Annotated in this window: 100 protein-coding genes, 4 tRNA genes and 2 pseudogenes; 48 read left to right on the top strand and 58 right to left on the bottom strand. The window is 59.8% G+C overall.

Features of this window, described 5'->3' with window-relative positions:
• Nucleotides 1-59: 59 nt before the first annotated feature.
• The 6 genes from L8V22_RS07125 to L8V22_RS07100 form a co-directional block, all read right to left on the bottom strand.
• Nucleotides 60-132 (bottom strand) — tRNA-Arg (locus L8V22_RS07125).
• A gap of 119 nt (nucleotides 133-251) precedes the next feature.
• The gene (locus L8V22_RS07120) at nucleotides 252-1,325 is read right to left on the bottom strand and encodes a GTP-binding protein (protein WP_238800705.1); all 1,074 of its coding nucleotides are present in this window, start codon (nucleotides 1,323-1,325) and stop codon (nucleotides 252-254) included.
• A 50-nt stretch (nucleotides 1,326-1,375) separates the two neighbouring features.
• The gene (locus tag L8V22_RS07115; protein WP_238800706.1) at nucleotides 1,376-2,950 is read right to left on the bottom strand and encodes an SLC13 family permease; all 1,575 of its coding nucleotides are present in this window, start codon (nucleotides 2,948-2,950) and stop codon (nucleotides 1,376-1,378) included.
• A gap of 258 nt (nucleotides 2,951-3,208) precedes the next feature.
• Entirely contained in the window at nucleotides 3,209-4,573 is a 1,365-nt protein-coding gene (gene mgtE / locus L8V22_RS07110; protein WP_238800708.1) for a magnesium transporter, read from the bottom strand.
• Between the two features lie 138 nt (nucleotides 4,574-4,711).
• A complete protein-coding gene (locus L8V22_RS07105) occupies nucleotides 4,712-5,020 on the bottom strand; it encodes a DUF202 domain-containing protein (protein ID WP_238800710.1) in 309 nt (102 codons plus the stop codon).
• Complete coding sequence (locus L8V22_RS07100; protein ID WP_238800712.1) at nucleotides 5,013-5,375, bottom strand: YidH family protein; 363 nt, start codon at nucleotides 5,373-5,375, stop codon at nucleotides 5,013-5,015. Before L8V22_RS07100 ends, L8V22_RS07105 begins: the two co-directional genes overlap by 8 nt.
• A 121-nt stretch (nucleotides 5,376-5,496) precedes the next feature.
• Here L8V22_RS07100 and L8V22_RS07095 point away from each other — a divergent pair, with 121 nt between their 5' ends.
• The 4 genes from L8V22_RS07095 (at nucleotide 5,497) to L8V22_RS07080 (ending at nucleotide 6,974) form a co-directional block, all read left to right on the top strand.
• Nucleotides 5,497-6,105, top strand: coding sequence for a hypothetical protein (locus L8V22_RS07095; protein ID WP_238800714.1), 609 nt, complete (start codon nucleotides 5,497-5,499; stop codon nucleotides 6,103-6,105).
• Nucleotides 6,102-6,257 (top strand): hypothetical protein, encoded by a 156-nt coding sequence (locus tag L8V22_RS07090; protein ID WP_238800716.1) that lies wholly within the window; start codon nucleotides 6,102-6,104, stop codon nucleotides 6,255-6,257. The genes L8V22_RS07095 and L8V22_RS07090 overlap by 4 nt, the downstream gene beginning before the upstream one ends.
• Before the next feature lie 28 nt (nucleotides 6,258-6,285).
• On the top strand, nucleotides 6,286-6,669 hold the full coding sequence (locus L8V22_RS07085; protein ID WP_238800718.1) for an NUDIX hydrolase: 384 nt from the start codon (nucleotides 6,286-6,288) through the stop codon (nucleotides 6,667-6,669).
• A gap of 80 nt (nucleotides 6,670-6,749) precedes the next feature.
• On the top strand, nucleotides 6,750-6,974 hold the full coding sequence (locus L8V22_RS07080) for a hemolysin III family channel protein (RefSeq protein ID WP_238800720.1): 225 nt from the start codon (nucleotides 6,750-6,752) through the stop codon (nucleotides 6,972-6,974).
• 78 nt (nucleotides 6,975-7,052) lie between these two features.
• Here L8V22_RS07080 and L8V22_RS07075 read toward each other — a convergent pair.
• Nucleotides 7,053-7,141 (bottom strand) — tRNA-Ser (locus L8V22_RS07075).
• 108 nt (nucleotides 7,142-7,249) lie between these two features.
• Here L8V22_RS07075 and hisC point away from each other — a divergent pair.
• Together hisC and L8V22_RS07065 are read left to right on the top strand one after the other, a co-directional pair.
• Nucleotides 7,250-8,302 (top strand): histidinol-phosphate transaminase, encoded by a 1,053-nt coding sequence (hisC, locus tag L8V22_RS07070; RefSeq protein ID WP_238800721.1) that lies wholly within the window; start codon nucleotides 7,250-7,252, stop codon nucleotides 8,300-8,302.
• The gene (locus L8V22_RS07065) at nucleotides 8,303-8,695 is read left to right on the top strand and encodes a phage holin family protein (RefSeq protein WP_238800723.1); all 393 of its coding nucleotides are present in this window, start codon (nucleotides 8,303-8,305) and stop codon (nucleotides 8,693-8,695) included. It abuts the gene before it with no gap.
• Here the strand turns inward: L8V22_RS07065 and L8V22_RS07060 are convergent.
• Nucleotides 8,692-8,952, bottom strand: a complete 261-nt coding sequence (locus tag L8V22_RS07060) for a MoaD/ThiS family protein (RefSeq protein WP_238800725.1) — start codon at nucleotides 8,950-8,952, stop codon at nucleotides 8,692-8,694. The genes L8V22_RS07065 and L8V22_RS07060 overlap by 4 nt on opposite strands.
• Before the next feature lie 58 nt (nucleotides 8,953-9,010).
• On the opposite strand from L8V22_RS07060, the gene L8V22_RS07055 reads away from it, so the two are divergent.
• Genes L8V22_RS07055 through L8V22_RS07040 form a run of 4 tightly spaced genes read left to right on the top strand, consistent with a single transcriptional unit; the run spans nucleotide 9,011 to nucleotide 12,069 of the window.
• Nucleotides 9,011-10,147: a molybdopterin molybdotransferase MoeA gene (locus tag L8V22_RS07055; RefSeq protein ID WP_238800727.1), complete on the top strand. Its 1,137-nt coding sequence runs from the start codon at nucleotides 9,011-9,013 to the stop codon at nucleotides 10,145-10,147.
• Nucleotides 10,144-10,623 carry a MogA/MoaB family molybdenum cofactor biosynthesis protein gene (locus L8V22_RS07050; protein WP_238800729.1) on the top strand — a complete coding sequence of 160 codons (480 nt, stop codon included), beginning with the start codon at nucleotides 10,144-10,146 and terminating at the stop codon, nucleotides 10,621-10,623. The genes L8V22_RS07055 and L8V22_RS07050 overlap by 4 nt, the downstream gene beginning before the upstream one ends.
• The gene (locus tag L8V22_RS07045) at nucleotides 10,613-11,074 is read left to right on the top strand and encodes a molybdenum cofactor biosynthesis protein MoaE (RefSeq protein ID WP_238800731.1); all 462 of its coding nucleotides are present in this window, start codon (nucleotides 10,613-10,615) and stop codon (nucleotides 11,072-11,074) included. The genes L8V22_RS07050 and L8V22_RS07045 overlap by 11 nt, the downstream gene beginning before the upstream one ends.
• Nucleotides 11,071-12,069, top strand: a complete 999-nt coding sequence (locus L8V22_RS07040; RefSeq protein ID WP_238800733.1) for a ThiF family adenylyltransferase — start codon at nucleotides 11,071-11,073, stop codon at nucleotides 12,067-12,069. The genes L8V22_RS07045 and L8V22_RS07040 overlap by 4 nt, the downstream gene beginning before the upstream one ends.
• A 29-nt stretch (nucleotides 12,070-12,098) precedes the next feature.
• Here the strand turns inward: L8V22_RS07040 and L8V22_RS07035 are convergent, their stop codons facing one another.
• On the bottom strand, nucleotides 12,099-12,359 hold the full coding sequence (locus L8V22_RS07035) for a hypothetical protein (protein ID WP_238800735.1): 261 nt from the start codon (nucleotides 12,357-12,359) through the stop codon (nucleotides 12,099-12,101).
• Between the two features lie 212 nt (nucleotides 12,360-12,571).
• Nucleotides 12,572-12,655: transfer RNA gene (locus L8V22_RS07030), tRNA-Ser, on the bottom strand.
• A 177-nt stretch (nucleotides 12,656-12,832) separates the two neighbouring features.
• Between L8V22_RS07030 and L8V22_RS07025 the strand changes: the two genes are divergently transcribed.
• Nucleotides 12,833-13,789: an NAD(P)H-quinone oxidoreductase gene (locus L8V22_RS07025; RefSeq protein ID WP_238801715.1), complete on the top strand. Its 957-nt coding sequence runs from the start codon at nucleotides 12,833-12,835 to the stop codon at nucleotides 13,787-13,789.
• Here L8V22_RS07025 and L8V22_RS07020 read toward each other — a convergent pair.
• Nucleotides 13,786-15,042, bottom strand: a complete 1,257-nt coding sequence (locus L8V22_RS07020) for an aminotransferase class V-fold PLP-dependent enzyme (protein WP_238801713.1) — start codon at nucleotides 15,040-15,042, stop codon at nucleotides 13,786-13,788. The genes L8V22_RS07025 and L8V22_RS07020 overlap by 4 nt on opposite strands.
• Before the next feature lie 212 nt (nucleotides 15,043-15,254).
• Here L8V22_RS07020 and wzm point away from each other — a divergent pair, with 212 nt between their 5' ends.
• Both wzm and wzt read left to right on the top strand, forming a co-directional pair.
• Nucleotides 15,255-16,106 (top strand): galactan export ABC transporter permease subunit Wzm/RfbD, encoded by an 852-nt coding sequence (gene wzm, locus L8V22_RS07015; protein ID WP_051138321.1) that lies wholly within the window; start codon nucleotides 15,255-15,257, stop codon nucleotides 16,104-16,106.
• Between the two features lie 46 nt (nucleotides 16,107-16,152).
• The gene (gene wzt / locus L8V22_RS07010; RefSeq protein ID WP_238801712.1) at nucleotides 16,153-16,956 is read left to right on the top strand and encodes a galactan export ABC transporter ATP-binding subunit Wzt/RfbE; all 804 of its coding nucleotides are present in this window, start codon (nucleotides 16,153-16,155) and stop codon (nucleotides 16,954-16,956) included.
• On the opposite strand, the gene L8V22_RS07005 is transcribed toward wzt, so the two are convergent.
• A complete protein-coding gene (locus L8V22_RS07005) occupies nucleotides 16,953-17,621 on the bottom strand; it encodes a GNAT family N-acetyltransferase (protein ID WP_238801711.1) in 669 nt (222 codons plus the stop codon). The two genes, wzt and L8V22_RS07005, sit on opposite strands and share 4 nt — an antisense overlap.
• A 94-nt stretch (nucleotides 17,622-17,715) precedes the next feature.
• Between L8V22_RS07005 and glfT1 the strand changes: the two genes are divergently transcribed.
• The gene (glfT1, locus tag L8V22_RS07000; RefSeq protein WP_238801710.1) at nucleotides 17,716-18,633 is read left to right on the top strand and encodes a galactofuranosyltransferase GlfT1; all 918 of its coding nucleotides are present in this window, start codon (nucleotides 17,716-17,718) and stop codon (nucleotides 18,631-18,633) included.
• 142 nt (nucleotides 18,634-18,775) lie between these two features.
• Here the strand turns inward: glfT1 and L8V22_RS06995 are convergent, their stop codons facing one another.
• Genes L8V22_RS06995 through L8V22_RS06985 form a run of 3 tightly spaced genes read right to left on the bottom strand, consistent with a single transcriptional unit; the run spans nucleotide 18,776 to nucleotide 20,610 of the window.
• Nucleotides 18,776-19,216 carry a GtrA family protein gene (locus L8V22_RS06995; protein ID WP_005323207.1) on the bottom strand — a complete coding sequence of 147 codons (441 nt, stop codon included), beginning with the start codon at nucleotides 19,214-19,216 and terminating at the stop codon, nucleotides 18,776-18,778.
• 11 nt (nucleotides 19,217-19,227) lie between these two features.
• Nucleotides 19,228-20,136, bottom strand: a complete 909-nt coding sequence (locus tag L8V22_RS06990) for a plasmid pRiA4b ORF-3 family protein (RefSeq protein WP_238801709.1) — start codon at nucleotides 20,134-20,136, stop codon at nucleotides 19,228-19,230.
• Nucleotides 20,137-20,145: 9 nt separating this feature from the next.
• Nucleotides 20,146-20,610: a hypothetical protein gene (locus L8V22_RS06985; RefSeq protein ID WP_238801708.1), complete on the bottom strand. Its 465-nt coding sequence runs from the start codon at nucleotides 20,608-20,610 to the stop codon at nucleotides 20,146-20,148.
• Nucleotides 20,611-20,644: 34 nt separating this feature from the next.
• On the opposite strand from L8V22_RS06985, the gene L8V22_RS06980 reads away from it, so the two are divergent.
• The 5 genes from L8V22_RS06980 (at nucleotide 20,645) to L8V22_RS06960 (ending at nucleotide 28,964) form a co-directional block, all read left to right on the top strand.
• A complete protein-coding gene (locus tag L8V22_RS06980) occupies nucleotides 20,645-20,920 on the top strand; it encodes a hypothetical protein (RefSeq protein WP_238801707.1) in 276 nt (91 codons plus the stop codon).
• A 126-nt stretch (nucleotides 20,921-21,046) separates the two neighbouring features.
• Nucleotides 21,047-22,462 carry a decaprenylphosphoryl-beta-D-ribose oxidase gene (locus L8V22_RS06975; protein ID WP_238801706.1) on the top strand — a complete coding sequence of 472 codons (1,416 nt, stop codon included), beginning with the start codon at nucleotides 21,047-21,049 and terminating at the stop codon, nucleotides 22,460-22,462.
• Between the two features lie 37 nt (nucleotides 22,463-22,499).
• The gene (locus L8V22_RS06970; RefSeq protein WP_238801705.1) at nucleotides 22,500-23,258 is read left to right on the top strand and encodes a decaprenylphospho-beta-D-erythro-pentofuranosid-2-ulose 2-reductase; all 759 of its coding nucleotides are present in this window, start codon (nucleotides 22,500-22,502) and stop codon (nucleotides 23,256-23,258) included.
• A 187-nt stretch (nucleotides 23,259-23,445) separates the two neighbouring features.
• On the top strand, nucleotides 23,446-25,422 hold the full coding sequence (locus tag L8V22_RS06965) for a galactan 5-O-arabinofuranosyltransferase (protein WP_238801704.1): 1,977 nt from the start codon (nucleotides 23,446-23,448) through the stop codon (nucleotides 25,420-25,422).
• Nucleotides 25,423-25,496: 74 nt separating this feature from the next.
• Entirely contained in the window at nucleotides 25,497-28,964 is a 3,468-nt protein-coding gene (locus L8V22_RS06960) for an arabinosyltransferase domain-containing protein (protein WP_238801703.1), read from the top strand.
• Here the strand turns inward: L8V22_RS06960 and L8V22_RS06955 are convergent.
• The 3 genes from L8V22_RS06955 to L8V22_RS06945 form a co-directional block, all read right to left on the bottom strand.
• Nucleotides 28,903-30,279 (bottom strand): PepSY-associated TM helix domain-containing protein, encoded by a 1,377-nt coding sequence (locus L8V22_RS06955; RefSeq protein WP_238801702.1) that lies wholly within the window; start codon nucleotides 30,277-30,279, stop codon nucleotides 28,903-28,905. The genes L8V22_RS06960 and L8V22_RS06955 overlap by 62 nt on opposite strands.
• A 63-nt stretch (nucleotides 30,280-30,342) precedes the next feature.
• Nucleotides 30,343-31,236: an alpha/beta hydrolase gene (locus L8V22_RS06950; protein WP_238801701.1), complete on the bottom strand. Its 894-nt coding sequence runs from the start codon at nucleotides 31,234-31,236 to the stop codon at nucleotides 30,343-30,345.
• A gap of 39 nt (nucleotides 31,237-31,275) precedes the next feature.
• Nucleotides 31,276-33,210: a M13 family metallopeptidase gene (locus L8V22_RS06945; protein ID WP_238801700.1), complete on the bottom strand. Its 1,935-nt coding sequence runs from the start codon at nucleotides 33,208-33,210 to the stop codon at nucleotides 31,276-31,278.
• Nucleotides 33,211-33,252: 42 nt separating this feature from the next.
• Between L8V22_RS06945 and L8V22_RS06940 the strand changes: the two genes are divergently transcribed.
• Both L8V22_RS06940 and L8V22_RS06935 read left to right on the top strand, forming a co-directional pair.
• A complete protein-coding gene (locus tag L8V22_RS06940; protein ID WP_238801699.1) occupies nucleotides 33,253-33,834 on the top strand; it encodes a hypothetical protein in 582 nt (193 codons plus the stop codon).
• Nucleotides 33,835-34,686, top strand: a complete 852-nt coding sequence (locus L8V22_RS06935; protein ID WP_238801698.1) for a PrsW family intramembrane metalloprotease — start codon at nucleotides 33,835-33,837, stop codon at nucleotides 34,684-34,686.
• A 17-nt stretch (nucleotides 34,687-34,703) separates the two neighbouring features.
• Here L8V22_RS06935 and L8V22_RS06930 read toward each other — a convergent pair whose 3' ends face one another.
• The 15 genes from L8V22_RS06930 to betA form a co-directional block, all read right to left on the bottom strand.
• A complete protein-coding gene (locus tag L8V22_RS06930; protein ID WP_269966427.1) occupies nucleotides 34,704-35,570 on the bottom strand; it encodes a hypothetical protein in 867 nt (288 codons plus the stop codon).
• Nucleotides 35,571-35,597: 27 nt separating this feature from the next.
• Nucleotides 35,598-35,915: a DMT family transporter gene (locus L8V22_RS06925; RefSeq protein ID WP_023027792.1), complete on the bottom strand. Its 318-nt coding sequence runs from the start codon at nucleotides 35,913-35,915 to the stop codon at nucleotides 35,598-35,600.
• A complete protein-coding gene (locus L8V22_RS06920) occupies nucleotides 35,912-36,271 on the bottom strand; it encodes a DMT family transporter (RefSeq protein ID WP_238801696.1) in 360 nt (119 codons plus the stop codon). The genes L8V22_RS06925 and L8V22_RS06920 overlap by 4 nt, the downstream gene beginning before the upstream one ends.
• On the bottom strand, nucleotides 36,268-36,573 hold the full coding sequence (locus tag L8V22_RS06915) for an MGMT family protein (RefSeq protein ID WP_238801695.1): 306 nt from the start codon (nucleotides 36,571-36,573) through the stop codon (nucleotides 36,268-36,270). The genes L8V22_RS06920 and L8V22_RS06915 overlap by 4 nt, the downstream gene beginning before the upstream one ends.
• Before the next feature lie 5 nt (nucleotides 36,574-36,578).
• Complete coding sequence (locus L8V22_RS06910; protein WP_238801694.1) at nucleotides 36,579-37,406, bottom strand: VOC family protein; 828 nt, start codon at nucleotides 37,404-37,406, stop codon at nucleotides 36,579-36,581.
• Nucleotides 37,407-37,691, bottom strand: coding sequence for an RNA-binding S4 domain-containing protein (locus L8V22_RS06905; RefSeq protein ID WP_238801693.1), 285 nt, complete (start codon nucleotides 37,689-37,691; stop codon nucleotides 37,407-37,409).
• Nucleotides 37,692-37,726: 35 nt separating this feature from the next.
• Nucleotides 37,727-38,662: a CE1 family esterase gene (locus L8V22_RS06900; RefSeq protein ID WP_238801692.1), complete on the bottom strand. Its 936-nt coding sequence runs from the start codon at nucleotides 38,660-38,662 to the stop codon at nucleotides 37,727-37,729.
• Nucleotides 38,655-38,984, bottom strand: a complete 330-nt coding sequence (locus tag L8V22_RS06895; protein ID WP_005323228.1) for a YbjQ family protein — start codon at nucleotides 38,982-38,984, stop codon at nucleotides 38,655-38,657. The genes L8V22_RS06900 and L8V22_RS06895 overlap by 8 nt, the downstream gene beginning before the upstream one ends.
• Nucleotides 38,985-38,993: 9 nt before the next feature.
• The gene (locus tag L8V22_RS06890) at nucleotides 38,994-39,668 is read right to left on the bottom strand and encodes a LysE family translocator (protein WP_238801691.1); all 675 of its coding nucleotides are present in this window, start codon (nucleotides 39,666-39,668) and stop codon (nucleotides 38,994-38,996) included.
• Nucleotides 39,669-39,804: 136 nt separating this feature from the next.
• The gene (locus L8V22_RS06885; RefSeq protein WP_269966426.1) at nucleotides 39,805-39,957 is read right to left on the bottom strand and encodes a hypothetical protein; all 153 of its coding nucleotides are present in this window, start codon (nucleotides 39,955-39,957) and stop codon (nucleotides 39,805-39,807) included.
• A 548-nt stretch (nucleotides 39,958-40,505) separates the two neighbouring features.
• Nucleotides 40,506-42,398, bottom strand: a complete 1,893-nt coding sequence (locus tag L8V22_RS06880) for a heavy metal translocating P-type ATPase (RefSeq protein WP_238801689.1) — start codon at nucleotides 42,396-42,398, stop codon at nucleotides 40,506-40,508.
• Nucleotides 42,395-42,754: a Cd(II)/Pb(II)-sensing metalloregulatory transcriptional regulator CmtR gene (cmtR, locus tag L8V22_RS06875; protein WP_238801688.1), complete on the bottom strand. Its 360-nt coding sequence runs from the start codon at nucleotides 42,752-42,754 to the stop codon at nucleotides 42,395-42,397. Before cmtR ends, L8V22_RS06880 begins: the two co-directional genes overlap by 4 nt.
• A gap of 82 nt (nucleotides 42,755-42,836) precedes the next feature.
• Complete coding sequence (locus L8V22_RS06870; protein WP_049358962.1) at nucleotides 42,837-43,079, bottom strand: hypothetical protein; 243 nt, start codon at nucleotides 43,077-43,079, stop codon at nucleotides 42,837-42,839.
• A gap of 253 nt (nucleotides 43,080-43,332) precedes the next feature.
• Nucleotides 43,333-43,461, bottom strand: a complete 129-nt coding sequence (locus L8V22_RS06865; RefSeq protein WP_005276220.1) for a hypothetical protein — start codon at nucleotides 43,459-43,461, stop codon at nucleotides 43,333-43,335.
• Nucleotides 43,462-43,641: 180 nt separating this feature from the next.
• Nucleotides 43,642-45,417 carry a choline dehydrogenase gene (gene betA, locus L8V22_RS06860; protein WP_198492330.1) on the bottom strand — a complete coding sequence of 592 codons (1,776 nt, stop codon included), beginning with the start codon at nucleotides 45,415-45,417 and terminating at the stop codon, nucleotides 43,642-43,644.
• Between the two features lie 333 nt (nucleotides 45,418-45,750).
• On the opposite strand from betA, the gene betT reads away from it, so the two are divergent.
• On the top strand, nucleotides 45,751-48,000 hold the full coding sequence (betT, locus tag L8V22_RS06855; protein ID WP_238801687.1) for a choline BCCT transporter BetT: 2,250 nt from the start codon (nucleotides 45,751-45,753) through the stop codon (nucleotides 47,998-48,000).
• A 45-nt stretch (nucleotides 48,001-48,045) separates the two neighbouring features.
• On the top strand, nucleotides 48,046-49,623 hold the full coding sequence (locus tag L8V22_RS06850) for an aldehyde dehydrogenase family protein (RefSeq protein ID WP_238801686.1): 1,578 nt from the start codon (nucleotides 48,046-48,048) through the stop codon (nucleotides 49,621-49,623).
• Nucleotides 49,624-49,764: 141 nt separating this feature from the next.
• On the opposite strand, the gene L8V22_RS06845 is transcribed toward L8V22_RS06850, so the two are convergent.
• Together L8V22_RS06845 and L8V22_RS06840 are read right to left on the bottom strand one after the other, a co-directional pair.
• Nucleotides 49,765-50,310, bottom strand: coding sequence for an NADPH-dependent FMN reductase (locus L8V22_RS06845; RefSeq protein WP_238801685.1), 546 nt, complete (start codon nucleotides 50,308-50,310; stop codon nucleotides 49,765-49,767).
• A 38-nt stretch (nucleotides 50,311-50,348) separates the two neighbouring features.
• Nucleotides 50,349-51,038 (bottom strand): alpha-ketoglutarate-dependent dioxygenase AlkB, encoded by a 690-nt coding sequence (locus L8V22_RS06840; protein ID WP_238801684.1) that lies wholly within the window; start codon nucleotides 51,036-51,038, stop codon nucleotides 50,349-50,351.
• A gap of 188 nt (nucleotides 51,039-51,226) precedes the next feature.
• Between L8V22_RS06840 and L8V22_RS06835 the strand changes: the two genes are divergently transcribed.
• Together L8V22_RS06835 and L8V22_RS06830 are read left to right on the top strand one after the other, a co-directional pair.
• Nucleotides 51,227-51,658, top strand: a complete 432-nt coding sequence (locus L8V22_RS06835; RefSeq protein ID WP_238801683.1) for a MepB family protein — start codon at nucleotides 51,227-51,229, stop codon at nucleotides 51,656-51,658.
• A 340-nt stretch (nucleotides 51,659-51,998) separates the two neighbouring features.
• Nucleotides 51,999-52,709 carry an ASCH domain-containing protein gene (locus L8V22_RS06830; protein ID WP_238801682.1) on the top strand — a complete coding sequence of 237 codons (711 nt, stop codon included), beginning with the start codon at nucleotides 51,999-52,001 and terminating at the stop codon, nucleotides 52,707-52,709.
• Between the two features lie 94 nt (nucleotides 52,710-52,803).
• Here L8V22_RS06830 and L8V22_RS06825 read toward each other — a convergent pair whose 3' ends face one another.
• Entirely contained in the window at nucleotides 52,804-53,133 is a 330-nt protein-coding gene (locus L8V22_RS06825; RefSeq protein ID WP_238801681.1) for a hypothetical protein, read from the bottom strand.
• Nucleotides 53,134-53,303: 170 nt separating this feature from the next.
• Between L8V22_RS06825 and L8V22_RS06820 the strand changes: the two genes are divergently transcribed.
• Together L8V22_RS06820 and L8V22_RS06815 are read left to right on the top strand one after the other, a co-directional pair.
• Nucleotides 53,304-53,969: a sugar O-acetyltransferase gene (locus L8V22_RS06820; RefSeq protein ID WP_238801680.1), complete on the top strand. Its 666-nt coding sequence runs from the start codon at nucleotides 53,304-53,306 to the stop codon at nucleotides 53,967-53,969.
• The gene (locus tag L8V22_RS06815; RefSeq protein ID WP_238801679.1) at nucleotides 53,970-56,237 is read left to right on the top strand and encodes an ATP-dependent RNA helicase; all 2,268 of its coding nucleotides are present in this window, start codon (nucleotides 53,970-53,972) and stop codon (nucleotides 56,235-56,237) included.
• Here the strand turns inward: L8V22_RS06815 and L8V22_RS06810 are convergent, their stop codons facing one another.
• Nucleotides 56,238-57,008, bottom strand: coding sequence for a TSUP family transporter (locus L8V22_RS06810; RefSeq protein ID WP_238801678.1), 771 nt, complete (start codon nucleotides 57,006-57,008; stop codon nucleotides 56,238-56,240).
• Nucleotides 57,009-57,121: 113 nt separating this feature from the next.
• On the opposite strand from L8V22_RS06810, the gene L8V22_RS06805 reads away from it, so the two are divergent.
• On the top strand, nucleotides 57,122-58,213 hold the full coding sequence (locus L8V22_RS06805; RefSeq protein WP_238801677.1) for an AbrB family transcriptional regulator: 1,092 nt from the start codon (nucleotides 57,122-57,124) through the stop codon (nucleotides 58,211-58,213).
• On the opposite strand, the gene L8V22_RS06800 is transcribed toward L8V22_RS06805, so the two are convergent.
• Entirely contained in the window at nucleotides 58,210-59,880 is a 1,671-nt protein-coding gene (locus tag L8V22_RS06800; RefSeq protein WP_238801676.1) for a DUF885 domain-containing protein, read from the bottom strand. The genes L8V22_RS06805 and L8V22_RS06800 overlap by 4 nt on opposite strands.
• Before the next feature lie 69 nt (nucleotides 59,881-59,949).
• A complete protein-coding gene (locus tag L8V22_RS06795) occupies nucleotides 59,950-60,519 on the bottom strand; it encodes an LOG family protein (RefSeq protein ID WP_238801675.1) in 570 nt (189 codons plus the stop codon).
• Nucleotides 60,520-60,627: 108 nt separating this feature from the next.
• Here L8V22_RS06795 and L8V22_RS06790 point away from each other — a divergent pair, with 108 nt between their 5' ends.
• Nucleotides 60,628-61,761 (top strand): ROK family transcriptional regulator, encoded by a 1,134-nt coding sequence (locus tag L8V22_RS06790; protein WP_238801674.1) that lies wholly within the window; start codon nucleotides 60,628-60,630, stop codon nucleotides 61,759-61,761.
• Here the strand turns inward: L8V22_RS06790 and L8V22_RS06785 are convergent.
• The 6 genes from L8V22_RS06785 to amn form a co-directional block, all read right to left on the bottom strand.
• Nucleotides 61,744-62,340: an HAD-IA family hydrolase gene (locus L8V22_RS06785; RefSeq protein ID WP_238801673.1), complete on the bottom strand. Its 597-nt coding sequence runs from the start codon at nucleotides 62,338-62,340 to the stop codon at nucleotides 61,744-61,746. The two genes, L8V22_RS06790 and L8V22_RS06785, sit on opposite strands and share 18 nt — an antisense overlap.
• 13 nt (nucleotides 62,341-62,353) lie before the next feature.
• On the bottom strand, nucleotides 62,354-62,707 hold the full coding sequence (locus L8V22_RS06780; protein ID WP_238801672.1) for a hypothetical protein: 354 nt from the start codon (nucleotides 62,705-62,707) through the stop codon (nucleotides 62,354-62,356).
• Between the two features lie 82 nt (nucleotides 62,708-62,789).
• Nucleotides 62,790-63,290 carry a ferritin gene (locus L8V22_RS06775; protein ID WP_238801671.1) on the bottom strand — a complete coding sequence of 167 codons (501 nt, stop codon included), beginning with the start codon at nucleotides 63,288-63,290 and terminating at the stop codon, nucleotides 62,790-62,792.
• A gap of 285 nt (nucleotides 63,291-63,575) precedes the next feature.
• A complete protein-coding gene (locus tag L8V22_RS06770) occupies nucleotides 63,576-65,057 on the bottom strand; it encodes a SulP family inorganic anion transporter (protein ID WP_238801670.1) in 1,482 nt (493 codons plus the stop codon).
• 21 nt (nucleotides 65,058-65,078) lie between these two features.
• Nucleotides 65,079-65,591: a phosphoribosyltransferase gene (locus L8V22_RS06765; protein ID WP_005326355.1), complete on the bottom strand. Its 513-nt coding sequence runs from the start codon at nucleotides 65,589-65,591 to the stop codon at nucleotides 65,079-65,081.
• Between the two features lie 73 nt (nucleotides 65,592-65,664).
• Nucleotides 65,665-67,068: an AMP nucleosidase gene (gene amn, locus L8V22_RS06760; RefSeq protein ID WP_238801669.1), complete on the bottom strand. Its 1,404-nt coding sequence runs from the start codon at nucleotides 67,066-67,068 to the stop codon at nucleotides 65,665-65,667.
• Nucleotides 67,069-67,422: 354 nt separating this feature from the next.
• Between amn and L8V22_RS06755 the strand changes: the two genes are divergently transcribed.
• Nucleotides 67,423-68,412: a lipase family alpha/beta hydrolase gene (locus L8V22_RS06755; RefSeq protein ID WP_238801668.1), complete on the top strand. Its 990-nt coding sequence runs from the start codon at nucleotides 67,423-67,425 to the stop codon at nucleotides 68,410-68,412.
• On the opposite strand, the gene L8V22_RS06750 is transcribed toward L8V22_RS06755, so the two are convergent.
• Genes L8V22_RS06750 through bioB form a run of 3 tightly spaced genes read right to left on the bottom strand, consistent with a single transcriptional unit; the run spans nucleotide 68,413 to nucleotide 70,599 of the window.
• Nucleotides 68,413-69,336, bottom strand: a complete 924-nt coding sequence (locus L8V22_RS06750) for a Sir2 family NAD-dependent protein deacetylase (protein ID WP_238801667.1) — start codon at nucleotides 69,334-69,336, stop codon at nucleotides 68,413-68,415.
• A gap of 10 nt (nucleotides 69,337-69,346) precedes the next feature.
• The gene (gene bsaP / locus L8V22_RS06745) at nucleotides 69,347-69,619 is read right to left on the bottom strand and encodes a biotin synthase auxiliary protein BsaP (protein ID WP_238801666.1); all 273 of its coding nucleotides are present in this window, start codon (nucleotides 69,617-69,619) and stop codon (nucleotides 69,347-69,349) included.
• The gene (gene bioB / locus L8V22_RS06740; RefSeq protein ID WP_034655643.1) at nucleotides 69,619-70,599 is read right to left on the bottom strand and encodes a biotin synthase BioB; all 981 of its coding nucleotides are present in this window, start codon (nucleotides 70,597-70,599) and stop codon (nucleotides 69,619-69,621) included. Before bioB ends, bsaP begins: the two co-directional genes overlap by 1 nt.
• A gap of 77 nt (nucleotides 70,600-70,676) precedes the next feature.
• Between bioB and L8V22_RS06735 the strand changes: the two genes are divergently transcribed.
• Together L8V22_RS06735 and L8V22_RS06730 are read left to right on the top strand one after the other, a co-directional pair.
• The gene (locus tag L8V22_RS06735) at nucleotides 70,677-71,987 is read left to right on the top strand and encodes a M20/M25/M40 family metallo-hydrolase (protein ID WP_238801665.1); all 1,311 of its coding nucleotides are present in this window, start codon (nucleotides 70,677-70,679) and stop codon (nucleotides 71,985-71,987) included.
• 13 nt (nucleotides 71,988-72,000) lie between these two features.
• Entirely contained in the window at nucleotides 72,001-72,450 is a 450-nt protein-coding gene (locus L8V22_RS06730; protein ID WP_238801664.1) for a hypothetical protein, read from the top strand.
• Here the strand turns inward: L8V22_RS06730 and L8V22_RS06725 are convergent.
• From L8V22_RS06725 to L8V22_RS06715, 3 genes are read right to left on the bottom strand one after another with little or no spacing between them, the layout of a single operon-like run.
• Nucleotides 72,447-72,752: a CHY zinc finger protein gene (locus L8V22_RS06725; protein ID WP_238801663.1), complete on the bottom strand. Its 306-nt coding sequence runs from the start codon at nucleotides 72,750-72,752 to the stop codon at nucleotides 72,447-72,449. The genes L8V22_RS06730 and L8V22_RS06725 overlap by 4 nt on opposite strands.
• Complete coding sequence (locus L8V22_RS06720; protein WP_238801662.1) at nucleotides 72,730-73,569, bottom strand: hypothetical protein; 840 nt, start codon at nucleotides 73,567-73,569, stop codon at nucleotides 72,730-72,732. Before L8V22_RS06720 ends, L8V22_RS06725 begins: the two co-directional genes overlap by 23 nt.
• A complete protein-coding gene (locus tag L8V22_RS06715) occupies nucleotides 73,569-73,934 on the bottom strand; it encodes a heme transporter (protein ID WP_238801661.1) in 366 nt (121 codons plus the stop codon). The genes L8V22_RS06720 and L8V22_RS06715 overlap by 1 nt, the downstream gene beginning before the upstream one ends.
• Nucleotides 73,935-74,052: 118 nt before the next feature.
• On the opposite strand from L8V22_RS06715, the gene L8V22_RS06710 reads away from it, so the two are divergent.
• The 4 genes from L8V22_RS06710 to L8V22_RS06695 all read left to right on the top strand — a co-directional run bounded on the left by L8V22_RS06710 (nucleotide 74,053) and on the right by L8V22_RS06695 (nucleotide 77,183).
• Entirely contained in the window at nucleotides 74,053-74,487 is a 435-nt protein-coding gene (locus tag L8V22_RS06710; protein ID WP_238801660.1) for a hypothetical protein, read from the top strand.
• Nucleotides 74,484-75,284 (top strand): PrsW family glutamic-type intramembrane protease, encoded by an 801-nt coding sequence (locus L8V22_RS06705; protein ID WP_238801659.1) that lies wholly within the window; start codon nucleotides 74,484-74,486, stop codon nucleotides 75,282-75,284. Before L8V22_RS06710 ends, L8V22_RS06705 begins: the two co-directional genes overlap by 4 nt.
• 95 nt (nucleotides 75,285-75,379) lie before the next feature.
• A complete protein-coding gene (locus tag L8V22_RS06700; RefSeq protein WP_238801658.1) occupies nucleotides 75,380-76,576 on the top strand; it encodes an HNH endonuclease signature motif containing protein in 1,197 nt (398 codons plus the stop codon).
• Nucleotides 76,577-76,604: 28 nt separating this feature from the next.
• Nucleotides 76,605-77,183, top strand: coding sequence for an LURP-one-related/scramblase family protein (locus L8V22_RS06695; RefSeq protein ID WP_238801657.1), 579 nt, complete (start codon nucleotides 76,605-76,607; stop codon nucleotides 77,181-77,183).
• Between the two features lie 89 nt (nucleotides 77,184-77,272).
• Here L8V22_RS06695 and L8V22_RS06690 read toward each other — a convergent pair.
• The 5 genes and pseudogenes from L8V22_RS06690 to L8V22_RS06670 form a co-directional block, all read right to left on the bottom strand.
• Nucleotides 77,273-77,688 (bottom strand): annotated as a pseudogene (locus L8V22_RS06690) (DDE-type integrase/transposase/recombinase).
• Nucleotides 77,689-77,781: 93 nt separating this feature from the next.
• Entirely contained in the window at nucleotides 77,782-80,004 is a 2,223-nt protein-coding gene (locus L8V22_RS06685; RefSeq protein WP_238801656.1) for a copper-translocating P-type ATPase, read from the bottom strand.
• 51 nt (nucleotides 80,005-80,055) lie between these two features.
• Nucleotides 80,056-80,382, bottom strand: a complete 327-nt coding sequence (locus L8V22_RS06680; protein ID WP_238801655.1) for a heavy-metal-associated domain-containing protein — start codon at nucleotides 80,380-80,382, stop codon at nucleotides 80,056-80,058.
• 138 nt (nucleotides 80,383-80,520) lie between these two features.
• Complete coding sequence (locus L8V22_RS06675; protein ID WP_238801654.1) at nucleotides 80,521-81,648, bottom strand: sensor histidine kinase; 1,128 nt, start codon at nucleotides 81,646-81,648, stop codon at nucleotides 80,521-80,523.
• Nucleotides 81,645-82,367, bottom strand: coding sequence for a response regulator transcription factor (locus L8V22_RS06670; protein ID WP_238801653.1), 723 nt, complete (start codon nucleotides 82,365-82,367; stop codon nucleotides 81,645-81,647). Before L8V22_RS06670 ends, L8V22_RS06675 begins: the two co-directional genes overlap by 4 nt.
• Nucleotides 82,368-82,771: 404 nt before the next feature.
• Here L8V22_RS06670 and L8V22_RS06665 point away from each other — a divergent pair, with 404 nt between their 5' ends.
• Nucleotides 82,772-83,341 (top strand): CueP family metal-binding protein, encoded by a 570-nt coding sequence (locus L8V22_RS06665; protein ID WP_238801652.1) that lies wholly within the window; start codon nucleotides 82,772-82,774, stop codon nucleotides 83,339-83,341.
• A gap of 71 nt (nucleotides 83,342-83,412) precedes the next feature.
• Nucleotides 83,413-84,894, top strand: coding sequence for a multicopper oxidase family protein (locus L8V22_RS06660; protein ID WP_238801651.1), 1,482 nt, complete (start codon nucleotides 83,413-83,415; stop codon nucleotides 84,892-84,894).
• On the opposite strand, the gene L8V22_RS06655 is transcribed toward L8V22_RS06660, so the two are convergent.
• On the bottom strand, nucleotides 84,885-85,037 hold the full coding sequence (locus L8V22_RS06655) for a hypothetical protein (protein WP_238801714.1): 153 nt from the start codon (nucleotides 85,035-85,037) through the stop codon (nucleotides 84,885-84,887). The genes L8V22_RS06660 and L8V22_RS06655 overlap by 10 nt on opposite strands.
• Nucleotides 85,038-85,257: 220 nt before the next feature.
• Here L8V22_RS06655 and L8V22_RS06650 point away from each other — a divergent pair.
• Together L8V22_RS06650 and L8V22_RS06645 are read left to right on the top strand one after the other, a co-directional pair.
• Nucleotides 85,258-85,634 (top strand): annotated as a pseudogene (locus L8V22_RS06650) (IS6 family transposase); the annotation flags it as partial.
• A 370-nt stretch (nucleotides 85,635-86,004) separates the two neighbouring features.
• Nucleotides 86,005-87,207: an IS481 family transposase gene (locus tag L8V22_RS06645; RefSeq protein ID WP_238801650.1), complete on the top strand. Its 1,203-nt coding sequence runs from the start codon at nucleotides 86,005-86,007 to the stop codon at nucleotides 87,205-87,207.
• 50 nt (nucleotides 87,208-87,257) lie between these two features.
• Here L8V22_RS06645 and L8V22_RS06640 read toward each other — a convergent pair.
• Nucleotides 87,258-87,345, bottom strand: a tRNA-Leu gene (locus L8V22_RS06640).
• Between the two features lie 199 nt (nucleotides 87,346-87,544).
• Between L8V22_RS06640 and L8V22_RS06635 the strand changes: the two genes are divergently transcribed.
• The 8 genes from L8V22_RS06635 (at nucleotide 87,545) to crgA (ending at nucleotide 96,741) form a co-directional block, all read left to right on the top strand.
• The gene (locus L8V22_RS06635; protein ID WP_238801872.1) at nucleotides 87,545-88,378 is read left to right on the top strand and encodes a DUF3662 and FHA domain-containing protein; all 834 of its coding nucleotides are present in this window, start codon (nucleotides 87,545-87,547) and stop codon (nucleotides 88,376-88,378) included.
• Between the two features lie 25 nt (nucleotides 88,379-88,403).
• Entirely contained in the window at nucleotides 88,404-88,856 is a 453-nt protein-coding gene (locus L8V22_RS06630) for an FHA domain-containing protein FhaB/FipA (protein WP_005329668.1), read from the top strand.
• Nucleotides 88,853-90,217, top strand: coding sequence for a PP2C family protein-serine/threonine phosphatase (locus L8V22_RS06625; RefSeq protein WP_238801873.1), 1,365 nt, complete (start codon nucleotides 88,853-88,855; stop codon nucleotides 90,215-90,217). Before L8V22_RS06630 ends, L8V22_RS06625 begins: the two co-directional genes overlap by 4 nt.
• Before the next feature lie 3 nt (nucleotides 90,218-90,220).
• A complete protein-coding gene (locus L8V22_RS06620; protein ID WP_238801874.1) occupies nucleotides 90,221-91,573 on the top strand; it encodes an FtsW/RodA/SpoVE family cell cycle protein in 1,353 nt (450 codons plus the stop codon).
• Nucleotides 91,570-93,000 (top strand): penicillin-binding transpeptidase domain-containing protein, encoded by a 1,431-nt coding sequence (locus L8V22_RS06615; RefSeq protein ID WP_238801875.1) that lies wholly within the window; start codon nucleotides 91,570-91,572, stop codon nucleotides 92,998-93,000. The genes L8V22_RS06620 and L8V22_RS06615 overlap by 4 nt, the downstream gene beginning before the upstream one ends.
• Nucleotides 93,000-94,445 carry a serine/threonine-protein kinase gene (locus L8V22_RS06610; RefSeq protein ID WP_238801876.1) on the top strand — a complete coding sequence of 482 codons (1,446 nt, stop codon included), beginning with the start codon at nucleotides 93,000-93,002 and terminating at the stop codon, nucleotides 94,443-94,445. The genes L8V22_RS06615 and L8V22_RS06610 overlap by 1 nt, the downstream gene beginning before the upstream one ends.
• Nucleotides 94,446-94,448: 3 nt before the next feature.
• Nucleotides 94,449-96,407, top strand: coding sequence for a Stk1 family PASTA domain-containing Ser/Thr kinase (gene pknB, locus L8V22_RS06605; protein ID WP_238801877.1), 1,959 nt, complete (start codon nucleotides 94,449-94,451; stop codon nucleotides 96,405-96,407).
• A 64-nt stretch (nucleotides 96,408-96,471) separates the two neighbouring features.
• Complete coding sequence (gene crgA, locus L8V22_RS06600; RefSeq protein WP_238801878.1) at nucleotides 96,472-96,741, top strand: cell division protein CrgA; 270 nt, start codon at nucleotides 96,472-96,474, stop codon at nucleotides 96,739-96,741.
• Nucleotides 96,742-96,852 lie beyond the last annotated feature (111 nt).

Below are 96,852 nucleotides of genomic sequence, written 5' to 3'. Positions count from 1 at the left end.
GAGACCTAGGTCGGAACGGGTTAAGATACAAGAAAAGCCGCCCGAAGGCGGCTGATTTGTGCGCCCGGAGGGATTCGAACCCCCAACCTTCTGATCCGTAGTCAGATGCTCTATCCGTTGAGCTACGGGCGCAGACCGTTGGTAAGCAGTGCGTATGCTCTGCTGTGCAACGAGAATTTACTATACCCACGGTCTGGAAAACTAACAAATCGCCTGTTCACCCTGTGTTCACTTGGCCGAAATGGAGGCGTTTAGGAGGGGATAAGGGCGGCAACTTCGGCGTCGGAAAGCAGGGCGTCCTGAAAGGCCTGAAGAGTGGACTCGTGGTCGAAGTCGATACCGATGAGGACGATTTCAGACCCGGGCGTCACGCCAGTAGTAGCCCAAAAAGAGGCCGGCATAATTTGCAGATTTGGACCGGCTTGCTGCCAAGCGTGGGTGACCCGGAGATCGGTATCAATCCAGCAATACCCCTTGGAGCGCACTAGGCCAGTACTGGCACGGAGGGCGGCAAGCAGGCGCTCTCGATTAAAGGGGCGGTCGGCGCGGAAAACGACGGAGGAAATGCCATATTCCTCGGTTTCGGGTGTGTGCGGGTTGGCCAACTCTTCCGCGTAGCCGTTATAAGCAGCAGCAGTGGCGGCGTCATACAAGTGAGCATCGAGAACAAGCTGCGGGTCGATGGCACCATGGGTGACAATCACGACGCGGGCGCGGGGGTTCATAGCACGAACGGTAGCGATAACCCGCTCGGTTTCGGCAGCATCAACCACATCAGTCTTGGTGATGAGGATAAGGTCAGCGAACTCAACTTGGTCCACTAGGAGGTCAGCCACGGTGCGGTCATCACCGGGCGTGGCCTCGATGCTTTGGGACGCCAGGCTCTTGCCACGGCGCAGCTGGTCAAGAAAGGTGGAAGCGTCCACGAGGGAGACCATGGTGTCGATGGGGGCGACGTCGGCAAGCGTCGTGCCATCCTCAAACTCCCACTCAAAGGTGGCCGCAACGGGCATGGGTTCGGAAATGCCGGTGGATTCGATGACAATCTGGTCGAAGCGGCCGGAGCGGGCGAGCTTGCCCACGGATTCAATAAGGTCTTCGCGCAAGGTGCAGCAGATGCAGCCATTGGATAGCTCGACAAAGCGATCCTCGCCGCGCTCAAGGTGCCCCTCGCCGGCGACGAGGGCGGCGTCAATATTGACCTCAGAGAAATCGTTGACGATAACAGCAAGCTTGCGCCCCTCGCGGTTAGCAAGCAGATGGTTTAGAAGTGTGGTTTTTCCACTGCCCAAAAATCCGGACAGCACAGTAACGGGTGTAGCCATTCCCTAATGGTAACGTGTTTCATTAGGGAATGGCTACGTATTCCCTCGCCTTAAATGGATAGGCCGAAGATGGGCACCGCCAGCAGGTACACCGTAAGGGTAATGAGGAAGATGCCGATGATATTGAGGCCGAGGCCACCCTTGATCATCTCGCCAATCTTGACGTACCCGGAGCCATAGGCAATGGCGTTCGGCGGGGTGGCTACTGGGAGCATGAAAGCACAGGTTGCGGCCAAGGCCACCGGGATAGTGAGGAGCAGTACGTTGATATCTCCCTCCGCAGTCAGGCCGACACCCACGGCAACGCCACCCATGATTGGAATAAAGGTGGCAGCCGTAGCGGTATTGGAGGTGATCTCCGTCAAGAAGAGCACCAACGCAGCGACGGCGGCGACAATGAGGACGACCGGCAGGACGCTCAGCCCCTTGGCCATCTCACCAATCCAGAGTGAGAGGCCGGAAGAATTGAATACCGAAGACAGGGATAGACCGCCACCAAAGAGCAAGAGCACGTCCCACGGCATTTCATTGGCAGTCTTCCAGTCCAGCAGGCGAGTGCGACGCTGATTATCCGCCGGAAGAATGAACAGCAAGATGCCGGCAGCGATACCCACGATGGCGTCGTCATAGTTCTCAAATTCCTTGAGCACCAGCGGCAGGATTACCCACGCTGCGGCGGCCAGAACGAAGATGATGCCAGTCATAACCTGGGGACGGGTCCAGGGGCCGAGGGCCTTAATTTCATCATCGATAAGCTCGCGGCCGCCCGGGATATTCTTCATCTCCGGTTTAAAAATGGTGATAAGTAGGGCCCAAGCAATCAGCAGGAAGATCACGGCAAGCGGCACACCAACTGCCATCCAGCGGCCGAAGCCAAGGGTAACGCCCCACGTATCGGCCATATACGCGTTGAGGAAGGCATTCGGCGGGGTGCCAATGAGCGTGCCCAGCGAACCGATGGAGGCAGAATAAGCGATGCCCAGCATAAGGGCCGTGGCAAACTTCTTTTGCTTCTCCCAACCGCCTACGGTCTCCGCAGTCAGCGCAAGCACCGAGGTGCCGATTGGCAGCATCACCACGGCTGTCGCGGTATTAGATACCCACATGGACAAAAATCCGGTGGCCAGCATAAAGCCCAAGATGAGGCGCTTGGGAGAGGTGCCAATCACCTTCACCACATAGAGGGCCAAGCGGCGGTGCAGGTTCCAGCGCTGCAGGGACAGCGCGATGAGGAAGCCACCCATGAACAAGAAAATGGTGGCGGAGGCATACGGGGCGCCTACTTCCTTGATTGATCCGACGCCAGCTAGAGGGAAAATAACCAACGGAAGCAGCGCGGTGGCAGCGAGCGGAATAGCTTCAGTCATCCACCACACGCCCATAAGGATCGTCACCGCTGCAACAGCGCGGATGGCACCAAGCGTGTACTCGGCTTCCGGATCTGCGCCAGAGGAGCCTTGGACTGTCTCGATGGCATTGGAGGGGAAAATAAAGAAGACAAGTACCGCCAATGCCAAGCCCACGAAGAGGCCAATAAACTGCCGGCGCCATTCGCCGCGTGGGACTTTAGGGGCTTCGTCACCTTCGGTGTGGGCGGTGGATTCGTGAGTATGCGGGGTGGTCATACCGCGCGCTCCTTCACTAAGAGAGGACTGTGCTGAGGGATATGCTCCGTACTTCCCAGGTTATTAGCTGGCCTAGACAGCAAATAGAAAGTTATCTAATTCACTGCGAAGCATGCACTGACCATACAAAACATGTGACGCAGAAACCATATCCCGTCACAATAAACCACCCCCGCACCCCCGAATAGCACACACCACACCTGCCTAAAACCAGAAATCGCTCCACCACTCCTCCACCCCCGATCGATGAAGGATGGGTCAAATGCCCAGGACGGTCTTAGCAATGAGGAAGTAAATAATGAGGCCCGTAGCATCACAGAAGGTAGAGATAAACGGGTTGGAAAAGACCGCCGGATCGGCACCGATGGTCTTAGCCACGATGGGCATCAGCCCGCCTACGGTCGCAGAAATCGAGCAAATCAAAAACAGCGTCGAACCGATGACCAGGCCGATGCTCATGCCATAAACCAGCGTAGCCAGGCCCAGTCCCGCCAAGCCGAGCACGGCGCCTAACAACATGCCGACGCGTAGCTCGCGCCACAAAACGGCAACGAGGTCGCGGGTGCGGACATCGCCCAGCGCCAAAGCACGAGTCACCGTGGTAGCAGCCTGATTGCCGGTATTGCCCCCGGTGCCGGTCAGCAGCGGGATAAATAGTGAGAGAACCACGGCCTTGGCCAGCGTGCCTTCAAAGGAGTCCAATACTTGCACGGTCAGCAGCGCAGAAACTGCCAGCACGAGCAGCCATACGATGCGCGAGCGCACCAGCTTGAGCAAAGGCGTGGATAGGTACGGCTGTTGAAGGGCCTCGGTACCGCCAGCACGAGCGGAGTCTTCGCTATCTTCTTCCTCCACAATGTCCGTAGCGTCATCCCACGTCAGCAGACCAACCAAGCGGTGCGAATCATCCACGATAGGCAGTGCAAGAATGTCCAATGGGAGGAACCAACGCGCGGTTTCTTCCGCATCATCACCGGCCTGGGCAAAGATGGGGTCGTGCATAATATCGGCCATGGTCAGTGCGGCATTAGCGGTGAAGATTTCGCGCAGGCTCACCACTCCCACAAGACGCCTATCCTCGCGGGTAATGGGCACGGTGTAGATGGTTTCCAGCTCATGTGCGGTCTCCCGCAGTTTAAACAGCGCGTCCCTAACGCTCATGTCCGGGTGGATTCCAGGCACCTCGGGGGACATTCGGCGCCCCACCGATCCCTTGACATAGCCCAACACCACGCCCGTGACATCGCGCTTGGATTGAGTCAGTGAGCGCAGCAGCCGGTCCGCAATCTCCGCAGGCAGCTCATCCAGCAAAGCCACGCGGTCTTCCGGATCAAGCTCGTCGAAGAACTCATAGACATCAGCATTGCCCAGCTCATCGATGATATCGGCCTGATGCTTTGCATCGAGGGCATCAAAGACGACGATTGATTTCTGGCGCGGCAGCAAGCGCAGGGCCAAGGCTGACCGGACGGCATTTTGCCGCTCGACGACGGCGATGAGTTCCTGCAGGGGCACCCTCTCCAGGAGTTCCTGGAGGCGCGGGGCCTTGGTGGGGTCAATGGCGTCTTCTTGCTTGAGCCATGCCTCGACAATATCGCTAGCCCGCTCGGTGGTCTCCGCCATGGCCTACCTGCCTTTCCAGCCCCAGGTTATTGACTTCAGCCTTCTTAGACTACGCCATTTGCCCAGAAAATCCGCCAGAGATCCTCCCTGGCCGCATGACAACGCCCAGAAGCCACCTCAATGATGGCACCGGGATGACTACAGGAATAGACCCCACAGGGCGAAGGCTGCCAGCAAAGACACCAGACCGGAAGTACTGGCCAAAATGATTGCATGGGGAAGGGGAGCCTGGGAAGACAGGGCGACGTCGACAAGCGAGGCACGTTGCCACACCGCCAAGACCAGCGCCAGCACCCCGGCGGCAAGGAGGACGAGCGGCAAGAAGACGCGCACACTCACCGCCCGCATCACGCCTAGCAACACTAAGGAAAGGGCCAAAAGGGTGCGCTGCCAAGACAGGCGCGTGCGCTCTGGTTGCAGACCAGGATCAAAGGGCTGATTAGACAAGGAACTGGCCTACCAAAAGCGCACCAGCCACCACCACGATTACAGCAACAAGGACCGGAAGGCCGAAACTAAACGGCAGCGATCGATTCTCTCGCATTGCGCGCTCTGATTGCTTCCAATGCCCCCACGCCACCACGGGCAAGATTATGGCGACTATCAACATGAAGACCGATACCGTGGCACGCAGGGTGCCTGGCAGCGGAACGTCAAAGGCCTCAAGTGCTACTCCGCCAGCAATCAACGCCAGGGAAGTGCGAATCCACGCCAGGAACGTGCGCTCATTAGCGAGCGTGAAACGCGGATCAGGGTCGGTGCCAACTGCAAACACCGAACGGGGAAACCTCGAGTCACTCATGGGCACTACTTTATATTCATTTATCTCCTGCGTCGCGACAAGCCCACGCAACGCTTCACCTTCCCGTAGTCTCATAGACGCAGGCGAGCCTCCCCCCTGAACAAAGGAGCACCCATCGCCTATGACCCTGCGCTTATGCAACTACGTGCCATCCGTCCCGAACGAGGACGAGTTTTTCAGCAAAGAGAACATCAAGCGCGTCAGCACCCCAAATACCCGCCCCGATGCCACCGGCTTGCGCGAGACCGTTGTTAATAACGGCCCGTGCCCCACCAAGAACCATACGAAATTCGACTTCATCTTCCTGCTTTTCCATATGGGTTGCATCGTCATTCTCGGGCTCTTCCCCTTTGCTCTTACGGGACTCGATTTCCGCATCGCTTTACTCATCAGCCTGCCTATCATCGCATTCGGCATTTCCACGCCCGTTCGCTGGCTGGCCTCGACCCACAATGAGCGCACTCTGCTCCGCAAAGCGTGGGCCAATAACTGGCTCGAGTTTTATCCCGTACTGGTGGGAAACTTCTACCACTTTGATACCAAGGAAGAAAAGAACCCTATAGGCGATGACCACTATTACTTCCACCAGGCGCGCATCATGGTGTTCTTTCCTGATGGCTCCACGGAAGTACTACCAGAGCTCGCAACCGTGAAAGCTGTCGACTATCCGCCTGAATTGATGAGGTCAGATGGCACTGCCATCGCGGAAACTCCGACGAGCTGCGTGTGAGCCCCAGCGTTAATAATGGCTGGACACTACTGGCCGTGCTCGCCGGTGACCCGGTATCCGCCGGCACTCCCAATATCGGCTTGGATGAGCAGCAGATAGAAGCAGCGCTTGCCCAAGTGGAGCGCGAGTGGGCACCCGGCATTCTGAAATAAGCCGTCGCGGCGAGTTAAAGTCGGGCCCATGATTGAAGTAGCCGCCGTAGTTTTCCGTAATTCCTTTGGCCATATCCTCACCGTGCGCAAGGATTCCTCCACCAAGTTTCAGTTACCTGGCGGCAAGCTTGAGGCTGGCGAAACCCCTACACAGGCCGCAGCCCGCGAGGTCGCAGAAGAAATCGGCGTTGACGTCCGCCTTCCGGAGCTATCTCTGCTCGGCACCTTCGACGCGCCGGCGGCCAACGAACCCGGCGAAACCGTGCGCGGCCACATCTTTACCTATCCACGCCCAGTCCTTGCCCGCGCAGCCGCAGAGATTGCCGAAGTCGCTTGGGTAGACCCCACCAACCCAAATCGCGAGCTCGCCCATCTGCTGCGCGACGAGGTCTTTCCTGCCCTAGAATCCTAAGGCCCTGCTTTATCCCTTAAGAATTTCCTATTGCAGCTCCTGGGAGGGCAACCTAGAGTTATTTTCATCAGAATTGAGTGATGAAAGGACTGCCCTCCATGCCGCAGCAATCCACACTGGGACCTATCGTGACGATTACCTTCCTCGTCCTAGGTGTCATTAGCTCTGTTATCGCCATTCTCATGGTGCCTGCCCTCTTCCACGAGGTCACTTCCCTGCGCGCTGCGGCTTTTACCGGAAGCTTCATCTTCGGCGTTGGCATGCTCACGCTCTTCCGCCGCTGTGCCAATTACCAGCGCAAATAGCAGATTTCTCCGCTTCACGGCGCCGGCGAGAATAAAACCCGAATAAAAAAATCCCGAGCGCACTCGCTCGGGATTAGATGGCGGAGATGAGAGGATTCGAACCTCCGGACCCCAGAAGGGTCAACTCCTTAGCAGGGAGCCCCATTCGGCCGCTCTGGCACATCTCCACGGTTCACAAGGAACCTCGTTTGAGAATACCTGCCTGCCCCGCCGCTGCCAAACTAGCCCCCTGCTTTCGCTCCCGCAGCAAAGGCGCAGGCCCTAAAGTGGTAGCCATGATTCGCCCTGACCTGAAAGCCATCCCCGCCTACGTCGCTGGTGCGCGCAACAATGACGCCCTCAAGCTCTCCTCCAATGAAGCGGCGCACCCGCCCCTGCCAGAGGCGGCCGCGGCTATGGCGGAGGCAGCCGCACAGGCCAATCGCTACCCGGATATTGCGGCCACTGCGCTGCGCGAGGACCTAGCCGCGCACTTGGGAGTAAAGGGGGCGCAGGTGGCGGTGGGCACCGGCTCATCCGCGCTGTGCCAACAGTTGGCTGAAATTGCCGCCACTCCCGGCGATGAAATCCTCTTCCCATGGCGCTCCTTCGAGGCCTACCCCATCTTTGCCCAAGTGGTGGGCGCCCACCCTATCCCAGTTCCGCTAACTGGAGAACAGCGCGTAGACCTGCCGGCCATGGCGCAGCAGATTTCGGACAAGACCCGCCTTATCTTCGTGTGCAACCCCAATAACCCATCCGGCACCACAATCACCAAGGACGAGTTCACTGCATTCATGGAAGCCGTGCCTGCCGACGTCCTCGTAGCCCTCGACGAAGCCTATATCGAATACAACCGCGCCACCGACACCCCGCTGGGCACGGAGCTGGTGGGTACCTATCCCAACCTGGTGTGCCTGCGTACCTTTTCCAAGGCTTATGGCCTAGCCGGGGTGCGTATCGGTTATGCCTTCGGCCCGGAAAATATTATCGAGGCTCTCAACAAGGTGGCCATTCCCTTCTCTGCCAGCACCGTGGCCCAGGTTGGTGCCCGTGCGGCACTGGCGGCGCAGGAGTCGCTGAGGGAGCGCACCGATGAGGTCGTCGTCCAGCGCAAGCGCCTGGAGGAAGCCCTCACAGACTGGGGAGTGCCGCATTCCGAGGCAAACCACGTGTGGCTGCCGGCTGAAAATCTTGCCAGTCTTGGCACCCCGCAGGAAGTAGCCGCCCGCCTAGCCGAACGCGGCGTGCTCGTGCGCGCCTTTAGCGAAGGTATACGTATTACCGTTACTACCGAGGAAGAAACCGACACCCTGCTTAAGGCATGGAATGCAATCGTAGGAGGCTAGATGCGCTCGTTTATTAATTTCGCCCTGAACGTCTTTGCCATCGCCGTGGCGCTATGGGCGGTGGTAGCCGTAATCCCTGGCATCACCATCACTCCGGCTGAGACCGGCAATTTCATCGCTATTGCCATCGTCTTCATCATTATTAATACAGTGGTCATGCCGGTGTTGCGTGTCCTTGGCGCACCGCTGACCTGCCTGACGCTCGGGCTTTTCTCCCTCGTCATAAACGGCGCAGCGCTCATCATCGTCGAGTGGGCGCTCAATTCCCTCGACCTCGGAATCGGCCACCTTGTCATCGACTCTTGGGGCGCTGCGATCATCGGCGCCATCGTGCTATCCATCGTCAGCAGCGTCATTAATTTCTTTACTAGCCCGCTGCGCCAGCGCGATTAACCACCCGCAAAAGGCGGCAGCACGTCCACGCGGGTCACGCCGACAAGTGGGGAATCCATGGCGGTGTTCCCAGCGCCGTCGATAAGAAAGCTGCATCGCCCCAGCACTTCTTTCAGGCTCATACCAGCCTCTGTGGTGCCGGAATGCTCCTTGCCCAGCTGCGCCACCAGATCACCCAAGGTGGCGGGGGCGTCTACCTGCTCAGAAGCCACGCCCGCGGCGGCGCGGGCGGCGGCGAAATAGTGAACGGTCAACATGCCTTCTACTATGCCTACGCACCTCTGTCGTGTCGAGACCGCGGGTAAACTAGCCGCCATGCGCACACCCAAGATTCACGCGCGCGAGGTCGCCGCGGCCCTGCCCGTACGTCACGTAACCACCGTGGCCCTCAATCAGGCACAGGATATGGTCTTAGCTGCGGATATCCGCGCTGATTTCCCTTCCCCGCGCTTTGATAATTCACAAATGGATGGCTACGCCCTTCCCCAGTGTGCGGCCGGGACTTACCAGGTAGGCCCCACCATCGCCGCCGGTACAGAGCCCGCCCAAGTGCTCCACGGCTCACTCAACGCGGCCTGCCCCATCATGACCGGCGCCAAGGTGCCGGAAGGAACTGCAGCCATCGTGCCCATTGAGCACTGCGAACCACAAGAATTCCTCGCCCCGGGTGACCGTGTCACCGTGCCGGAGACCCAGCCGGAACAATTTATACGCCGCGCCGGCTCGGACTTAGAAGAAGGCGCCCTCTTGGCAGCCCAAGGCGATAAGCTCACGCCGGTCCGTTTGGCCGCCCTTGCTTCCCAAGGCATCGCCGAGGTGGAGGTCTACCGCCCCGCCCGCATCCTGATTTGCACCGGCGGCGCCGAGATAGGCCGTGGCAGCGCCGCCATTCCTGATGCCAATGCACCGCTCCTTAAAGGAATGGCTCGCCGCGCCGGCATCGAAGTCGCAGGCTTTATCACCACCGATGATGACCCGCAGGCCTTAACCCACGCTTTCACAGAAGTCATCGCACAGCACCGACCTGACGCCATCATTACCGCGGGTGGAATCTCTGCTGGAAAATTTGAAGTAGTACGCCAAGTACTCGATGGCTGGTTCGGCCATGTGGACCAGCAGCCCGGCGGCCCACAGGGTATCGCTACTTTCCACGGCACGCCAGTGATTTGTCTGCCCGGAAACCCCATTTCCGCTTTGGTAAGTTTCCGCCTCTTCGTGGCCCCAGCACTGGGCTGGGCACCGGAACCCTTCCGCGTTCCCCTCGCGGCGGGCATTGAAGGCCTCCCACACAAGGACCAATTTCGCCGCGGGCGCGTCGATTCCCATGCCCACATCCTCGGTGGCGCTAGCTCCCACCTGCTCGCCCAAGCAGCAGATGCCACCCATCTCCTCCGCATCCCTGCCGGTCAACGCCTTGAAGAAGGCCAGGAAGTTGAGGTTTACCCACTATGAGCCCGCAACGCACCGCCATCGTCATCGTCGCCTCTACTCGCGCTGCCGCGGGTATCTACGAGGATCGATCCGGCCCCATCGCGGTAGATTTCTTGCGGCGCAAGGGCTTTGATTGCCCCGATGCACGCATCGTCCCCGATGCCGATATTGCCGCCACCGTTGCTGCCGCCTTCGCCGAAGAACCCTCGGTCATCTTGACCTCTGGTGGCACCGGCCTGACCCAAGACGACAAGACGGTAGAGGCTGTGGCGCCACATATCACCCGCGAACTGCCCGGTATTGCGGTGGCCTTCTGGCAAAAGGGTCTAGAAAGCGTGCCCACTGCGGTGGCTTCCCGCGCCATCGCCGGCGTTAATGACTCCACCTTTGCCATGACGCTTCCTGGTTCTACCGGCGGGGTAAAAGACGGCTGTGCGATTTTAGAAGAATTAATTGTTCCGATCGTCGATATGTTAGAAGGAAAACATGAGCACTGATCCCTCCTACGTGGCCGAGCAAACCGGCTGCACCATTGGCACGCTGCTAAGCGATCAGCCTCTTGATCCTCTCCTCGCCGCTGCCAAGAAGGATACCGCCACCGCTGCTATGGGCGCCGTAGTCACCTTTGAGGGCATCGTCCGTGATCACGATGGCGGTCGGCCGAATGTCACCCTTCTTTCCTATAGCGCGCACCCAACCGCGCCAGAGAAGCTGCAGGACATCACCGACGCCGTCTCCTCCAGCCATCCGGTGCGCCTCTGGGCCGCTCACCGCACGGGGGATCTTCAGGTCGGCGACCTGGCCTTTGCCGTAGTTGCGGCCGCCGCGCACCGCGGCGATGCCTTCCGCGCGGCCGAAGAATGCGCCGATCGCGTCAAGGCAGAAGTGCCCATCTGGAAGGAACAAGGCCACGGCGATGGCTCCACTAACTGGGTGGGTCTGGAATGAGCATCCGCTATGCCCGCCAAGAAGCGCTCTGGGGCGAGGAGGGACAGCGCAAGCTCGCTCAAGCCCACGTAGCGGTTATCGGGGCCGGCGGCTTGGGTTCCCCCGCCCTGCTTTACCTAGCTGGCGCGGGCGTAGGCCGCATTTCGCTTTTCGACGACGACGTGGTCTCCCCTTCCAACCTGCACCGCCAAATCATCCACACCACCGCAGCCATCGGCACGCCGAAGACTGATTCCGCCGCGGCCGCCGTCCGCGCGCTCAATCCGGAGGTGGACATCACCTGCCATGGTCGCCTCAAATCAGCGACGGCACTCGAGCAGCTTCGTGGCTGCGATCTCATCCTCGACGGCACCGATAACTTCGATGCGCGCTACTTAAGCTCCTGGGCCGCCCACGAATTAGGCATCCCGCACGTGTGGGCCTCCATCCTCGGCTTCGATGCGCAGCTCAGCGTGTTCTGGTCCGGTCACGGCCCTGTCTATGAGGATGTTTTCCCCACCGCCCCCGCGCCCGGCGAGGTTCCCTCTTGCTCCCAAGCCGGGGTTCTGGGTCCGGTGGTCGGCGTCGTCGGCTCGGCTATGGCCTTAGAGGCGCTCAAACTCATCACCGGTGTGGGCGCCCCACTCATCGGTACGCTCGGCTACTTCGATGCACTATCCGGCACCTGGGAATACATTCCACTTCGCCCCACCGGCGCGCAACCCACCCAGCCTGCCGACGCCCCCGAAGTCCGCGAGATTCCCCCGCACGCTCCGCTTATCGACGTCCGCACCTCCCCCGAGCGTGCCCAATCCGCCATCCCCAATTCCACGCACCTTGAACTCGACCGCATCCTCGGCGGCGAAAACCCCAGCATCGAACCGGATGCTCCGGCTGTCCTCTACTGCGCCAGCGGCATCCGTTCCGCACAAGCAGTGGACGTCCTTCGCAAGCGCGGCTTCACGAACGTCGTCTCCCTACGCGGCGGCATCAATTCCTGGCTCGAGCAACATTAGCCACTTTTCGCCTGTTAACGAAAGGCAGCTTAGCGGTCCATTCGAGTCTTATGTTCCTTATGTCGTGCAAATAGGAACCAAATAAGAGGCCCAAGGAACGGGTAGGCAAATGCCGCCATCGCCAGCAGTATTTTGACCCCTACGCTATATCCCGAGCGAATGATGGATATGAGCGAAGCCACCCAAAAGACCAACAGAGCGATAACAATGACGGCACCTATCCCGCCCGCAAGCCAGCCATATGATTCTGGTACCTGTTCTTCGGCCAATAAAGAAATGTAATTAGTCATAGTTTCCTCATGGTTAACGGTGTTTCGATATCCATACCTCAAGGTAGTAACTCATGGTAAACATTGACTGACTTCAGCCTTAGTTTTCTCTGCATCTCAGCGCAACCGCTCAAAACGGGGTTAAGGGTCAGAATGTGTGACCACTAGAATCCGCCCTTACCCCTAAATAAAGCAAACCCCTAGTCATTGACGACTAGGGGTTAGGCGTTCTGCGGAGACGGCGGGATTTGAACCCGCGGAGGTATTACCTCGCCGGTTTTCAAGACCGGTGCATTCGGCCGCTCTGCCACGTCTCCAAGTTGCGTATCGAAGGCAATCTCCTTGCCCAAGAAGCAACTTGGTCAGTCTACTAAATAGATGGCCCTGTTTCCCAAAAGGCCACCTTCAGTGCTCAAAATGATTACTCCCCCGAGGTCATTCGTGGCGCAGGACACATGAGCTCCGTTAGATTGGGCCCTATGACTACAACAAAGATGAAGGCAATCGTGCAGACCGATCCCCAGGAGCGTCGCTCCTTGGAACTCCAAGAGGTCGACGTTCCGCAACTGCAATCAGGCGAAGTGCTCGTCAAGGTGCAGGCAGCGGGCGTTAACCGCGGCGATATCCTGCAAACGATGGGAGCTTATCCGCCACCACCAGGGGCGTCAGAAATCCTGGGCTTGGAAGCAGCGGGCACCATCACGGACGCCGGGGATACCGACTGGGAGGTGGGCACCGAAGTGGGCTGTTTGCTCGCTGGTGGTGGCTACGCCGAATACGTTGCGGTCCCACAGGGCCAGCTACTCCCTCTACCCCAGGGGTATAGCGTTGAGGAAACCGCGGCGGTAGTCGAGGTTGGATGCACCGTCTGGTCCAACTTGGGCATTGAGGCGAACCTCCACGAGGGCCAACGTGTGCTTATCCATGGTGGAAGCGGTGGCATCGGTACTTTTGCCATTCAGGTCGCCAAGGCATTAGGCGCAGAGGTAGCGGTCACGGCCGGTTCGCAGGAGAAATTGGATCGCTGCCGCGAGCTGGGCGCCGACATTCTCATCAACTATAAGGAGCAGGACTTCTTAGATGAGTTGAAGGGAAGCTGCGATGTCATTTTGGACATCATCGGCGCAAAATACCTTGAAAAGAATATGAAGTGCCTAGCCAAGGACGGCAAGCTCATCATTATTGGCATGCAGGGCGGCACCAAAGCAGAAATTAACTTGGGAGCCATGTTGCCCAAGCGTCTGACTATTCAGGGTACGACGCTGCGCGCCCGCGACTTAGACGATAAGGCCCAGATTGTGGCCGGCACGGTAGAAAATGTCTGGCCCATGTTGGCAGACGGCCGAGTAAAGCATGCGCTGCATGCCACTTATCCGCTTGCCGACGCCGCCCGTGCCCACGCTGCACTCGACAGCGGTGAAGTCACCGGCACCCTCGTGCTTAGTGTTTAAGCCAGTGAGGCTACAACACGGGTGAGGTGTTCGACGTCGTGATAAGTGTTGAAGGGGCCAAGCGCAACGGTAACGGCGCCGCCGATTTCCTCCACGCCCATCTCCGTAAGCAACGGGGTCTGCGGGGCAAGCGTGGTGACCAGCCCATTATCAAAGAGACGCTTGTACACGGTCTCCGCCGGAACGCCCTTCACAGCAAAGGTAAGGCGCGGCAGGCGATCATCGGATGCGCCGGCGGCCGCCTCTCCCGTCACTCCGAGGATGTGTACGGCAGGCAAGGTGCTCAAGAAGGAATAAAGGTCGGCGCGTAGATCCTCGAGGTAGGCGCTGAGCGCATCCATGGAGGTGCGCAGGCGCTTGCGGCGCGAGCCGCTCTCCCCACCGGCGAGGGCGGCAAGATGGTCCACCAGTGGTCCGACACCACCGGCCAAGCCGGAGGAAATGGGCGTTTCCAGCTTGCGAGCACCCTTGCTGGCATGCACCGGATCGAGGGCATCGAGGCGGCGGAACATACGGGTATCGCGGAAGACTAAAGCCGCTAGCTGCGGGCCGCCCAGCAGGCCAAGGTCGAGACCCAAGATATCGGCACCGAGCTCATCGAAGTTGATGGGGCGGTAGGGCGCGATCGCGGAGACGTCGAGAAGCGTCCAGGCGCGAGAGCGTTCATGCACGGTGTCTATGATCTCTGCAGTGGGAGAAACCGTGCCCAATAGTTCGTGGGCGGCAGAGAAAGCGACGAGCCGCGTGGAGCCGTCGACGAGCTCGGCGAATTGGAATCCCGGCAACTCGCCTGTGCCCAAGTCTGGCTCGGCCCAACGGGTTTCCGCCTTGACCTCAGAAAACGCCGAGTACAAAGACGGCGGATCAAGCTTGGAGAGCACCAGCGAAGAATTACTGCCTAAAAGCGGACGGGCTGCGTGCGCCAAGGACTGGTACAAAACAGGCAAGGATGGCCCCAGCACCACGCGATCTGCCCTGGATCCGGTCAGATCCGCTATGGCCATGCGTGCGGCCGTGTAATTGCCATCGCCTTCCAGTCGCCCCGGCGCGGGAGTAGCGGAATGGGCACCGCCCGGGCCCTCCTGAGGCGCCACGGCGGTGGACATCCGGAAGGAGCGAGCCACGCCGGAGGCGACGCGCTCAGAGATCTGGGGGACCGCGTGCGCGTTGAGGTAAGTCCAACCATCAGATAGCCCGGTGTATAAACCGCGCACACTGAATACGTCGTAGTGTGCCGAAGCTCCTGCTGGCATTACGGTCCCTTCTTTTTCGCGCTAGGCATCGCCACACAGTGGCGGTCGGTTCCCTACTGTATACGCGTTTGGTCCAAGTTTCCCAAATCTGAATTTTTGCTGCATACCGCTGTTTTCGCAGGCTGGCGGCGTGTAGTTCCCGTTTGCCCAGCCCGCGCGCTAGGGTGTTGAGCGTGCAAGATAACAATCAACTGCGCGCTGATATCGCCCGCATGACCTCCCAGCCAGACGGCGAGGCCACCCCAGCGTCCCAGTCCGAGACCCTCAAGGCCGCCTTCGCGGACCTTGCGCAGGGTGCACAGCAGCGCGAGCTGTGGTTCAAGCTGGGTATTCAAGATATTAAGCAGCGCTACCGCCGCTCCGTCCTGGGCCCGTTTTGGATCACCATCGCCACTGGCGTGATGGCCCTCGCCTTGGGCCTTTTGTACTCCATGCTCTTCCAGATTCCCGTCGCGGAGTTCCTCCCCCACGTCACCGTGGGTCTTATTATGTGGACCTTCATTTCGGGCTGCATCAAGGAAGGCTCCACCGTCTTCATTGATAATGAGGGCTTGATTAAACAGCTTCCCGCCCCTCTTTCGGTGCACGTCTACCGCCTGGTGTGGCGCCAAACATTATTTTTGGGCCATAACCTCATCATCTGGCTGTTGCTTATCCTCATCTTCCCACGCAGTCTGGGTTGGGAGTTCTTCCTCTTTATCCCAGGCTTGGCGTTGTTGTTGGTCAACGGCGTGTGGGTCACGATGTTCTTTGGCATCATTGCCACCCGCTTCCGTGACGTAGCCCCGCTGCTGGAGGCTTTAACCCAGCTCTTGTTCTACGTCACCCCGATTGTGTGGATGACCAATACCCTGAAGGATCAGGGCGGTGCCGTGGCCGGGCGAGCCCGCATCGCGGAGATCAACCCGCTCTATCACTACCTAGAAATCGTCCGCGCACCCATGATCGGTGAGCCGGTAGCCGCCTACCACTGGTGGATCGTTATCGGCTGCACCGTGCTCGGCCTGCTCATCGCCGGCTTGGTCATGCGCAAGTGGCGCTTCCGCGTCAGCTACTGGGTCTAAGCCCACGCCCTGTACTTGTGGAGATTCCTCGAAAGGATACTGACTGATGGTCTCGATTGATACGTATAACGCGTGCGTGGACTTTCCCATCTTTGATGCCAAATCTCGTTCACTGAAGAAGGCCATGCTCTCTTCTGCCGGTGGCGCCATTGGCAAAAATGCCCAAAACACCGTCGTGGTGGAAGCCCTGAAGGACATTAACCTGCACCTGCGCGAGGGCGACCGTGTGGGTTTGGTGGGCCATAACGGCGCCGGTAAATCCACCTTGCTGCGCCTCTTGTCTGGAATCTATGAGCCCACCCGCGGTTCTGCAGATGTGCGCGGCCGGGTGGCCCCCGTTTTTGATTTGGGTGTAGGCATGGACCCAGAGGTCTCTGGCTACGACAACATCATTATCCGCGGCCTCTTTTTGGGCCAGTCCATCAAGCAGATGAAAAAGAAGATGGATGAGATTGCGGAGTTTTCTGAGCTCGGCGATTATCTTTCCATGCCGCTGCGCACCTATTCCACCGGTATGCGCGTGCGTTTGGCGCTCGGCGTGGTGACATCCATTGAGCCAGAAATCCTACTGCTGGATGAGGGCATTGGCGCGGTCGACGCCGCCTTCATGGCTAAGGCGCGCGTGCGCCTGCAGGAGCTGGTGAAGCGCTCCGGCATCCTGGTCTTTGCCTCCCACTCCAATGACTTTTTGGCCCAGCTATGCAATACCGCCTTGTGGATCGACCACGGTGAGATCCGCTCGGTAGGCGAGGTTTCCGAGGTCGTCGGTGAGTACGAAGGACCTGAGGTGGGCGACTACGTCCGCGACCTGCGCGAGCGTTTTGAAAATGAGGACACTACCGGCAATTAATTGAGCATATGCAGCAGCTGGTCGCCTACACCCTGCACGTCCACCTGCACCCCTTCCGGCCGGTGATAGTCCGCGGCGTTGAGGCGAGCGCTAACTACCGGCCGGTTAATCTTTTCCGGGCCCGCGGGCTCTTCTTTTGCCTCGGTGCTAACGCGGTAGCCCAACTTTTCACTCACCCGGGCTGAGGCGCGGTTGGTTTTTATCCAACTGGTGCACAGCGAACCCGCATCGAGGTGCAAGAAGGAAAACGCCGCCATCGCCTGGCGGATAAGCGTGCCATAGCCTTGGCCTTGAAAGCGGTGCAGCACCCATGATGCAGTTTCTATTTCCCGTGCGGCCGCAAAATTTTCTGCCGCCAGGTCCACCACGCCCACTAGTGCTTGGGTTTCTACCTGGCGAGCGATGAAATCCAGGGTCCAATTCTGGGGGCACAGCGTCGCTCGGTGCTCCCACCGGTGCTGGGCCATGGCGGCGGGGGTATTCTTCTTCTCATCAAAAAGCCAGGGAAATGCATGTTCTGGGATGTCTGCGCCATAAATATCTGCCGCACACACTTGGGCCACCTGTGCGATGTCTTCATCGCGCATGACACGCAGGTCAACTCCGCAGCCCGTATCATCGCAGGCCCGAATGGTCACCGCAAAAGGCGGCCAGAAGTTTTCCATAGGTTTCACAGTATCCGCAAAGCGGCGCCTATATCCACTTTTCGCTCCACCAATGCGGAGTGTTTCTGCGCTGGTCCCCTGCCCCGGTGGCAAGATGGAACCCATGACTGCCACCCTGACTTCTACCGGTTCTACCGCCGCCGTCATTGTTACCCATCAGCGCGCCGAACTGCTACGGGCATCGCTCGAACAGGTGGTACACCAAACCCACCCCGTGCAGTGGGTGATCGTGGTGGATAACGGTGCGGAAAATGCAGTGCGTGAACTTGTCGAGTCCATGGCGGGCGACCGCGGCGTCTACGTGCCTTCGGAGACCAACCTGGGCGGAGCTGGTGGCTTTGCGCTAGGCTTTCTCACCGCCCTTTCTTTGGGCGCGGATGCCGTGTGGTGTGCCGATGACGATGGCCGCCCCGCCGATCACACGGTCCTTGCGGAGCTGTATCGGGTGGCCGAGGCCAACCGTTTGCATGAGGTCTCGCCAGCGGTATGCAATATCAACGATCCCGACCAGCTCGCCTTCCCCCTGCGCCAAGGCCTAGTGTGGCGCCGACGAATGGATGAGCTGGAGGGCGATTTCCTGCCTGGCATTGCATCGCTATTTAACGGCGCGCTGATTTCCGCAGCGGCCATGGAGATCATTGGTGTACCGGACTATCGGCTCTTCATCCGCGGCGATGAGGTGGAATACCACCGCCGGCTGGTCAATTCCGGGCTCTCTTTCGGCACGGCTCTGACCACGAGCTACCTGCACCCAGATGGATCGGATGAGTTCAAGCCCATTTTGGGCGGCAAGATGCACACCCAGTTCCCAGAGGGTGAGTTCAAGCGGTTTTTCACTTACCGCAATCGCGGCTATTTATTGTGGCAGCGCGGCATGCGCAAGCTACTGCCGCAGGAATTCGCCCGCTTTGGCTGGTTCTTCCTGATCCAGCGCCACGATCCGGCCGGCTTTATCGAATGGTTCAAGCTTCACAACCGCGGGCGCAGGGAAGATTTCCGGCGCCCTAGCTAGGCCGAAGCCGAACTGCAGGGGCTGGGCAAGGGGGGCGTCGATAAGCGCGGCACATACCCGCCACCACGCGGCACATACCCGCCACCACCGAGAGCTTGACACCCCGCGCGCAGATTGGTCGGGCTCGATTCCCGTGGTGAGGTTATTTTTCTTTAAAAATGAAGGCCCTTTGAATGGCAAAGTTGGTCACCGTGGCCACGCCTTGGGCGATGACGAAGGCGATGGTGTCTTTTACCGCGCCCTCAAAGCCGAGAGCCATAAGCGGTTCGTTGAGCACCCAGTACAGGAAGTTTTGGACCGCAAAGGTAGAGGCGTACAAAATGCCCACGGTCGCGGCTGTGCGGCCAGACACCTTGGCCCCAAAGGTCCACCGCGCATTGGCCAGGTAGGCGGCGATGGTGCCAAAGACCCAACCGATGGCCTTGGCGGCGGAACGGTGCAGCCCCAGATAGGTCAATAAAAGCGTGAGACCATAGTCAATGGCGGCGGTAAATACGCCCACAGAAATAAAGCGCACCAGCTGGGTGTGCAGCGAGGTGGATGAGGGCTTTACTTCTACGGCGTCGTCAGCGGAATTAGTCACGAGTGAGTAGCCTACCCGCGCAGGAGCGCTCGGTACATGTCCAACCGGTCCACCGGCGCGGCGGATTCGGCACCATAGGCACCAATCCTGGCCAATTGCTGCAACGACGCCGCGCACAGCTCGCGCACTTCGGCCGCAGTCAGCGCCGTGCCGTCGTCATTGACCCAGCCGAGCGCATCCATGGTGGTCTCCACGACGGAATCGGTAAGCTCTACGCCGCCCATGCAGGATAGGGCGAGCGCCATAGACCAAAAGGCATCTTTGCCTTCATGGGTAACCTCGCGCGGCAGGCTGGCAAGCACGCGGGCAATATGCGGCGATAGGTCAGTGTCCCTGCCTAGGTCCATCGCCTGGAGCAGTGGAACGAAATCATAGAGTTTGGTGCGCTCAATCAAATCGCGCACGGGTGACGATACCGCGGAAAAGACCTCATCGGTAACCTCTTGCCCGGTCAATTCGCGGTTGACGCTCGTCAGCTCAAAAGGTTGAAAGAGCGAGCCCGAGCCGCCCACGCATAGCGCTTCCGGAGTGCCATTATCGCGCGGATAGATCTCAGCTACTACCAGCTCGAAGTCCCATAGGCCCCAGGCGAAGTCGATTTGATCGCCTTCGCGCCAGAGAAATTCGGAGGACTGGCGCTCCGGATCGATGCGCGGGCCACGGGCCTCGGTGTGTTCATAAAAGTGCCAGGGAGATTCCTCCTCCGGCAAGCCAAAGCAGATACGCAGAACGCGGTGTAGCTCGGTAAAGGTCAGAGCATCGCTAAAACCAATCTGGCGGTGCACCTCGCCATCGGCGCGAATATTCGCGGCTTGGCAGATGATGGTGAGGGGCTCGCGCTTGAGGGATACCACGCTATCGGCGCGTTTGGCCCGCGCCTGTGCGATATCGGTGACCCCTGCGTTCATGAGCTCCACCATACGCAAGTTTTAGGAAGCTAGTTTTGCCATATCGCGCGCTTCCAGCTCACTAATGAGGAACGTCAGCGCCGCTCCAATGGCGCCCAAGAGGGTCCACGGCCGCTTGGCACCGCGCTTGCGCAGGAACTTCACCATCCGGCGGGAAAGGGCAACGTTCATCCACCCGCCCAGGATGAGCAGCAGCACCACGGCGGCAAAAATAGCCCAGGGCTTGAGGCCTTGATCGGCACTATCCTGCGGCGAGCGCGGCTCATCGCCGTCCTGCTCAGCGTGCGCGTTGGTATAGGCCACTAGGGCGCCAAAGCCAAAGAAAGACAAGGTATACGCGGTGATCAAGCCGCCCTTGGATGTGATCCAATCCGGATAGGAGGTCGCAATGCCCACGGCGGCGGCCTGGGTGATACGGCCAACCAGAGTGTCATCGAGGGCGTAGTTATCTTGGTGCTTATCTTGCGTCTCGCGGTTGTTGGTCATAGCGACTACTTTAAGCGGCGGTAAGCTAATGCGCATGTACTCGGAAAAGACAGAGCATATGACGCCGGCCCAGCAGGCGGCGCAAGATGTGCGCGCAGAGGACGATAAACGCCACGGCCACTTCGAGGCCACGGAGCACACCGATGTGCCGTTGAGCCCTTTTATGACTCGCCTGATGGCGGAGGAATTGCCCATGCTGGATTCCTCCTCGCGCGCTCGCGTCTATGAACTTTTGCGGGAGTATGAGGGCCCGATTATTGAATCTCAAGAAGAGCTGCCGGAGGAGATCCGCGCGCTCATGGATCTATAAACGGGCACATTCGGGCAGTACAAGCGTCCGTTTTGTTCTGAATATCACTCGCGTCACTCCGTCTACCCTCGTGTGAGCTAGGTAGGCTAGGGAAGCGATACAAATCCGTCGAGCAAAGAGTAAGAGATGGAATTACATACCACTGAAAAGTCCCTGCACGGCTGGGGCCGCACCGCCCCAACGACCGCTCATGTCCTCGCCACCGAAGACGTGGACGTCATCAAGAAGGCCGTAGCCCAGGTGGCAGAAGATAACTCGGATAAGCCCGCCCACCTGCGCCGTGGCGTCATCGCCCGCGGTATGGGCCGCTCCTACGGTGACCCCGCCCAAAATGGCGGCGGCTTGGTCATCGACATGCAAAAGCTCAATAAGATCCACTCCATCGACCCAGAGTCTGCTCTAGTGGACGTCGATGGTGGTGTCACCCTAGACCAGCTGATGAAGGCTGCCTTGCCTTATGGCCTGTGGGTTCCGGTTTTGCCGGGTACCCGCCAGGTCACCATCGGTGGCGCAATCGGCCCGGATATTCACGGTAAGAACCACCACTCCGCCGGCTCCTTTGGTAACCACGTGGTCTCCATGGAGCTGCTCGTGGCTGATGGCCGCGTGCTGCACCTGACCCCGGAAGGCTCCGAGGATGACCCGAGCGGCGACCTCTTCTGGGCCACCGTTGGCGGCATGGGCCTGACCGGCATCATCCTGCGCGCCACCATCCGCATGACCAAGACGGAAACTGCCTACTTCATCGCGGATACGGACCGCACCGATAACTTGGATGAAACCATCGCGTTCCACTCCGATGGTTCCGAGCACAACTACACTTATTCTTCCGCCTGGTTCGATGTCATTTCGCCAGAACCAAAGCTGGGCCGCTCCACCATTTCCCGCGGTTCGCTGGCCACCTTGGCGCAGCTGGAAGAGCTAGCCCCGAAACTGGCTAAGGATCCCTTGAAGTTCAATGCGCCGCAGCTGATGACGGTGCCGGATATCTTCCCGTCCTGGACCATGAATAAGCTTTCCCTCTCCGCTGTGGGCTTGGCCTACTACACTATGGGTGCACCGGCCAAGAACCAGGTCAAGAACCTGACGCAGTTCTACCAGCCGCTGGACCTCATTGGGGAGTGGAACCGCGGCTACGGTTCCAAGGGCTTCCTGCAGTACCAATTCGTGGTACCGACCGAGGCCGTGAAGCCGTTCAAGGAGATCATCCGCGATATGCAACGCTCCGGCCACTATTCCGCCCTCAACGTGTTCAAGCTTTTCGGTGAGGGCAACCGCGCACCGCTGTCCTACCCGATGCCGGGTTGGAACGTCTGCGTGGACTTCCCCATCCGTCCGGGCCTGGGCAATTTCCTGGATGACTTGGACCGCCGCGTGATGGAATTCGGCGGCCGCCTCTACCTGGCCAAGGAGTCCCGCACTTCCGCGGAGAACTTCCACAAGATGTACCCGGGCATGGAGGGCTGGCTAAAGACACGCAACGAAATCGACCCGACCGGCGTCTTCGCCTCCGATATGTCCCGCCGCCTCGAGCTGCACTAATCACTGGAAATAACACCTTTAAGGAGATTTACTGACCATGCTTAATGCAGTAGGCCAAGCACAACACATCCTGCTTTTGGGCGGCACCTCCGAGATCGGTCTCGGCGTCGTCTCCGAGTTCCTGCAGCGGGGACCAGCCAAGGTCACCCTGGCTGCCCGCCCGGAGTCCCCGCGCATCGCCCAGGCCAAGGAAGACCTGGAATCCCGCGGCGCTGACGTAGAGGTTCTAGACTTCGACGCCACGGACTTTGACTCCCACCCAGAGGTAATCAATAAGGCTTGGGCACGTGGCGACGTAGACGTGGCCATCGTTGCCTTCGGCACCCTGGGTGACCAGGAAGAGCTGTGGCAGAACCACGACAAGGCCGTCGCCTCCGCGCAGACCAACTACACCGCCCCGGTCTCCGTGGGCGTGCTTCTGGGCGAGAAGTTCAAGCACCAGGGCCATGGCACCATCATCGCCATGTCCTCCGTAGCTGGCATGCGCGTGCGCCGTTCCAACTTTGTCTACGGCGCTTCCAAGGCTGGCGTAGACGGCTTCTATATCAACCTGGGCGAGGCCCTGCGCGGCACCGGTGCCAACGTGCTGGTTGTCCGCCCAGGCCAGGTGCGCACCAAGATGTCCGCCGAGGCTGGCGAAGCCCCGTTGACCGTCAACGTCTCCGATGTTGCCGAGGCCACCGTAAAGGCCGTGCTCGATGGCAAGCAGTCCATCTTCGTGCACCCGCTATTTGAGTACGTTTCTTTGGCATTCAAGTTCATTCCGCAGGCCATCTTCCGCAAGCTGCCGTTCTAAAACGCCGCGGCTTTCCGCGCTGCCGCCTGCTGGCCACCCCGTCCCGCCCCCGCTCCTCCGCCTCGCCGCACGCCCGCGACAGGGAGGTGGCGGGGGCGGTGGTGTTTAAGGGGGCGTCGGAAAGCAAGTGCTTTCCTGCCCGCGCCAAATCTGGGTTGTGGCGCTTGGGTATGCGAAACTAATGGGCATGACAAGCACAGCTGTACCCACCCAGTCAACGCCCGTGAGCGAGGATAAACGCACCGAGGCCTATCGTGCCGATGCGCTGAGCCATCGCGCGACTCTGCTGGGTGTTGTACTGGCCACTCTGGCGGGCGGTGCTCTAACGCTGCTGGGCTGGTTTGCTTTCAAGGCGGTATCGTTGCCGTCCTTTAATACCTCCATGGTCACCCGCGCGCTGACCACGGTAGGTGTGGTGATCACACTGGCCCTAGCCGGTGGGCTGTGCGTGTGGTGGCTTTATGACCACTACAAGGACTCCTTTACCCGTCCGCGCTGGCGGGTCTGGCTGACCTACGCGGTCACCTACCTCTCCCCCGCGCTGCTGACCCTCGCCACCGTGGGCCTGCCTCTGTCCGCCTCCCGCTTGTGGCTTGATGGCGTACAGGTGGACCAGGCCTTCCGCACCCAGTTCCTCACCCGCTCGGTGGATGAGATGGGCTATGCGGACATGAACTACCAGGATATGCCCTCCTTTTACCCGATTGGCTGGTTCTGGCTGGGCGGCCGCTTAGGGGCACTGCTGGGCATTCCGGGCTGGGAGGTCTACCAGCCCTGGGCGCTTATCTCCATTGCTGTAGCCGGCTGCATTTTGGTGCCGATTTGGCAGCGCCTCACCAGTTCACTGCCAGTCGCCACCGCCATCGCCCTAGTCACCACCGCGATTACGCTTACCATCGCAGCCGAAGAGCCCTACTCCGCGGTCATCGCCATGGGGCTGCCCGCCATCGCGGTGCTCAGCGCCCGCGCCTTCCATGGCTCCTGGATGTCCACCCTGGGTGTGGCCCTCTACCTGGGGATTTCCGCTACGTTCTATACACTTTTTACCGGTGCGGCCGCGCTCACCGTGGTCAGCCTCATCGCGCTCTTTACCGCGCTGTATGAGCATACGTGGCGCCCCATCGTGCGCTTGGCGGTAATGGCGGCAGGCTCCATTGCCATCGCGCTCATCGCCTGGGGACCCTATTTATGGGCGATTATGCACTCGCCGGAGCCCCTACAGACCACCGCACAGCACTACTTGCCGGAGGAAGGCACGCAGATTCCGGTGCCATTTTTGTCCTTTAGCATTGTTGGCTTCCTCTGCCTTATGGGTCTGGTCTATCTCGTCATTCGCCTCAATGACGTTGAGGTGCGCGCGCTGGGTATCTCCCTCGTCGGCACCTACCTGTGGACCGTGGTGTCTATGGTGGCAACGCTGGCCGGTACCACGTTGCTCAGCTTCCGCCTTGAGGTCATCGTGGTGCTCTTGTTTGCCACCGCCGGCATCCTCGCTCTGGCCGAGGTGCGCCTGCTCGGCATACACCGCCTCTACCCGGCGCGTTTCTCCCACACCACCAATAAGCAAATCACCGCAGTCTTTGGCATCATCTTGGCCCTCGCAGGCGTCTACTATGCGCAGCAGATTCCGGAGGCCAACGAGGACGCTATCGATCACGCTTATAGCGATACCGATGGCTATGGCGAGCGCGCCGACCGCTTCACTAGCGATTCTGCTCATTATTACCTGGATATCCACAACTTCATTCAGGACCAGGGCTATACGCCGGATGAGACGGTGGTGCTCACGGATGAAAAGATTTTCATGTCTTATTACCCTTACTGGGGATTCAACGCCTTTACCAGCCACTATGCCAATCCACTGGGTGAGTTCAGCACCCGCAATGAGCAGATTGAAACCTGGGCCAACGATTCCTGGGACATGAAGCCGGATGAGTTCCGCAAGGCCCTGGATTCCGCTGCGTGGCGCAGCCCGGATGTCATGATCTTCCGCGGTGATTTAGAAAATAAGGACGATGGTTTCAAGCTACATTTGGCAGAAGATATCTACCCCAATCAGCCGAATATTCGCTATCGCGCGGTCTTCTTTAACGCCGATGTCTTTGACAAGGGCTGGAAGTTGCAGCAAACCGGCCCCTTTGTAACAGCCGTTCGCACTAAGTAAGTTCACCCACACTTCCCGCCCGCGGCCGGGTGTGCCCGCGGGCAGAGAGGGTTATCTGACGTAGACTAATCGCCGTGTCAGATAGCCTCACTACGAATACCGCCCAAGCGCGACCTGCCGCTGCCGGCTCCCGTTTTACCGCCGCCCCCGCGGGCCTGCGGTGGACCGCAATCATTGCCGGGCTGATTGGTTTCCTGTGTTTTGTAGCGACCCCGCTGCTGCCGGTGACCCAAACCCAGTCCTCTTATGATTGGCCGCAGCATGATTCCGTGCAGTCCATCAACGCGCCACTCATTTCCGTCGCCCCAGAGGACCTCAAGGCCACCATTCCTATCTCCGCAGTGGATGAGCTGCGCGAGGGCCAGTCTATGGTCTACGGCACCGTGCCCCCGGAGTCCAAGAAGGCCTCCAACCGTGGCCTTTTCGTCCGCGCCAATGACAAGGGCCTGTCCGTTGTGTCCTTGGACGAGGTGCTGCTTACCCTCAACGCTAAAGAGGTAGCTAAGCTGCCCCAGGACGCCAAGATTGAGATTTCCGCTACGGGCGATGGCACCACCGTAAGCGTGGGCGAGCATGAAAAGACCACCGAGGAGGATCTGCGCCCGCAGGTCACCGGTGTCTATACCGAAATCGACGATAAGGCAGACGTGCAGGCCTTGCTTGATGACGGCCTCAATGTCCACGTCGATATCAACTCCCGCTTTACCTCTTCCCCGACGTTGCTTAAGACCATTGCAATGTGGCTGGGCATCGCTATGGTGGTCGTGTCCCTGTTTTGCCTGTGGCGCATCGATCGTCTCGACGGCCGCCGCTTCGGCTTTATGCCGAAAACGTGGAAGAAGGTACGCCCGCTCGATGGCGTGGTCGCCACCATTTTAGGATTCTGGTACATCCTCGGCGCCAATACCTCCGATGATGGCTTTATCTTCTCCATGAGCCGCGTCTTCGATCACGCGACCTACATGGCGAACTACTACCGCTGGTACGGAGTGCCGGAGGCGCCCTTCGGTTCTCCCTATTATGACCTGGTTGCCGTTCTTTCCCAGATTTCTACCGCCTCGGTCTTCGTGCGCCTGCCGGGCCTGATATCCGGGCTCATCATCTGGTTTATCCTCTCCCGCGAGATGCTGCCGCGCTTTGGCCAGCTTGTCGACGGCCGCCGGGTCGCCCACTGGACCGCAGCGCTGATGTTCCTGGCCTTTTGGCTGCCCTATAACAACGGCACCCGCCCCGAGCCCATCGTGGCGCTCGGTGTGATGTTTACCTGGGCCTCCTTTGAGCGCGCCATCGCCACCCGCCGGCTGCTCCCAGCGGCTGTGGGCACCATCGCCGCAACCATCACCTTGGCCGCCGGCCCCACCGGTCTCTTCGCCGTAGGCGTCTTCCTGGTCAGCCTGCCGCACCTTTTCCGCGCCATGGCCGAGCGCGTGCCGTCCATGGGCGGTGGCGCCCTGGGCTGGCTCTCGCTCATTGCGCCATTCCTTAGCGCTGGCACCGCCATCATGGTGGCCGCCTTTGGTGACCAGACACTATCGACCGTGCTGGAGTCCACCCGCGTGCGCTCCGAGGTTGGCCCTTCCCTGCCGTGGTACGCGGAGTACGCGCGCTACTCCACCCTCTTCCAGGAATCCGTGGATGGCTCGCTCACCCGCCGCTTCGCGGTCTTCACCATGCTCTTCTGCCTAGTGCTGATTGTGGCGGCCTTTATCAAGGACCGTCGCGTCGTCGGTGCTGCCGTTGGCCCGACCCAGCGCCTGCTCATTATCGTGGCGCTGTCCATGTTCTTCCTCATGTTCACCCCAACCAAGTGGACCCACCACTTTGGCATTTACGCCGGCGTGGCCGGTGTCATCGCGGCGCTCGGTGCCGTGGTGCTCTCCCAGTTCGCGCTGCGTTCACCGCGCGCTCGCACCTTTGCCATCGCCGCGGTGGTCTTCTTGCTGGCCATCTCTTTCGCCGGCTGGAATGCCTGGTGGTACGTATCGTCCTTTGGCATCCCGTGGTGGGATCGCACGGTGCAGTTCAAGGCCATCGAGGCCAATAAGGTGCTGCTCGCCATCGCGCTGATCATCTTCGCTATTGGCGTGGTGCAGTCCCTGCGCCATAGCTACCGCAAGTCCCAGGCAGAAGAGGCCGGAGCGCTTGCAGAATTTGAAAAGAATGCTGCAGCCAAGGTTTCGCGCTCCGCCGGTATCATGTCCGCACCTATCGCCCTGGCCTGTGCCATTGTGGTGGCGCTATCGTGTGCTTCCTTTGCCAAGGCCACCGTCTCGCAGGCGGATTCCTACTCCGTGGGCAAGGGCAACCTGGCCTCCCTGCGCGGCAATACCTGCGCGCTGGCGGATCAGACCATGGTGGAGACCAACACCAATGACTCATTCCTGACCCCTGTCGAAGGCGACTTGGGCGATTCCCTGGTGGATGAAGACGAAACCCATACCGGCTTCGACCCGAACTTCATCCCCGAATCAATTGAGCCAGAAAACCAGAACTCCGCCTCCGTGGGTGCCATTGGGGATGGCTCCGACGATTCCTCTTCCGATAACGCGGATACCGCTACCTCCGGCGCGGATGCTGAATCCGGCGGCGCGAGCGATTCTGCCGATTCCCAGGAGTCGAAGGATAAGCAGGAAAAGAACGACAAGAAATCCAAGGAAACCACCAATACCTCTGAGGGCGGCGTGCGCGGCACCCAGGGCGTCAATGGTTCCACCATGCACCTACCGTTCAACTTGGATTACACCAAGGTCCCGGTGCTGGGTTCCTATTCCGAGGAGCAAGACTCCACTTCTGAGGTGACCACCAAGTGGTACAACCTGCCAGAGGCCAAGGACAATACCCCGGTGCTCGCCGTAGCTGCAGCTGGCAATATTTACCACCACGACGTCAACGGGGTGGAGCAAGAAGGCATGGAACTTAGCCTCGAGTACGGCACCATCGATGACTCCGGCAAGGTCACCAATACCGGCGAGGAAGAACTTTCCGCCGTCGGCGCCACGCCAAAGTGGCGCAACCTGCGACTGCCGCTGGATAAATTGCCAAAGGATGCCAACGTGGTGCGCTTGGTAGCCACGGATGATTCCACCGATGAGGATGACTGGTTGGCCTTTACCCCGCCGCGCGTGCCGGAGTTGGATACCATCAATAACCAGTTTTCCAAGGACACCCCGGCGCTGCTGGACTGGGCAGTGGCCCTGCAGTTCCCGTGCCAGCGCACCTTTGACCACTTTGCCGGCGTCACGGAAATCCCGGAGTACCGCATCCTGCCGGATTCCTCGGCTCAGACCTCGCTGACGGACTTCCAGTCCTTCTCTGGCGGTGGCGCCATGTCCACCGCGGAGGCGGTCAACTACTCCTATGAGATCCCGAGCTACCTCAATAATGATTGGGCGCGCGATTGGGGTGCCATTGAAAAGTACGAACTGCGTACCGATTCACAAGGCAACGCCCCAGTCCCAGCCGAGATTGATTATGAGGACATTACGCGCTCCGGTCTGTGGCAAGACTCCGAGATGAAGATTCGTCCCGAGGGCGAAGAGTAGTCTCGCCTGCGGCAGCGCCCCGACCCCGCTTCGGGGCGCGCAATCGTCGCACGAGCCAATCGCCTAGGAAAAAGATCAACAGCGAGACGCCAAAGAGCGGCGCGATGATCGAGTAGGCCACCACCCCCGCCAGCACGGCGGGGGTAATTTTTAGCTCGGGCAGGCTGCGGCGCGGCTTTATCCACCACATCCACAAACCCGCGATACTCACCACGAGCAGACCGAGGGCCAGCGCTGCCAAGGCGACCTGGCTGTAGATTCCAAAGAGCGTACCCATGTGCAGCTGGATGAGCCACGAGGTGAGCTGCGCGGCAAGCGGCCAATCGGCGGAATTGATGCGGTCGATTACCTCACCGTTTGGGGTCACTGCCACGGCATCGCTGCGTAGCTTGAAGGCCGCACGAGCCTCCCGCACGCCCCACGCATCGCCTGGTTTTTCCGGAGGGGTCATTTCCAAGACTCCGGTCAAACCTTGGCTACGGGCTGTCGATAACGCGGTTTGCGCCCCGGCAAGTTCTGCAGCGCCGTTGTGCCCCGCATGCCCGACATGGCCCGAATGGCCGGCGTGGCCGGAATGCTCCCCCGCCCCAGTACTAGCCCCCGCTTCTGCAACAGAGGTCGCCACGGACGGTTCCTTCCAATTAAGTTCCTCCCGCACCTTGCCAATACCTGTGCCCGCCACCAGCGACCATGTCAGGCCGGTAACGGTAAGAAAGAGGAAGCCCGGCAACAACCAGGCACCCACGCGGGCGTGCAGCGCCAGTACCTTCGAGGGCTGCTTCTTATTCCTTTGCTTACGCTTGAGCCACAGGTAGAGGCCGAGGATGCTCAGCGCGCCGAGCCACGAGGCCGCGAGTTCGGCATAGAGACGGCCAGGCTCGCCCAACCATAGGGTGCGGTGGCCATTAGAGGCCCACGTGCGGAAGGGCAGCGCCCGCGAGCCGCCATATTGTTGTAGTTCCCCAGTGATGTGCAGATCCACCGGGTCTACAAAGACGGCGTGGGTATAGCTGGAGTTGGGGGCGGTGGGGTCGTCGAAAAGAACTCGGGTGGTCTCCTGCGGGTCTTCGGAAGGCTCGACTCGAACCACGGTCCCATCCGGGTGCTGGCGCTGGGCGGCGGCAATCTGTTCATCAAGGCTGCGCGGGCTGCCTTGCGCGGTGGCTGTCACCTCATCGTGGTAAATCCACGGTTCAAAGGTGGGCGCCAAGGCATAAAGAAACCCGCTTAACGCTGCGACGATGAGAAAGGGCGCAATGATTACGCCGGCGAATTTATGCAGGCGCGATAGCGCGCCATGAGTGGATATGGTCATGCGGAACTAGTCGCAACCTTGTTGAAACTAGTTCCCTTTTAGTATGAAACCGTCAGGAAGCTGTTATCTTTCCAGCTCTCCTGCCAGGAACGCGGCCGCATCCCGCACGCGTTGCCGGGCAACCGCCGGAGTAGACACGCGGTGGGTGGAAACATAATCGCGCGTCACGGCGCTGGGCACAGAAACACGCGTAGCAATCTCATCCTCGGTCGCGGTCTGCACGAATATATCCGGGCATAGCTCAGATAGATCTGCCGGAATTTCATGGCCGGCGCGCAGGTCCTCTGGAAGATTCGCCAGGGCACCAAAATCGGGGAAGGTGAGCAGAAGGGCGTCGGCAGGCGCAAGCGCGGCCAGCGCGCCGCCGGAGGAATATCCCCAGGTGGCAACGCTGGAAGCACCCTGCGCACGGGCATAGTCAATGGCCCGTTTTACGGCAGTGACCATCTCCGCAACGGTGTGCGCAGGCGCGAGCGGATAGTCCACATCAATGATGGTGGTACCGGATAGCTGTGCGGCGGCGGCTACCTCAGGGCGCCACTGCATCTCTAGCGCTTGGCCATCGCCGCGCCACCAGCCGCCCGAATGGAGCGATACCGCCCAACGGCCAGTGGGTTTTGTGGGCCGAAAAATGGCGCCCACCTCGGATTCTTCCACGCTAATGCCCTCCGTATAGGCGGTTCCCGGCAACGCATGATCCACCGCAGTACCGAGCACCATCATAGCCGCGTGAGTAATCCGGTCCGGCAAAAGCGCACAATACTGATCCGCCTCGGGAGAGCCACCCCCGGCCCACGGTGGGCGGAAATCCGGGGTGTCATAGTGGCTATCGATATAGGCAACGAGCTGCTCGAGCTGCTCCTTTTCATCCATCTGGCGATCCTGGCCGCCAATATGCCACTCCTGGCCGGGCTCCAGCGGGCGGTGCGGGTCCTGGTTAGCATCTGCGTTAGTCATGCCACCGAGCCTACGCGCACCGCCTACCGGCAGAAAGGTCTACCAAATGGTGACGCGATCCTCCGGCGCAATGTACATGGCGGAGTCTTCCGCCACGGCAAAGGCCTCGTAGAACTCCGCAATATTGGCCGCAATGAGATTGCAGCGGAACTCCGCCGGCGAGTGCGGGTCAATGGCTAGGTACTGGGTGGCCATTTCCGGGCGGATGGCGGTGCGCCATACGCGGGCCCAGGCCAGGAAGAAGCGCTGTAGGCCGTTGTAGGTATGTTCGGCCAGCTCTGGCTCAGCACCGTCTACCTCGAACTTTTCCTCCTTGCCCTGCAGGTCAATGCCCTTATCGGCGCAGTAGTTCTTAAAAGCCACCACGGCGATACCCAAGCCACCCAGGTCACCGATGTTCTCGCCTAGGGTAAAGCTGCCGTTCACCCCAGTAGATTCAATGCCGGCCTCCTTAAGCACCGTCGGCACCTGGCCATTGAACTGCTCTACCAACTTAGCGGTGAGCTTTTCAAAGGCGGCGCGGTCCTCATCGGACCACCAGGAGTTCAGGTTGCCCTGACCATCAAACTGCGAGCCTTGGTCATCAAAACCGTGGCCGATCTCGTGGCCAATGACGGCGCCAATAGCGCCGAAGTTTTCTGCGGCATCGGCCTCCGGGTTATAGAACGGCGGGCGCAGGATTGCCGCCGGGAAGGTGATGTCATTGACCACTGGGTTATAAAAGGCGTTGACCGTTTGCGGGGTAGTCACCCATTCATCGCGATCGGCCGGCTTGCCAATCTTGGCCAGCTCGAAGTCATGAGAAAAGGCAGAGCCGGCACGCGCATTAGCCAACAGGTCCGCGCCCTTGCCGGAGACCTCAAGCCCGGAATAATCGCGCCAGGAATCCGGGAAGCCAATCTTGGCCTTGAACTGGGAAAGTTTCTCCAAGGCACGCTCACGGGTGGCCGGGGTCATCCACTCCAGCTGAGAGATGCGCTCACGGTAGGCGGCAATGAGGTAGCCCACCAGCTCATCCATCTCGCGCTTGGAGGAGTCCGGGAAGTGCTCATCCACGAATACTTGGCCAATCTCTTCACCCACGAGGGACTCAGCCAAGCCTACCGCGCGCTTCCAGCGGTCACGCTGCTGGGTAGCGCCAGAGAGCTTGGTGCCGTAGAACTCAAAATTCTTCGCGCCGACTTCCTCCGGCAGCATGGCCGCGCGGGAACGCAGGATGTGCCAGGTAGCCCATAGCTGCCAATCGGCCATGCGTTCGGAGGTAAAGAGGCCCTCGAAGTGCTCGAGGTAGGACGGCATCATATTGACCACGCGGTGTTCTGGCAGGTTGCCGCCGGAAAGCAGGGCGCGGGTCATGGAGGGCAGCTCGCTAAATTCACACGGGTTATAGGTCTTGACCGCATCACGGGTAGAGACCACATCCCAATGACCAGCGGCCAGCTCCTTTTCCAGGCCCACGATGCGCTGGGCCGCCACCTCAGCACCTAAGCCAAAGAGGCGAGCTGGATCGAGGAACTCCAGCATCTCTGCCACGTGCTTTTCATAAGCGCTCAGCGTCTCCGCGTGGGCTTCTTCGCGGTAATAAGCCTCATCCGGCAGGCCCAGGCCGGATTGAATGACATAGGCAATGGCGTCCTCGGAGCCAGAGTCCTTAGATACCCAGAAGGTCACCGGCGAGCCCACACCGGTGCGCTCGAGTTCACCCAAGCGCTGCGCAAGCTCCTCCGGGTTAGCCGCGCTCAGGCGATCCAGATCCGCATCCAATGGAGCCATGCCGGCCGCGTTGACTCCCTCAGTATCCATAAAGGAGGCATAGAGCTTGCCCGGGCGGCCGGTGTCCTTTTCCACGATCTCGTGAACGAGTTCCTCCGCCTCATCGCGCAGCGCGTGGAAGGTGCCGTCCACACCGCGATCATCGGGAATGACGTGGCTTTCCAGCCAGGGTCCATTGACTAGTTGATAAAGATCTTTCATGCTTGCCACTCTAGGGCAAAGCAGCAAGATAAGGTGTGGTTCATGAAATTTTATCGCTTTCCTCCAGCGCATCCGCGGCGCCTTTTTCTCGCCGTCATTGCGTTCGTAGCGGTGGTTCTCGCACTGCCCGCGATCGTGCAGGCGGCGCTGGCGGATTCCTCCGCGGACGTCGAGCAGGTCACCCTAACCGAGCCCAGCCAGGACTGGGAGATCGACGTTCCCGATCTCTACTGCGAGCGCGATTATGAATCCTTCGCCAGCATTGGCTGGACCTGCGGCGATGTCAGCGTACAAGCCACCCTTACCGAAGATGCCAAAGACGATGCCACCACCTTGCGCCGCATGGTCCGCGCCCTAGCCATGGCGCCTTTGCCGGCCGATGCCCCTACCTTCGACGGCACTAACGGAGCACTCCTGCTTACCGACGCCCCCTCCTCCACCGCCGCCCTCTCCCTCGACGGCACCGGCGAGGACGAAAACAAGGATTGGGTGGTCACCGTGACCGGCAAGGGCGATCAGGCACGGGCCACCTCCTCCCGCATTTGGCATGCCTTCGGCCAAAAGGATCTACCTGCTGCGGCCAATTCAGAATTCGCTGACTTCTCCGGGGAGTTGATGTTCTAGATGTCTAAGCTCTTTCGCACCACGCTGTGGCTCCTATCCGGCATCGGCCTCATCGCCTTCTTTTTCCAGACGCTGAGCACATTTTTAATCTCTCCTCTAATGGGTCTGCTCAGCCTGCTCATCGCCGCCATACTCGTGGCACTGGTCATCTACTTGCTACAGCGCAGCCCCATGTGGGCCCGCCCGGCGCGCCTGTGGGCCACGCTGGCTTTCCTTTGGGGCGGCGGAGTAGCTGTTGCCTTGGCGCTTATCAGCGCTGGACCGGTCATGCAGCTCGCTATCGGCACCGGTTGGGTCGACGCCATGATGTCGTGGAGCGGTGCCTATCCGGAAGAGATTTCTAAGGCCACCGGCGTCATCTTCGTGCTCATGTCCTTCCGCCAACTCAACCGCCCATGGCACGGCTGGATGGTGGGCGCAGTGGTAGGCCTTGGCTTCGAGGCTTGCGAGAATATCCTCTACGGCGCCATGGGCGCCACCATGCACCCCGATAGCGATATTCAGGGACTTTTTGAAATGTGGGGCCTGCGCCTTATCGCCGGCCCTGGCCTGCACGTATTGCTCACCGCGCTGGCCGGCTGGGGCATCGGCTGGGCACTCTATGCCGCCGCCAAACCCTGGTCGTGGCGCATCGGCGTCTTTCTCGGTGCCCTAACCGCCTCATTTACCCTGCACTTTTGCTGGAATTACCTGCACGATTCCGAGGTGGCCTCCATCATCCAAGCCGTCGTGGTAGCGCTTATCCTTTACCCGCTAAGCATCTGGCTGGTCCTGCGCGGCAATAAGCTCGCCAAAACCGACGAGAGCTACAGCCACAGCACCGCCGAAGACGCTCTCGCCTTCATCCGCTAAATCCGCCTCCGCCACTCCTAGTTACACACGCGCATCGGCGTTACCTGCGCCAATGCCTGGTTCGCGCTCGCGCAGGCTTGACGCTCGTAGCTCGCTGCCGTGCGGGTGGCATCGCGGACGGCCTGTCGCGCGGGGCCTTGTAGATTCAAATCGCGTTCGATGCGCGCGCCGATGGCTTGGCTAGAACCGCCCGCTGCGGGTAGTGCGCCTGGGGCATTATGTACGGCCCGGGTGACATCTGCGGTATGAGTGCCCGCATCACCGTAGGTATTGGCGGCTACGGTAAATCCTGGGGCGGTGGATACCGAGGCATGGATGCGGCGATTATCGGACCAGCCGAACTTGGTACCGATAACGCCAGGAATTCGTGAGGTACCAAAATCTTGGCGGTAGCCATCGGCAGCCACAGGGGCGGCGTTAGCCATACCGGCCATGATGGGTGCGGCAATGGGATCGTGCTGGATACGCGAGGTGAACCGCGCTACATCTTCAGTAGAGGTTGTGGTCGTTCCCCAATACCCGGTGTAGTGCGTTTCGCGCAGTCCAAACTCGTGGATGATGCTGGGAATGGCCTGCGGGTAGCGACGATCCAAGTCGGTAGCCACGTTGTCATCGCTCACACGGATCATGTGCTCCACGCGGGCTTTGTCGGCCGGCGCACCGTATTTTAGGACCCAATAGCCCAAGTAGAGCTTGCTCAAAGACAGTGCGGGGCGAGACTCATGGGCGTTAGCGGTGGAAACAGTCGCACCGGAATCATGTCGGACGGTGATCTGGGTGCGCGCGGGCACAGCGTGCGGATCGAGGGTGACAGCCTGGGCGGCAGGGGCGATTGCGAGGGAGAGTGCGGTAACCAGGGAACCTACCGCCAACTTTTTCATCATGAAAATATAGTAGCGCCCCCGCAGGTGCTACGCACCAGCTTCTACCAGCAGCACTCCTCCGACGATCAGAACCACTCCGAGGGATTTTAACCAGGTGAATGGCTCCTTGAAGAGGAGATATGAGGCGACGGCGGTAAGCGCGACACCAGTGGCAGCCCAGATGCCATAAGCCACGCCCAAGTCCATGCCAGCCTTGAGCACGAGCGCCAAGAAACCATAGGCGCTGACATAACACAGGGCGACAAGCACAACCCAGAAGCGACGGCCGGTCACCGCGGACATGCGCAGGCACAGCGTGCCGGTGACCTCAATGGCGGTAGCGAGGAAAAGTAAAAACCAGATCATTGCGGTGCCACCTCCACCGTGCGGTCTTCATCCTCGTCTGGTTTAGCGCCCACTTCCACGCAGAATACGCCGGCCATAATGAGCGCGATGCCAGCGAGTTTTACTGCTCCGAGCGGCTCGCCAAATAGCGCGGCGGAAAGCAGCGCGGTGGAAATGACTCCACCGGACGCCCAGAGACCGTAGGCCACGCCCACGTTGACGCCTTCTTGCATCACGCGGTGCAGGAGCACGAAGGCGAGGATGAAACAAAAAGCGGCCACACCGTAGATCCAGAAATGGTCCACCGCGTATTTCAGCGCGATGGTACCCACGACTTCGCTAGCAATCGCGAGGAAAAGAATGACCCAGGCCCTCACTCCATCAACTCCTGTAATTCGCGGGCATCGATTCCGTGCTCGTGCATTTTAACGCGCCCGCCAGCGTGGGCGATGGCCTCGCGGTCCCAGTACTCCGCCGCACGGGCGGGATCGTGTGAGGTGCCATCGGCGCGGACCACGCGCCACCAGGCGGTACCGGCACCGTGGCGCTTTAACACGGTACCGACGTTGCGCGCGCCGCAGCCAGCGACCTTTGCCACCTCACCATAGGAGGTGACGTTGCCGGGTGGAATCACGGCAACCACCGCCAGTACGCGCTTAACCAGTGGCGACTCACTCATCGCTACTACTGCAGGTCAAGGCCCAACACGTCATCCGATTCGGTCGGCTCCTCTTCAGGGGCATCGTCGACCTCGGTGAGGGTGATGGTCGCACCGGTGGAATCGGCCAAGAGGCACATGCGGCCAAAGGGCGAATCCCATGGTTCGCGGATGACCTCGCCGCCTAGTTCCACGGCCTTCTTCGCAGCAGCGTCGATATCGCGCACACCCAAGTAGGTCTGCCAGAAGCTCGGCACCTGGGGCGGGAACTGGCCCTCGGCGTTCCACAGGCCGGCAAAGGGCGCACCGTCTTCTTCCGCGGTGGCGTAAATGAAGTTCTCATCCTCGGACTGCATGGCGCGAATTTCCCAATTGAAAAGCTCTCCATAAAAGTCCATTGCGCGCCGGAAACCCGAGGTTGCGGTGAGCTCGTGCCATACCGGGGTGCCGGGTTCGCCGGCGGCGACGAAGTGCTCTGGGCCGGCGGGCTGGATGAGGCCGAACATGCCGCCGGCGGCGTCGGCAAGCAAAGCCATGTGCCCTAGCTGCACTTGCTGCGGCTCCACCAGGATGCGCCCGCCCAGGCTCTCGGCGCGCTGGCAATCACCCGCGATGTCCTTGGAGAGGAAGTAGGTCACCCAAGTATCCGGCATGGGTGCTTCTTCCGGTTGCGGGATAAGTCCGGCGATGGGCAGGCCCTGCAAGCGCGCCATCTGATAAGGCTTTTCCTCCGCAGACTCGGCGGAAATCTCCCACCCCAGTACCTCCTCGTAAAAGTGCGCGGACTTGCGCGGGTCCGAGGTGGTCAGGTCAATCCAGTAGGGCATGCCCACTTCAGCTTCGAATGCTGGCATCTACATATTCCTCCACTTTTCCGGATCAAAGTCATCGTCGGCCGTGGCCTCGTCAAAATAATCATCGTCATCGTCCGACTCGCCCACCCGCGCGCAGGCATCCTCGATGCACACTTCATCGCCTGGGTGAAGTGTGGCACCCCGGCGCGTTTCGGGCTCGCCATTGACCGTAACCACGCCTGCCGCGATGAGTTCCTTGGCCTCGCCGCCGGTAGCCACCAAGCTCGCCAGCTTGATGAACTGCCCCAATTTAATGGAGTCGCCGTTGATAGGAATGTCTAGCATGCCGCCCAGCTTACCCAGCCCGCGCGCTGCGCTTACTACGGGTGGTCGATATGGAAGAAATCCAGCACCGTATCAGTGGTCCACTCTGCCTTGACTAGGCCGGAATGGTCCGTAGCCCCACCGTTCCACGTGTGCGTGCCCCCGTGGATGGTGTATTGCTCGGTGCGCGCATCACATACCCGCCAGGTAAAGTGCTCCACTGCGTCTTTCCGACGCCTCTTTGGGAACGGATTGCACCCATTTTCTTTCGCAATCCCGCGCAGCGATTGTTTGGCCGAGTGGTAGTGCGCTCCGTGTTGGCGCCCACCGCCATATTTCATCAGCGCGTCTTCGGTGCCGTGGATATCCAGGTAATCGGTGGGCTCGCTGGCGCAGTCTTTTTCCACGCGGTCATATTTTGCCGCCGAGACCGTGGCCACCGCATCGAATAGGCCCGGCCGCTTGCAGGTCACCGCACGGGCGAACCCGCCGCCATTGGAAAAGCCCACGCCATAGGTGGTGTCCGTGGCGGGATAGTGGCGGCGGACGAAATCAATCGTGTCATCGACGTATGTGAGGTCATCGTCCAAGCTGGTTACCGCATACGGTGCCGGCGCCCATGCCTTGCCCGCGCCTTGGACAAAGACGGTAATGGCATCGCCTTGGGAAAGGTCAGTGCCTTTGAACATATTGCCGGCGTCCATCTCATAGCCGTGCATCGCCACCACCACGGGCAAGCGGTGGTGCTTATCCGCATTAAACGGAACGTGGACTACAAAACTGCGATGATTTTGTAGGTTAATGATCTGGTAGCGGCCATTGGCCGTTGTGCCCTGGTCCGGCAGCGTGGTGATATAGCCATCGGCCGCGCCTTGCGATTCATTCGGCACGCTGCCCGGCTGCGGCGGTTCTTCCTCGCACCCCGCCATGAGTCCGGCTGCCGCGCATAACCCAGCACACAGGGCCAGTGTTTTCTTGCCGATTTTAATCACGAGCGCGCAGCTTCACCGCCGTGCCGGTAGCTGTAACCATCAACATGTCATTCGACGTTCCCATGGGCGAATAATCAAAGGCGATGCCCACCACACCATCGGCCCCGAGCTCCTGCCCGCGGCGCCACAGCTCATCGAGTGCCGCCTCGCGCGCCTTGATGGCTTCGCTTTCGTATCCAGCGGAGCGTCCACCGGTGATATTGCGGAGGGATGCCCCGAAATCCTTCAGCATATTAATACCGATGACGGTTTCCCCGGCGATGATGCGGATATAGTCCGTAATTTCATAGCCATCAACGGTATTAGTAGTGGTAAAAATCATGGCCCCAGATTACATGGCTATAAGGCCACGCACTCCTTCAAAAAGGATGATGACACCCAGCAGCAGGAAGACCACGCCGCTGACAATATCCACCCAGGCGGAGTTCTTAGCCATCCACTTCGATACCGCGCGGGTGCTCAAAGCCACGCCTACAAAGAGCACGAGGCTTTCCAAAATCAATACGGCACCCACCATGAGAGTGGCACCGATGCCCATGCCGGGGTCGATGAAGTTGGCAAAGATGGCGCCAAAGAAGATGACCACTTTGGGGTTCGAGAGATCGCAGATGAATCCCATGCGATAGGCGGTGGCCGCCTTGATAATGCCGTCCGGCGTAAACCCGCGCGGCTGCGGGGCGCGGGTTTCGGTGCCCACTACGGTTGCGGGCGCGCGGCGCTCCTTGATGCCACCGGTAATGGCGGTATAGGCCATCCACAGCAGGTAACAACCACCGAGAACCTGCAGCGCCACGAGGATGCCAGGGTGCGCGGAAATCAGCGCGGATAGCCCCGCCAAGGAGGCCACGGTCCAAATGGTAAGGCCGGTGGTACTACCAAGCGCCGCCCATACGGCTGCGCGCGTAGAACGCGCACCTAAGCGAATGATTTGCACTACGTCTGGACCCGGCGAGGCCATCGCCGCGAACCACACGCCCATCAGAGTCACGAGGGCGCTAATAGCCACCTAACACCTCCATACTCGCATGCTATTGGATTAACGCATGCCACTATAAGGGCCCTCTCACCTGCAGCGAAACAGGTAAGTTCTGTGATTTAGGCGGCTCCTATATCAACTCTTTTATAGAAATCCGCCACCTGCACTAACTGAAGAGCTCGATGATGCCCTCCACGGCCATTACGAGTCCCAGCACCGCAAAGATAAGACCGGAAACGATATCGATGGTCGCGAAATGATGCGCAATCCAGCGCGATGCCGCGCGCACAATGAGCGCAAAGGTAGAAAACCACGCCACGGGCATCGCCACGCGGATTGCCGCCACCGCAACGGTCCAAGTGGGCGAGATATCGGGGCGAATAAACTGCGCGAAAACCGCGGTGAAGAATCTGCATCTAGTCGGTTACGGCAACTGGAACGGCGAGGGCTCGGTAATGCTGATGAGGGTGGGGTCCTTTGTCAAACACACTGCCCAGGTAGTCGCAGGCTGTGTCGATGAGACTCGGCGACACTCCGAATGGATGTCCGCGGTATCAAGGCCGCTGAACTATTCAAGTTGCAGGACGTAAAGAGTCTCGCGGTGACGCTTGGTCCCTGAGCAAGTTCGATCCTTCCACGATCTGCGCTGGAGACGCCGCGCGCTCGGGGCCCTTGACCGGCTGGGGCACGTGCTGGGTGGTGGCTCGCCCACAGCCCCCGTGCCCACACGCACCGAGAAGGGACAGATCACCGAGTACGATCCCGATTCCACGGAGACGGACCGTAAACTCGAATGACGTGCCTGGCCCAAGGTGTGTCCGCTCGGCGTGTGTGGTTTAACCCTTATGAGACTTGCCGGTCACAGCCTCAGTGCTTCGCTTGCGCAGCCCGCAGGCCGTTCAAGATCACGATCACTTCGGCGACCTCGTGAACCAACACGACGGCGGCCAGGCCCAGCACGCCGCTGATCGCCAGTGGCAACAACACGATGATGATGGCCAGAGACAGCACGATGTTCTGGTTGATGATCCGGCTTCCTCGGCGGGCGTGCTGCAGCGCCTTCGGGATTAGCCGGAGGTCGTGGCCGGTGAAGGCGACGTCAGCGGACTCGATCGCGGCGTCAGAGCCGGTCGCTCCCATCGCTATGCCCACCGTCGCGCCCGCCAGTGCCGGCGCGTCGTTGATGCCGTCGCCGATCATCGCTGTCGACGTCTTGGAGGAGAATTCGGCGACGATGCTTGTCTTGTCCTCAGGGCGCAGCTCGGCGCGCACGTCGTTGATTCCGGCGATTCCAGCCAGCGCCCGGGCGGTGCGAGTGTTGTCGCCGGTGAGCATGCTTACTTCCACGTCGTTGGCGTGCAGGGCCTGCACGGCTTCGGGCACCTCGGGCCGCAACTCGTCGCGGACCCCGATCGCCCCGGCGAGAGCGTCATCGACGGTGACCAGGACGCAGGTCTGGCCCTCGGACTCCATGCGCTCAACGTCTGCTTTCAGTGGCCCGGCGTCGATCCATCGGGGGCTGCCCACCAGCACCCGTCGGCCTTCGACGGTGCCGCCGATGCCATGCCCAGCTTCCTCGCTGATGTCCGAGGCGGTGCGCGCTTCGGGCCCCGCTGCCGCGATCGCCGCGGCGAGGGGGTGCGTCGATTGCTGCTCAACTGCCGCCGCGAAAGAAAGCACCTGCGTCCGATCGAATCCGTCTGCCGGGACCACTCCGGTAACCTCAGGCTGGTTGCGGGTAAGGGTTCCGGTTTTGTCCACTGCCAGGTGACGGATGCCGCCGAGTCGCTCGAACGCCGCGCCGGACTTGATGACCACTCCGAACTGGCTGGCCGCGCCGATCGCGGCCACGACCGTCAGCGGCACGGAGATTGCCAGCGCGCACGGCGACGCTGCGACCAGGACTACCAGCGCACGGGTGATCCACGTCTCAGGGTCGCCCAGCAGTGAGCCGATAACGCCGACCAGCACCGCCAGGATCATCACCCCGGGCACTAGGGGTTGGGCAATCCGGTCGGCGATCCGGGCGCGGTCGCCCTTTTCCGCCTGCGCTTGCTCGACTAGGTCCACGAGTGTGGTCAGCGAGTTGTCCGTTCCAGCTGCGGTCGTCTCGACCTCCAGCACCCCGGCGGAGTTGATCGCTCCCGCAGGCACTTCGTCGCCGGGCGCAACCTCCTCCGGAATGGATTCTCCGGTGATCGCTGAGGTGTCAAGGCTGGAGCGCCCGGATCGAATGATGCCGTCCGTGGCGATCCGCTCCCCGGGGCGCACGAGCATTAGCTCGCCAACCTCGAGGTCCTTCGCTTCGACCTCGGCCGCTGTGCCGTCGCGCAGCACCGTCGCGGTCTGCGGTACCAGCTTCAACAGCGCCCGCAGTCCGCCTTGGGCCCGGTCCATCGCCTTGTCTTCCAGTGCCTCGGCGATCGAGTACAGGAACGCTAGCGCCGCGGCCTCTCCGACGAATCCGAGGATCACCGCACCGACCGCGCTGATCGTCATTAGCAAGCCAATGCCGAGCTTGCGCTTCGTGACAAGGTTCCGGATCGCTCCAGGCGCGAACGTGTAAGCGCCCAACAGCAGGCCAACCCAATAAAGTACCGTCGCGGGCGTCTCCAAGTCGGACCAGTCCAGCGCCAGTCCTGTTATGAGGGCTACGCCGGAGAAGATCGGCAGCAGTAGCTCAGGGTCCTTCCACCATGGCCGATCGAGCTCGTCAATCTCCGTAGCAGGTTCGTGTTCGCATCCACATGCTGAACTCATGCGTCCGTTCCTTTCTCGCCGCAGTCGGGCACCGAGCACTCAGTGTCGATACAGGGGGCATTCTCGTCGACGACCAGCGTCGCGTGGACCAGCGCTTCGAGCGCTGCCGCGAGGTGGGGATCGGCGATTTCGTAGCGGGTCTTGCGGCCCTCCGGCTCAGCTACGACAATGCCACAATCGCGCAGGCAGGATAGGTGATTCGAGACGTTCGAGCGGGTCAGATCCAAGCTCTGCGCGAGCACGGCCGGGTAGCTCGGACCGTCTAGTAGGGTTAGCAGGATTCGGGAGCGCGTCGGATCAGCCATGGCCCGGCCGAGCCGGTTCATGACGTCGAGGCGCGAAGCAATAGTCAGCATGCGCTGAACTATACAGTGTGCGATGAACTATTTAAAATGGGCTGAACTAACAGTCACGCGAAAGTCCTGCGACCTGCAAGAATTAGTCGATGGGATAGCCGATGACTGGTCCTTCGCGGTTCGGCTGCCAACTCAACGCGGGGGCGACGTGGGCGGCGAAATTCTCCAGAATCTTCACGTGGATGTCCACACCCACCCCTGTGGGGATGGTGATGAACAGGGTGTCGGCGGACATGACGGCGGCGTAGGTGCGGCCAGCGACACTGACACCAGGTTCTCCATCAAGGGCTAGACACTCACGGACATTGCGTACGGGTCGAACCACACGTAGCGAAGCTTTCTAATAGCCAAATGACTAACTCTTTTCGCTGGTATCCGGGAATGATACTTCCTTGAAGTCGGCAGTGTTGGCTACCCTGCGTACGAAGTACTGGAACTGCTGCTTGGAAACCACTTTGGTCTACGAAGCCATAGCCTTCAAGCTACATCGCAGGAAAATTCCATTTCACGGGCGGTATGGGCCTTTTGCAGTTGGTTAATTCGAAATTTGTTCACCATCTCCTTAGCCACCCGCACGATTAACGCGGTGTTTCGCCATCTTCGCGCGAGGCGAGTAGTTCCTTTAAGTGCGCATCGATGTCATCGAGCTTTTTAATAACGGCAACGGCGAAAACGATACTAATGACTAGAGCGATAATGCTGAGCATTAATGCCTTCCTTTACTCTGGCGCCCCATTGCATTGGACCTGGTTCCTTGCGAGGCGATTAAATCATGGTTCTGGTCAGGCGGAGGGGTACGCGGTGGGAAAGGGAGACGTCGGCAAGCAAAAGCGCCGCGCCCCCAGGAAAAGGGAACGCGGCGCTACAGCCATCCGGCGCGGGGGTGCTTAGTGGTCAGCGCCCTGGATGGAGTGCTTGTGATCGCGGACTGCTTCGCCCTCAGCATAGAGCGGCATATCCTGCTTGGCCTTGTACCACTCAGCGTGGTTCGGCTCGAGCGGGGTACGGCCGGCGATGAGGTCGGCAGCCTTCTCACCCACCATCATGGTTGGGGCGTAGATATTGCCGTTGGTCACGGACGGGAAGACGGAGGCATCCGCAATGTAGAGGCCTTCGACGCCCCATACACCCATGGTGTCTGGGTTAACTACGGCCATAGGATCGGACTCCGCGCCCATCTTGGCGGTGCACGATGGGTGCAGCGCGGTCTCGCCATCGTTGCGGACCCACTCCAGGATCTCCTCGTCGGTCTGGACATCCGGGCCCGGGCTGAACTCGCGGGCGCCTACCTCTTCCATAGCCTTGGTATCCAGCAGGGAGCGGGCAACGCGTACGGCCTCAACCCACTCGCGGCGGTCCTGGTCGGTCTTCAGGTAGTTGAAGAGGATGGACGGCTTGTCGTGGATATCGGCGCTCTTGATGTGAACGTGGCCCTTGGTATCGGAGAACATCGGGCCCACGTGCCACTGGAAGCCGTGCTTGACGTCCGCCTTCTGGCCGTCGTAGCGCACGGCCATCGGCAGGAAGTGGAACATGAGGTTCGGGTAATCCTCATTCTCATTGGAGCGCACGAAGCCGCCGCCCTCAAAGTGGGAGGTAGCAACCGGGCCCTTGTGGGTCAGCAGCCACTGCAGGCCCATGAACGGCCAGCGCCACTTATCCAGGTAAGGCTGGGAGGACGCGGTGGACTTGGTGGTCTCATACTGGATGTAGACCTCGAGGTGGTCCTGCAGGTTCTCGCCCACACCCGGCAGGTGCTTGACGACGTCGATGCCGTGCTTCTCCAGAATCTCACGGTCACCAATGCCGGAGATTTCCAGCAGCTGCGGGGTGTTAATGGCACCGGCGGACAGCACGATCTTTTCGGCATAAACGCGGTGAACGCCGCCCTGCCACTCGTACTCGACGCCGACGGCCTTCTGTCCCTCGAAGAGGATCTTGGTGGTAAATGCGCGGGTGCGGATCTCGAGGTTCTCGCGATCCATGTTGGGGTAGAGGTAAGCGCGGGCAGCGGACCAGCGCTTGCCGTTCTTAATATTACGGTCGAACGGAGCGAAGCCTTCCTGGCGGTAACCATTGACGTCATTGGTCAGGTTGTAGCCGGCTTCCTGCACAGACTTGAACAGGGCCTGGAAGAGCTCGGAGGTAGCCGGACCGCGGGAGAGGTACAGCGGGCCATCGTGGCCACGGCGCGGATCGTTCGGCTCGGCCGCAGCGGCGGTTTCCATGCGGTTGAAGTACGGCAGGCAGTGGGCGAAGTCCCAGTTCTCCATGCCCGGGTTCTGGCCCCACTTCTCATAGTCCATCGGGTTACCGCGCTGGTAGATCATGCCGTTGATGGAAGAAGATCCGCCGAGAACCTTGCCGCGGGCATGGTAGACGCGGCGGCCGTTCATCTCCGGCTCCGGATCGGACTCGTACATCCAGTCATAGTTCTTTGCACCGATTGGGAAAGAGAAACCGGATGGCATGTGAATGAACAGATCCCACAGGGAATCTGGGCGGCCGGCCTCGAGGACCAGCACGCGGGTGTTCTTGTCTTCGGTCAGGCGTGCGGCGATGACGGAGCCTGCGGAGCCACCGCCAACGACGACTACGTCGCTTACTTCATCGGTGACCTTTTTAGCGGAACGCTTCTTGGTCAGCTTGTCCATAAAACCCATAAATCCCCTTCTTTCTGTGAAATATTTCACACGTCAAGATCGCCCCACCGGAAGTGAAAATATTGTAATTTATACAAAAGTCTGTATTTATTCACATCGCCTTATGTGCGGGCACTACCTCCAGAGTACACATCCCTCTAGAAGTTTGCCCATCTTAATGTATATTTACCTTGTCCGGATGGATGTCTCTGGAGATGAAATCCGAAGTCTTTGCGCATAGTTCGCCCGAATATGATTCATTTCACTCACCTATCTCTCCCTGCGATCTTGTGAGCATTTTGGGGCACCCGTGCGAAAGATTCGGCCCAAAACAACCAACAATAGGAGAAGTAGATGGCTAACTTTGCCCCTCACGATCCTGAGGAGTCTCACACTTCAAGTAAAGACCCCCAACAAGGGGGTAAAAACACCTCTCTCGCAACCCCATCTGGAGAGCCCAAGAAGCGCAGCCCGCGCTACCAAGTTCGTGCCCTCGTCGGCAGCTACAAAGCTGAAACCGGCGATGCCGTAGGCGCGGATCAGGTCCCTGCCCCCAAGACAAACTGGCCGGTATTTATCATCTCCGGCGTCCTCATTATCGCCATGGCGCTCTATGCCGGGCTCGGCCGTGATTCCGCGGCGGAAACCCTGGCTAGCGTCACCGGCTGGATCGGCCACAACCTCGGCTGGTTCTATGTCCTTACCGCCACCATCGCCGTGGTCTTCGTGCTCTATATTGCCTTTTCCAATGCTGGCAATATCCGCCTCGGACCGGACCACTCGCGGCCGAAATTCAATACCTTCTCCTGGGCGTCCATGCTCTTTGCCGCCGGCATCGGCGTGGACCTCATGTTCTTCGCCGTGGCCGAGCCGGTGACCATGTACATGCAGCCACCGGTGGGTGACGGCGAGACCATGGAAGCCGCCAAGGAAGCCGTGGTCTACGCCATGTTCCACTATGGCCTGACTGGCTGGGCTCTTTACGCCCTGATGGGCATGGCCTTCGGTTATTTTGCCTACCGCCTCAATATGCCGCTAGCTATCCGCTCCGCGCTCTACCCGCTCATCGGCAAGCGCGTGCACGGCCCTATCGGCTCCGCGGTAGACATCGCCGCCATGCTAGGCACCGTCTTCGGTGTGACCGCCTCCCTGGGTATCGGTGTGGTGCAGCTGTCCTATGGCTTCCACCTCATCTTCGGCATTGAGCAGGGCTTCGGTCTGCAGGCCGCGCTCATCATCATCGCCATCACTATTGCCACCCTCTCGGCCGTATCCGGCGTGGATAAGGGTATTCGCTTCCTCTCCGAGCTGAACGTCTACCTGGCCATTGCACTGATGATCTACGTCGTGGTCTTTGGCAAGACCGCCTACCTCTTCGATGCCATCGTGACCAATATCGGTGACTATGTCTCGAAGTTCCCATCTTGGACCATGGAAACCTTCGCCTTTGCCGATGACCAAGCCAACGTGGATACCTGGATGCAGTCCTGGACCCTCTTCTTCTGGGCATGGTGGATTGCCTGGGCTACCTTCGTCGGCCTCTTCCTGGCCCGCATCTCCCGCGGCCGCACCCTGCGCCAGTTCATCTTTGGCACCCTGACCTTCCCGTTCCTGTTCATCCTGATGTGGATGTCCTTCTTCGGTAATACCGCCCTGGACATGGTCCGCTCCGGTGACTACCCCGAGTTCGCCGAAAACGCGATCAACGTGCCGGAACAGGGCTTCTATGACATGCTGCACGAGTTCCCAGGCTCTGGCATCGTCATCTTCTTGACCACCTTTATTGGCTTGCTGCTCTATATCACCTCAGCCGACTCCGGCGCGCTGGTGATGTCCAACTTCACCTCCCGCATCACCGATAACCGTCAGGATGGCGCGCGCTGGCTGCGCATCTTCTGGTCCGTGACCGTAGGTGCGCTGACCTTGGCGCTGCTGCAGATCGACGGCATTGCCACCGTGCAGTCCGCGACCGTCGTGATGGGCCTGCCCTTCGCGTTCGTGGTCTACCTCATCATGTTCTCCCTGTGGAAGTCCCTGCGCCTTGAAAACGTGCAGCGCGAGGCCCGCACCACCGCTATACACGGCGTGATTTCTTCCCGTACTGAGCGCGAGCCTTCGGATTCCAACCTGTGGAAGAACCGCCTCGACCGCGCCAATACCTACCCCTCCAAGCAGGAGATGGATACCTACCTGCGCGATACCGCCACCTACGCTTTGGAGCAGGTTGCTACCCACATGCGTACCCGTGGCTATGACGCCATCTTGCTCACCAGCGAGCTTCCCGACGTCGAACTGCCCCAGCTCGACCTAGAAGTAAAGCTGCACAATGAGCGCATGTTCCGCTACCAGCTCTTCCCGGTAGCGGCCGAGCGCCCCGACTTCAGCGCGGGCGAAGGCGACGAGTACTACCGCCTCGAGGTCTACGATATGACCGGTTCGCTGGGCTATGACGTCTACGGCTATTCCGAGAACCAGATCATTAACAATGTGCTGGATCTTTATGAGCGTCACTTGGCCTTCCTCTACATGCAGCAGACCCAGCCGGGCGACTCCGATGTCTCCGATGGCGCCGAGCCCGAGCGCACCTGGCGCGAAGATAGCTAAGCTGGCCCTTACAACTACCTCTATGAGAGAAAGGTTGCTTTTCACTTGAGCACCCAGAACACTTTGTTCGACCCCACCCAGACCGATTTGCTGAAGGGCGTGCATGCTGATGGCGCCCCGAAGTCCCTGTTCATCAACGGTAAGTGGGAAGCCGCCCAGAGCGGCGAGACCCGCACCATCATCTGCCCGGCCGATGGTTCCACCGTCGGTTTAGTTTCCGAGGCATCCGACGAGGACACCGAGCGCGCCATCAAGGTTGCCCGGGAAACCTTCGATAACGGCGAGTGGGCCAATACCCCGTCCGCCGAGCGCGGCAAGCTCGTCATCCGCGTTGCCGATTTCATCCGTGAGCACAAGGAGCTTTTCGCTCAGGCCGAGTCCGCTGATACCGGCAAGCGCTACGAGGAGTCCTTGGGTGATATGGATGACATTGCCAACGCCTTCGAGTACTTCGGCACCCTGGCCCAGCACCAGGCCGGCCGCGTAGTCGACCCGCAGGATCCCAACCTGCGCTCCCGCATCGACGCCGAGCCCGTCGGTGTCTGCGGCCTGATTACGCCATGGAACTACCCGCTGCTGCAGGTCTCCTGGAAGGTCGGTCCGGCCCTGGCTGCCGGCAATACCTTCGTCCTCAAGCAGGCAGAGCTCACCCCGCACACCGCGATGCTGCTCATGGCCGCCCTCAAGGAGTGCGGTCTGCCGGACGGCGTAGGCAACCTCATTACCGGCGCCGGCGCTAACTGCGGTAACCCGCTCTCCCAGCACCCTGATGTAGACATGGTTTCCTTCACCGGTGGCCTGGTCACCGGCAAGATCATCGCCAAGAATGCGGCGGAGACCGTCAAGCGCACCGCGCTCGAGCTCGGCGGCAAGAACCCGAACGTCATCTTCGCCGATGCTGATTTCGACGTCGCCGTGGACAACGCCCTCAATGGCGCCTTCTTCCACTCCGGCCAGGTCTGCTCCGCAGGCTCCCGCATCGTCGTAGAAGAGTCCCTGCACGATAAGTTCGTCGACGCCTTAGTAGAGCGCGCCAATAAGATCAAGATCGGCGGCCCGACCGATGACAAGGCCGAGACCGGCCCGCTCATCTCCGCCGAGCACCGCGAGAAGGTTGCTGCCTACGTGGACAAGGCTCGCGAGCAGGGCGCCAAGATCCTCACCGGTGGCCGCGCCGCCACCAGCGAGGACACCAATGGCCAGCACGGCACCGGCAACACCGACTTGGGCGCTGGTGTCTACTACCTGCCGACCATCATTGACGGAGCTACCCGCAAGATGGACTGCGTCCACGACGAGGCCTTCGGCCCGACCGTGACCATCGAGACCTTCACCACCGAGGAGGAGGCCATCGCCATCGCGAATGACACCGAGTACGGCTTGGCAGGCGCTGTCTACACTTCCGACGCCGGCCGCGCCGAGCGCGTAGCCCGCGCCCTGCGCCACGGCACCATCTGGATCAACGACTTCCACCCGTACCTGCCGCAGGCAGAGTGGGGCGGCTTCAAGCAGTCCGGCAACGGCCGCGAGCTTGGCCCCACCGGCTTGGCCGAGTACCAGGAGCACAAACACGTGTACCAGAACCTCTCCCCTGCCGCTTGGGATCAATTTGGCCTGCAGTAACTAAGCCGGCCACCTAATAGTCAGCCCCCGCTGCTCGGAAAGAGCGCGGGGGCTGAATTGTTGTAAGAGACCAACGTGCGGCCACGTTATCGGTCTCGTTCACCTATTGCGGGGCCAGAACGTGGCCGCAGTGCGAACTGACTAGGCAGTAACGGCATCTTCCAGCTCGGCCAGCAAGGAATTGGTGCGTTCTACCTTGGCATCCACGGGGCGGAATTCGCCTTCGGTCCAGTCAGTAAAGAAACCGAAGTCGAGCTGATTGCGCAGCTGCGGCATGGAGAAGTTGACCACGATGGTGCGCCATGCTTCCACGCCGCGGATTGCGCCCGCTGGACCGTAACCGGCGAACGCGACTGGCTTGCCGGTCCACTCCCCGGCCAAGCAGTCGAAGGCATTCTTGAACGGACCCGGCACCGAGCGGTTGTACTCCGGGGTAACAAATACGAAGCCATCGCAGGCATCCACTGCATCAGACCAAGCCTGCACCTTTTCATCCGCATACTGCTTATTGGCGGTGGCAGGAATGACGTCAGTGGTCAGCAGCGGAACATCAAACTCCTTGAGGTCCAGCAAGGTGTACTCCACCCCATCCTGGCGCCCCTGGGCAAGATCATAAAGCCACTCACCCACGACCTTGCCGGCCGAGTTATCGCGGGTAGTGCCGATGATGATGCCGATACGAGACATAAGAGAACCTTCTTTCCTTCAAGCTTTATGTAACGTCCCTAGCTTACCGCCCGCGCAGATACTTGTCTGATGGTGATGTTGATACGTCCCTCACTCAACCCGCACCCCTCCGGCAACGTACCGTCGTTAACGCGCACTACCCCGTGGTAGGCAAAACGCTTTGGCCCACCAAAGACCACCAAATCCCCAGAGCACAGCGTGATATCATCCCACGGCCGCGTGCGCGATTCGGTATGGCCCATGCGGAAAAGAGCCTCATCCCCAATGGATAGCGAAATCACCGGGGCAGGTGACTCCTCCGAATCATCCACGTGCATGCCCATGGCCGAGCCCGGCGGATAGTAATTAACTAGCGCCATCTCCGGCACGAAGTTCTCCACCCACGGCTCTAGCTCAGGTGCCACCTCGGCTGCGGCGCGCAGTGCCCCCGGAGCAATCCGCCGCAGGCTCTCCGGCACCGGCGGAACCCGTGTACCGTCCATATTGTCCACATACCGATAGCTGGGATAATGCCAATACCTGCCCAAATGCAGCTGAAATACGCTCATTTGCCCGCCGGATTTCAGCCGGGGGCGCACCATCGCCATCGGCGTATTCGCATACTCGCGCGCAATGCCACGCATCTCTTCTACCAAGGCCTTCTGCTTATCGACGCCCACCCACTCCGGCACATGACCCACCCCCGGAGCCACACGCACGCTCGGTCGCGGCAGGGAATCAAAAAGCATGACCTCACCCTAAACCCAACGTCCCAATAGATCGATCCAGAACTTTCCTTCGACAAGGCCCAGAATGCGTTTAAGACCAATCGGCCCCAACCCTGGGCACTTCAAACAACGTGGGGAATTTGTTGCCCTCCGCCGCTTTCCTTAAGCTTGAAATTTGGACGAAAGTAGCTGTATACATCACGTAGAAAATGAAATTTGAATCCTTTTACCGATTCATGGCGTCCTTTAATTTAGAGGGCACCATCAACGGAACAAGTGATAATGCGAATTATGAATCGGGAATAGCCGAGTTGGGAGCTAAAACCTGGCATGTTCGCACAGCACGCACCACGCCTTCTAAGCCGGGAGCCTTCGTAGCATTCTGGCAACGCAACCATGAAGGGGAATCCGTGCCTTTTGAAGATTCTTCCTGCGGCGACGGTCTCCTAGTCTTTGTGATTCAAGGAGATCACCGAGGTGTGTTTCAATTTAGCAATCAAGATTTACAACGTCTCGGTATTACCTCCGGAGCAACCCCAGGAAAGAGAGGATTTAGAGTGTATCCGCCATGGAGTGAGGGGCTGAACTCCAACGCTTTAAAGACTCAAAAGCAGCAACAGGCATCGTTTACAGAATTTTGATTTGTGTGTACACAAGCAAATCGATCACAATCTGCACACCCAGTACGCAGAAGGGTGGTAAACGCTCAACTTACGCACTAACGCGGTTTTCGGCGGATCCACCCACCTGTTAAAGCGCAAAGAAAGAGGACTGCTTCTGTCATTGCTGCGGCACATCGCTTATTCCGACTGCCGTCCTGCATTATCTGCCCACACGCGCGCTCCCACAAAAGCGGTAGTCATAGCATTCATGAGGACGTCTGTTAAGCCCAGCAATTTTTTATGCATCCAAGAAACCCCGATGTTCCCGATCTCTGTCTTCACATAGATAAAGCGCGTTGGCAATTATTACGCTTAAAGAGTGATTACTAACGAACTTCGAAATTTGCTAGCCAAAGCAACTACTCACGCACGGCGCTTTCAGGACGGAGGAGATCACACTGTAGCCGCAGCACTCCTTACCAAATCAGGAAAACACGTACTCGGTTTGAACGCGCACCACTTCCTCGGTGGTCCTTGTGGGGAAGTCTCGGCTTTAGCTAACCATGCTTCTAGTTATCCAGAGGACCCAATCCAAGCAGTAGTCGCCGTATACGGACCTACTGGTCAAGTTATTCCTCCCTGCGGTAAATGCCGCCAGGTGCTTTTTGATGTTGATCCGTCCATTCGGTGCATCGTGCGCGGAAGCAATGGACTTGAAGCACCTACCGTAGAAGAACTCTTGCCATTCGCATTCAACTGGCGAGATATGGAACAAGAGCAGCGCATCTACATGTGGGAAGGCTACGAGGAATCAATTCGTAGCGGAGAAAAGCAACAAACCATCCGGGTAGATGATCCTTTCCATAAAGGAGATGCCCACATTGTCTTCGAGAAAGAATCTGGAGAGATCGTCACCATTCCTGCACAGGTCACAGCCGTTACCTCCACCCGGCGAAGTGAATTGTCGGAAAAGCAAGCCCGAAATGACGGTTTTGGCTCTCTCACCGAGCTTCAGAAAGCGCTAGATGCTCACTATCCCGGTTTAGGTGACGATGACGAAGTAGACGTCGTAGAGTTCAAACTGCGGTAGTCCATCCAGACCGAAAGGTGAAATAGCCCTCCTCCCCAGGTGCAGAATTCACCTCATCGATAACGTCATACTTGCGGTGTGAAGATTGCGGCAGCTAGCGCTGGGGGTCTTCCAATTCCCTTATCCAGAAGTTCATCATCTCACCGTTAGGATCCGGGGAGGAAAACACTTCGCTCGCTATTTCCCTAGGAGACCAACTATCCGGAAGGTCTTGAAATCCTGCGCCGAGCTTTCCAAGCGTCACTGCTGAGGAGTTTTTGACTGCGCTAAGGATGGTAACGACATCGTCATACGTAGCATAAAACGAGTTTTTCCCATTCGCCCCAGTTGCATCAGCAATACAGATCCAGTCATTGAGTTCCGCCATATCGCTCAAAATATTATCGACGATTTTTCTTGAATCTGTTTCCATATGCTCACTCATTGTGCTTGGCCTTCTACTTACACTCAACCTTAACTCTGAGAATTAGAAACCGCTTTGGCAATATCGTCTACAAATTTTATCGAGCCAACAAAAGCGGCATGTGAGTTTGTGTTTTACCGGAATCTAAGGGATTTTCGCAGATACTTATTAAGCACCACTCACCCTCTACAATGACACCCATGGATGCACAGGAGCGGCAGAACTTGGAACGCTACGGCTCATGGGAGCGGATGACTGGTGGGGAGTGGTTTCTGCCGAGCATGCCGGAGGCGAAGGAAGAGCACCAGCGCACTTTTCGATTGGTTAAGCAGCTCAACGAACTACAGAATACGGACCAAGAGCGTGCCGAAGGCATCCTGCGCGAGATACTGCCGGAAGAATCTTCGGTGCCGGGCCTGCACGTGCCGCTCAACCTTGAGTACGGCTGCAACCTCGTATGCGGCGAGCGCGTCTTCATTAATTTTGGCGCTACCATTTTGGCCCAGGCCGCGGTCACGCTCGGCAATGGCGTCATGGTCGGCCCCAATTGCTCCCTGATTACGATGGGGCATCCGGTAAACGATCATGAGATGCGCGCCGGCGGCTGGGAGATAGCCAAGCCCATCACTATCGGTGATAATACGTGGCTCGGTGCTAATGTCACCGTGCTGCCGGGCATCACGATTGGAAAGAACTGCGTTATAGGCGCAGGCACGCTTATTACCACCGATATCCCGGATAATTCGCTGGTCCTGGGTTCCCCCGGCCGCGTGGTGCGCAAGCTGGAAGACAATGAGGAAGCCTGGGAGCGCCAGGATCTCAACGGCCCTGTCGAGGGTTTTGGAGCCGCCAACTAAATGTTTGATCTCGCTCGCATCGGCGCGGGACTTCCCGTAGCCGAGACCATCGATTCGCTACCTAGCACCGGAAACGTCGTCATCCAGGCCCCGCCCGGTACGGGTAAAACCACGCTCGTGCCACCGGCGCTGGCCAATCACGCGGCAGGACGCGGCAAGGTCATCGTCACCGCCCCACGCCGTGTGGCCGTGCGCGCGGCCGCGCAGCGCCTGAGTACCCTCAGCGGTACCCCGGACAAGGTCGGTTTCGCCATCCGGGGCGAGTCCCGCAGGGGCAGCGACGTCGAGTTCGTCACGCCGGGCGTGCTGCTGCGGCGCCTGCTAAAGGATCCGGAACTCGAGGGCGTAGCCACCGTTGCCATCGATGAGGTCCACGAGCGCCAGCTCGATACGGATCTGGTGCTGGGCATGTGCCTGGAACTGGCCGAGCTACGCGAGGACTTCCGCGTCATCGCCATGTCCGCCACCGTGGATGCGCAGCGCTTTTCCCAGCTTATGGACGCCCCCGTCCACGTCACCGAGGCGGTCACCCATCCGCTCGACATCCAGTACGCCCCCATGCCGGGCAGGGCGGCGGGAACGAGGGAGTTTTATGGGGACGTCGCCAAGCAGGCAGCCCGCCAGCAAGAATCAACGCTGGTCTTTGTGCCCGGCGTGCGCGAAGTCAACCTCGTGTGCGATGCCTTAGCAGGCCATAATGTGTTTCCGCTGCATGGCAAGCAAACCACCGCGGAGCAAGACGCCGCGCTGTATACCGATGAACAGCGCATCGTCGTGGCTACCTCTATCGCGGAGTCCTCGCTTACCGTGCCGGGCGTGCGCGTGGTGGTAGATGCCGGGCTTTCCCGCATTCCCCGGCGCGACGCCCAACGCGGCATGTCCGGGCTAGTGACGGTTTCTACCTCAAAGTCGAGTGCTGATCAGCGCGCTGGTCGTGCCGGCCGTGAGGCACCAGGCACCGTGATTCGCTGCTATTCGCAGGACGATTACCAGCACTTTTCCCCACACACCACCCCGGAGATCCTCTCCGCGGACCTCACCCAGGCCGCGCTGTTTCTGGACTGCTGGGCCGCAGGCCCGGACTTCCCGCTGCTCGATCCGCCCCCGGCCCAGGCCCTCGCATCCGCACAGGCAACGCTCAAGCGCATTGGCGCCACGCAAGAACTCGCCCTCCTGCCCACCGATCCGCGCCTCGGCGCCTCCTTGCTCCGCCACGGCAACCAGGCCGCGCCCATTATCGCCTCGCTTGCTGACGCCCCCTTAACCCCCGATCTCACTCGTCACCACCCACCGCAGAGGGAGGTCAAGCGGCTTGCACGTCTCGTAGAGGATCTCGGCCCGGCTGATCCCGGGGAGGTCGTAGCCACCGCCTTTCCCGAGCAGGTGGCCAAGCGCATGGGCGAAGATTACCTGCTGGCCAGCGGCACCCGCGCGCGCCTGCTCGATAACTCGGGCTTGGCCGGAGCGCCGTGGCTTGCCATCGCGGAGGTCTCCTTGTCCAATGCGGGCAATGCCATCATCCGCTCGGCCGCTCGCATCGAGGAATCGGCTGCCCTGGCGGCCATCGGCGTCACCGAGGAAACCCGCGCTTTCCTGCGCGATGGCCGCGTGCGCGGCGTCAAGGTCAAGGCCGCGGGCGCCATCACCCTTTCTGAGACCCCGGTTAAAGTCACGGGCCCCGCAGCCGAGGAGGCGCTTGCCGCCGGCATCCGTGAAGAAGGCCTAGGACTTTTTACCTTCAGCGAAAAGGCCCAAAGGTTAAAAGACCGCCTGCGCCACCTGCACTCCCACTTTGGCGAACCGTGGCCCGACGTCGATTCCGCGGATCCCGCCGAGTGGCTCGGGCCCGAATTACATCGCATCGCCGAGGGCACTCCCGCCGCCAAGCTAGACATGTACCCCGCGCTGCAACGCCTCCTTCCCTGGCCGGAAGCCACCCACCTGGACGAGCTCGCCCCCGAGCGCCTTCCGGTGCCCTCCGGCCGCGATGCCATAATCGACTGGTCCGGCGATCGCCCCGTGGTTCATATCAAGCTGCAGGAATGCTTTGGACTGGCCGAATCCCCCGAATACTGTGGCCACCGCGTGCAATTCCACCTACTCTCCCCCGCTGGGCGTCCGCTCGCGGTGACCGATGATCTCGCCAGCTTCTGGTCCGGACCCTATGCTGGCGTGCGCGCCGATATGCGCGGGCGTTACCCCAAGCACCCCTGGCCGGAGGACCCGTGGAATGCGATTGCTACCGCGCGCACCAAGAATCGGATGTAGCTAACCCCATTGCTGCCAGCCCAGGTAGCAGCTCATGACCACGACTAGGGTAAGTAACGCGTAGCGGATGAATTTGGCACCGCCGCCGAGTACGGTACGAGCGCCGAGAAGTGCGCCGGCGATATTGGCTACGCCGAGCACGATGCCAAGCGTCCACCACACGTGCCCGCCAATAATGAACACGATGAGCGCGCCGAGGTTGGTAGCTGTATTGACTACCTTGGCCATGGCCGCAGAGGTCAAGAAGTTCTGCGCAAAAATAGAGGTAAAGGCCATGATCAAAAACATGCCGGTACCAGGGCCAAAGATGCCATCATAAAAGGAAATGATGCCGGAGAGTAACAGGACCACGACACTCCGCCAACCGCCACGGGTGCCGGCCGAATCGCTGCTGCCAAAGTCCGGTTTGAAGGCAACGAAGATACCCACGGTAACCATGAGCACGATGATGATGGGCCGCATGACGTCTTTATCGAGGCTCGAGGCCACGCTGGCCCCCAACCCGGAGCAGACCAGCGCGATGAGGATGAAGCGCGCCATTTCTGCCTTGTCCAGCTTCACCTTGCGCGCAAGGGTCACGGCAGCGGATCCGGTGCCAGTCACCGCGGCGAGCTTACTAGTGCCCAAAGCGGCGGCCGGAGCAAGGCCCGGCAGGACCGCCAGCAGCATCGGAATCAAGATCAATCCGCCACCGCCGATGACCGCATCGACCCACCCCGCGGCCGCGGTACCAAAGAAGAGAATTACCCACTGCACCACATCGATTTCCATGCCCCCGATCATAAATCTTGAATGATGTAAGGTGATAACCCGCCTACCGGCCTCCCCATAGTGGAGTAAAAGAAGGCATTATACTTTTGTCGCAGCAGAACTAGGAGGCTCGCATGGCCGCACAGCAGGAAGGCACCGGGCTTAGTGCCCATACCGTGGCACGGTGGGCCATTGTCGTTCCGGCATCGGTCGTATTGGGCTGGCTGTTTAGCATGTGGCACGTACCTGCGGCCTGGATCTTGGCAGCGATCCTCTCCTCCGGCGCCATGGCGCTTTTTACTGGGGAAGATCTGCGTGTGAACCGGAGTTTTTATAGCATGTCGCGTGGTTTTATCGGCATGATGGCTGCCATCCCGCTGACCGTGGTACCGGTGGGCCAATTGCTTGGCTTCCTGCCTGCCGCCCTGACGATCTCCTTTGTGACACTGATGGTAGGCGTTATCGGCGGCCAACTCTTACACCGCGCGCAGCCGCACGATGTCTCCTCCGAAACCGGCATTTTATCCATGCTGCCGGGCGGTGCGTCCCTCATGCCCGCGCTTGCCGACGAACTCGGTGCCGACTTCCGCTACGTCGCCCTCACCCAATACCTGCGCCTGTTAGTAGTCTCGGTATCGCTACCGGCCGTGGTCGCCTTATTGGACACGCCTGCCGGCGAAGGAGCGGATCTTTCGGTCGACGGCGAAACTACCTGGTGGATAGTTGCCCTAGTGATTGCCATTGCCTGCATAGGAGAAAAGGTAGGCAAGTTCCTCCATCTCCCCGCCGCCGCGGTACTCGGGCCCTTGCTGCTGACGGTTCTAGCCTCTTTCGTGTTGCCGGAGGGCCACACGCTCGAACCGCTCTATGCCTTTAAGGTGATGGCCTTTTTGTCCATTGGTTGGGTCTGCGGCGGTGGGCTTTCGCTGCCGGCGCTCAAGGCCTTTGCCAAGCAATTGCCCGCCACAGTTCTTTTCATCATGGTCATCATCGGCATCTGCGCGGCCACCGCTTGGCCGCTAACCAAGTGGCTGCACATCACTTACTTCGAGGCCTACCTGGCCACCAGTCCCGGCGCGCTAGAGACAGTACTCGCACTCTCGGCGGAGGGCGGGGCCGGCCCAGCGGTCATCGCAGTCCAGCTCACCCGCCTCATCGCGGTACTGGTCGTAGCGGGCTACTTGCCACAGCTGCTACGCCTGGCCCAGCGACTGCTGCGCCGCTAGTTATCCAAGACGGACTCACGCAGAACGGACATCGGCACGGAGCCAAGGGCGAGGGCCTCGGAGTGGAACTCGCGCGCGCTCATCCCCTGCTTCTCGGCCGCGGCGCGGGTCTCCTGCCACAGGCGCTGGCCCAAAGCATAGGAGGGCGCCTGGCCCGGCCAGCCGAGGTAGCGATTGACCTCAAAATTGAGGTTCGCATCATCCATGGCGGTGTTTTCACGCATGAAGGTCTTCACGTGCGCCTTGTCCCACACGCCGGACGTCGAGCAATCCGGCAACTGCTTGCCCAAGTGCAATCCGATGTCCACGACCACGCGGGCGGCGCGCAGGCGCTGCGCATCCAACATGCCCATACGGAAGCCCGGATCATCCATATAGCCCAGCTCGGCCATGAGCTGCTCGGCGTAGAGCGCCCAACCCTCGCCATGACCAGAGTTCCACGTCACCGCGCGGCGCCACAGGTTGAGATCCTCCTGCACCAGCGCGGAACCTAGCTGCAGGTGGTGGCCTGGCACGCCCTCGTGGTGAACGGTGGTCAGCTCTTGCCAGGTGTGGAAGGTGTCTTGGCCTTCTGGCACGGACCACCACATGCGGCCCGGGCGGGAGAAGTCATCGCTCGGCGGGGTATAGAAGATGCCGCCGGTACCGGCCGGATCGATGCAGCACTCGATCTCTTCTACTTCTTCCGGAATATCAAATTCTTTGCCGTTGAGCTCTGCGATGACGCCATCGGCGGTAGATTGCATCCACTCCACCAAGGCATCGGTGCCGCGCAGGGTATAGCGCTCCTCGTGGTTGAGCTTGCGCATCGCCGCGCGTACCGAGCAATCGGAACCATAGAGCTCGTGGGCAATCTTTTCCTGCTCCGCGCGCAGGGTGCGCACCTGGTCAAGCCCCCATTCATAGGCCTCATCGAGGTTGACGGCATCGCCCACAAAGAGCTTGGAAAAGCGTTCGTAGCGCTCGCGGCCCACGGCATCCTTCGTGGGGGCTTGGGGCTGCAGATCATTGGACAGCCAATCGGAAAATTCGCCAAATGCCTCCTTGGCTTGCTCTACCTCGGCGGAGTCGGCATCGAGGCCGAGGGACTCGAGCATCGAGTCGGCGTCCGCAAGCCGCTCGCACTGCACAATGACCTCTGAAATCTGGCGGTGTGGTGCCACCATGCCGTGGGAGGCCGCCTCTTCCAGGGAGCTGCGGTAGCCGGCCAAAGAGTTCTTCACCTGGGATAGGCGGGAGCGAATAGCATCGCGGTCCTCCTCCGTATCCTGCGGCATCAGCAGCAGGGTATCGCGAATGGTCTGCACCGGTGAGGCGATATTATTCAGGCAGCGCATATCCTCGCTGTGGTGGTGCAAATCTAGATCGAGGCAAAGTCGATCGCGTAGGACGGCCGCGGTGACGTAGTCCACCTCATCAAAGTCATCCTCATCATCGGATTCGTCGGTGGTGTCATCCAGGGCGTCCAAGTCCGCAACCATCTCACGGGTGCGATCCGCGATGGCGGTGAAGTATTCGGGGGAGAAATCCTGCAATTCGCCCTCGTAGCCGTCAATTCCCCACGCGGTGGCATCGGTGGGGGAAAGCTCGGCTAGGTCGTGAACGAAGTTATCGCACGAAGCGTCCAGTAGAGAAGGCTGGCGCTTAGCGGTCTGCTCAGAACTCATAACGAGGAAGTCTATCCCTAAGTATCGGCTATAGGCCACCCGGGGAGGCTGAAGTTGCGAACTTGTTAACTAATCGTTGTCCCACTTTGTGCCGGGATAGTTCCAGTGGCTGAATTCATCCAGGATGTCCTGCGGTTTCTCTTTCATTACCAGCGCGTCTACAAAGCGCGGCAAGATAAAGCCGGATTCGGCCATGGCGGCGTACATGGCGTAGAAAGGGTGCCAAAATTCCTCGGTATTAACTAGGCCTACCGGGCCGCGGAGGTGGCCCAGCTGCTGCAGGGTGAGCACCTCAGTAAGTTCCTCGAGGGTGCCAACTCCGCCGGGGAGGCAAATATAGGCATCGGCGAGCTGCTCCATGCGGGTCTTGCGCTCGGCCATAGAGCCCACCACCTCTAGGGTGGTCAGGCCGGGGTGGGAAATCTCCAGATCCACCAGTGACTGCGGCATCACACCAGTGACGGTGCCGCCAGCCGCCAGGCAGGCCTGCGCTACCTCGCGCATCAAGCCGATATTGCCGCCACCATAGACCAGGTTCAGGCCGCGTCGGGCCAGCTCTGCGCCCAATTCCTGTGCCGCTTGAGTGTAGGCCGGGGAGTTTCCTGTTGCTGAACCACAATAAACCGCTACTGACTGCATGCTCTCCAGCATAGATATCTGTGCCCCCACCACCACCTTTAGACTATTCGGTACATGAAACTTTTATCAGGTTAGACAAAGCAGTCTGGGATGATTATACTCCTTTTTATGATCAAATCTGGCCCAGTGTTCACGCGGCCCCGCACGCCGGCCGCAAAGTGCCTTCATTTGGTGCGCCTGAACCCGATCATCACCCGAAGCGAGCTGGTGGAAGCCACCGGGCTTTCCCAGCCCACCATCACGCGCGCTACTACTTCCCTACTCAACGCGGGCCTCATCCAGGAACGCACCGACCTCACCCAGTCCCGTGGGCGCGGCCGGCCAACCGTGCCGCTTGAGGCGGCCGATAATGACTGGGCGCTCGGCGGCATCTCCGTGGGCACCAAGCAGACCTACATCGGCCTCTATGACATCAAGGGCCGCACCTTAAGCGAAGAAGAGTTGGCCACGCCGGTAGCAAACCTCAGCGAGGATGACTTCCTCGAGCACATCATGGCCGGCATCAATCGCATGATGACCAACCTGAACCACCGCTTAGTCTCCCTGGGCGTGACCACCTCCGGCACCGTGGATGACAACGGCCTGGTCACCGCGGAAAACCTCAACTGGCACGGTGTGGACATCGCCGAACGCCTGCGCTTCCAGTTCGGCGTACCCGTAGTAGTCTCCTCCGCGATCCCAGCTATTTTGGGTTCCGAAACCCAAGCGGCCGAGATTGGCACCAGCGAGCGCGTTCTGGTGCTCTTCGCGGATGATTCCATCGGCTCGGCGCTCTCCGTAGAGGACGAGGTCAGCCCCATTATTCCCGTGCCGCAAACGCACTCTGAGCTCCTTGGCCACGGCGCCTCCGAGCACCTGCTGGCCACCCGGCACGTCCTGGAGCAGGTACGCCACGAGGGCGTGGAGGCAGCCACGCTTGCCGACGCCGCCCAGATCGCCGACTCCAACCCCACCGTCCGCGCCATTTTGGACGAGCGCGCCCGCCAATTGGGCGCCATCACCGCGGAACTGGTCAAAGCCCACTGCCCGGCCACCGTGGTCATCGCCGGCGGCGCGTTTACCGACGACCCGAAGGCCCCCAAGCAATTCGCCGCCACCGTCCGCGCCACCGCAGGCGATGAGTTGCAGCTGCGCATGATCCCCAGCCATAAGGAGATTGTCCGCGCGGTAGCCCGCACCGTGGCCACCGACCAGCTCCTGCGCCAACCGCTGGAGCTAGGCCGCTCACTCCAGTGTGCTTAGCACCTCACGTACCGAGTCGATGCCGCGAAAGAGGTGGGCATTGAGCCCGCAGTAGCTAGCACCCTCCACGTAGTCGATGCGGTCATCAAAAAAGTGAGTATCCTTCGGCTGCGCAGAAAGAGCATCCACGGCCACGCGGTAGGCCTCTGGGTGCGGCTTGGCCACGCCAATATCGCAGCTGAAGGTCACCGCCGCGCAGTCCTCTAGCCAGGTATGCTTCTGTCGCACCTGACCTGCCAGCGTGGTGGGAATATTGGACAAGATGCCCACGCAATAGCCTTCCCCGATAAGCCCCTTGACCAGAGCCACCATCTCCGGGTCCGCCTCCAATAGTCCGCGGTTTTCGCGCGCTACCGCCTCCGCGACGGGTATCTCCCCCAGCCCGGCCCGAGCGGCTACCTCGTTCCAATAATGGCTATCGCTAAAGATGCCGGCATCATAGTCTGGGCGGAAGAACCCGTAGGCCTCCCACATCGCCTCCGCATCTGATGGCGCGAGGAGGCCCTCCAAGGCTGCATGACTTTCTGGGGTGGCCGGGCGCATGAGTACGCCGTACATATCAAAAAGGAGTTTGGGCATAACGAGGGCCAGTTTATGCGCGTTTCGGTGCCTGAGTCAGCACAGCCACAATTCCCACGCCCGCACCAGCGACAAAGACGGGCAGCATCGCGGAGACTTGTTCCATAGACAAGGCGAAAATGCCGCCGATCGCACTGATAAGCAGCATGCCACCAAGGCTATACAGCGAGCGAGTAACCACACCGCGCTTGCCCGCGGCACCGTAAACTAACAGCGCGAGCCCGGCGAACGGCCCGAGCATCAGCGCCGCCGTGGTCAGGAATACTCCCAAGGCCACGTGGGTGGACATAATCGCCGCTCCCACGATGAGAAAAAGCGCCAGAATCAAAAGCGTCATGGCGCAGAAAGCCTTGCGTTGTGTTGACATAGAAACAATCCTCCCATGGCACTGCAGTGCCATGGGAGGATTAACCTAAATCTTGATGGGTTTGTTATTCACCCAGGCGCGCTTAGGCAGCGCCACCTTCGGTACGACCAGCCAGGCGCTCATCAATGCGCAGCAGGCCAGAGCCGTCATTTCCTACCAGCTTGATCTGGTCCAGAATCTCAGAAACGGTAGCCTCTTCCTCTACCTGCTCGCTCAAGAACCAGTCAACGAGCTGGCGGGATTCCAGGTCCTGTGCCTCCAGCGCCGCGCGAGCGATGGTGCGGATTTCCTCGGAGACCTTCTGCTCGTGCTCCAGGGAAGCCTGGAACGCATCCTGCGGGTTAGCGGCCTTCACGGAACCAACCGGGATGTCAGTGAGCTCTACGCGGTAACCGCGGGAGAGCAAGTGGTCCGCAATCTTCTCGGCGTGCCCGCGCTCTTCAGCGGCCTGACCCATGAACCAATCGCGCATACCTGGGAAGGAGAGGTTGTCCATCTCGAAGGCCAGCTGGGTATAGACCATGGAAGCGCCGTACTCGCTAATGACCTGGTTATTCAGGAGGGTTTGCAGTTTCTCGTCCATTGTAAAAACCTTTCTGTGCAGGGAAATCAATAAGTGCTAAGCACCACACTACCGAAGATTCTCCCGCAATCCAGCAAGGCCTACTTAAGTAAACTTGCACGTCATTATGCTTTTTTAGATTGGATAACCTAAGTTAGCCAAGACAAAGCTAGCCATCGGGCGCAGGCAAAGTTCCCCTAAGAACGCGAGGTCATCGCGGATCCTTTGCATTTACGCCAACGCGAACTCAAGGTCAGCTCGGCGCCCACTACTTAAGCTCCCGCACCCCAGTCCATAAATGTGATTTTAATCACCTAGGCGGCCGCTAAGGCGATTAAGGCGCTGCGCGCTCGCTCCTTCCAGACCACGGAACTCTACCTCGATGCCTCGCTCGGCGTACTTCTTCTGCACCGCATCCAGCGTCGCCACCGTAGAGGCATCCCATACCTCGGCCTCGGTCATATCCACCAGCACGCGCTGGGCATCCAGCGTGTAGTCGAAGGCGTAGACCAAATCATTGGAGGAGGCGAAAAAGAGTTGGCCGCGCACCGCATACGCGGCATCGCTTACTTGCTCTACCTGCACCAGATGCGCCACGCGGCGAGCAAAACCAATGGATGCTGCCACCACACCAAGCACCACGCCGACCGCCAAGTTATGCGTAGCCAGCGTGCCTACCACCGTCACCAGCATCACCAGCGTTTCTGATAGCGGCATGAGCTTAAGCGTGCGCGGGTGAACCGAATGCCAATCCACCGTAGTTGCGGCCACGATGATCATCACCGCCACCAGCGCAGCCATCGGAATGCGGCCGACGGTCTCGCCAAGAAGAAGGCAGAGGATGAGGAGGAAGACGCCCGCGAGGAACGTCGACAAGCGCGTGCGCGCCTGGGATGCCTTCACGCCGATCATGGTCTGGCCAATCATGGCGCACACGCCCATACCGCCGATGGCCGCGGCGAGGATGTTACCCACGCCCTGACCAAAGGACTCGCGCGTTTTATCGGAGTGGGTATCCGTAATGTCATCCACCAGCTTGGCCGTTAGCAGCGATTCCATGAGCCCCACCAGCGCCATACCGAAGGCATAGGGCGCAATAAGCCGCACGGTATCCAGGTTCCACGGAATATCCGGCACGAAAAGCCCCGGCAGCGAGGTAGGCAGCTCGCCTTGGTCCGCCACATCGGGGACCTTCCACCCGGCCGCGACCGCAATAATGCTGACCACCACAATGGTAACGAGCGGGGCGGGAATCACCGTGGTCAGCCGTGGTAGCCCCAGCATGATGGCTAGGCCGATGGCCACCAACACATAGACCATCCACGGCACATTACTAAGGTGCGGCAGCTGCGTAGTAAACATCATGATTCCCAGCGCATTCACAAACCCCGTCATCACCGAGCGCGGGATAAAGCGCATGAGCTTGGCGACGCCCACCGCGGCCAGCACCACCTGCATGATTCCCGCCAAGAGCACCGCGGCGACCACGTAGTCATGACCATGTTCATGTGCGAGCGGAGAGACCACGAGCGCCACCGCGCCGGCCGCTGCGGAAATCATCGCCGGCCGGCCACCGGTAAAGGCAATGGACATTGCCATCACGACGGAGGAAAACAATCCCACCCGCGGGTCCAAACCCGCAAGGATGGAAAAGCTTAAGACCTCCGGGATCAAAGCAAGCGCCACCGCGAGTCCGCCAAAGACTTCCTTGCGCAGACGAGCAGGCGAGGAAAATGCATAACGGAAACTGGCGATGACGCCGGTTGGGGCAGGCTGTTCTTTAATCACGCCTGCACATCATAGTGGACTTTAGGAGCCTTCCTTAAAGGAGCCGTCCGCAGTGATGACCGGCAGCACGGACCAGGCGAAGTTGATCCACTGATCGGTCTTCTTCCACGAAAAGTCCGGTTCAAAGATGGTCTTCGGCTTGGTGTAAATGACGGCCGAGCGTACCTCGTCTGCGGTTTCCTTAAGCAGATTAACCACCAGATCCAGGGTCTTTCCAGAATCCGCGACGTCATCGACGACCAATACCTTCTTGCCCTTCAGCGAATCCGTGTCCAGCTGCGGGGACAAGATGATCGGCTCCTCCAGGGTCTGTCCGATATCGGTATAGAACTCCACATTGATAGCACCCATGGCCTTGACACCGATGGCATAACCAATAGCACCGGCTGGGATCAGGCCGCCGCGGGCGACGCCCACGATGAGGTCAGGGAACCAACCAGATTCCACAATCTGTTCCGACAGGTTACGGCTCGCCTCGCCGAAGACCTCCCAGGTGAGGTTTTCCCGGTCCGGGTGGATCCAATTTTCAGTCACGATTGTGTGGCTCCTTTTGCGTCATGGGATTTCTTTGTAGTTTAACGAGCATTGCCTGCCAAAGAAAAGGCACCTACCGGAATGGAACCTCGCCCAAAGTCCGGCGCAGCTTGCGCGTGCGCAGGCGCTCCGGATTTTCGGCTAGATGCTCCATCGCACGCACCGCGCACATCACGTGAGCTTCTTTCGAATTGGAATAGAAGGCTTGCGCCTGGGCCGGCAGCTTCGGCACCGCGTGCAGCGGCAGGTCAGAGACCGAAAGAAGAGTTCCATAAGGAACGCGGTAGCGATAGCCATTGGCCGCGAGCGTGCAGGATTCCATATCTACAGCCACCGCGGTGGAGGTACGCAGCCACTCCCACAGATCCCGGTTAGTGCGCCACTCCCAATTGCGATCATCGGTGGAGAGCACCGTACCGGTGCGCATGAGCGAGTTATCGTCGCCATATACCGCCTTCACCGCAGACTCGAGCATGCGCTGTACCTCTGGAATCGCCGGGATGGGAGAGGTCGCCGCAACCTTTTGGTCCAAGATGTGGTCATTGCGCTGGTAGGCATTGCCCAAAATCAAATCTCCGATGCGCATGCGGCCGTCCATGCCAGCGCAGTGGCCGATCATGATCCAGGCCTCCGGCCGCAGCACCGCCAAGCAATCCGTGATCGTCTTGGCATTCGAGGGCCCTACGCCAATGTTGATCATGGTGATGCCATCACCACCGGCAGTAACAAGATCAAAGCGCGGCATTTGGTACCGGGAGGTCAAGGTCAGACCATCCACATCGAGGTCCACCGCATCATTGGGATGGATGGTCTCGCCATTGGGCAGCACCAAGGCGGTATAACGCGAGTCTTCCCTAGTCAGCTCGCGCAAACCGAATTTCACAAACTCGGTGGTGTGCATCGCGTAGTTAGTAAACAAAATGTATTTCTGCACCGTATCGACCTCGATGCCGGTGTAGTGCTCGATGCGTGCACACGCAATGTCAAAGCGCTGGGCGCCAAAATGAAAAAGCGGCTTCTCCGCACCGTGAAAGGCATCCCATTCGCCATCAATGATTGCATCATTGACCTCATCCAGCGTCGGACGCGGAATGGGCCCGCGTTCCTGCGGGGCTTTTCTTGTGTCCTTGATGTACTCCGGTGGAATGCGCTGGTCGGATTGGCCAACAAAGATATCGCACGGATAATTCCCCGCCAGGCGAGTCAGCTGCTCGTGCAGGTAGTCCCGAATGATGTGCGGCTTGGAGATTACCGCCGAGTACTTGCCGGCCTCGTTAACGTAGCCGAAGGGCTCGGAACGATCGATCGGCTGCCATTTGCGGATATCCACCGTGACCTTGGGATAAACCACATAGCGATAGTCATCAAGGTTTCCTGATTCCAAAGTCTTGCGCGCAAGCTCGCAGGAATTCTCGTAAATCTCGATCAGGCGGTTTACCGCCTCATCAACGGAGTGGACATGCTGCAGGTCGGTCATAAACGCGAGTGTAGCGGGGACTGCACAGCGCAGCAGTGGTTAAAGCATCTTAGTATCGATTAAGTCCCCCTTTCGCTCCTGATGCGTCTCAATTTTCGGCGCCTCACCCACAATCCCCAAGATGCTGCTTCTATAACGAAGGCCCGCCGACAGCGCATCGGCGGGCCTTCTCCCCATGACTAATCTCTCGGTACCCAAGGAGGGAGTGGAGCGCACCCTCCTGCAAGCACCGCCCGTGATTAGGCAAGCCTAAGTTTATTAACCTTTCGTAGGATGGTCAAGGGTTTGCCCATAAATTTCTTAACTCCTGACAAAAACACAGTTAACCTGCAATAACGAGTACAATCCGGAACCATGGCTGAGTTGAAATCCACTATTTCCGAACAACTCCGCAAATTCTGGCGTGCCAGCGAGAAGGAATTGACCGATTCCCCGCGTCGCGGTGTCGCCTCCCCTGCCGAAGCCACGGCACTGCGCGAGGAGGTCGCGGCCGAGATTGCGGACCTCATCAAAGCGCAAAAGGTCAAAACCAGCCCCGGCGATACCGCCCTCGACGCCGATGCGGCCGCCACCCTCCCGCTAGGCGCACGCATGAAGCCACGTGGGATCTTCGAAGATGACTGGGGCGCACGTCCTACCGCACAACGCCCCTGGCCGGTCATCCTCATCCACGGCACCTGCGATACCAAGGGCGTATGGCAAATCCTCGGCAATGAGCTGCGCCAAGACGGCTGGGCGGTCTTCGCCCCTGACTACGGCCGCCGCGCCACCCAACCCCTTGCAGAATCCGCCGAGCAACTCGATGCCTATATCCGCACCGTGCGCATGGTCACCGGCGCGAACAAGGTCATCCTCATCGGCCACTCGCAGGGCGGGCTCCTCGCCCGCTATTGGATGCGCATGATTGGCGGCGCCGAGCATGTCCTCCACCTGATGTGCATCAGCGCGCCAAACCACGGAACTACCTACGGCGGTATCGTCAGCCGCCTCATTCGCACCCCGCGCCAAGAGGCGGTAATGCGCTCCGTCATCGATGGCTGGTTTGGGCCGGCGGGAATGGACCAAATTGTTGGCAGCGAAGCGTTACGCGAGGCCAATCGCGATGGCGACTTGGAATCTGGCGTGAGCTATACCTGCATTGCCACGCGGTCTGATGCCGTCGTGGTCCCACCCGAAACCTGCTTCCTCGACCCCCGCGGCGTCGCCGAGGGCACCGTGCGAAATATTTATGTCCAAGACTTCGACCGCCGAGCAATGGTCATGCACGAAGATATGCCGATGGATAAGCGCGTCCACGCCATCGTGCGCACCATCTTGGAATTAGTAGAGACTATCCCCCGCTAGTTAAAGCTCCAGCTCATCAAGAACCGCGTCAAAGGCTGGGCCCACCTGCGTGCGCCACAGCGTATCCACCTTCTGATCACCCCGGCCAGGCCCACCATTGATGACGGCCACGCGCTTGCCCTGCTTCTTCGCCTCCAGCACAAAGCGATACCCGCTCATTACCGCAAGAGAGGACCCAGCGACCAGCAGCGAGCGGGCCTGGCGCAGCACAGCAAAAGCAGCATCGCGGCGCTTAGCCGGCACAGGCTCGCCAAAGTAGACCACGTCCGGTTTCAATAATTCCGATCCACACCGCTCGCATCCGGCCATGCGAAACGCTGCCACGTCGGCTTCATCCAGGGTCACGTCACCATCCGGATTCACTTGGTCCGCCTCCACCACTAGGCGCTCCAAGTACCCCGGATTTGCTGCGGCCAAGCGCGCATCGAAATGCGTCCGCGCCTCCCGATATCCGCACATCAGACACACGACGGTTTCCATATCGCCATGCAGCGCCACCAAGTTCGCGGTCCCGGCCTGTTTATGCAGTCCATCAACGTTTTGGGTAACCACGCCATTAACCAGCCCGGCGCGCTCCAGTTCCACCAGCGCGTAGTGCGTGCGATTCGGCGCGGCAGAATCCATGACTCGCCACCCCACAAAGCTGCGGGCCCAATACCTATGGCTCGCAGCCGGGTCGTGGCGAAATTCTTGATAGGTCATCGGCCGGTGCCTACTGAGCGAGCCGCGCGGTCCCCGGTAATCCGGCACGCCCGACTCCGTCGACACCCCAGCCCCAGTCAGCACCATAACTGGACCCTCGCGCAGCTGCTTGACGACGTCCCCTAAAGCCCTCCCCGGCTCCGTATGCGGCGCCGATTCCTCTACCACTCGGGCAATCGAGCGCAGCGCTAACTGGTGCGCAAGGGAGACGGCTGGATCCATGCTCCCGATGCTAGCTTTCGGGCAAGTGCTCTACGTATAGCCACTCCGAATCCAGCTCCCCGTGGCGCGAGCACTTGGTATGCCAGCCATCGGGGCGTACCTGGGCCACCATACGGCGGCCGCAGATCTGACAGTAGCGCGGCACATCGAGGCCAGCTGCGGCTGCAGGGTGCAGCGTAAAGACCTCCTCAATCGGCTTGCCGGTATTCGGATGGAAAATCGGCTCGTCCCCAGCCAGAACGGCAGTGGCCAATTCGGAAGTCGGCTCGGATAAACCAGCCACTACAGGGCCTTAATCGGCAGATCGATGCGGTTCAACATGTCCACATCCTTTTCAATCTGCTGGCCCAAGGTGGTCAGGTAGTTGCCGGCAATGATGGCGTTGATGCCGCCGAGCAGGCCGCGCTCCGTGCCGTCGTCGCCAAGCGAAAGCTCGCGGCCACCAGCAAAGCGCAAGGTGGTAGACGGCATAGCCAAGCGGAATGCCGCCACGGCGCGCAGGCCTTCACCCAGCGGAACCAGCGGACGGTCCGCAAATGGGGTGCCCGGGCGCGGATCCAGGAAGTTCATCGGCACCTCGCAGGGATCAATTTCTGCCAGCTGCGCGGCGAACTCGGCGCGCTGCTCCAAAGACTCGCCCATGCCGATGATGCCGCCGCAGCAGACCTCCATGCCTACCTCGCGCACATAGTCGAGGGTCTGCTTGCGCTCCTCCCAGGTGTGGGTGGTGACCACATTGGGAAAGAAGGAGCGGGACGTCTCCAGGTTGTGGTTATAACGCTGCGCGCCCATATCCTTCAGGCGCTGCGCCTGCTCGCGGGTCAGGGTGCCCAGGGAGCAGGAAATCTCAATATCGACGGCGTCATTAATCGCTGCAATCGCCTCGCCTACCTGGTCCAGTAGCCGATCATCCGGGGACTTCACCGCGGCGACGATGCAGAACTCAGTAGCGCCGGTCTTGGCGGTCTTCTGTGCCGCTTCCACCAGCTCAGGGATGTTGAGGCGCACGGCGCGCACTGGGGACTCGAAGAGGCCGGACTGAGAACAGAAGTGGCAATCTTCTGGGCAGCCGCCAGTTTTAATGGAGATAATGCCTTCCACCGATACGTCTGGACCACACCACTTCAGGCGGGTCTGGTGGGCGATATCGGCGATTTCCTCCAATTGGGAATCCGGAACCTGTAGTACTTGCAGCAGTTCTTCCTGGTTGAGGCCTTTGCCTTGCTCCAGTGCTTTTTCGCGGGCGATGTCAATAATGCTCATAGTGTGAACCATACTTGAACAGCGTTCAGCTTTGGTTAAAATCACATAAAATTTTTCCCAGCGTTAGGCTCGATAGCATGACGCTTTATGATGACACCCTCTCCCTCCTCCAAGAACTTATCCGCAATGCCTGCGTAAACGACCTCACCCCGGACTCCGGCCACGAGGTACGCAATGCGGATAGCTTAGAAAAATTCTTCGCGGGCGAAGACGTGCAGATTGAGCGCTTCGAGTCCCACCCGGGCCGTGTTTCCATCGTCGTGACCGTCCCCGGCGATCCGGACAAGGAACCGCTGACCCTCATGGGACATACCGACGTCGTCCCCGTCGACGAACCTAAATGGACCAAGCCTCCCTTCGAGGCACTCATCGAAGACGGCAAGCTCTACGGCCGCGGTTCCGTAGACATGCTATTTATTACCGCCACCATGGCCGCCGTCACGCGCGAGGTTGCCCGCGCCGGCAACACGGGCGGCACCCTCGCCTTTGTCGGCATGGCCGATGAGGAGGCCCGCGGCGGTCTCGGCGTGCGCTTTATGTCTGAGAACCACCCCGATGCCTTTTCCTGGAAGAACTGCTTATCTGAAACTGGCGGCAGCCACCTGCCCGGCGCGGTGGGTTTCAACGTGGGTGAAAAGGGCGCCGGCCAGCGCCGCCTGCATGTGCACGGCGATGCCGGCCACGGCTCCACTCCTTATGGTAAGGACTTTGCCATCGTAAAGATCGGTGAGGTAGCTCGCCGCATCGCCACCGCTGAGCCGCCCACAGCCTCCAATGAAATCTGGGAGGGCTTTGTGCGCACCTTCAAATTTGACCCCCAGACGGAGCAGGAGCTTATCGACGGCACCGGTGACTATTCCAAGTTCGGCAACCTCGACGCCTACGCGCATGCCTTTAGCCATACCACCATCGCCGAGACCGTCCTGCGCGCCGGCGGCGCCATTAACGTGCTGCCCTCACATGCCTACTTGGAAATGGATGTGCGCCCCTTCCCCGGCCAGACCCAGGAGGATCTGGATGACTTCCTGCGCAGCGCGCTTGGAGACATGGCCGATGAGGTAGAAATCGAACACCTCATTACTGAAGATGCCACGCAATCCTCCACCGATACCAAGCTGTGGCGCGCCATTGAGGCCACCTCCAAGGAATTCTTCCCAGATAAGGCCGTCGTCCCAGTTCACGCCACCGGCGGCTCGGATCTGCGCTTTGCTCGGCGCAAGGGTGGCAACGCCTATGGCTTTGCCATGCACGCCGAGGGACGCGATATGGCTAGCGCCAATTCGCAGCTGCACAGCCACGACGAGCACCTCTACTTGGAGGACCTCGAGCTCACCGTGCGCGCCTACCGCAGCCTGGTCAATCGCTTCCTTGGCCTGTCACAGGAATAACAAGTGTGGCGAGATGCCTGCCGGCCAGATTTCCTGTTCCCAGGCGAAGCAGTACTGGACCAACTCCGCTGACTACAACCAGAAGAAGCCCCAGGCCCTCGCCGTTGCCACCGTGCACCCACGCGGCAACGAGGTTCGCGACGCCATCGGCCGCATGGATGAAGCCATTGCCCGCTGCGGCCTAAACGGCACCACCGGTCAGGGCAAGCCGGTCAACACTGGCGGCCAGCGCGGCAATGCTCCCGCACCAAAGCCGGCTCCGGCTCCGTCCCCGGCGCCAGCCAAGAACACCAAGGTCATCGAGCTGGGCACCATCCCTGGCCAGCCGACTGTCGACGTCCCATTCTTGGGCCAGACCTTCCACATCCCGGACGCGGCCAAGATTGCCCAAAACGCTGTATCCCAGTTCCAGCTGCCGCAGATTCCGCAAATCCAGCAGCTACAGCAGCTGTCTTCTTTCTAGCGGTCTAGCTGAAAATAGATCCCGGCATGCGCGCTGCAGCCGGGATTAAATTTATGCCCGCAGTGGGGACACGCCGGCACGGCGGAATTTGCGTGGTAGTTCATCTCGGTGCGGCAGGAACCGCAGAGGACTGAGGGGGCGTCGGCAAGCAGGGGCCCAAACTCATGATCCATGAGCTCGGCATGGCACAGCGCGCAAGAAAAATACTTCCCGCAGGTAGCGCACTTATTGGCCACCACGTCTAGCGGGGAATGCCAATGCTTACACCGGCCCTCCACATCAATCGCGCCGTGAATCTTCATGCTCGTCAGCATACGCGTCGCCCTGTTGCCACTGCTGCTTCTTTTCTGCAGACTTTTTGGCATTGCGCACAGCTTGTATGCCCACCACGATGGCAATGATGATAGGCACCCACACCTTGCTGTAATCCATCAAGATTACGAGCCAATCGGGCGGATCGATATCGATATTGAAGTCGATATTGGGCACGGGAAGCTCAATCTGCGGCAACTCCGGCACGGGGAGCGCGATATCCGGCAGGTTGATGTCCGGCAGCTCCCAATCCGGCAGCAACCGGGACAAGACGCGGCTAATAATCGGCCCCAGCACGATGACGCCAATGGCCCAGCCGGACTTTCCCAAACCGCCTAATAGTGGGTACAGCACCCGCTTGAAGGAGCTGTCTTCCATAGCGCGGCGGCGCTTCTCCCCCAGTGAGCCCTGCGGCGGATCCAGGGCAACTGCCTCCTCACCATCGCGATAGTAGACGTCTAGGAGCTCACCAAAAGGAGAGGCTTGGATATCCAGATAAGGTTTGCTGCGCGAGGCTGAATTCTCAAAAAGAGTGAGGTCTTTTTCTATCTTCTTCTTGAGCGAATATCGACCCGCACGGGGCCGATCATGGCGGCTGCGAACCTGCCCGTTCACCACAATCTGCAGGCGTGGGCTAGGATTCTTCCGCCACAGCTGAAGACGCTTCGGCAGCGAGGCATCGCCCGGCACCGGGGTAAAATCCTTCGCCTTCTTCGGCCACTCACCCAGCTCAGCGAATTCGGCGTCGTATCCGCGCTGCACCTCGATGGTGCCCACCTCGGGGTGCTCTAGGCGCCACGTCTCCATTAGTTATTCCCTGCCTTGGAGCTCACCACGGCACCCAGCTTGCTCGCGGCCCATGCCAGGAATACCAGCACTGGGAGATAAATCCACGTCCCTTCATTGAAATACAGGGACATAGCGGCAAAATAGGCCAGCCCAGTCACACAGAAGATGGTCCAGGAGGCGCGGAAAGTGGCACCGTCGACAAGAGCAATGATCACCGTCAGCACGGCCATGAGGATGACTAGGAAAAGGCCGGAGACAAGGTGGTAGACAGCGGGCGGAACAACGATGAAAACAGCAGCGATGGCGATGGGCGCCCACCATTGCCACCAGACGCGGCTGGGCTCGTCTTTCGTTTCCGTTTCTTCCTCTAGCTCCTCAAACACGCACCCAACCTAGCACAGGACTTGGCAGAACTTATGGGGCAGAAATCCTCCCTTTGGTCCGCCTAATCCCCCTTGCGGAGGATACCGCGCTGAGCAGGGCATACCTAGCGTTGAGTGTATGAAAAGCACACCACTCATCCTCGCGGCGGGCGCGATATTTGGTGCCATCTACGGCACCAATGCGCTCCTGCCAGATATATACGACAACCCCACCTCTGAGGTGCAGGTCGGCTCGGCCCGCATCCCCGGGCTATCCTGCACGGCAGAAGATGGCTCCACCAGCAGTGAACCACGCTGGGACTGTGACGGCACCCAGATCCGCGCTAAAGAAGTCGGCGTACAGGACAAAGACCAAGCCACCCGCCGGTACCTCCGGGAAATGGGGGAAGGTACGGCCATGCCGGAAGGAGACATCGACCGCGACGGGGATAAGCGCACGCTTAGCGATGGCGACCTCGTAGCCATCAGCATTGAGGGCGATGGCCCCACCACGTTCCTCTCCTTGCACGGACCGCGGGCTGAAGAACTTGCCCAGGAGGTAGAAAAGGCATGAAGAATCTGTGCTGGCTATCTATCGCTTTCGGTCTGGTAGTTTCCGGCTTTTTCTTGGCCGATCGCCGTTTTACCGAGGTTGGGCTCATCGGTGCGCTTATCTGCGCTGGCTTGACGCTTGGACTGGGATTCTGGTGGTTTAGGCCGCGGCCGATGTGGCAGGGCATCCTATGGGGTGCGCTCGCCCAGCCGGTGGTGGTGAGCCTCAACGATCAGATGGTGGGGATCTCGGACAAGCTGGGGCTCACGCACCTAGACGCGGCCTTCTACTCGCCGCTTCCGGAAGAAACCATCAAGCTCCTCGGCGTCGTTATTATTATTGCGGCTTTTGGAAACGTGAAGCATCCCTACCAAGCCGCCGCGATCGGCATGGCGGTAGGCCTTGGTTTTGATGCCATGGAAAATGTGCCGTTCATCCTCAACGCGGCCATCGATAACTTGGACGGCGACCTCTGGGGCGCCATTATTACCGGCACCGGGCGAATCCTCACTGGTGCCTTTAGCCATGCGCTGTATACGGGGGTTGCGGCATGGGACGTCGGCAAGCTCTATGCGGGGGCACGCCACGGATACTGGCAGGTGGCCGGATTCTGGCTGGCCGCCATCGCCCTGCATACCCTATTCAATGCCTCGACCATCATTGCGGGTGATTGGCCGGTGACCATTCTCCTTATCGCCCTCATCACGTGGACACTGGTCATTTGGGGCCTGCGTTTCATGCGCAAGCAAGATAGGAAATATACGGCACAAAGAAGCGAAATTGCTCAGCCCGCCAAGGATCCAGAATATAGTTCTTGAGCTGCGAAAATACGAAAGCAAAGGCTCGTGTCCGAGGGGTGTTATAAGGTGCAAATCGTACACAAGTTCACACGATAATTTAGGTACGATGCGCCATGGAAGAACCTTACTTTTCCACGACCAATACCACCGACCCCACCACACGCTCAGCCTTTGAAATGCGAAAGGCGGAATACGAGTTCTGGCTAAGCCAAGTCCCCGATCTCGATTCTGATTTCGAATTAGTCACCCAATCCCTCTACCGCACCACCGGCGTCAATGAAGGCCGGATTAGCCATATCCTCATGGCGCTGCACCGCTTGGAGGAGCTTCCTAAGCTCCAGGCGCTGCAGCACCGCCTCTACCACTTAGACCTCGACCGAATTATTGCCATCAATAAGTCCCTCAACCGCTTGGGCAACCCGACTCCAGAGGTAGTCGCGCGCATCGATGAACAGCTCACCGCCTACCTCACCCCTACCCGGCCGAACCAGACCATGCGTACGCAGGCGCAGATTAAGCGCAAACTCAACGAGCTCATCAACCTCGCCGATGACACATTGGCCGTCACCCAGGGCCCTACCCAGCCGCGCTACACCATGGAAAACTGGGGCGATAGCACCTCGGCGGTGACTTTGAGTGCGGACCCGGCGGTTATCGCGAGCGTCGATAAGTGCATCCGGCAGACCGCGCTGGAGCTAGATTGCTCGCTTGCCGACGCCGTCATTGCACTCCTCACCGGCCGCACCCAAGCCCCCGAGATCATCCTCAACGCCTACAAGGCCACCGACGTGCCCAATTCCCCGGCATTTATTGAGTCCGTAGGCTGGCTCGACCCGGCGCGCTCCAATGCGCTGCCCTACACTAAAATCCGGGAGATGGATCCTGACCACGAGGTCAAGGGCTATGTCACTCCCGCCGCCATGGCCGCGTATCTGGAAGGTTTCGACGGCACCTGCCGCTACCCTGGATGCAACCGACCAGCCACGGCCTGCCAGAAGGATCACCGCATCAACCATGCGGACGGCGGGCCGACCACGCCGGCAAACCTCGCCTGCTTATGCCAGCACCACCACAACGTAAAGACCGATGGCCGGGCCTTTTATGTCATGGATCCACATACGCGCGACATCATCTGGCTTTTTGAGGACGGCACCTGGACCACCACTGAACCCTCTGGCCCATTGGCGCAGAAGAACAAGAACTGGGTGCAGACCTTCGCCCAAACCATGACCTCCCACCGCGCCCGAGCATATGAAGAGGCACAAGAACTCATGCGCCAGCAGAAAACCACCCCTAGGGAGGAGGAATAAAACCACCAGCTTCCCTACAGTGGCTGGCATGACGCAAAATTTATTCACACTTGACGAGCTCGTAATTACCCAGACCAAGTCCTTCCTCAACGATCAGTTCATGATCACCGATATCGACGGCACCCCTGTGGGCACGATCCTTCAGTCCACCAGCCTAAAAGACATGGTGCTGAAATCCTCCCGCAGCTTGGAGGTTGCCATCACGGATGCCGAGGGCAATCCCCTCCAAACGGTCATGACGATTTCGGACCCGCCGAATTTTCTGCGGGATACCTACGAGGTGCACTTGCCGGGAATCGAGCAACCCATGGCTGTTATTACCAAGCGTTTCTCCATGCTCAAAACAAAATTAGACTTGACCATGGAGGGCTTTGCCGACGTCGAAATTCACGGCGACTTCTGGGATTGGAACCTTTCCATAACTTCAGAAGATCGCCTGCTTGCTGACGTCTCTAACGAATGGACTGGCATGGGTAATTTCTTCATGGGCAAAAACACGTACCGCCTGCGCATCACGCCGGGCCTCAATGAGCAACATCACGCCGCCATCATCGGCGCCGTGATGAGCATGGATATGCTGCGCACCAAGCAAAAGAACAGCGACTAGGAAAATAAAAAGGTGTTGTTGCAAAGTTGGGCGGAGAGCAGTGAAGACTCAGTTTCTCATTCCCTGATGGCCGCTGCGTGTGGGCGTTGTTAGGCCGTCTCGAAGACCTGGTTGACGATCACCGCGTCCGGGTTCGAGTGCCCGTAGGCAAACATTGCGCCTTGCCCTTTCCACAATGAGTGCATCGCCTCTATCCCTTTCAACGTCCGATATGCAGATGTCCGGTTCTTAAACGCGCCTTTCGGCCCGAGGATCCGCTTCAGCCGACCATGGTCGCCTTCCAGGATGTTGTTGAGGTATTTCACCTGCCGGTACCACCGTGTTTGCTTGTCCAGCTCAAGGGCGTATTTCTGGACCCAGCGGTAGATCGTGGTGTGATCGACCGGCACGCCCCACTCGGTCATCATTTCCTCCAGACCGCGGTAGCTCACCCCGTAGCGGCAGTACCACCCACTGCCCACAGAATGATGCCACGGGGAAAATGACAACCGGAGAAGATACCCATGGCTGTGATTACATCACGTCGCCCTTCCTACTGCCCCAACTTTGCAACAGCACCTTTCAGGGTCATATGGGGGCAGTGGAGAGAAGTGGTGGATCAGTGAACGGCGGTGGATGCCGGAGTAGGCGTGGTGTGTTCCTCCTTCGACTCGGTCGGAGCCAGGCGAGCCGGATCCAGATCAATGCGGCGCAGCAGCTGGGCGTTCAGGGCCACCACGATGGTCGAGGCAGACATCAAGATCGCGCCCACGGCCGGGGACAGCACGAACCCGATCGAGGCGAGCACTCCGGCAGCCAACGGCACGGCGAGGATGTTGTAGCCAGAGGCCCAGATCAGGTTCTGGATCATCTTGCGGTAGCTGGCCTGGGACAGCTCAATCATCGACAGCACTGCCCGCGGGTCATCACTGGCTAGGACCACCCCGGCAGATTCCATGGCCACATCCGTGCCGGCACCGATGGCGATACCGACGTCCGCGCGGGTCAGAGCGGGGGCGTCATTGACACCGTCACCGACCATGGCCACGCTCAAACCCCGGTCCTGCAGCTGCGTGACCTTGGTGTCTTTGTCCTGGGGCAGGACCTCGGCGAAGACCTCATCAATGCCTAGGTCCTGACCAACCGCCTGGGCCACCTGCTGCGCGTCGCCGGTGATCATCGCGACCTTCACCCCGCGGTCCTGCAGGGCTTTCACGGCGGCGCGGGATTCGGGGCGGATCTTGTCCTCGACGGCCACCGCACCGATGATCTGACCGTCGCGGACAATATGGAGCACACCGGCCCCACGCCCGGTCCAGGCGCTGGTGGTGTCGGTGAGCTCGGCCGGGGTGGTGAGGTTGAACTCGCGCAGCATGTTCGGCCCGCCCACGAGGATCTCAGCGCCATCGACAGTGGCCCGAACCCCCCGGCCGGACGCGGCGCTGAAACCAGTTGCACGGACTTGCCGACGGGAGGCCGCGGGATGGGCGGCCGCGGCCGCCACGATGGCGCGGGCCACAGGGTGCTCGCTGTCGGCCTCCGCGGCGGCGGCCAGGGCCAGCAGCTCGCCCTCGGTAACGCCGACAGCTGCCGCGACACCGGTGACCGCGTGCGCACCCTCGGTCAGGGTGCCGGTTTTGTCGAAGAGCACCACATCGATGGTGCGCATCTGCTCGAGCGCCATCCGGTCCTTGATGAGCACTCCGGATTTCGCGGCCCGCTCGCTGGAGATCGCAATGACCAGCGGAATCGCCAGGCCCAGGGCATGCGGGCAGGCGATGACCAGCACCGTGACCGTGCACACCACGGCATCGTCCGGGCTGCCGATAATGGTCCACACCACCGCGGTGGTCAGAGCGGAGATCAGCGCGAACCAGAACAACAACGCCGCCGCGCGATCCGCCAGGGCCTGGGCCCGGGAGGAGGACTCCTGGGCGTCGGCAACCATGCGTTGGATCCCGGCCAAGGCGGTGTCCCCGCCGGTAGCCTCCACCCGGATGCGGACGGTGTTGTCGGTGGCCACGGTACCGGCGACCACCTTGTCACCGGTGTCGCGGAAGACGGGACGGGATTCGCCGGTGATCATCGCCTCATCGAATTCGGCGGCTCCGTCGAGGATGGTTCCGTCGACCGGCACCCGGGCACCGGCCCTCACCAGCACGACGTCGTCGACGACCAGCTCGGAGATGGCCACGGTGCGGGTGGTTCCGTCGATGACTTTCTCGGCCTCATCCGGCAGCAGGGCAGCCAGCGCATCAAGCGCGGAGGACGCGGCCCCGAGAGCGGACATCTCCAGCCAGTGGCCCAGCAGCATGATGGTCACCAGCAGGGCCAGCTCCCACCAGAAGTCCAGCTCAAAACCGCCCAGCCCCAGAGTGGTGACCCAGGAGGCGACAAACGCCACGGTGATGGCCATGGCGATCAGGAGCATCATCCCGGGTTGGCGGGATTTCAGTTCTTTCCATCCGCCCTTGAGGAAAGGCGTTCCGCCGTAGGCGAAGATGATCGTGCCCAGCACCGGGGGGATCCAGGTGGATCCGGGGAATGCCGGGAGGTGGTAGCCGAGCAGGTGGGCGACCATGGGGCTGAAAATAACGACGGGAATGGACAGAATCAGAGACCACCAGAAGCGGTCCCGAAACATTGCGGTGCTGTGTCCGGCGTGTTCGCCGTGACCATGAACGTGGTGGTCTTCGTCCAGGGCGGAGTGCGGGTGATCGTGGGGCATCGCCTGGCCGTGGGTGTCGGCATCCGCGTGGTGTTCGTGGCTAGCATGATCCGGGTGGTGAGTGTGGTCTGTTTCCGGAGCGGGGTGATCACCGAAATGGTGGGGAGTGCTCATGACGTTCCTTTCGCTCAACCCGGTCGGGGTCGAGATGATGGGTAAAACTGATCAGGATAAGACGGTGTAGCCGGCCTCCTCGATGGCCCGGCGAACCATCTCCGGAGGTACGACACCGGTGACCGTGACGGTGGAAACACCACCAGCAGCGAGATCAATCTGGACGTCGTCGACCTGGGGGAGAGTCTGAAGGGCCTGGGTCACGCTTTTCGCGCAGTGCCCGCAGGTCAGGCCGGTGACCTGGTAGCTAGGGGAGGACCCTCCTGCTGACGAGTCGCTGGCGGCAGGGATGGAGGCAGTGTCTGCACGTGAGGCAGGTCCGCAACAGCTGCAACCGTGGGAGGCCATCGGCAAAAGGCGGGGCGGGGAGGTGATCATGGAAAAGCTCCTTCGGTTCGGTGGGGTGCGGCGATGCCGCCCTCTAGCGTATACCCCCAGGGGGTATATTTTCAGCATACCCCCCGGGGTATATTTTCAAGGGTGGAGGGCGCGGCCCTCACGCGGGGCAGGGTGTGGTCACCGAGCAGCCTCCTCACTGTCGGGAGGGGACAGCGGGAGGTGGAGGGCAAACACCGCTCCGCGACCGGGTCCGGGGGAGGTGGCTGTGAGAGTGCCGCCGTGGGCCTCGATCAATGCCTTGGAGATGGTCAGACCGATACCGGCCCCGGCGGCGTCCCGGCTGCGGGCGGCATCCCCCCGGTAGAAGCGTTCGAAGATGTGTCCGATCTGGTCAGATGGGATGCCCTCGCCGTCATCGGCGACGTGGATGAGCGCGGTGGACGCCCCCTGTCGGTGGACGCTGATCCGGACCTGCCCGCCGGCCGGGGTGTGCCGTAGCGCGTTCGACAGGAGATTGCTCATCACCTGGCCGAAGCGTTGCCGGTCCACGAGCACCCGGGCGGTGTCTGTAATGGTCTCGACCTGTAAATCGACGCCTTTGTCAGCATAAGCTTCCCCCGCGGCAGCAGCGGCGGTATGGAGCAGATTCCCGAGCCCTTCCTCCGCCAGGTCCAAATCGATCCGGTGTTCCTGGGCCCGGGAGACATCGTCGATGTCTTCCATCAACCGGGTCAGGCGGGTGAGTTGGTCAGCCATGATCGTGTGGGTGGCATTATTCCAGTCCACGACCCCGTCCTGGAGACCATCGAGGTAGACCGTGAGCACCGATAAGGGGGTGCCCATTTCGTGGGCCAGATCAGAGAGCATCTGGCGGCGGACCTGTTCGGTGTGTTCCAGCCGGTCGGCCATGGTGTTGAAGGCATGCGCCAGGGTGGTGACCTCGGGGCCTGCTTTTCCGGCGGGCACGCGGATACGGGAGTTGCCGGCCGTCAGATTGGTAGCGGCGCGGGTGAGATCCTGCAGGGGGGTGCGCAGACGACGCGATAACCACAGGCTGGCCAGCAGGGCGCTGATCAAGGCGGTGGGAAGGGCGACGGCCAGAGTGATCAGGTTGGCGCCCCGGTAGGCCTGCTCGGCATGGAACAGCTCCAGCGAGGGGTCCTCCCGGCCGGTCATCAACATATGATCATGGAACAGGGTCGGGCCCACCATCGTGGCCACGGCCGCGGCCACCAGCAGGCTAATCACCACGACCAACACCTGGGCGGCCAGGAAGCGGAAGGTCAGGCCGGGTCCGTGATTCATGGCTGCCCCACCCGGTAGCCCACGCCACGCACGGTGTCGATAAACCCCCGGCCCTGGGTGTCGGTGCCGAGCTTGCGACGCAAGTTGCCGATGTGGACATCGACGATGCGTTCATCACCGACCCAGGTGGTGTCCCAGACCTCGGTGACCAGGTCGTGGCGGGTCAGCACCTGGCCGGGGCGCAGGGCCAGGGCAACCAGCAGCTCGAACTCCGTGCGGGTGAGCTCCACGGTCGTCTCCCCCACCCGCACCTGATGGGCGACGGGGTCAAGGATGAGGTCACCAACGATCAAGGGGGTGGTCACCTGCGGTGGGGTGGTGCTGGTGCGCGGGCGGCGCAGCACCGCATGCACTCGGGTCACCAGTTCCCGGATGCTAAAAGGTTTGGTGATGTAGTCATCCGCCCCCAGGGTCAAACCGCTGATCTTGTCGTCCTCGCTGCCTCGCGCGGTGAGCATGAGGATGTAGCAGTCCGAGAAGGTGCGGATCCGTCGGCACACCTCCAGGCCGTCGAGTTCGGGCAGCCCCAGATCCAGCACCACAACATCGGGGGAAAAGCGACGGGCGTCGTCCACGGCCTGGGTACCGGTGTGCGCCTGGCGGGTATCGAAGCCGGCCCGGATGAGGTAGGAGGCCACCATCTGAGCCAGGGGTTTTTCATCATCGACGACCAGCACCCGCCCCGGGGGCGTGGCGGTGGTCGGTGTGCGGTCAGCCATAGACCCCAGTATCGCTCCGGTGAGGGGGGAATACCAGCCTCGCTCAGTGCCCGGCGGGGAAATCTTCATCCAATCTTCAAACATCACCCTTCGACCGCCGTCGCCCCTGTGCCCCACCCCGGGCCAGCGGCATCGCCTCCCCTGGTCGGTTTAGCAGGCGCCACCAGGGATTTCACTGCCTGCACCGAATACCCGGGGCGGGTAGAAGGACATCGCCCACGGCTGTGGGGTGGTGTCCCGGTGGTGACCCAGCCCACCGAGTCCACCCCCTTTTCGCCCTGTTATAAGGCTGTGAGCAGGGTTTTTGATTTCTAGTCCGTCAGGCACCCGTGCTAGATAAAGGTATGGCATCGACCTTGAGGCGGTGTCTTCTCACGGTCTTACCACGATCCAAGGAGATTGACGTGAAACGAGCAGCGATCGCAGCCGCCGCCCTCGCCCTCACGGGGTGTTCGGCCGCCGACCCGGAACCCGCCGCCGACGGGACGGTGCCCCAGGATACATTCCTGACTACCCATGGCCTGGCCGCCATGGACGCGGTGGAGATCATTAATCACCTCGACCGGCAGAAGGTCACTGAGCGTCCAACGGATCTGATCGCCTCAGTACGTGCCGATGAACTGCTGCTCTCGAGCGATGACCAGGAAGTCGTGGTCGATCTTCCCGACAATCAGACGTATGTCTCGATCGCACCCTATCTCATCTCCACCCACGACTGCTTCTACCACAGCCTCACGACCTGCCTGGGGGAACTCGACAATGAGGATATCCAGGTCACGATCACCGATGAGGCGACCGGTGAGGTGCTGGTGGACGAGGCGACAACCACCTTCGACAACGGGTTTATTGGCTTCTGGCTTCCCGATGATGCCACCGGTCTGATTGAGGTCAGCTACCAGGGGCGTACCGGCACCACGGAGTTTTCCACCGCCGACGACGGTGCCACCTGTGTCACAGACCTGCACCTGACGTGATGGCTCAGCCGGGTCCTCACCTGCGCCTGTCTCCCGTATCACTGAAATCTAACACTAAGGAAGGTTAAATCATGATAAACGGATTTTCCCGACGACAGTTTCTGCTCGGCGGGCTCGTCCTCGCCGGCACCGGGGCCGTGGCCGCCTGCACCAGCGACCCTGGACCCGCTGCCTCGGCACCAGGTTCCTCCCTTCGCCCCACTCCCACCCCCACTGCGCTCGGTGAGCCGACGGTGCGCCGGACACTGACCGCCCGGCCCCTCTCTCTGGATATCGGCGGTATCGAAGCCAAGACGTGGGGATACGTCTCTGACACCGGGGATGCGGCCATTGAGGCCACCGCCGGCGACGTCCTCCAGGTCGATATCACCAATGAACTGCCTGAGAGCACCTCCATCCACTGGCATGGCATCGCACTCCACAACGCAGCCGACGGTGTGCCCGGCATGACCCAGGACCCCATTGAACCTGGCGAGTCTTTCTCCTATGTTTTTGAAGTCCCCCACGGTGGCACCTACTTCTACCATTCCCACTCCGGCCTGCAGCTTGATCGCGGCCTCCACGCCCCACTGATCGTCCGTGACCCGCAAGACGCTGAGGACCAGGACGTCGAGTGGACCATCGTGCTCGACGACTGGGTCGATGGCATTCAGGGCACTCCCGACGATGAGCTCGACAAGCTCACCGGAATGGGTTCGGGCGACCATAACGGGAAGAAGGGGATGGGAGGTCACGGCCATATGATGCACAGCACCCCGGACCGGGTACTGGGCGGGGATGCCGGCGATGTGATGTATCCGCACTACCTCATCAACGGACGTATCCCCCGTGCTCACCGGACCTTCGAGGCTCGCCCGGGCGACAAGGCCCGCCTGCGGTTTATCAACTCCGGCAGTGACACCATCTTCAAGGTGGCCCTCGGTGGTCACCGCATGACCGTCACCCACACCGACGGCTTCCCCGTCCAGCCCCGGGAGACCGAATCGATCTACCTGTCGATGGGCGAGCGTGTCGACGTCGAGGTCATCCTCGGCGACGGCATCTTCCCGCTCACGGCTTTGGCGGTGGGTAAGGACGACCGCGCCTTCGCCGTCATCCGCACCGCCGGCGGCCAAGCCCCCCACCCCGATGTCGACTTCCCCGAGTTGTCGTCCACCGGACTGCTTCTGTCCTCCCTGAAGCCAGCAGACCGTGCACTCCTGCCCGAGGACACACCAGACCGAGAAGTCAGCATCGACCTGGGCGGGCAGATGATGCCATATGAATGGAGCATTCTCACCGACGGCCAATCCTCCTCCGCGACCGTGCAGGAGGGCCAGCGCCTGCGGATGGTCATGCGCAACAGGACCATGATGCCCCATCCCATGCACATCCACGGCCACACGTGGGCGCTGCCCGGCAGCGGCGGGCTACGCAAGGACACCGTCCTCCTCCGCCACGGTGAAACCATGATCGCCGACCTGATCGCTGACAACCCCGGTGAGTGGGCATTTCACTGCCATAACGCCTATCACATGGCAACCGGGATGCTCAGCTCGCTTCGCTACGAGTAACCCCCACAGCAGGGTTGAGTGCCGAGGTGGGCGGGAGTGTCCCCCCGAGTAGTGGACACGGCGTTGGTGTCAGGGTTGAGCAGTGTGTGCCAGGAGTCGACGGGATTGAAGTATGCGTCAGCGCGCACGGCAGCAAGTTCAATGATGCGGTCGTAACGCTTGTTAAAGCCGGTGGTTTCGGTATCAATGAAGGCAAAGACCGGCTTGCCCGGTGTGCGCGGGGCGTAGCGGTTGAGGAGGTTTTCTAAAAGCCCATGGCCCCAAGCCTAGAGGCCCGTACCGACATGCCCGCCTAAACGCTATCGAAAAGGTGCTGTTGCAAAGTTGGGGCAGTAGGAAGGGCGACGTGAAATAGTCACAGCCATGGGTATCTTCTCCGGTTGTCATTTTCCCCGTGGCATCATTCTGTGGGCAGTGGGTGGTACTGCCGCTACGGGGTGAGCTACCGCGATCTGGAGGAAATGAGGACCGAGCGGGGCGTGCCAGTCGATCACATCACGATCTACCGCTGGGTCCAGAAATACGCCCCTGAGCTGGACAAGCAAACACGGTGGTACCGGCAGGTACCTGACTGGCAGGCCAGTTCCTGGCGGGTGGATGAGACCTATATCCGGGTCGGCGACAGGTGGTGCTACCTCTATCGGGCGATCACCGCCGGTGGCCAGACCCTGGACTTTTACCTCTCTTCGAAGCGAAACGTGGCTGCAGCGAAGCGTTTCCTGGCCAAGGCCGTCAGATCAAGACAAGACAACAAGCAAGATGAGTTGTTGACACCATCGAAAACAAAAGTACGAAAGCCGAGAGCGGGAGTTAGGAAGTAAATCCCCACACTTGCAATCCTCGACCGCTAAAGTTCAGAAAAACAAAGAAACCGGAGGTCAGGAACCCTTTCGAGTTTGTTACCTCCGGTGTCGCAGTTTGTACAACTGCTCATGGTGCCCGGGGCGGTGTCTGGTTCCATGACATCGTTCCGCATGTCTTATGAGATCGTTCCGGTCTAACCAGCACTAATGTCTCATTACATCGATCCGGTAGAAAACTCTGAAGTTAAAACTGCCCGGCCGCGACAAAAAGTGATGTCTCGAGACATCGATCCTCCATGCTTTAAAAATGGAGCAGAAATCAAAACCAAGCCCAAAAATCATCATCGAAACCATGCTTGCTACCGGCATGACTCAAGCCGAAGCAGCTGACCATTTCGGCGTCAGCACCAGATGGATCCGAACACTTCAAGCCCGCTACCGAGAAGGCGGAATTAACTCTCTAAAACCACGCTCTAAACGCCCGCGCACTAATCCTCGAGCGCTCAACCCCAGCACTGTCGACCGCATACTTAAACTGCGCCAGGACCTCACAGAACGCGGCACTAACGCCGGAGCCCATACAATTCGCTGGCACCTGCAGCAAGAGGGAATCGACCCACCACCAGCACCATCCACAATCCACCGAGTGCTCGCAAACAACGGTCACGTCATCGCCCAACCACAAAAGCGTCCTCACAGCTCATGGATACGATTTCAAGCAGATCAACCCAACGAAACATGGCAAATGGACTACAGTGACTGGACCATCGCAGGTCACAAGCGAGTAGCTATCCTCACCATCTTGGACGACCATTCCCGGTTCATCATCTCCTGCTGTGCCTACAACAATGCCACCGTGGGAAACGTCATAGAAAGCTTCATTAATGCAGGCCAGACACACGGCTACCCCCAGTCCACCCTCACCGACAACGGCCGAGCATTTACAACCAGCACAGACCGGACAAACCCCGCGCGAAACGGATTCGAGCAACTGCTCATAGACCTAGGAATCAAGCAGAAAAACGGTAAACCCTACCACCCCCAGACACAAGGAAAAGTTGAACGCTTCCACTACACCCTTAAACTAGCTCTAGCAAGCAAAACACCAGCTCAAAGTCTCGATGAACTCAACTCTCAGCTAAAAGAAATCATCGAATACTACAACCACAAACGTCCCCATAGAGCCCTAAACAGAACCACCCCCGCAGAAGCCTACACAGCACTGCCCAAAGCTCTCCCAGCAGACATCAAACCAGACCACGACTACCGCCTACGCACCGACAAAGTAGGCACCAACGGCAAGACAACCCTGCGATGGGGTGGCAAACTACGCCGCCTCTACATCGGGCGCCGATGGGGCGGCGAACCAATCACCATGGTCTGCATCGACAACCGCGTAAACATCAAAATAACGGCCACTGGGGCACAAATCGCTGCCTACACACTCGCCGAAGAAAAGATCTATTACAACAAGAAAGACAACGAACTTGACCCTCAACGGGACAACTGAAAAACGAAAAATCTCGAGACACCATAGGAACGATGTCTCGAGACTTCACATGGTGCCCGGGGCGGGACTTGAACCCGCACGTTCTTATCGAACACTGGCACCTGAAGCCAGCGCGTCTGCCAATTCCGCCACCCGGGCAGGGTGTGGTTGTCTTAGCGACTTGATAAAGATACCACGAAAATCGCTCAGAACTACAAATCTGCAGGAAAAGTAAACTATTTCGGTGATGATGCAGCGAAATTTCTGGGAACTTTCGCCTCGCCATCTACGTTTCAAGGGGGTGGACAAACTATACTGATCGCTACTGATCGCTGCATGGTGGAAAGGAGAATGGCTCGTGGCGTTTTTGGAAAAGCTGGCGAAGCTGGACTCCGCCATGCAACGCGGCCTTGATAATGGCATGGCACTTGTCTTCGGCGGCAAGGTCGTTCCCGCGGAGATTGATGAGCTTTTGAAGCAAGAGGCTCAAGACAATCTCGCGCGCGGCGACGATGACAATCTTTATAGTCCAAACGTGATGACTGTAGGTGTCTCCTCCAAGGATTTGGAGAACTTGTCGCAGGATCGCAATCTGCCGGCCGATTGTGCAGACCAGTTGACGCGCTTCATTCGCAATAGCGGATGGTCCCTCGCGGGCCCCGTGATTGTGCGAGTGGCAGAAGAATCTGGTTTGCGCACGGGTCAGCTTCGCGTGTCGTCGTTTATTGATCACGAGCCCACGGAAGAGACCGGTTTTGAGGCTATTTTCCACGACTTTAATGGTCAGGAGGACCAAATGACCGAGCAGCACGAGAATACGGCTGATGACGCGGTAACTACCGCTTTCATTGCTCCAGATAGTCAACCCGCCCCGCAACAGCAGGGCCCAGCAGTCAACCTGATGCTGCAGGATGGCTCTTCCCGCGTTTACCACGTGCAGGAAGGCTCCAATATTATCGGCCGCAGCAACGACGCCGACCTGCGGCTGCCGGATACGGGCGTATCCCGCCAGCACGCGGAGATTACCTGGAACGGCCAGGATGCGGTTTTAGTGGATTTGCAGTCCACCAACGGCACCACGGTGAATGAAACGCCGATTGATAATTGGCTGCTTGCCGATGGCGATGTGATCACCATGGGCCATTCCCACATCGAGGTTCGCATCACGGGCCTTGATTCACACAGCTACTAAGTTCAGTTAAGGAAGGGAGGTCGCCATGGATGCAGTCATCATGCTGGCGCTTCGCATCGGCTTGTTGGCTCTGCTCTGGATTTTTATCCTGGTGGCCTTGAACGCCATGCGCCGCGATACCAATAAATCCGCCGGGGCTATCCGCCAGCAGTCGAAGAAGGTGGGGGCACCGCGGCGTCGGGAAGCGATTAAGCAGCTGTCCATCGTTGAGGGCCCCTTGCAGGGATCCCACATGGAATTGGGCACATTGGAAGACTGCACGCTGGGCCGAGCTTCTGATTGCGACTTTGTCACGGGCGATGATTATTCTTCTGGCCACCATGCCCGGCTATTCCGCCGCGGTAGCGAATGGGTAGTAGAGGATTTGGAATCTCGCAATGGCACCTTTGTCAATGGGGTGCGCATCGACCAACCCGAGGTAGTCGGCGCGGACTCCGAAATTAAGCTGGGCCGCACTACCGTGAGGTTGAACGCATGACACTGAAGCTGAACTTCTTTGCTAAGTCCGATCGCGGCCTCATTCGCGATAACAACGAGGACTCAGGCTACGCCGGTCCTCACCTTTTGATCTTGGCCGATGGCATGGGTGGCCACGCGGCAGGCGAGGTTGCCTCCGAACTGATGGTCAACCACCTAGAAATCTTGGATCAAGATCCGGGCCAGGAAGACACCACGGCGCTACTAGTAGCGGCCGCTGAGCAGGCCAATGAGGCCATTAGTGACCACGTCAAGGCCCATCCAGAAACCGAAGGTATGGGTACGACGCTGACCACCATGCTCTTCAACGGCACGGATTTCGGCGTCTGCCACGTAGGTGATTCCCGCGGCTACCTGTTGCGCGACGGCAAACTCGAGCAGATCACCAAGGATGATACCTACGTGCAATCCTTGGTGGATAAGGGCGAACTGGACCCAGGCGACGTCTCTTCGCACCCGCAAAAGTCTCTCATCCTAAAGGCCTATACGGGCCGCCCGGTCGAAGCAACGCTGTTTACCCTCGAAGCCAAACCGGGCGATCGCATCCTGCTATGCTCCGATGGTCTTTCGGATCCCGTAACCGCGTCCACCATTGAAACCGCACTGGGGCAGGGCAGCATTGAGCAGGCAGGATCCGCCCTGGTAGATCTAGCCATCCGCTCCGGAGGCCCGGATAATGTCACCGTGGTTATCGGTGAAGTAATCGAGGAAAAGCCTAGGGAACAGGAACCATTCCGCGTCGGCGCCCTCGCGGGTCCGACTGAAGAGCCAACCCATCCGGATTCTTCTGCCTCGCGGGCAGCACAGCTCTCCCGCAAGCCCCAGGTAATTCCGCCAGCCGTCATGGCGGATACCGAGGACGAGCGCGAAGAGTCTACTGATGACGAAGCGGAGGAGGAAACTTCCGGCCGAAAGATCGGCTGGAAGATCCTCATTGCCTTGCTCATCGTCCTAGCGTTGGTCATCGGTGCCGGACTGTGGGCGAAGAACTTCTTGTCCAATAATTATTACGTAGCTACCAACGAGGCACAGGAAATCACCATCCAACAGGGTGCTGATTACTCCGTCTTTGGCAAGGAACTACACTCCACGAACCAATACGTGTGCATCAATGACAGCAATTCGCTCCTCTTTTCCGGCGAGCCGTGCAAGGGCGACTTTGCACCGCTAAAGGTTACGGACCTACCGGAATCTGAACGCAGCGCCGTCGACCATCTCTCCACTGGTGATCTGGGTGAGGTACAGCAGCAAGTCAATGATTTGGGCGACAAGGCGCTCAAACCATGTATCACTGCGCCGAGCCAAAAAGATAAGAAGGATGCCAAGAAAAACAAGCCTGGCGTCACCTGCCGGGAGGTGTAGGTTGTGAAAAAGTTTTTTAGCCGAGGGACCGAACTCGGCCTGCTCATCCTAGCCGCCATTGTCTTCGCTATTACCCTGGTCAGCCTGGAGCTTTCCCAGGACAACGCTCTGACCATGGACCTGGTTTATCTCATTGGCGGTTTCATTGGCGTCTTTACCGTCGCCCATCTGGTGATGTGCTTCTTAGCACCTTATGCCGATCAGATCATGCTGCCCATCGTGGCGATCCTCAATGGCATCGGGCTCATCATGTTGGCCCGCCTAGATCTGGTTAAAGAAAGCGGGCTCGCCGTGCGTCAGGTCATGTGGACCATCGTCGGACTCGTGCTCTTTGTACTGGTCTTAGCTGTTTTGAAGGATCACCGCTCGCTGACGCGCTACTCCTATATCTTGGGTGCCGCAGGCCTTGTCCTGCTGGCCCTGCCGCTGGTATGGCCGCAGCCTGCGGACGTGGAGGCACGCATCTGGATAAACTTGGGTCCGTTTTCAATCCAGCCCGGCGAGTTCTCCAAGATCTTGCTGATCTTGTTCTTTGCCATGCTGCTGACGCAGAAGCGCTCCCTATTTACCGTGGCGGGATACCGAGTACTGGGTATCTCCCTGCCGCGCTTGCGCGACCTCGCACCCATCCTGATCATTTGGGCCGTCGCGATCGTCATCATGGGTATCTCCAATGACTTCGGCCCAGCGCTGCTGCTGTTTAGCACCGTCCTTGGCATGCTGTTTATGGCCACCGGCCGGGTGAGCTGGCTGCTTATCGGCGTTGTCCTCGTCGGTGTGGGCGGTTTTGGTATTTATCAGATCTCCGCAAAAATCCAGCAACGCTTTTCTAACTTCTTAGACCCGCTCGGCAATTATGACGTCACGGGTTTCCAGCTCTCCCAGTCGCTATTCGGCTTGTCTTCCGGCGGCATCTCTGGCAGCGGCTTGGGCGAGGGGCATCCAGAACTCGTTCCGGTGGCCCACTCGGATTACATCCTTGCCGCAATAGGTGAAGAATTCGGCCTCATTGGCCTTGCCGGCGTACTGGTGCTCTTCGGTATGCTGGCCACCCGCGGCTTTGGCACTGCACTGCGCACCCGCGATACCTACGGCAAGCTGGTGGCTTCCGGTCTTTCTCTTACCTTGGCCGTGCAGGTCTTTGTGGTCACCGGCGGTATTTCTGCCCTGCTGCCGATGACCGGTTTGACCACGCCATTCATGTCTGCCGGTGGTTCCTCTCTCATGGCTAACTATGTGTTGTTGGCGATTCTGCTGCGGATCTCTAACGCGGCTCGTCGCCCCATGCAGGAGACCTCGAGCAATGCGCCGAGCGATACCTCCATGTTCCCGTCGGTCCAGGAGGCTCACCGATGAATAGATCCATCCGTCTAGTGTCCTTATTCGCCATCATTTTGACGGCCATCTTGCTGGTCAACTTGACGGTGATTCAGGCTTTTTCTGAAGATAAATATGCCCATAATCCGCGGAATATGCGCGGGTTTATGGAGATGCAGACCACCCCGCGCGGCCAGATATTTGCGGGCAATACCGTATTGGCACAGTCGACGCAGAACCCGGACGAGACCTACTCGCGCTCCTACCCCATTAATTCACCGGCCTTTGGCAACTTGACCGGCTACCTGTCTAGCCAATTTGGTGCCTCGGAACTAGAGTCCTCCCAAAATGACATCCTCAATGGCACTGATGATTCTTTAATGAAGCAAAACTGGCTCGATGCTCTAGCCGATAAGCCGAAGCAGGGTGCCAATGTAGAGGTCACCATCGATCCTGCACTCCAGCAGGCTGCTTATGATCAGCTGGTGGGCCCGGGTTACGAGGGCTCGGCGGTTGCCATTCAGCCCTCCACCGGCAAGATTCTGGCTATGGCCTCCAACCCTGGCTATAACCCGAATGATCTGATGGGTGATTCCGCCGAGGATGTTTGGGCCAGCCTGCAAGAGCAAGAGGGACAGCCGCTGGTCAACCACGCCGGTGCAGAAACGCTGCCTCCGGGTTCCATCTTCAAGATCATTACCACCGCGGCGGGCCTGAACAACGGCTTTAATCCTTCCTCCACCCTGACCGGTTCCAATGTCATTACCTTGCCAGACACGGTGACGGAGCTGACTAACTATGCCAACCAAAAGTGCAACGGCCAGGATGCGGTGACCCTGCAAACCGCCTTTGCACTGTCGTGCAATACCGCGTTTGTGGAGATGTCGGAGCAGCTCGGCGCTGATGAGTTGCGCAAGTACGCCAAGGCCTTTGGCGTAGGAGAAAACTATGACCTCGGTGTCTCCACCTCCGCCGGCACCTTGGGTGATTTGCCGGATGGGGCGGCCACGGCGCAGTCCGCCATTGGTCAGCGCGATGTCACCATGACCGCACTGCAGGCAGCCGTCATGGCAGGCACCGTGGCAAATAAGGGCACCCGCATGCAGCCCTACCTGGTCAATCGCATTACCGACGCCCAGATGAAGGACATCCGCACCACCAAACCAAAGAAGGCGGACCAGGCGGTTAACGAGGAAACCGCGGCTACGCTTACTGATTTGATGTATGCCTCGGAGCGTTCCTCCGCTGGATATGATGGCAATGGCTTTGCTTCCAAGACCGGTACCGCTGAGCATGGCGAGGGCCTAGCCCCGCACGTGTGGTACGTCGCCTTCGATCCGGAGCGGGATATTGCAGTGGGCGTCGTGGTGAAAAATGGTGGTAACTTAGGTGAGTCCGCGACGGGCGGCAAGGTTTCCGGCCCGATTGGCCGCGCTATCCTGCGCGCATACCAGGGGGAGCAGTAATGAATAGCGCCGAAAATAAGGAACATCTCCAGGCACTGATTGGCAGCGATTACGAGCTGCAGTGGGTCATCGGCCACGGCGGAATGTCCACCGTGTGGCTGGCTGATGATACCCGCAATGATCGAGAGGTCGCGCTCAAGGTTCTGCGCCCCGAATTTTCCGATAACCAGGAGTTCCTCTCGCGCTTCCGCAACGAGGCGAAATCGGCTGAATCCATTCAGTCTGAAAACGTGGTGGCCACCTATGACTACCGCGAGCTGGAGGACAACGGCCGCAAATTCTGTTTCATGGCCTTGGAATATGTCCGTGGCGAATCCCTTGCAGACCTGCTGGCGCGCGAAAATACGCTGCAGGAGGAGCTGGCTCTCGACGTCCTCGAGCAGGCCGCGCATGGCCTGTCCATCATCCACCGCATGGAGTTAGTGCACCGCGATATTAAGCCCGGCAACCTGCTTATCACCCAAAATGGCCAGGTTAAGATCACGGACTTTGGCATTGCCAAGGCAGCCGCGGCCGTGCCGCTGACTCGCACCGGCATGGTGGTGGGTACCGCGCAGTATGTATCGCCCGAACAAGCACAGGGCAAGGAGGTCACGCCGGCTTCCGACGTCTATTCGCTCGGCGTCGTTGGCTATGAAATGCTTGCCGGCAGGCGCCCCTTTACCGGAGATTCCTCCGTATCCATCGCCTTGGCCCATATCAACCAGGAGCCGGAGCCGCTATCGACGAATATCAGCGCGCCAGCTCGAGAACTCATCCGCATTGCGTTGCGCAAGGACCCTGCCACCCGTTACGCCGACGGCAACGAGTTCACTCTGGCTATCTCCGCAGTCCGCTTGGGCAAGCGCCCGCCGCAGCCTAAGTCCGCTCCGCTAGCGCAGCGCGCACCAGAACCATCGCCGTCCGCTTCGACGGAGATGCTGGGCAACGTCGCCCAACCCACCACAATCCATCCCGCAGCGGGAACCGCTCCGCAAAAGGAATCCAAGGCTGGTTCTTCTTTCCTGAAAGGCCTGGGTATCACCCTGCTCCTCGCGGCTTTAGCCGTCGGCGGTTACACCACCTATCAGAATTTGAGCGATAAAGAAAGAGAAAGCGAACCTTCCAGCACGCCGGAAACCTCGGTGGTTACGGAGTACCGCGATCCCACCACCACCCACCAAGTCACCCCGGACGAAGATACGGAGGAGGCCCCAGCACCGGTGACGGTGACAGAGACCGAGCCGCAGGAGACGGAGCAAGAAGAGACTCCGCGTACTACTCACCGTGAGACACCTACGCGCCACTCACCCACCCACCAAAAGCAGCCCCCGGCCGTACCGACGCAACAGAATCCACAGGATACGCACGTTGAAAACACACCTGAGCTGGATACTCCAGTAAACTCGCAGGCTAATGAGCTCCCCGGAGACTTGGCCGATTTACTTACACAGGAGGGTGACTAAGCGATGGTCAATGACCGCTATCGGAGAGGCGAGATCATCGGCACCGGCGGCATGTCTGAGGTCTATGCTGCCGAGGACACCGTCCTAGGCCGCCAGGTTGCGGTAAAGATGCTTCGCCCGGAAATGGCGCGCGACGTCAATTTCCGGGAGCGCTTTTACCGCGAGGCCCAGAACTCGGGCAAGCTGAATCACCCCAATATCGTGGCGGTTTATGACACCGGCGAGACCGAGCTGGATGGCATGACCATCCCATATATCGTCATGGAGCGGGTCAACGGCCGCACCTTGCGCGATATTATTCGTGAGGATGGGGCTCTGACCGCGCAGGAAGCGGCGGATATCCTCAAACCGGTAGCAGACGCCCTGCAAGCCTCGCACGAAGCCGGCATTATCCACCGCGATATCAAGCCGGCAAATATTATGCTCACCAACACCGGCCAGGTGAAGGTGATGGACTTCGGCATCGCCCGCGCCTTGGATGATTCCACCTCGGCGATGACGCAAACCTCCGCCGTTATTGGCACCGCCCAGTACCTTTCCCCGGAGCAGGCCCGCGGTAAGAATGCGGATGCCCGCTCCGATGTCTATGCGCTGGGCTGCGTACTCTATGAGGCGCTCACTGGCCATACTCCTTTTGAGGGCGAAACCCCCTTTGCAGTTGCCTACCAGCACGTGCAAGAAGAGCCGACACCACCGTCGGAGCTCATTGCGGATCCTTCACTGACTCCTACCCAGCGCGTCAATATCGATGCGGTGGTGCTTACCGCCATGGCCAAACACCCGGCGGATCGTTATCAGTCCGCCTGGGAAATGGCCGGCGATCTGGAGCGCCTGCGCAATGGACAGGTCACCGCAGCAGCGCGCATGCACGTTAATGAGGACGAGGTCGAGCAGCCTACCGAGATGGTGGGCGCCGCCGCACCCGCCGCGGCAGCGCACCGCGCACCGATTCAATCCACCCGCCCCTCCGAAGACGATGACAAGCAGGGCGGCGGCTGGATGAAGTGGTTGGCTGCCGTCCTGGTCGCCCTTCTGGTAGCTATCGTGGGCTACTTCGCCTGGGATTTCTTCTCCAATGACAAGGAGGATGCCGAAAAGCCACGCCAGACCCAATCTGCCCCGCACGACAAAATCATCGTGCCAGAGGTGGAAAACCGCCAGCGCAATGAGGTGGTTAAGGAACTCGAAGACATGGGTCTACAGGTCACCGTTAATGAAGAAGCCAACCCGGATATCCCTCGCAATAATGCCATCCGCATCAACCCCGCCCCGGGGTCCGAGCTGCAAAAGAATGCCTCGGTGACGCTGACTGTTTCCTCAGGCAAGGAGATCACTGACGTCCCGGATATCACCGGCATGACCTTGGACGAGGCCGCCCAGGCCCTCGAAAAAGCGGGCTTGGCGCTCAACTCCGATGTCTCGGAAGAAAACGATGAATCCCCCGCTGGCCAGATCATTAAGCAGGACCCAGCAGGCGGCACGCAGCTGTCCAAGGGTTCGAAGGTACGGGTGACGGTATCTAAGGGCGTCGAAAAGAAGCGCGTTCCCGATGTTGCCGGAATGGACGTCGAGGATGCCCAGAGCCGCTTGGAGTCGAATGATTTTGATGTGGACGTGCGCGAGGTGGATTCCTTAGAGCCAAAGGGCACGGTGCTCAGCGTTTCCAATCAGGGTGCGGAGCTGGAAAAGGGCAAGCCCGTTACCGTTGAGGTCTCCAATGGCATGCTCTTTAAGGCCCCTGATGTGGTGCGCAAGAATGAAAGCCAGGCCGAGGCTGCGCTGCGGGAGGCGGGCTGGACCGGCCAGTTCATTGTGGGCGAGCCGGTTCCTACCGGTGCGCTGGTAGATTCCAATAAGATTGGCTGGGCCTCTGTGAATCCAGGCGATACCATGCGTAAGGATCAAAATATTGAAATCCGCCTGTGGAATTTCGACCCCGCTGCACTTCTGCCGCAGCGATAGCTGCTGGTATCCTAAGGTCTCAGTACGAACTTAGATAAGAACTTAATTCTAGAAAAGGTATCTTATGCCGAAGTCAAAGATTTCCCAGAGCTCCTCCGTCCCTACCTCGAGCTCTGCTACCAACCGCACGCCCGTCAAGATCAATTCTGAGGGCACACCGAAGTGGTACGTCGCCATCATGCTAGGCCTGATGGTCATCGGCTTGCTGTGGCTCGTGGTCAACTACCTCGCCGGCGAGGACATCCCGTTCATGGCGGAACTCGGCCCATGGAATTATGGCATCGGTTTTGGCTTAGCCATCATCGGCCTGCTGATGACCATGGGATGGCGCTAAGCTAGACCTCCCAGCCTGCTCCCTCGCTCCCTGCTTCCTGTAGGTGGCGAGGGTTTTTCATATCTAGGAGCCACATGTTTCGCCACATTCTTGCTGCTGGCCTCATCATTT

The organism is Corynebacterium yonathiae (genome assembly GCF_027570195.1).
Taxonomy (GTDB): domain Bacteria; phylum Actinomycetota; class Actinomycetes; order Mycobacteriales; family Mycobacteriaceae; genus Corynebacterium; species Corynebacterium yonathiae.
The sequence above is the reverse complement of the archived record's forward strand: the minus strand, read 5'-3'. Positions and strand labels throughout refer to the sequence as shown.

Bases quoted from the DNA above. Each gene is read 5' to 3' on its own strand.
- L8V22_RS06615 (WP_238801875.1), top strand. From the start codon at position 91,570: ATGAATAGATCCATCCGTCTAGTGTCCTTATTCGCCATCATTTTGACG.
- L8V22_RS06965 (WP_238801704.1), top strand. From the start codon at position 23,446: ATGACAAGCACAGCTGTACCCACCCAGTCAACGCCCGTGAGCGAGGAT.
- L8V22_RS06720 (WP_238801662.1), bottom strand. From the start codon at position 73,569: ATGGAGACGTGGCGCCTAGAGCACCCCGAGGTGGGCACCATCGAGGTG.
- L8V22_RS07100 (WP_238800712.1), bottom strand. From the start codon at position 5,375: ATGAGTGACTCGAGGTTTCCCCGTTCGGTGTTTGCAGTTGGCACCGAC.
- L8V22_RS06915 (WP_238801695.1), bottom strand. From the start codon at position 36,573: ATGAGTGAGTCGCCACTGGTTAAGCGCGTACTGGCGGTGGTTGCCGTG.
- L8V22_RS06790 (WP_238801674.1), top strand. From the start codon at position 60,628: ATGATCAAATCTGGCCCAGTGTTCACGCGGCCCCGCACGCCGGCCGCA.
- L8V22_RS06645 (WP_238801650.1), top strand. From the start codon at position 86,005: ATGGAGCAGAAATCAAAACCAAGCCCAAAAATCATCATCGAAACCATG.
- L8V22_RS06820 (WP_238801680.1), top strand. From the start codon at position 53,304: ATGACACCCATGGATGCACAGGAGCGGCAGAACTTGGAACGCTACGGC.
- mgtE (WP_238800708.1), bottom strand. From the start codon at position 4,573: ATGGCGGAGACCACCGAGCGGGCTAGCGATATTGTCGAGGCATGGCTC.
- wzm (WP_051138321.1), top strand. From the start codon at position 15,255: ATGACCTCCCAGCCAGACGGCGAGGCCACCCCAGCGTCCCAGTCCGAG.
- L8V22_RS07050 (WP_238800729.1), top strand. From the start codon at position 10,144: ATGAGCCCGCAACGCACCGCCATCGTCATCGTCGCCTCTACTCGCGCT.
- L8V22_RS07040 (WP_238800733.1), top strand. From the start codon at position 11,071: ATGAGCATCCGCTATGCCCGCCAAGAAGCGCTCTGGGGCGAGGAGGGA.
- L8V22_RS06940 (WP_238801699.1), top strand. From the start codon at position 33,253: ATGAAATTTTATCGCTTTCCTCCAGCGCATCCGCGGCGCCTTTTTCTC.
- L8V22_RS06945 (WP_238801700.1), bottom strand. From the start codon at position 33,210: ATGAAAGATCTTTATCAACTAGTCAATGGACCCTGGCTGGAAAGCCAC.
- L8V22_RS07120 (WP_238800705.1), bottom strand. From the start codon at position 1,325: ATGGCTACACCCGTTACTGTGCTGTCCGGATTTTTGGGCAGTGGAAAA.
- bioB (WP_034655643.1), bottom strand. From the start codon at position 70,599: ATGAGCATTATTGACATCGCCCGCGAAAAAGCACTGGAGCAAGGCAAA.
- crgA (WP_238801878.1), top strand. From the start codon at position 96,472: ATGCCGAAGTCAAAGATTTCCCAGAGCTCCTCCGTCCCTACCTCGAGC.
- L8V22_RS07055 (WP_238800727.1), top strand. From the start codon at position 9,011: ATGCGCACACCCAAGATTCACGCGCGCGAGGTCGCCGCGGCCCTGCCC.
- L8V22_RS06925 (WP_023027792.1), bottom strand. From the start codon at position 35,915: ATGATCTGGTTTTTACTTTTCCTCGCTACCGCCATTGAGGTCACCGGC.
- L8V22_RS06825 (WP_238801681.1), bottom strand. From the start codon at position 53,133: ATGAGTGAGCATATGGAAACAGATTCAAGAAAAATCGTCGATAATATT.
- L8V22_RS06680 (WP_238801655.1), bottom strand. From the start codon at position 80,382: ATGATCACCTCCCCGCCCCGCCTTTTGCCGATGGCCTCCCACGGTTGC.
- L8V22_RS07005 (WP_238801711.1), bottom strand. From the start codon at position 17,621: ATGGAAAACTTCTGGCCGCCTTTTGCGGTGACCATTCGGGCCTGCGAT.
- L8V22_RS06810 (WP_238801678.1), bottom strand. From the start codon at position 57,008: ATGGAAATCGATGTGGTGCAGTGGGTAATTCTCTTCTTTGGTACCGCG.
- L8V22_RS06675 (WP_238801654.1), bottom strand. From the start codon at position 81,648: ATGAATCACGGACCCGGCCTGACCTTCCGCTTCCTGGCCGCCCAGGTG.
- L8V22_RS06695 (WP_238801657.1), top strand. From the start codon at position 76,605: ATGACGCAAAATTTATTCACACTTGACGAGCTCGTAATTACCCAGACC.
- L8V22_RS06990 (WP_238801709.1), bottom strand. From the start codon at position 20,136: ATGGTGGAGCTCATGAACGCAGGGGTCACCGATATCGCACAGGCGCGG.
- L8V22_RS07065 (WP_238800723.1), top strand. From the start codon at position 8,303: ATGCGCTCGTTTATTAATTTCGCCCTGAACGTCTTTGCCATCGCCGTG.
- amn (WP_238801669.1), bottom strand. From the start codon at position 67,068: ATGACCGACCTGCAGCATGTCCACTCCGTTGATGAGGCGGTAAACCGC.
- L8V22_RS06630 (WP_005329668.1), top strand. From the start codon at position 88,404: ATGGATGCAGTCATCATGCTGGCGCTTCGCATCGGCTTGTTGGCTCTG.
- L8V22_RS07060 (WP_238800725.1), bottom strand. From the start codon at position 8,952: ATGTTGACCGTTCACTATTTCGCCGCCGCCCGCGCCGCCGCGGGCGTG.
- L8V22_RS06950 (WP_238801701.1), bottom strand. From the start codon at position 31,236: ATGACTAACGCAGATGCTAACCAGGACCCGCACCGCCCGCTGGAGCCC.
- L8V22_RS06800 (WP_238801676.1), bottom strand. From the start codon at position 59,880: ATGAGTTCTGAGCAGACCGCTAAGCGCCAGCCTTCTCTACTGGACGCT.
- L8V22_RS06705 (WP_238801659.1), top strand. From the start codon at position 74,484: ATGAAGAATCTGTGCTGGCTATCTATCGCTTTCGGTCTGGTAGTTTCC.
- L8V22_RS06725 (WP_238801663.1), bottom strand. From the start codon at position 72,752: ATGAAGATTCACGGCGCGATTGATGTGGAGGGCCGGTGTAAGCATTGG.
- L8V22_RS06610 (WP_238801876.1), top strand. From the start codon at position 93,000: ATGAATAGCGCCGAAAATAAGGAACATCTCCAGGCACTGATTGGCAGC.
- L8V22_RS06700 (WP_238801658.1), top strand. From the start codon at position 75,380: ATGGAAGAACCTTACTTTTCCACGACCAATACCACCGACCCCACCACA.
- L8V22_RS07025 (WP_238801715.1), top strand. From the start codon at position 12,833: ATGAAGGCAATCGTGCAGACCGATCCCCAGGAGCGTCGCTCCTTGGAA.
- betA (WP_198492330.1), bottom strand. From the start codon at position 45,417: ATGGGTTTTATGGACAAGCTGACCAAGAAGCGTTCCGCTAAAAAGGTC.
- pknB (WP_238801877.1), top strand. From the start codon at position 94,449: ATGGTCAATGACCGCTATCGGAGAGGCGAGATCATCGGCACCGGCGGC.
- glfT1 (WP_238801710.1), top strand. From the start codon at position 17,716: ATGGAACCCATGACTGCCACCCTGACTTCTACCGGTTCTACCGCCGCC.
- L8V22_RS07045 (WP_238800731.1), top strand. From the start codon at position 10,613: ATGAGCACTGATCCCTCCTACGTGGCCGAGCAAACCGGCTGCACCATT.
- L8V22_RS06930 (WP_269966427.1), bottom strand. From the start codon at position 35,570: ATGATGAAAAAGTTGGCGGTAGGTTCCCTGGTTACCGCACTCTCCCTC.
- L8V22_RS07020 (WP_238801713.1), bottom strand. From the start codon at position 15,042: ATGCCAGCAGGAGCTTCGGCACACTACGACGTATTCAGTGTGCGCGGT.
- L8V22_RS07085 (WP_238800718.1), top strand. From the start codon at position 6,286: ATGATTGAAGTAGCCGCCGTAGTTTTCCGTAATTCCTTTGGCCATATC.
- L8V22_RS07115 (WP_238800706.1), bottom strand. From the start codon at position 2,950: ATGACCACCCCGCATACTCACGAATCCACCGCCCACACCGAAGGTGAC.
- L8V22_RS06895 (WP_005323228.1), bottom strand. From the start codon at position 38,984: ATGATTTTTACCACTACTAATACCGTTGATGGCTATGAAATTACGGAC.
- L8V22_RS06735 (WP_238801665.1), top strand. From the start codon at position 70,677: ATGACGCTTTATGATGACACCCTCTCCCTCCTCCAAGAACTTATCCGC.
- L8V22_RS06835 (WP_238801683.1), top strand. From the start codon at position 51,227: ATGAAATTTGAATCCTTTTACCGATTCATGGCGTCCTTTAATTTAGAG.
- L8V22_RS06935 (WP_238801698.1), top strand. From the start codon at position 33,835: ATGTCTAAGCTCTTTCGCACCACGCTGTGGCTCCTATCCGGCATCGGC.
- L8V22_RS06730 (WP_238801664.1), top strand. From the start codon at position 72,001: ATGCCTGCCGGCCAGATTTCCTGTTCCCAGGCGAAGCAGTACTGGACC.
- L8V22_RS06975 (WP_238801706.1), top strand. From the start codon at position 21,047: ATGGAATTACATACCACTGAAAAGTCCCTGCACGGCTGGGGCCGCACC.
- L8V22_RS06685 (WP_238801656.1), bottom strand. From the start codon at position 80,004: ATGAGCACTCCCCACCATTTCGGTGATCACCCCGCTCCGGAAACAGAC.
- L8V22_RS07095 (WP_238800714.1), top strand. From the start codon at position 5,497: ATGACCCTGCGCTTATGCAACTACGTGCCATCCGTCCCGAACGAGGAC.
- L8V22_RS07080 (WP_238800720.1), top strand. From the start codon at position 6,750: ATGAAAGGACTGCCCTCCATGCCGCAGCAATCCACACTGGGACCTATC.
- L8V22_RS06775 (WP_238801671.1), bottom strand. From the start codon at position 63,290: ATGGACGAGAAACTGCAAACCCTCCTGAATAACCAGGTCATTAGCGAG.
- L8V22_RS06805 (WP_238801677.1), top strand. From the start codon at position 57,122: ATGGCCGCACAGCAGGAAGGCACCGGGCTTAGTGCCCATACCGTGGCA.
- L8V22_RS06985 (WP_238801708.1), bottom strand. From the start codon at position 20,610: ATGACCAACAACCGCGAGACGCAAGATAAGCACCAAGATAACTACGCC.
- L8V22_RS06980 (WP_238801707.1), top strand. From the start codon at position 20,645: ATGTACTCGGAAAAGACAGAGCATATGACGCCGGCCCAGCAGGCGGCG.
- L8V22_RS06905 (WP_238801693.1), bottom strand. From the start codon at position 37,691: ATGCTAGACATTCCTATCAACGGCGACTCCATTAAATTGGGGCAGTTC.
- cmtR (WP_238801688.1), bottom strand. From the start codon at position 42,754: ATGCTGACTATTGCTTCGCGCCTCGACGTCATGAACCGGCTCGGCCGG.
- L8V22_RS06710 (WP_238801660.1), top strand. From the start codon at position 74,053: ATGAAAAGCACACCACTCATCCTCGCGGCGGGCGCGATATTTGGTGCC.
- L8V22_RS06780 (WP_238801672.1), bottom strand. From the start codon at position 62,707: ATGTCAACACAACGCAAGGCTTTCTGCGCCATGACGCTTTTGATTCTG.
- L8V22_RS06670 (WP_238801653.1), bottom strand. From the start codon at position 82,367: ATGGCTGACCGCACACCGACCACCGCCACGCCCCCGGGGCGGGTGCTG.
- L8V22_RS06840 (WP_238801684.1), bottom strand. From the start codon at position 51,038: ATGCTTTTTGATTCCCTGCCGCGACCGAGCGTGCGTGTGGCTCCGGGG.
- L8V22_RS07035 (WP_238800735.1), bottom strand. From the start codon at position 12,359: ATGACTAATTACATTTCTTTATTGGCCGAAGAACAGGTACCAGAATCA.
- L8V22_RS06785 (WP_238801673.1), bottom strand. From the start codon at position 62,340: ATGCCCAAACTCCTTTTTGATATGTACGGCGTACTCATGCGCCCGGCC.
- betT (WP_238801687.1), top strand. From the start codon at position 45,751: ATGGCTAACTTTGCCCCTCACGATCCTGAGGAGTCTCACACTTCAAGT.
- L8V22_RS06910 (WP_238801694.1), bottom strand. From the start codon at position 37,406: ATGCCAGCATTCGAAGCTGAAGTGGGCATGCCCTACTGGATTGACCTG.
- L8V22_RS06625 (WP_238801873.1), top strand. From the start codon at position 88,853: ATGACACTGAAGCTGAACTTCTTTGCTAAGTCCGATCGCGGCCTCATT.
- L8V22_RS06955 (WP_238801702.1), bottom strand. From the start codon at position 30,279: ATGACCATATCCACTCATGGCGCGCTATCGCGCCTGCATAAATTCGCC.
- L8V22_RS06755 (WP_238801668.1), top strand. From the start codon at position 67,423: ATGGCTGAGTTGAAATCCACTATTTCCGAACAACTCCGCAAATTCTGG.
- L8V22_RS06845 (WP_238801685.1), bottom strand. From the start codon at position 50,310: ATGTCTCGTATCGGCATCATCATCGGCACTACCCGCGATAACTCGGCC.
- L8V22_RS06660 (WP_238801651.1), top strand. From the start codon at position 83,413: ATGATAAACGGATTTTCCCGACGACAGTTTCTGCTCGGCGGGCTCGTC.
- hisC (WP_238800721.1), top strand. From the start codon at position 7,250: ATGATTCGCCCTGACCTGAAAGCCATCCCCGCCTACGTCGCTGGTGCG.
- wzt (WP_238801712.1), top strand. From the start codon at position 16,153: ATGGTCTCGATTGATACGTATAACGCGTGCGTGGACTTTCCCATCTTT.
- L8V22_RS06795 (WP_238801675.1), bottom strand. From the start codon at position 60,519: ATGCAGTCAGTAGCGGTTTATTGTGGTTCAGCAACAGGAAACTCCCCG.
- L8V22_RS06880 (WP_238801689.1), bottom strand. From the start codon at position 42,398: ATGAGTTCAGCATGTGGATGCGAACACGAACCTGCTACGGAGATTGAC.
- L8V22_RS06750 (WP_238801667.1), bottom strand. From the start codon at position 69,336: ATGGATCCAGCCGTCTCCCTTGCGCACCAGTTAGCGCTGCGCTCGATT.
- L8V22_RS06865 (WP_005276220.1), bottom strand. From the start codon at position 43,461: ATGCTCAGCATTATCGCTCTAGTCATTAGTATCGTTTTCGCCGTTGCC.
- L8V22_RS06815 (WP_238801679.1), top strand. From the start codon at position 53,970: ATGTTTGATCTCGCTCGCATCGGCGCGGGACTTCCCGTAGCCGAGACC.
- L8V22_RS06970 (WP_238801705.1), top strand. From the start codon at position 22,500: ATGCTTAATGCAGTAGGCCAAGCACAACACATCCTGCTTTTGGGCGGC.